The sequence below is a fragment of the Streptomyces sp. NPDC018026 genome (assembly GCF_044327745.1).
Lineage (GTDB): Bacteria > Actinomycetota > Actinomycetes > Streptomycetales > Streptomycetaceae > Streptomyces > Streptomyces rubrogriseus.
In genome coordinates, this window is record NZ_JBIRFY010000007.1 from 314,891 (window position 1) to 425,275 (window position 110,385).

The 110,385-nt window shown below is 73.2% G+C and carries 109 protein-coding genes, 1 tRNA gene and 3 pseudogenes (2 of these 113 only partly in view); 48 read left to right on the plus strand and 65 right to left on the minus strand.

The window, feature by feature from the left end:
• From mshC to ACH4D3_RS23470, 4 genes are all read right to left on the minus strand, one after another.
• Positions 1-1,051: the 5' portion of a cysteine--1-D-myo-inosityl 2-amino-2-deoxy-alpha-D-glucopyranoside ligase gene (gene mshC, locus ACH4D3_RS23455; RefSeq protein WP_398324993.1), read on the minus strand. 179 nt of this gene lie to the left of the window's left edge; the window shows 1,051 of its 1,230 coding nt (coding positions 1-1,051); it begins with the start codon at positions 1,049-1,051; its stop codon lies off the left edge, out of view.
• 102 nt (positions 1,052-1,153) lie between these two features.
• Positions 1,154-1,984 (minus strand): SCO1664 family protein, encoded by an 831-nt coding sequence (locus tag ACH4D3_RS23460; RefSeq protein ID WP_398324995.1) that lies wholly within the window; start codon positions 1,982-1,984, stop codon positions 1,154-1,156.
• Complete coding sequence (locus ACH4D3_RS23465; protein WP_115741299.1) at positions 1,948-2,538, minus strand: DUF3090 domain-containing protein; 591 nt, start codon at positions 2,536-2,538, stop codon at positions 1,948-1,950. Before ACH4D3_RS23465 ends, ACH4D3_RS23460 begins: the two co-directional genes overlap by 37 nt.
• Before the next feature lie 85 nt (positions 2,539-2,623).
• Entirely contained in the window at positions 2,624-3,310 is a 687-nt protein-coding gene (locus ACH4D3_RS23470) for a histidine phosphatase family protein (RefSeq protein ID WP_398324998.1), read from the minus strand.
• A 62-nt stretch (positions 3,311-3,372) separates the two neighbouring features.
• Here ACH4D3_RS23470 and corA point away from each other — a divergent pair, with 62 nt between their 5' ends.
• Positions 3,373-4,368: a magnesium/cobalt transporter CorA gene (gene corA, locus ACH4D3_RS23475; RefSeq protein ID WP_398325337.1), complete on the plus strand. Its 996-nt coding sequence runs from the start codon at positions 3,373-3,375 to the stop codon at positions 4,366-4,368.
• 21 nt (positions 4,369-4,389) lie between these two features.
• Here the strand turns inward: corA and ACH4D3_RS23480 are convergent, their stop codons facing one another.
• Together ACH4D3_RS23480 and ACH4D3_RS23485 are read right to left on the minus strand one after the other, a co-directional pair.
• The gene (locus ACH4D3_RS23480; RefSeq protein ID WP_398325000.1) at positions 4,390-5,178 is read right to left on the minus strand and encodes a ferritin-like domain-containing protein; all 789 of its coding nucleotides are present in this window, start codon (positions 5,176-5,178) and stop codon (positions 4,390-4,392) included.
• A 237-nt stretch (positions 5,179-5,415) separates the two neighbouring features.
• Complete coding sequence (locus tag ACH4D3_RS23485) at positions 5,416-6,471, minus strand: LLM class F420-dependent oxidoreductase (RefSeq protein WP_398325003.1); 1,056 nt, start codon at positions 6,469-6,471, stop codon at positions 5,416-5,418.
• A 113-nt stretch (positions 6,472-6,584) separates the two neighbouring features.
• Between ACH4D3_RS23485 and ACH4D3_RS23490 the strand changes: the two genes are divergently transcribed.
• Positions 6,585-7,571 (plus strand): aldo/keto reductase, encoded by a 987-nt coding sequence (locus tag ACH4D3_RS23490; RefSeq protein ID WP_398325005.1) that lies wholly within the window; start codon positions 6,585-6,587, stop codon positions 7,569-7,571.
• On the plus strand, positions 7,568-9,907 hold the full coding sequence (locus ACH4D3_RS23495; RefSeq protein WP_398325008.1) for a helix-hairpin-helix domain-containing protein: 2,340 nt from the start codon (positions 7,568-7,570) through the stop codon (positions 9,905-9,907). Before ACH4D3_RS23490 ends, ACH4D3_RS23495 begins: the two co-directional genes overlap by 4 nt.
• Positions 9,908-9,944: 37 nt before the next feature.
• Here the strand turns inward: ACH4D3_RS23495 and ACH4D3_RS23500 are convergent, their stop codons facing one another.
• Positions 9,945-10,718: a hypothetical protein gene (locus ACH4D3_RS23500; protein WP_398325011.1), complete on the minus strand. Its 774-nt coding sequence runs from the start codon at positions 10,716-10,718 to the stop codon at positions 9,945-9,947.
• Positions 10,719-10,765: 47 nt separating this feature from the next.
• Here ACH4D3_RS23500 and ACH4D3_RS23505 point away from each other — a divergent pair, with 47 nt between their 5' ends.
• Positions 10,766-10,954, plus strand: coding sequence for a DUF5703 family protein (locus ACH4D3_RS23505; protein ID WP_003977152.1), 189 nt, complete (start codon positions 10,766-10,768; stop codon positions 10,952-10,954).
• Between the two features lie 64 nt (positions 10,955-11,018).
• On the opposite strand, the gene chpC is transcribed toward ACH4D3_RS23505, so the two are convergent.
• The 3 genes from chpC to ACH4D3_RS23520 all read right to left on the minus strand — a co-directional run bounded on the left by chpC (position 11,019) and on the right by ACH4D3_RS23520 (position 13,665).
• Positions 11,019-11,783, minus strand: a complete 765-nt coding sequence (gene chpC, locus ACH4D3_RS23510; protein WP_398325013.1) for an LAXTG-anchored chaplin ChpC — start codon at positions 11,781-11,783, stop codon at positions 11,019-11,021.
• 178 nt (positions 11,784-11,961) lie between these two features.
• Positions 11,962-12,195, minus strand: a complete 234-nt coding sequence (gene chpH / locus ACH4D3_RS23515; RefSeq protein ID WP_003977150.1) for a chaplin ChpH — start codon at positions 12,193-12,195, stop codon at positions 11,962-11,964.
• 132 nt (positions 12,196-12,327) lie between these two features.
• Positions 12,328-13,665 (minus strand): M20/M25/M40 family metallo-hydrolase, encoded by a 1,338-nt coding sequence (locus ACH4D3_RS23520; RefSeq protein ID WP_398325016.1) that lies wholly within the window; start codon positions 13,663-13,665, stop codon positions 12,328-12,330.
• Positions 13,666-13,814: 149 nt separating this feature from the next.
• Here ACH4D3_RS23520 and ACH4D3_RS23525 point away from each other — a divergent pair.
• Positions 13,815-13,902: transfer RNA gene (locus ACH4D3_RS23525), tRNA-Leu, on the plus strand.
• 67 nt (positions 13,903-13,969) lie between these two features.
• Positions 13,970-14,344 carry a YchJ family protein gene (locus tag ACH4D3_RS23530; RefSeq protein ID WP_398325019.1) on the plus strand — a complete coding sequence of 125 codons (375 nt, stop codon included), beginning with the start codon at positions 13,970-13,972 and terminating at the stop codon, positions 14,342-14,344.
• 63 nt (positions 14,345-14,407) lie between these two features.
• Here the strand turns inward: ACH4D3_RS23530 and ACH4D3_RS23535 are convergent, their stop codons facing one another.
• Positions 14,408-15,109, minus strand: coding sequence for a FadR/GntR family transcriptional regulator (locus tag ACH4D3_RS23535; protein ID WP_398325021.1), 702 nt, complete (start codon positions 15,107-15,109; stop codon positions 14,408-14,410).
• 137 nt (positions 15,110-15,246) lie between these two features.
• Here ACH4D3_RS23535 and ACH4D3_RS23540 point away from each other — a divergent pair, with 137 nt between their 5' ends.
• The 4 genes from ACH4D3_RS23540 to ACH4D3_RS23555 all read left to right on the plus strand — a co-directional run bounded on the left by ACH4D3_RS23540 (position 15,247) and on the right by ACH4D3_RS23555 (position 19,146).
• Positions 15,247-15,774 (plus strand): gluconokinase, encoded by a 528-nt coding sequence (locus ACH4D3_RS23540; protein ID WP_398325023.1) that lies wholly within the window; start codon positions 15,247-15,249, stop codon positions 15,772-15,774.
• A gap of 91 nt (positions 15,775-15,865) precedes the next feature.
• Positions 15,866-17,263 carry a GntP family permease gene (locus tag ACH4D3_RS23545; RefSeq protein WP_398325025.1) on the plus strand — a complete coding sequence of 466 codons (1,398 nt, stop codon included), beginning with the start codon at positions 15,866-15,868 and terminating at the stop codon, positions 17,261-17,263.
• A 48-nt stretch (positions 17,264-17,311) separates the two neighbouring features.
• Entirely contained in the window at positions 17,312-18,073 is a 762-nt protein-coding gene (locus ACH4D3_RS23550; RefSeq protein WP_356868253.1) for an SDR family oxidoreductase, read from the plus strand.
• Entirely contained in the window at positions 18,070-19,146 is a 1,077-nt protein-coding gene (locus ACH4D3_RS23555; RefSeq protein ID WP_398325027.1) for an L-idonate 5-dehydrogenase, read from the plus strand. Before ACH4D3_RS23550 ends, ACH4D3_RS23555 begins: the two co-directional genes overlap by 4 nt.
• Positions 19,147-19,174: 28 nt before the next feature.
• On the opposite strand, the gene ACH4D3_RS23560 is transcribed toward ACH4D3_RS23555, so the two are convergent.
• Positions 19,175-20,713, minus strand: a complete 1,539-nt coding sequence (locus ACH4D3_RS23560) for an APC family permease (protein WP_398325030.1) — start codon at positions 20,711-20,713, stop codon at positions 19,175-19,177.
• 65 nt (positions 20,714-20,778) lie between these two features.
• Positions 20,779-21,729 (minus strand): hypothetical protein, encoded by a 951-nt coding sequence (locus tag ACH4D3_RS23565; protein WP_398325033.1) that lies wholly within the window; start codon positions 21,727-21,729, stop codon positions 20,779-20,781.
• Between the two features lie 307 nt (positions 21,730-22,036).
• On the opposite strand from ACH4D3_RS23565, the gene ACH4D3_RS23570 reads away from it, so the two are divergent.
• The 6 genes from ACH4D3_RS23570 (at position 22,037) to ACH4D3_RS23595 (ending at position 26,644) form a co-directional block, all read left to right on the plus strand.
• Entirely contained in the window at positions 22,037-22,930 is an 894-nt protein-coding gene (locus ACH4D3_RS23570) for a DMT family transporter (RefSeq protein ID WP_398325340.1), read from the plus strand.
• Positions 22,931-22,961: 31 nt separating this feature from the next.
• Entirely contained in the window at positions 22,962-23,477 is a 516-nt protein-coding gene (locus ACH4D3_RS23575; RefSeq protein ID WP_398325036.1) for an NUDIX hydrolase, read from the plus strand.
• Positions 23,478-23,550: 73 nt separating this feature from the next.
• Positions 23,551-23,943, plus strand: coding sequence for a YidH family protein (locus tag ACH4D3_RS23580; RefSeq protein WP_109033625.1), 393 nt, complete (start codon positions 23,551-23,553; stop codon positions 23,941-23,943).
• Positions 23,940-24,275 carry a DUF202 domain-containing protein gene (locus ACH4D3_RS23585; protein WP_398325343.1) on the plus strand — a complete coding sequence of 112 codons (336 nt, stop codon included), beginning with the start codon at positions 23,940-23,942 and terminating at the stop codon, positions 24,273-24,275. The genes ACH4D3_RS23580 and ACH4D3_RS23585 overlap by 4 nt, the downstream gene beginning before the upstream one ends.
• Positions 24,276-24,397: 122 nt before the next feature.
• Complete coding sequence (locus tag ACH4D3_RS23590) at positions 24,398-25,423, plus strand: phosphotransferase family protein (RefSeq protein WP_398325039.1); 1,026 nt, start codon at positions 24,398-24,400, stop codon at positions 25,421-25,423.
• 6 nt (positions 25,424-25,429) lie between these two features.
• Positions 25,430-26,644 (plus strand): acyl-CoA dehydrogenase, encoded by a 1,215-nt coding sequence (locus tag ACH4D3_RS23595; RefSeq protein ID WP_398325042.1) that lies wholly within the window; start codon positions 25,430-25,432, stop codon positions 26,642-26,644.
• Positions 26,645-26,677: 33 nt separating this feature from the next.
• Here ACH4D3_RS23595 and ACH4D3_RS23600 read toward each other — a convergent pair whose 3' ends face one another.
• Both ACH4D3_RS23600 and ACH4D3_RS23605 read right to left on the minus strand, forming a co-directional pair.
• The gene (locus ACH4D3_RS23600; RefSeq protein ID WP_102930292.1) at positions 26,678-27,271 is read right to left on the minus strand and encodes a TetR/AcrR family transcriptional regulator; all 594 of its coding nucleotides are present in this window, start codon (positions 27,269-27,271) and stop codon (positions 26,678-26,680) included.
• A 158-nt stretch (positions 27,272-27,429) separates the two neighbouring features.
• Entirely contained in the window at positions 27,430-28,200 is a 771-nt protein-coding gene (locus ACH4D3_RS23605) for an SDR family oxidoreductase (RefSeq protein ID WP_398325050.1), read from the minus strand.
• Between the two features lie 175 nt (positions 28,201-28,375).
• On the opposite strand from ACH4D3_RS23605, the gene ACH4D3_RS23610 reads away from it, so the two are divergent.
• Positions 28,376-29,641: an exo-beta-N-acetylmuramidase NamZ domain-containing protein gene (locus tag ACH4D3_RS23610; RefSeq protein WP_398325053.1), complete on the plus strand. Its 1,266-nt coding sequence runs from the start codon at positions 28,376-28,378 to the stop codon at positions 29,639-29,641.
• A 16-nt stretch (positions 29,642-29,657) separates the two neighbouring features.
• On the opposite strand, the gene ACH4D3_RS23615 is transcribed toward ACH4D3_RS23610, so the two are convergent.
• Entirely contained in the window at positions 29,658-32,468 is a 2,811-nt protein-coding gene (locus ACH4D3_RS23615; RefSeq protein WP_398325056.1) for a penicillin acylase family protein, read from the minus strand.
• 222 nt (positions 32,469-32,690) lie between these two features.
• Here ACH4D3_RS23615 and ACH4D3_RS23620 point away from each other — a divergent pair, with 222 nt between their 5' ends.
• On the plus strand, positions 32,691-33,293 hold the full coding sequence (locus ACH4D3_RS23620) for a hypothetical protein (RefSeq protein WP_398325059.1): 603 nt from the start codon (positions 32,691-32,693) through the stop codon (positions 33,291-33,293).
• A 97-nt stretch (positions 33,294-33,390) separates the two neighbouring features.
• Positions 33,391-34,128, plus strand: a complete 738-nt coding sequence (locus tag ACH4D3_RS23625; protein WP_398325062.1) for a 3-keto-5-aminohexanoate cleavage protein — start codon at positions 33,391-33,393, stop codon at positions 34,126-34,128.
• Between the two features lie 25 nt (positions 34,129-34,153).
• Here the strand turns inward: ACH4D3_RS23625 and soxR are convergent, their stop codons facing one another.
• Positions 34,154-34,681 carry a redox-sensitive transcriptional activator SoxR gene (gene soxR, locus ACH4D3_RS23630; RefSeq protein ID WP_398325065.1) on the minus strand — a complete coding sequence of 176 codons (528 nt, stop codon included), beginning with the start codon at positions 34,679-34,681 and terminating at the stop codon, positions 34,154-34,156.
• Between the two features lie 114 nt (positions 34,682-34,795).
• Here soxR and ACH4D3_RS23635 point away from each other — a divergent pair, with 114 nt between their 5' ends.
• Positions 34,796-35,257 carry a MaoC family dehydratase gene (locus ACH4D3_RS23635; protein ID WP_398325068.1) on the plus strand — a complete coding sequence of 154 codons (462 nt, stop codon included), beginning with the start codon at positions 34,796-34,798 and terminating at the stop codon, positions 35,255-35,257.
• Here the strand turns inward: ACH4D3_RS23635 and ACH4D3_RS23640 are convergent.
• The 3 genes from ACH4D3_RS23640 to ACH4D3_RS23650 form a co-directional block, all read right to left on the minus strand.
• Positions 35,248-35,895, minus strand: coding sequence for a TetR/AcrR family transcriptional regulator (locus ACH4D3_RS23640; RefSeq protein WP_398325071.1), 648 nt, complete (start codon positions 35,893-35,895; stop codon positions 35,248-35,250). The genes ACH4D3_RS23635 and ACH4D3_RS23640 overlap by 10 nt on opposite strands.
• A 60-nt stretch (positions 35,896-35,955) precedes the next feature.
• Complete coding sequence (locus tag ACH4D3_RS23645) at positions 35,956-36,270, minus strand: YiaA/YiaB family inner membrane protein (RefSeq protein ID WP_398325074.1); 315 nt, start codon at positions 36,268-36,270, stop codon at positions 35,956-35,958.
• Positions 36,271-36,344: 74 nt separating this feature from the next.
• Positions 36,345-37,496 (minus strand): acyl-CoA dehydrogenase family protein, encoded by a 1,152-nt coding sequence (locus tag ACH4D3_RS23650; protein WP_398325077.1) that lies wholly within the window; start codon positions 37,494-37,496, stop codon positions 36,345-36,347.
• Between the two features lie 89 nt (positions 37,497-37,585).
• Between ACH4D3_RS23650 and ACH4D3_RS23655 the strand changes: the two genes are divergently transcribed.
• The 3 genes from ACH4D3_RS23655 to ACH4D3_RS23665 all read left to right on the plus strand — a co-directional run bounded on the left by ACH4D3_RS23655 (position 37,586) and on the right by ACH4D3_RS23665 (position 40,088).
• Entirely contained in the window at positions 37,586-38,227 is a 642-nt protein-coding gene (locus ACH4D3_RS23655; protein WP_398325080.1) for a TetR/AcrR family transcriptional regulator, read from the plus strand.
• Positions 38,228-38,291: 64 nt separating this feature from the next.
• The gene (locus ACH4D3_RS23660; protein ID WP_398325083.1) at positions 38,292-39,005 is read left to right on the plus strand and encodes an ArsR/SmtB family transcription factor; all 714 of its coding nucleotides are present in this window, start codon (positions 38,292-38,294) and stop codon (positions 39,003-39,005) included.
• Positions 39,006-39,098: 93 nt separating this feature from the next.
• The gene (locus tag ACH4D3_RS23665; protein ID WP_398325086.1) at positions 39,099-40,088 is read left to right on the plus strand and encodes a DMT family transporter; all 990 of its coding nucleotides are present in this window, start codon (positions 39,099-39,101) and stop codon (positions 40,086-40,088) included.
• A 497-nt stretch (positions 40,089-40,585) separates the two neighbouring features.
• Here the strand turns inward: ACH4D3_RS23665 and ACH4D3_RS23670 are convergent, their stop codons facing one another.
• The 9 genes from ACH4D3_RS23670 to ACH4D3_RS23710 all read right to left on the minus strand — a co-directional run bounded on the left by ACH4D3_RS23670 (position 40,586) and on the right by ACH4D3_RS23710 (position 51,598).
• Entirely contained in the window at positions 40,586-41,683 is a 1,098-nt protein-coding gene (locus ACH4D3_RS23670) for a Zn-dependent alcohol dehydrogenase (RefSeq protein ID WP_398325089.1), read from the minus strand.
• Positions 41,684-41,706: 23 nt separating this feature from the next.
• A complete protein-coding gene (locus tag ACH4D3_RS23675) occupies positions 41,707-43,095 on the minus strand; it encodes an aldehyde dehydrogenase family protein (RefSeq protein WP_398325092.1) in 1,389 nt (462 codons plus the stop codon).
• Between the two features lie 122 nt (positions 43,096-43,217).
• Positions 43,218-44,555, minus strand: coding sequence for an ABC transporter ATP-binding protein (locus ACH4D3_RS23680; RefSeq protein ID WP_398325095.1), 1,338 nt, complete (start codon positions 44,553-44,555; stop codon positions 43,218-43,220).
• A 224-nt stretch (positions 44,556-44,779) separates the two neighbouring features.
• Positions 44,780-44,992: a hypothetical protein gene (locus tag ACH4D3_RS23685; RefSeq protein ID WP_398325098.1), complete on the minus strand. Its 213-nt coding sequence runs from the start codon at positions 44,990-44,992 to the stop codon at positions 44,780-44,782.
• Between the two features lie 2 nt (positions 44,993-44,994).
• On the minus strand, positions 44,995-46,305 hold the full coding sequence (locus ACH4D3_RS23690; RefSeq protein ID WP_398325101.1) for an MFS transporter: 1,311 nt from the start codon (positions 46,303-46,305) through the stop codon (positions 44,995-44,997).
• A 67-nt stretch (positions 46,306-46,372) separates the two neighbouring features.
• Positions 46,373-47,809, minus strand: a complete 1,437-nt coding sequence (locus tag ACH4D3_RS23695) for a CitMHS family transporter (protein ID WP_398325104.1) — start codon at positions 47,807-47,809, stop codon at positions 46,373-46,375.
• 123 nt (positions 47,810-47,932) lie between these two features.
• Complete coding sequence (locus ACH4D3_RS23700) at positions 47,933-50,176, minus strand: molybdopterin-dependent oxidoreductase (protein WP_398325107.1); 2,244 nt, start codon at positions 50,174-50,176, stop codon at positions 47,933-47,935.
• A 125-nt stretch (positions 50,177-50,301) separates the two neighbouring features.
• Positions 50,302-50,931 carry a TetR family transcriptional regulator gene (locus ACH4D3_RS23705; protein ID WP_398325110.1) on the minus strand — a complete coding sequence of 210 codons (630 nt, stop codon included), beginning with the start codon at positions 50,929-50,931 and terminating at the stop codon, positions 50,302-50,304.
• A 97-nt stretch (positions 50,932-51,028) separates the two neighbouring features.
• Positions 51,029-51,598, minus strand: coding sequence for a hypothetical protein (locus ACH4D3_RS23710; protein ID WP_398325113.1), 570 nt, complete (start codon positions 51,596-51,598; stop codon positions 51,029-51,031).
• A gap of 235 nt (positions 51,599-51,833) precedes the next feature.
• On the opposite strand from ACH4D3_RS23710, the gene hmgA reads away from it, so the two are divergent.
• Genes hmgA through ACH4D3_RS23725 form a run of 3 tightly spaced genes read left to right on the plus strand, consistent with a single transcriptional unit; the run spans position 51,834 to position 55,109 of the window.
• Complete coding sequence (gene hmgA, locus ACH4D3_RS23715) at positions 51,834-53,150, plus strand: homogentisate 1,2-dioxygenase (RefSeq protein ID WP_398325116.1); 1,317 nt, start codon at positions 51,834-51,836, stop codon at positions 53,148-53,150.
• A 26-nt stretch (positions 53,151-53,176) separates the two neighbouring features.
• Entirely contained in the window at positions 53,177-53,926 is a 750-nt protein-coding gene (locus ACH4D3_RS23720) for a GntR family transcriptional regulator (protein ID WP_398325119.1), read from the plus strand.
• A 22-nt stretch (positions 53,927-53,948) separates the two neighbouring features.
• Positions 53,949-55,109: a type ISP restriction/modification enzyme gene (locus tag ACH4D3_RS23725; protein ID WP_398325122.1), complete on the plus strand. Its 1,161-nt coding sequence runs from the start codon at positions 53,949-53,951 to the stop codon at positions 55,107-55,109.
• Positions 55,110-55,134: 25 nt separating this feature from the next.
• Here ACH4D3_RS23725 and ACH4D3_RS23730 read toward each other — a convergent pair whose 3' ends face one another.
• Positions 55,135-55,839 (minus strand): TetR/AcrR family transcriptional regulator C-terminal domain-containing protein, encoded by a 705-nt coding sequence (locus ACH4D3_RS23730; RefSeq protein ID WP_398325125.1) that lies wholly within the window; start codon positions 55,837-55,839, stop codon positions 55,135-55,137.
• A 63-nt stretch (positions 55,840-55,902) separates the two neighbouring features.
• On the opposite strand from ACH4D3_RS23730, the gene ACH4D3_RS23735 reads away from it, so the two are divergent.
• Both ACH4D3_RS23735 and ACH4D3_RS23740 read left to right on the plus strand, forming a co-directional pair.
• Positions 55,903-56,919 (plus strand): ATP-binding cassette domain-containing protein, encoded by a 1,017-nt coding sequence (locus tag ACH4D3_RS23735; RefSeq protein WP_398325128.1) that lies wholly within the window; start codon positions 55,903-55,905, stop codon positions 56,917-56,919.
• Positions 56,916-57,731: an ABC transporter permease gene (locus tag ACH4D3_RS23740; RefSeq protein WP_398325131.1), complete on the plus strand. Its 816-nt coding sequence runs from the start codon at positions 56,916-56,918 to the stop codon at positions 57,729-57,731. Before ACH4D3_RS23735 ends, ACH4D3_RS23740 begins: the two co-directional genes overlap by 4 nt.
• 224 nt (positions 57,732-57,955) lie before the next feature.
• On the opposite strand, the gene ACH4D3_RS23745 is transcribed toward ACH4D3_RS23740, so the two are convergent.
• From ACH4D3_RS23745 to ACH4D3_RS23755, 3 genes are all read right to left on the minus strand, one after another.
• Positions 57,956-58,225, minus strand: a complete 270-nt coding sequence (locus tag ACH4D3_RS23745; protein ID WP_042825858.1) for a hypothetical protein — start codon at positions 58,223-58,225, stop codon at positions 57,956-57,958.
• Positions 58,226-58,340: 115 nt separating this feature from the next.
• On the minus strand, positions 58,341-59,108 hold the full coding sequence (locus tag ACH4D3_RS23750) for an anti-sigma factor domain-containing protein (RefSeq protein ID WP_398325134.1): 768 nt from the start codon (positions 59,106-59,108) through the stop codon (positions 58,341-58,343).
• Positions 59,105-59,647: a sigma-70 family RNA polymerase sigma factor gene (locus ACH4D3_RS23755; protein WP_398325346.1), complete on the minus strand. Its 543-nt coding sequence runs from the start codon at positions 59,645-59,647 to the stop codon at positions 59,105-59,107. Before ACH4D3_RS23755 ends, ACH4D3_RS23750 begins: the two co-directional genes overlap by 4 nt.
• Positions 59,648-59,860: 213 nt before the next feature.
• Here ACH4D3_RS23755 and ACH4D3_RS23760 point away from each other — a divergent pair, with 213 nt between their 5' ends.
• Positions 59,861-61,507, plus strand: coding sequence for a serine/threonine-protein kinase (locus ACH4D3_RS23760; protein WP_398325137.1), 1,647 nt, complete (start codon positions 59,861-59,863; stop codon positions 61,505-61,507).
• 2 nt (positions 61,508-61,509) lie between these two features.
• On the opposite strand, the gene ACH4D3_RS23765 is transcribed toward ACH4D3_RS23760, so the two are convergent.
• Positions 61,510-62,316: an SGNH family lipase gene (locus tag ACH4D3_RS23765; protein WP_398325140.1), complete on the minus strand. Its 807-nt coding sequence runs from the start codon at positions 62,314-62,316 to the stop codon at positions 61,510-61,512.
• A gap of 185 nt (positions 62,317-62,501) precedes the next feature.
• Here ACH4D3_RS23765 and ACH4D3_RS23770 point away from each other — a divergent pair, with 185 nt between their 5' ends.
• Both ACH4D3_RS23770 and ACH4D3_RS23775 read left to right on the plus strand, forming a co-directional pair.
• Entirely contained in the window at positions 62,502-63,596 is a 1,095-nt protein-coding gene (locus tag ACH4D3_RS23770; protein ID WP_398325143.1) for a DUF5925 domain-containing protein, read from the plus strand.
• A gap of 34 nt (positions 63,597-63,630) precedes the next feature.
• Positions 63,631-64,470, plus strand: coding sequence for a DUF72 domain-containing protein (locus ACH4D3_RS23775; protein ID WP_398325146.1), 840 nt, complete (start codon positions 63,631-63,633; stop codon positions 64,468-64,470).
• Here ACH4D3_RS23775 and ACH4D3_RS23780 read toward each other — a convergent pair.
• The gene (locus ACH4D3_RS23780) at positions 64,458-64,826 is read right to left on the minus strand and encodes a GntR family transcriptional regulator (RefSeq protein ID WP_398325149.1); all 369 of its coding nucleotides are present in this window, start codon (positions 64,824-64,826) and stop codon (positions 64,458-64,460) included. The two genes, ACH4D3_RS23775 and ACH4D3_RS23780, sit on opposite strands and share 13 nt — an antisense overlap.
• Positions 64,827-64,897: 71 nt before the next feature.
• On the opposite strand from ACH4D3_RS23780, the gene ACH4D3_RS23785 reads away from it, so the two are divergent.
• Entirely contained in the window at positions 64,898-65,824 is a 927-nt protein-coding gene (locus ACH4D3_RS23785) for a GNAT family N-acetyltransferase (protein WP_398325152.1), read from the plus strand.
• Positions 65,805-66,307: pseudogene (locus ACH4D3_RS23790) on the plus strand (DUF402 domain-containing protein). The gene ACH4D3_RS23785 and the pseudogene ACH4D3_RS23790 overlap by 20 nt, the downstream one beginning before the upstream one ends.
• 13 nt (positions 66,308-66,320) lie before the next feature.
• Here ACH4D3_RS23790 and ACH4D3_RS23795 read toward each other — a convergent pair.
• Positions 66,321-66,937 (minus strand): annotated as a pseudogene (locus ACH4D3_RS23795) (class I SAM-dependent methyltransferase).
• 151 nt (positions 66,938-67,088) lie between these two features.
• Here ACH4D3_RS23795 and ACH4D3_RS23800 point away from each other — a divergent pair.
• Entirely contained in the window at positions 67,089-67,223 is a 135-nt protein-coding gene (locus ACH4D3_RS23800) for a hypothetical protein (RefSeq protein ID WP_398325155.1), read from the plus strand.
• 25 nt (positions 67,224-67,248) lie between these two features.
• On the opposite strand, the gene ACH4D3_RS23805 is transcribed toward ACH4D3_RS23800, so the two are convergent.
• On the minus strand, positions 67,249-67,719 hold the full coding sequence (locus ACH4D3_RS23805; protein ID WP_398325158.1) for a GNAT family N-acetyltransferase: 471 nt from the start codon (positions 67,717-67,719) through the stop codon (positions 67,249-67,251).
• 178 nt (positions 67,720-67,897) lie between these two features.
• On the opposite strand from ACH4D3_RS23805, the gene cbcC reads away from it, so the two are divergent.
• Positions 67,898-68,962: a carbohydrate-binding protein CbpC gene (gene cbcC, locus ACH4D3_RS23810; RefSeq protein WP_398325161.1), complete on the plus strand. Its 1,065-nt coding sequence runs from the start codon at positions 67,898-67,900 to the stop codon at positions 68,960-68,962.
• Positions 68,963-69,051: 89 nt separating this feature from the next.
• Here the strand turns inward: cbcC and ACH4D3_RS23815 are convergent, their stop codons facing one another.
• Together ACH4D3_RS23815 and ACH4D3_RS23820 are read right to left on the minus strand one after the other, a co-directional pair.
• Positions 69,052-69,924, minus strand: coding sequence for an esterase/lipase family protein (locus tag ACH4D3_RS23815; RefSeq protein ID WP_398325164.1), 873 nt, complete (start codon positions 69,922-69,924; stop codon positions 69,052-69,054).
• 148 nt (positions 69,925-70,072) lie between these two features.
• Entirely contained in the window at positions 70,073-70,519 is a 447-nt protein-coding gene (locus ACH4D3_RS23820) for a MarR family winged helix-turn-helix transcriptional regulator (protein ID WP_398325167.1), read from the minus strand.
• A 100-nt stretch (positions 70,520-70,619) separates the two neighbouring features.
• On the opposite strand from ACH4D3_RS23820, the gene ACH4D3_RS23825 reads away from it, so the two are divergent.
• Positions 70,620-70,994, plus strand: a complete 375-nt coding sequence (locus ACH4D3_RS23825) for a cupin domain-containing protein (RefSeq protein WP_398325170.1) — start codon at positions 70,620-70,622, stop codon at positions 70,992-70,994.
• 12 nt (positions 70,995-71,006) lie between these two features.
• On the opposite strand, the gene ACH4D3_RS23830 is transcribed toward ACH4D3_RS23825, so the two are convergent.
• Together ACH4D3_RS23830 and ACH4D3_RS23835 are read right to left on the minus strand one after the other, a co-directional pair.
• The gene (locus ACH4D3_RS23830) at positions 71,007-71,975 is read right to left on the minus strand and encodes a DNA polymerase thumb domain-containing protein (RefSeq protein ID WP_398325173.1); all 969 of its coding nucleotides are present in this window, start codon (positions 71,973-71,975) and stop codon (positions 71,007-71,009) included.
• Positions 71,972-75,541: a DNA polymerase III subunit alpha gene (locus tag ACH4D3_RS23835; protein WP_398325176.1), complete on the minus strand. Its 3,570-nt coding sequence runs from the start codon at positions 75,539-75,541 to the stop codon at positions 71,972-71,974. Before ACH4D3_RS23835 ends, ACH4D3_RS23830 begins: the two co-directional genes overlap by 4 nt.
• 173 nt (positions 75,542-75,714) lie before the next feature.
• Here ACH4D3_RS23835 and ACH4D3_RS23840 point away from each other — a divergent pair, with 173 nt between their 5' ends.
• Positions 75,715-76,791, plus strand: a complete 1,077-nt coding sequence (locus ACH4D3_RS23840; protein WP_398325179.1) for a DUF3533 domain-containing protein — start codon at positions 75,715-75,717, stop codon at positions 76,789-76,791.
• Between the two features lie 139 nt (positions 76,792-76,930).
• Here ACH4D3_RS23840 and ACH4D3_RS23845 read toward each other — a convergent pair whose 3' ends face one another.
• Positions 76,931-78,013 (minus strand): S1 family peptidase, encoded by a 1,083-nt coding sequence (locus tag ACH4D3_RS23845; protein WP_398325181.1) that lies wholly within the window; start codon positions 78,011-78,013, stop codon positions 76,931-76,933.
• Between the two features lie 269 nt (positions 78,014-78,282).
• On the opposite strand from ACH4D3_RS23845, the gene ACH4D3_RS23850 reads away from it, so the two are divergent.
• From ACH4D3_RS23850 to ACH4D3_RS23865, 4 genes are read left to right on the plus strand one after another with little or no spacing between them, the layout of a single operon-like run.
• On the plus strand, positions 78,283-79,203 hold the full coding sequence (locus ACH4D3_RS23850; RefSeq protein ID WP_398325184.1) for an ABC transporter ATP-binding protein: 921 nt from the start codon (positions 78,283-78,285) through the stop codon (positions 79,201-79,203).
• Complete coding sequence (locus ACH4D3_RS23855; protein WP_398325187.1) at positions 79,200-79,919, plus strand: ABC transporter permease; 720 nt, start codon at positions 79,200-79,202, stop codon at positions 79,917-79,919. Before ACH4D3_RS23850 ends, ACH4D3_RS23855 begins: the two co-directional genes overlap by 4 nt.
• Entirely contained in the window at positions 79,916-81,130 is a 1,215-nt protein-coding gene (locus tag ACH4D3_RS23860; protein ID WP_398325190.1) for a sensor histidine kinase, read from the plus strand. The genes ACH4D3_RS23855 and ACH4D3_RS23860 overlap by 4 nt, the downstream gene beginning before the upstream one ends.
• A complete protein-coding gene (locus ACH4D3_RS23865) occupies positions 81,127-81,792 on the plus strand; it encodes a response regulator (protein ID WP_398325193.1) in 666 nt (221 codons plus the stop codon). The genes ACH4D3_RS23860 and ACH4D3_RS23865 overlap by 4 nt, the downstream gene beginning before the upstream one ends.
• 57 nt (positions 81,793-81,849) lie before the next feature.
• On the opposite strand, the gene ACH4D3_RS23870 is transcribed toward ACH4D3_RS23865, so the two are convergent.
• The 6 genes and pseudogenes from ACH4D3_RS23870 to ACH4D3_RS23895 all read right to left on the minus strand — a co-directional run bounded on the left by ACH4D3_RS23870 (position 81,850) and on the right by ACH4D3_RS23895 (position 88,175).
• Positions 81,850-82,752 (minus strand): S1 family peptidase, encoded by a 903-nt coding sequence (locus ACH4D3_RS23870; RefSeq protein WP_398325196.1) that lies wholly within the window; start codon positions 82,750-82,752, stop codon positions 81,850-81,852.
• A 207-nt stretch (positions 82,753-82,959) separates the two neighbouring features.
• Positions 82,960-83,793, minus strand: a complete 834-nt coding sequence (locus tag ACH4D3_RS23875; RefSeq protein ID WP_398325199.1) for a DUF1684 domain-containing protein — start codon at positions 83,791-83,793, stop codon at positions 82,960-82,962.
• 3 nt (positions 83,794-83,796) lie between these two features.
• Positions 83,797-85,077 (minus strand): NtaA/DmoA family FMN-dependent monooxygenase, encoded by a 1,281-nt coding sequence (locus ACH4D3_RS23880; RefSeq protein ID WP_398325349.1) that lies wholly within the window; start codon positions 85,075-85,077, stop codon positions 83,797-83,799.
• Positions 85,078-85,121: 44 nt separating this feature from the next.
• Positions 85,122-86,201 (minus strand): LLM class flavin-dependent oxidoreductase, encoded by a 1,080-nt coding sequence (locus ACH4D3_RS23885; protein WP_398325202.1) that lies wholly within the window; start codon positions 86,199-86,201, stop codon positions 85,122-85,124.
• A gap of 108 nt (positions 86,202-86,309) precedes the next feature.
• Positions 86,310-86,548 (minus strand): annotated as a pseudogene (locus ACH4D3_RS23890) (amino acid ABC transporter permease); the annotation flags it as partial.
• 430 nt (positions 86,549-86,978) lie between these two features.
• Positions 86,979-88,175, minus strand: a complete 1,197-nt coding sequence (locus ACH4D3_RS23895; protein WP_398325205.1) for a DUF5685 family protein — start codon at positions 88,173-88,175, stop codon at positions 86,979-86,981.
• A gap of 289 nt (positions 88,176-88,464) precedes the next feature.
• Between ACH4D3_RS23895 and sepF the strand changes: the two genes are divergently transcribed.
• Entirely contained in the window at positions 88,465-88,905 is a 441-nt protein-coding gene (gene sepF, locus ACH4D3_RS23900) for a cell division protein SepF (protein WP_387067327.1), read from the plus strand.
• A gap of 41 nt (positions 88,906-88,946) precedes the next feature.
• Here sepF and ACH4D3_RS23905 read toward each other — a convergent pair whose 3' ends face one another.
• Positions 88,947-90,140 (minus strand): acyl-CoA dehydrogenase family protein, encoded by a 1,194-nt coding sequence (locus tag ACH4D3_RS23905; RefSeq protein WP_398325208.1) that lies wholly within the window; start codon positions 90,138-90,140, stop codon positions 88,947-88,949.
• A 421-nt stretch (positions 90,141-90,561) separates the two neighbouring features.
• On the minus strand, positions 90,562-92,166 hold the full coding sequence (locus ACH4D3_RS23910) for an MFS transporter (RefSeq protein ID WP_398325211.1): 1,605 nt from the start codon (positions 92,164-92,166) through the stop codon (positions 90,562-90,564).
• A 259-nt stretch (positions 92,167-92,425) separates the two neighbouring features.
• On the opposite strand from ACH4D3_RS23910, the gene ACH4D3_RS23915 reads away from it, so the two are divergent.
• Positions 92,426-93,616 carry a glycosyltransferase family 39 protein gene (locus ACH4D3_RS23915; RefSeq protein WP_398325214.1) on the plus strand — a complete coding sequence of 397 codons (1,191 nt, stop codon included), beginning with the start codon at positions 92,426-92,428 and terminating at the stop codon, positions 93,614-93,616.
• 252 nt (positions 93,617-93,868) lie between these two features.
• Positions 93,869-94,891: a phosphatase PAP2 family protein gene (locus tag ACH4D3_RS23920; protein ID WP_398325217.1), complete on the plus strand. Its 1,023-nt coding sequence runs from the start codon at positions 93,869-93,871 to the stop codon at positions 94,889-94,891.
• Between the two features lie 44 nt (positions 94,892-94,935).
• On the opposite strand, the gene ACH4D3_RS23925 is transcribed toward ACH4D3_RS23920, so the two are convergent.
• Both ACH4D3_RS23925 and ACH4D3_RS23930 read right to left on the minus strand, forming a co-directional pair.
• Positions 94,936-95,151 (minus strand): I78 family peptidase inhibitor, encoded by a 216-nt coding sequence (locus tag ACH4D3_RS23925; RefSeq protein WP_398325220.1) that lies wholly within the window; start codon positions 95,149-95,151, stop codon positions 94,936-94,938.
• 345 nt (positions 95,152-95,496) lie between these two features.
• Complete coding sequence (locus ACH4D3_RS23930; RefSeq protein ID WP_398325223.1) at positions 95,497-96,345, minus strand: hypothetical protein; 849 nt, start codon at positions 96,343-96,345, stop codon at positions 95,497-95,499.
• A 410-nt stretch (positions 96,346-96,755) separates the two neighbouring features.
• On the opposite strand from ACH4D3_RS23930, the gene ACH4D3_RS23935 reads away from it, so the two are divergent.
• Both ACH4D3_RS23935 and ACH4D3_RS23940 read left to right on the plus strand, forming a co-directional pair.
• The gene (locus ACH4D3_RS23935) at positions 96,756-97,553 is read left to right on the plus strand and encodes a hypothetical protein (protein WP_388526837.1); all 798 of its coding nucleotides are present in this window, start codon (positions 96,756-96,758) and stop codon (positions 97,551-97,553) included.
• A 73-nt stretch (positions 97,554-97,626) separates the two neighbouring features.
• The gene (locus ACH4D3_RS23940) at positions 97,627-97,920 is read left to right on the plus strand and encodes a hypothetical protein (RefSeq protein WP_003977067.1); all 294 of its coding nucleotides are present in this window, start codon (positions 97,627-97,629) and stop codon (positions 97,918-97,920) included.
• A gap of 62 nt (positions 97,921-97,982) precedes the next feature.
• Here ACH4D3_RS23940 and der read toward each other — a convergent pair whose 3' ends face one another.
• The 5 genes from der to aroH all read right to left on the minus strand — a co-directional run bounded on the left by der (position 97,983) and on the right by aroH (position 102,448).
• Complete coding sequence (gene der / locus ACH4D3_RS23945; protein ID WP_398325226.1) at positions 97,983-99,461, minus strand: ribosome biogenesis GTPase Der; 1,479 nt, start codon at positions 99,459-99,461, stop codon at positions 97,983-97,985.
• Positions 99,462-99,535: 74 nt separating this feature from the next.
• A complete protein-coding gene (locus tag ACH4D3_RS23950) occupies positions 99,536-100,198 on the minus strand; it encodes a 1-acyl-sn-glycerol-3-phosphate acyltransferase (RefSeq protein ID WP_003977065.1) in 663 nt (220 codons plus the stop codon).
• Positions 100,195-100,890, minus strand: a complete 696-nt coding sequence (gene cmk / locus ACH4D3_RS23955; RefSeq protein WP_398325229.1) for a (d)CMP kinase — start codon at positions 100,888-100,890, stop codon at positions 100,195-100,197. Before cmk ends, ACH4D3_RS23950 begins: the two co-directional genes overlap by 4 nt.
• A gap of 113 nt (positions 100,891-101,003) precedes the next feature.
• Entirely contained in the window at positions 101,004-102,089 is a 1,086-nt protein-coding gene (locus tag ACH4D3_RS23960; RefSeq protein ID WP_398325232.1) for a prephenate dehydrogenase, read from the minus strand.
• The gene (gene aroH, locus ACH4D3_RS23965) at positions 102,086-102,448 is read right to left on the minus strand and encodes a chorismate mutase (RefSeq protein ID WP_398325235.1); all 363 of its coding nucleotides are present in this window, start codon (positions 102,446-102,448) and stop codon (positions 102,086-102,088) included. Before aroH ends, ACH4D3_RS23960 begins: the two co-directional genes overlap by 4 nt.
• A 169-nt stretch (positions 102,449-102,617) precedes the next feature.
• Here aroH and ACH4D3_RS23970 point away from each other — a divergent pair, with 169 nt between their 5' ends.
• Both ACH4D3_RS23970 and ACH4D3_RS23975 read left to right on the plus strand, forming a co-directional pair.
• A complete protein-coding gene (locus ACH4D3_RS23970) occupies positions 102,618-103,016 on the plus strand; it encodes a Rieske (2Fe-2S) protein (RefSeq protein WP_398325238.1) in 399 nt (132 codons plus the stop codon).
• Between the two features lie 22 nt (positions 103,017-103,038).
• Entirely contained in the window at positions 103,039-103,800 is a 762-nt protein-coding gene (locus ACH4D3_RS23975; RefSeq protein ID WP_398325240.1) for a DNA polymerase beta superfamily protein, read from the plus strand.
• Here the strand turns inward: ACH4D3_RS23975 and ACH4D3_RS23980 are convergent.
• From ACH4D3_RS23980 to ACH4D3_RS24015, 8 genes are all read right to left on the minus strand, one after another.
• On the minus strand, positions 103,726-104,478 hold the full coding sequence (locus tag ACH4D3_RS23980) for a DNA polymerase beta superfamily protein (protein ID WP_398325242.1): 753 nt from the start codon (positions 104,476-104,478) through the stop codon (positions 103,726-103,728). The two genes, ACH4D3_RS23975 and ACH4D3_RS23980, sit on opposite strands and share 75 nt — an antisense overlap.
• 4 nt (positions 104,479-104,482) lie before the next feature.
• Positions 104,483-105,502 (minus strand): ADP-ribosylglycohydrolase family protein, encoded by a 1,020-nt coding sequence (locus tag ACH4D3_RS23985; protein ID WP_398325245.1) that lies wholly within the window; start codon positions 105,500-105,502, stop codon positions 104,483-104,485.
• A complete protein-coding gene (locus ACH4D3_RS23990) occupies positions 105,499-106,218 on the minus strand; it encodes an NUDIX hydrolase (RefSeq protein WP_398325248.1) in 720 nt (239 codons plus the stop codon). The genes ACH4D3_RS23985 and ACH4D3_RS23990 overlap by 4 nt, the downstream gene beginning before the upstream one ends.
• Positions 106,219-106,311: 93 nt before the next feature.
• Complete coding sequence (locus ACH4D3_RS23995) at positions 106,312-107,427, minus strand: pseudouridine synthase (RefSeq protein ID WP_398325250.1); 1,116 nt, start codon at positions 107,425-107,427, stop codon at positions 106,312-106,314.
• Complete coding sequence (scpB, locus tag ACH4D3_RS24000; protein ID WP_398325352.1) at positions 107,427-107,996, minus strand: SMC-Scp complex subunit ScpB; 570 nt, start codon at positions 107,994-107,996, stop codon at positions 107,427-107,429. Before scpB ends, ACH4D3_RS23995 begins: the two co-directional genes overlap by 1 nt.
• 107 nt (positions 107,997-108,103) lie before the next feature.
• Entirely contained in the window at positions 108,104-109,231 is a 1,128-nt protein-coding gene (locus tag ACH4D3_RS24005) for a segregation and condensation protein A (protein WP_398325253.1), read from the minus strand.
• An 18-nt stretch (positions 109,232-109,249) separates the two neighbouring features.
• Positions 109,250-109,819 carry a hypothetical protein gene (locus tag ACH4D3_RS24010; protein WP_174855160.1) on the minus strand — a complete coding sequence of 190 codons (570 nt, stop codon included), beginning with the start codon at positions 109,817-109,819 and terminating at the stop codon, positions 109,250-109,252.
• A protein-coding gene (locus ACH4D3_RS24015) for a ParA family protein (protein WP_161270009.1) crosses the window boundary here: on the minus strand, positions 109,804-110,385 show its 3' portion. 549 nt of this gene lie beyond the right edge of the window; 582 of the gene's 1,131 nt are visible here — the last part of the coding sequence; its start codon lies off the right edge, out of view; the stop codon is at positions 109,804-109,806. Before ACH4D3_RS24015 ends, ACH4D3_RS24010 begins: the two co-directional genes overlap by 16 nt.

Genomic DNA, 110,385 nt, shown 5'->3' on the forward strand with positions numbered 1-110,385 from the left:
GCGGGCCGTCGGGGCGGGAGACGGCGGCGCGCCAGCGGTCGAGGCGGGCGAGGGCGTCCTGGAGCACCTGGTCGGTCCACTCCCAGTCGGAGCGGTAGTGGTGGGCGAGCAGCGTGAGCCGGATGGCGGCCGGGTCGACGCCCTCGCGGCGCAGCTGGGAGACGAAGACCAGGTTGCCCTTGGACTTGGACATCTTCTCGCCGTCGAGACCGACCATGCCGGCGTGCACGTACGCCTTGGCCATGGGGAACTCGCCGGTGAGGGCCTGGGCGTGCGAGGCGCCCATCTCGTGGTGCGGGAAGGCCAGGTCGGAGCCGCCGCCCTGGACGTCGAAGCCCATGCCCAGGTGGTCGAGGGCGATGGCGACGCACTCGATGTGCCAGCCGGGGCGCCCGCGGCCGAGGGTGCCGCCGTCCCAGCTGGGCTCGCCCTCGCGGGCGGCCATCCACAGCATCGGGTCGAGCGGGTTCTTCTTGCCGGGCCGGTCGGGGTCGCCGCCGCGCTCGGCGGAGAGCAGCCTCATGGTGGCGGCGTCGAGGTGGGAGACGCCGCCGAAGTGCGGGTCCGCCTCGACGGAGAAGTAGGTGTCGCCCTCCAGCTCGTAGGCCGCGCCTGCGTCGCGCAGCCGCTCGACGAGCGGGACGATGCCGGGTATGGCCTCGACGGCGCCTATGTAGTGCTGCGGCGGGAGCATCCGCAGCGCCGTCATGTCCTCGCGGAAGAGGGCGGTCTCCTGCTCGGCGAGGGCGGTCCAGTCGACCCCGTCGCGCACGGCCCGCTCCAGGAGCGGGTCGTCCACGTCGGTGACGTTCTGGACGTAGTGGACCTGCCGCTTGGTGTCGAGCCACACGCGCTGCACGAGGTCGAACGCGTTGTAGGTCGCCGCGTGACCCATGTGGGTGGCGTCGTACGGCGTGATGCCGCAGACGTAGATACGGGCGACGGGACCGGGGTCGAGGGTGACGGGGCCGCCGGTCGCGGTGTCGTGGATCCTCAGGTCGCGGCCCTGACCAGGCAGGGCGGGGACCTCGGAAGCGGGCCAGGCATGCATGTCATGAGCGTAACCGGACGGGTGTTCCGTACACGAACCGGACCGGGCCGGATGGCCGGTAAGGCGTTCTTGCGCACCACCGGCCGGTGTGGCAGCGGATGCCTACACGGGCGGCCAGGGGATGGCCGGCCACTCGCCGCTCGGTTCGGGGTGCTTGCGGGTGGCCAGCAGGGCGTCGACCCGCGCGCGCGTGGCGTCGAGTTCGGCGGAGGTGATGAGCGCGGCGAGCCGGATGGCCAGGGTGCCGCCGTCCTTCAGCGCCTGTCTGAGGGCGTCGAGCACCGCCAGGGCCTCGCCGGTGAGGGGGTCGCCCGCCCAGCCCCACAGCAGGGTGCGCAGCTTGTTCTCGGCGTTGAAGGTGACCCCGTGGTCGATGCCGTACAGCCGCTCCCCCGCCGCGGGCAGCAGGTGGCCGCCCTTGCGGTCGGCGTTGTTGATCACGGCGTCGAGCACGGCGAGCCGGCGCAGCCGTTCGTCGTCGGCGTGGACGAGCAGCGCGGTGCGGCCCTCGCCGACCTCGGCGCGGGCGATCGCCTTCCAGCCGGCGCCGGGTTCCTCCTCGTCCACGAGGGCGAGCAGCTCCGTCTCCGGCACCGTCTCGATCCACAGCTGGACCATGCCCTCGCCGTACGGGCCGTCGCGCAGCACGGTGGGCGGGACCAGGCCCCAGCCGGTGGCCTCGGAGACCTCGTAGGCGGCGACCTCGCGCTGGGCGAGGGTGCCGTCGGGGAAGTCCCACAGCGGGCGCTCCCCGGCGACCGGTTTGTAGACGCAGGCCGCCTCGCGTCCTCCGTGCGTCACCGTGCAGTACAGGGCCGCGTTGGAGGCGTCACGGATGCGTCCGCGCACGGTCAGTTCGCCCAGGGCGAGCAGGTCGGCCGCCGCCGCGTCGGTGGTCACGCTCCGCGGCGGTATCCGTTCTGGCGCGGACATACGTGTCCTTCCGGGTCGAGCGGGAGGCTGCACAGCGGGCACGGCGGCCGCCCGGCGTTGACGACGTCGAGGGCGCGCTTGGCGAAGGCCCTGGCCTGCGCGCCGGTGAGGCGGACCCGGAGCATCGGCGGGCCGTTCTCCTCGTCCTGGAGGAGCCGCTCCTCGGCCTCCGCCAGGTCCTCCTCGGACTCGGCGTCCAGCTCCACGAGGGCCTGCGCCTCGACGATCATGCGCTGGTCCTCGCCGTCCCAGGCCAGCGCCATGGTGCCGACCCTGAACTCCTCCTCGACGGGGGTGTCCAGCGGCGCCGTGTCGGCGGGCCCGGTGGGGGCGGTGGCGGGCACGACGGTGCTGCCGCCGCTGCGCCGTACCACCTCGTCCAGAAGCTCGTCCATGCGTTCGGCGAGGGCGGCGACCTGGGTCTTCTCCAGGGCCACGCTGGTCACCCGGGAGCCGGCGATGGCCTGGAGGAAGAACGTACGGCGCCCGGGCAGCCCGACCGTACCGGCCACGAAACGTTCCGGTTGGTCGTAGAGGAACACCTGACGGGACACGTCCTGTCTCCATGGAAGTCGGGGAAGGCGGAAGATCGGGATCGGGGACACTGCCGCGACCGGTTCACCCTACTGCGGCGGACGATCACGGTGCGCCCGCACCACCCCCGACCGGCGCCTGGTCACCGGACGGCGCCTCGTGCGGGGCCAGGGAGGCGAAGTCGCCCGTGTCGCCGAGGCGGACCAGGAAGGGGCGCAGCCGGGTGTAGCGGATCGCGGTGACGGAGCAGGGCTCGACGGAGATCCGCTGGAAGAGGTCGAGGTGGAGGCCGAGTGCCTCGGCGACGAGGGATTTGATGATGTCGCCGTGGGAGCACATGAGGTAGACGGCGTCGGGGCCGTGGTCGCGCTCCACGCGCGCGTTCCACTCGCGTACCGCCTCGGCGGCGCGGGTCTGCATGGCGCGCATCGACTCGCCGCCGGGGAAGGCCGCGGCGGAGGGGTGCGCCTGCACCACCTCCATCAGGGGCTCGTCCATGAGGTCGGCGAGCTTGCGGCCGGACCAGTCGCCGTAGTGGCACTCCCCGATCCGTTCGTCGGTGTGCGCCCGCAGTTCGGGCCGGGCGTCGAGCAGCGGCCGGAGGGTCTCCTGGCAGCGCTGCAGGGGGCTGGTGACGATCTCGGAGAGCGGCAGGCCGGCGAGCCGCCCGGGGAGCGCGGCGGCCTGCGCGGCGCCGCGTTCGTCGAGGGCGACGCCGGGCGTCCAGCCGGCGAGCAGTCCCTCGGTGTTGGCGGTGGAACGTCCGTGCCTGACCAGGATCAGCGTGGGCATGCGGCCAGGGTAGGCGTACGGCGCGGTGCGGGGAGCGCCGGGACGAGGGGAGAATGGGTTCGGTGATCGTCGACTGCGCCATCTACCGGGACGGGCACCGCACGGACGGGCCCGAGGACCTCTCCGACGCGCTCGCCGGGGCGCGGGCGGCGGGCGGTTTCGTGTGGATCGGCCTGTACGAGCCGACGGAGGAGGAGTTCGCCCTGGTCAGCCAGGAGTTCGGGCTGCATCCGCTGGCGGTGGAGGACGCCCTCAAGGCGCATCAGCGGCCCAAACTGGAGGTGTACGACGACTCGGTCTTCGCCGTCCTCAAGCCGGTGGTGTACGAGCCGGACAGCGACGCCGTCTCCACCGACGAACTCATGATCTTCCTGGGCGACGCCTTCGCGGTCGTCGTCCGGCACGGCGAGGGCTCCCCGCTGAAGGCCGTACGGCGGCGGCTGGAGCACGAACCGGAACTGCTCGGCAAGGGTCCCACCGCGGTGCTGTACGCGATCGCGGACGCCACCGTCGACCACTACCTGGACGTGGCGGTCGAGCTCCAGACCGACCTGGAGGAGCTGGAGGCGGAGGTCTTCTCGCCGGACGGCGGCGGCTCCCGGCACACCGCGTCGCGGATCTACACCTTCAAGCGGCAGGTGCTGGAGTTCCGCCGGGCGACGGGTCCGCTCGGGCCCCCGCTGGCCCGGCTGGCGGGTGTCGGGGTGTACGGCGGCGGCGTGCCGTTCGTGAACGACAGGGCGCGGCCGTTCTTCCGGGACGTGAGCGACCACCTCACGCGCGTGAACGAGTCGGTGGAGAGCCTGGACCGGCTGGTCTCGGACATCCTGTCGGCGCACCTGGCGCAGACGAGCGTCCGGCAGAACGACGACATGCGGAAGATCTCGGCGTGGGCGGCCATGGCCGCGGTCCCCACGATGGTCGCGGGGATCTACGGCATGAACTTCGACCACATGCCGGAGCTGCACTGGGTGTGGGGCTACCCCGCGGTGATCGCGCTGATGGCCGTCCTGGAGCTGCTCCTGTACCGGCAGTTCAAGCACCGGGGCTGGCTGTAGGGGCCAGGGCCCCGGGCGGCCTCAGGCGACCTCGGGGGCCGCCGTGGCGGGTCCACCGAGCGCGTCGCGCCGTTCGGGCGTCCGGAGGGTCACCATGCGGCGCCAGCCGGCGATCCGCTCGGCGGCGTACATCGCGTGGATGCCCGCCGCGAGCACCGCCGACCTGGTGCGCGACCAGCCGAGGAGGCGTCCCATGTGCGCCATCACCGCGAGGCTGACGTCGCGGTGGACGCGGATCTCGGCGAGCGCGCACTCGCGCAGCGTCCGCCGGATGTACGGGCCGTGCCCGGCGGCGGCGAAGCGCAGCAGTTCCTCGTGGGAGTAGGCGAGGTGGTTGTCCTCGTCGGCCGAGATCATCCGGACGGCCCGGCCGAGTTCCGGATGGTCGGCGAAGTACTTGAGGAGCATCGCCATCTGCTCGGCGGCGCGCTGCTCGGTGACCCTGCTGTGGGCGAGGTAGGTGATGACGTCCCGCACCGTGAGCGGCTGGTCGGACTTGAGCTGCTCGTGCGCGAGGCCGATGCCGTGCCGTTCCAGGAGCATCGTGTAGTCGGTCTCTGGGGGTACGCCGACGGGTTCGAGGCCGCGCTTCTTCAGCAGGGCGTTGAAGATCCGGCCGTGCTTGTCCTCGTCGGCCCCGTGCCGGGTGATCTTGGGCGCGAGGGCGCGTTCGCTCTCGGGCACCAGCGCCGCGATGCGCGCGTTCTCCCAGCCGCCCTGGGACTCGCCGCTGGCCGCGATGGAGCAGAAGAGACGGTACGACTCGTCGTTGTCGACGATCTCCTGGAAAAGGCTCTTGGCCGAAAGCATCGCTGGCACCTCTCTGCCGCTGCGTGGTCCGCAGGTTCCGCACACTCCGCGAAGCACGAGTCAAATGCGGGTGCCGGAGCGCGGCAACAGGTGCGGCGCACAACTCCGCCGAAAGAAGGACGGCCGGGGTCGTGCGGAGGCGTAACCCCGCGCGCGTGGGCGCGTTGTTCCTCGTGACGGCCGTGGCGGGGAAGACCCCCGAGCCCCCACCACGGCCGCAGAAATCTTCCCGCGGTGCTACGCCAGTCCGGCGCGCTCCAGGGCCTCGGTGCCGGCCCGGAGGGCGGCGAGCCGCTCGTCCAGGGTGAAGCCCGCGGGGGCGAGGGTCAGGGTGGTGACGCCGGCCGCGGCGTAGGCCTTCATCCGGTCCGCGATGCGGTCGACGGAGCCGAGCAGGGTCGTCTGGTCGATCAGCTCGTGCGGGACGGCCCCGGCGGCGCCCTGCTTGTCGCCGGCCAGGTACTTGTCCTGGATCTCGGCGGCCTCGCGCTCGTAGCCCATGCGCTGGGCGAGCTGGTTGTAGAAGTTCTGCTTGCGGCTGCCCATGCCGCCGACGTAGAGCGCGGTGTAGGGCCGGAAGGTGTCGGCGAGGGAGGGGACGTCCTTGTCGTCGCCGAGGGCGAGCGGCAGGGTCGGGCAGATGTCGAACCCGTCGAGGGTCTGGCCGGCCTTCTCGCGTCCGGCGCGCAGGTGTTTGACGGCGGTCTCCTCCAGGTGGTCGGCGGACGGGAAGATGAGCAGGGCGCCGTCGGCGATCTCGCCGGTCTGCTCCAGGTTCTTCGGGCCGATCGCCGCGATGTACAGCGGGATGTGCTCGCGCTGCGGGTGCACGGTCAGCTTGATGGGCTTGCCGGGGCCGTCGGGCAGCGGCAGCGTCCAGTGCCGGCCCTCGTAGGACAGCCGCTCCCGGGTCATCGCCTTGCGCACGATCTCGACGTACTCGCGGGTGCGGGCGAGCGGCTTGTCGAACTTGACGCCGTACCAGCCCTCGGAGACCTGAGGTCCCGACACGCCGAGGCCGAGGCGGAAGCGGCCCTTGGAGAGGGAGTCCAGGGTGGCGGCGGTCATCGCGGTCATCGCGGGCTGGCGGGCCGGGATCTGGAAGATGGCCGAGCCCACGTCGATGCGCTCGGTCTGGGCGGCGACCCAGGTCAGCACGGTGGCCGCGTCGGAGCCGTAGGCCTCCGCGGCCCAGCACACGGCGTATCCGAGCCGGTCGGCCTCCTGGGCGACGGCGAGATTGTCCGCGTCCATTCCGGCACCCCAGTAGCCGAGGTTGATACCGAGCTGCATGGCCGATTCCCCTTACCCATCAGTAACGTGGCTGGTGCCCCGACCTTAGCGCGCGGAATTCGGTTGTCCACAGGCCCCCACAGCGCATGCCGTGGCCAGTAATGTCGGCGTTCATGGAGCAGAGGCATCTCGGCCGCACCGGCCTGCGCGTGTCCCGCATCGGTCTCGGCACCCTGACCTGGGGCCGGGACACGGACGAGCACGACGCCGCGGACCTCTTGAAGACCTTCTGGGAGGCGGGCGGCACACTCGTCGACACCGCGGACGTCTACGGCGACGGCGAGTCGGAGTACCTGCTCGGCCGCCTCATGGAGGGCCTGGTGCCGCGCCGGGACCTGGTGATCTCGACGAAGGCCGGCAGCGTTCCGGATCCGGACCGCCGGTTCGACGGCTCGCGTGCCCATCTGCTCTCCGCGCTGGACGCCTCCCTCGCCCGGCTGGGCACGGACCACGTCGACGTGTGGCACCTGCACGCCTTCGACCCGCACACCCCGCTGGAGGAGACGCTGCACGCCCTCGACGTGGCGGTCGGCAGCGGCCGGGCGCGCTACGCGGGGGTGTCCAACTTCTGCGGCTGGCAGCTGGCCAAGGCGGCGACCTGGCAGCTGGCGGCGCCCGGTGTGCGCAACCGGGTGGCCAGCACCCAGATGGAGTACTCGCTGCTCCAGCGGGGCGTGGAGCGGGAGGTGCTGCCGGCCGCCCTGGACCTGGGCATCGGGCTGCTGCCCTCGTCCCCGCTGGGCCGCGGGGTACTCACCGGCAAGTACCGCAAGGACGCGACCCCGCCGGACTCGCGGGGCGCCTCGGACCATCTGGCCCCGTTCGTCGAGCCCTACCTCGACGACACCGCCGGGCACATCGTCGACGCGCTGGCGACGGCGGCGGACGGGCTGGCGGTGACGCCCCTCCAGGTCGCGCTGGCCTGGGTCCGCGACCGGCCCGGGGTGGTCGCCCCGATCATCGGCCCGCGCAACGCGCAGCAGCTCACGGCGGCGTTGTCAGTGGAGACCCTTAGTCTTCCTGACGAGATCTGCCGGGCGCTCGACGACGTGTCGGCGCCCGTGCACCGCTATCCCGATCACGACTGGAGCACGCTGTGAGCACGGAGCCCGAGCCCGTCACCGAGGACACCACGGACGCCGTGGACGCCGGGCCGGAGACCCCGGGCGACGCGGCGGCGGCCGCGACGGAGGCCGCCGGGGAGACCGTCCGGCCGGACGGCGAGCCGGAGACGGCCGATGACGGGGCCGACCCCGGCACCCGGCCGGTCGAGCCCGCCGGGCAGGAGCCGGACGACGCCGGGGGCGGAGCGGCCACCCAGGTGTCCGAGGACGGGGGCGAGACGGCCGCGCAGGTGTCCGAGGGCGAGGCCGAGCTGGCCGCGCAGCGGCTCGAGCGCGAGCGGATCGAGCGGCGGAAGGCCGAGAAGCAGGGACCGATCGACGCCGGGGGCAAGCTCAGCGGCACGGCGGCCGACCTGCTCGCCGCCGTGCGCGCCGTGGAGAGCGGTGAGAAGCCGGCGGCCGCCGTCTTCGGAGCCCCCGAGCCCGCGCGCCGCCCCGCACCGGAACCGGCGCGACGGCCCCGGCCGACGCCCGCCGAGCCGGCCGCCGCGTCCGCCGGTTCCACCGGACCGGCACCGGAGACCGTGCGGACGCTGCAGCGCGTACTGGCCGAGGGCGGCGCCCCCGAAGCGCTCGCGCCGCAGACGGCCGCGCTCCTCGGCGAGGGCGCGGAGGCGGCGCTGCGGGCGGACCCCTGGCAGCTGCTCAGGGTCGGCGGGGTACGGCCGGAGCAGGCCGACGGCTTCGCCCGGGCGCTGCTCGGCGCGGAGTGCGGCCCAAACGACGAGCGGCGCGGCCGTGCCGTCACCGTCTGGCTCCTGGAGCAGGCGGCCCTGGCCGGGCACACGGCGCTGGAGCTGCCGCGGCTCGTCGACACGCTGGCCCAGCGGGGCGTGCCCGATCCCGACGCCGCCGTGCAGAGCACGCTCGCCGAGGGCGAGGCACTCGCCTTCCAGGACGCCCTGGAGGAGACCGGCACGCGCGGGGAGCCCGCGGCGAGCGGTGCGCACCGGGCCGACGAGCAGGACGCGGAGGGCGAGGAGGGCGAGGAACGTCCCGTCCGGGTGCTGATCGGTCTGGAGCGGTACGCGCTGGCCGAGGAGAGCCTCGCCGACGGCCTGGCCCGGCTGGTCAACTCGACGCCCAAGCAGGACGGGTCCGCGGACGACTGGGAGCAGGCCGCCGCCTCCGCGCAGGGCTCCGGCGCCGAACTGATCCGGGCCGTCGCGGCCCACGGGCTGGTCCTGCACACCGGGGGCGAGGCCTCCCTGGCCGAGCCCGCCGCGCTGCTGCGCGCGGCGCACGCCCTGGGCCTGCGGGCCTGGGCCGCCGCGCCGGGACCGCTCGGCCGCGACCGCTTCGGCGCCCTGCTGGGCGACCCGTCGGCCGAGCCGCCCTCCCCGGGCCCGGCCGCTCCCGCCGCCGTCACCGTGTCCGGGCTGCTGACCGGCACGGAGGGACCGGGGCGGGATGCCGACGGGGCACTGGACCTCGATCTGCTCGTCGTGCTCGACGCGCCGCAGCTCGACGTCGAGGCGGGCGCCCTGCTCGCGGAGTCGCTGCCGGACGGGGCGCGGCTGGTGCTGGCCGGGGATCCGGCGGTGCTCTGGTCCGTTGGCCCCGGGCGGGTCTTCGCGGACCTGCTGGCGGCACGGGTCTGCCCCCAGATCGCCTCGCGGCGTCCGGACCCCGGGCCGCTCGGCGAGCTGGTCTCCGGCATCGGCATCGGCGAGCTGAGCCAGGTGGAGGCACCCGGCAAGGAGGTCGTGATCGTGCCGGTGCGGGACGCGGGCGAGGCCGTGCACCGCACCGTCCAGCTCGTGGCGGACTCGGTGCCGCGCGCGATCGGCGTCCCCGCCGAGGAGACCCAGGTCATCACGCCGGGCCACGGCGGTGCCGTGGGCACGCGGGCGCTCAACGCCGCGCTGAAGGAACGGCTCAACCCCGGCCCCGGCCGCTTCGGCGGCTTCGACCCCGGCGACCGGGTCGTCCACACCCCCGCGCCGGGACGGGTGCAGCCGGGCCGGGTGGTCGGGGCGGACGCCGACGGCCTGCGCCTGTCGTGCGCCGGCGAGACCGTGGTCGTACCCAGAGACCGGGTGGAAGGGTCAGTACGGCACGGCTGGGCGCTCACCGCCCACCAGGCACTGGGCGGCCGCTGGCCCGCGGTGGTCGTGGTGCTGCCCGGCGACGCCGTGCCGGCCCTCAGCCGCCCCTGGATCTACACGGCGTTCGGCCGGGCCGCCCGGCACCTGTCCGTGGTGCACGGCGTGGAGCAGGCGCTCCCCCGCGCCGTGGCAGAGGTCCCGGCCAAACCGCGCACGACCCGCCTGCCGGTGCTTCTCGCACCGCAGACCCCGGCCGCCGGCTGACCGGGAACCCCGCCCGTCGGCCGGGCGGCCACGCTTCTCAGCGGTCCGCCTCCAGGCGGGCCGGTTCGTCGTCCTCGTCCAGATCCGAGTCGAGATCGGTGTCGAGGTCTCCGTCCAGCTCCGTCAGTCCGGCGTCGCCGTCCTCGTCGTCGCCGTCCTCGCCGTCTTCGATGTCCTCGTCGTCCTCGTCGTCCTCGATGTCGTCGTCGAACTCCTCGTCGAAGACCGTGCTGACGTCGAATCGGCAGACCACCCGCTCCGGGTCGACCTCCTCGAACGGGGCCTCCAGCCACTCGCCGGGGTCGGCGCTCTCGTCCGCGGCCGTCACCCAGAGCGTGGAGTCGCCCTCCTCCAGCCCGAACTCCTTGTGCCGGGAGGCGATCTCGTCCGGCTCGAACTCGCCGAAGAGGAGGCCGAGGGCTCCGTGCACGGTGCCCGAGGCCTCGACGTCCGGCGCTTCCTCGTCCGCCGCCTCGACCCGCCGGGCCTGGGCCATCAGCCGCTGCGGCTCGGCCACGGCGTAGTCGCGGCGGATCAGGACACTCAGCGCACTGGGTTCCTCGGGGCCCGTGTACGGCGGCAGCGTGTCCTCCCCGGGGATCTCGAAGGGAGTGACCTCGTCGTACCGGTCGTAGAGCAGTTCGTCGTACGCCTCCGCGGCCGCGGCCAGCTCGTTGAACGCGTCGTAGACGGCCGGGTCTTCTTCTCCCGACCGGCGTTCGACCGCGGCAAGGTGGCGGTCGAGCGCGGTCTTGACCGCCTCGGCGGCGGCGCGTACCTCGGCAGCGGTGGGCTGCGCAGCATCAGACATAGTGCAGACGCTATCCGTACCGGGCCCCAGCCCGCACAATAGATTCGATGCCGGAATACGAATTTGTCGATGTGTACCTACCGCGCGGGGTCACCCGCAAGGAGGCGGCACGTCAGCTGACGGACCATGCCGAGTACGGACACTGGGAGTTGTACCGCCTGACGCTCCTGCGCGACGGCAGCCGCAAGGTGCGGTTGCGGCGGCGGATCATCCGCCAGGTGCGCGCCACCTGGTGACGGAGGCGTACCCGCGGCGGGCCCCGCCGGTGCGGAGCCCGCCGCGTGCGCCACCGCGCCCGTCTCACGCCGAGGCGCGCGCCTTGCGGTAGAGCACCGTGCCCGCGAGCAGCGCGCCGGCGCCCACCGGCAGGGCGAGGCCCAGCGGCAGGTCGCTGCCGGTCTCGGCGAGCGCCACGTCGCCGCGGGGCTGGTCGACGGTCTGGGCGCCCGGCCGGTTGCCGTCCGTGGAGTCGCCCGGCGTCTCGTCGTCCGGCTCGGAAGGCTTGTCCGGCGTGTCGGGACTACCGGGGTTGTGCGGCTCTCCGGGAGGCGTTTCGTGGTCGCCGGGGGGCGTCGAGTGGTCCCCGCCCCCGTTGCCGCAGTCGTTGCCGAAAGCCGGGTTGAGGGCGCCGACCACGTCGATGCTGTTGCCGCAGACGTTCACCGGCACGTCGATCGGCACCTCGACGTGGTTGCCGGAGCCGACGCCCGGTGAGTCCGTGGCGTGACCGCCCGCGTGGGAGCCCCCGCCGTGGGAGCCGCCCTCGCCCCCGGAGTCGCCGTATCCGCCCTGGTCTCCGTGTCCGCCGGAGGCGGCTCCGCCGCCCTGGTTGGCGCACGCGTTGCCCATCGCCGGGTTGAGGGCGCCGACCACGTCCACCGTGTTGCCGCAGACGTTCACCGGCACGTGCACCGGGGCCTGCACCGTGTTGCCCGACAGCACGCCGGGCGAACCCGAACTCGAGCCGTGCGCACCCGAGTCCGCGTGGGCGGTGCCGCCCGCGGCGGCGATCACGCCGGTGGCCGCCGCCATCGTCATCAGGCCCTTGCGGGTAGCCTGTCGCATTTCCTGAATCCCTGCCTTGTCCTGGTCCCGTGGTACCGAGAATGCCGAGAGTGCCGGAATTCCGGCGCTGCCGTCTCCCCCCTGCCTCGAATGTCCCCCAAAAGGCCGTCGGCCCCGGAGCGCATGGCGTGCACTCCGGGGCCGGCGGAATCAGATCCTCACGGGGCGAGGCACAACGTCACTTGTTGATGCAGACGTTGCCGAAGGCGGGGTTGAGCAGACCGATCACGGAGATCGTGTTGCCGCAGACGTTCACCGGCACGTGCACGGGAACCTGAACGACGTTGCCGGAAAGGACGCCGGGCGAGTGCACGGCGGCACCCTGCGCACCGGAGTCGGCGACGGCCATGCCCGCGCCCGCGAGAACCAGACCACCGGTGGCTGCCGCGGCGGCGACGACCTTCTTGAGCATTGTTCCTCCTAGTTGGCAAACGCGATCCCAAAATTGCCGATCGCATCACCTGTAACGAGGAGGGAGTAATGAGGCTACGAGCTTATGAGCGCATTCACTCGCCCCGGTCACTTCCCGCACGCACGGACGAATTCAGGACGCGTCGATGAACCGGTCGAGCACCCGCACACCGAACTGGAGTCCCTCGACCGGCACCCGCTCGTCCACACCGTGGAACATGCCCGCGAAGTCCAGCTCCGGCGGCAGCTTGAGCGGCGCGAAGCCGAAGCCCCGGATGCCGAGTTCGTCGAAGGACTTGGCGTCCGTGCCGCCGGAGAGCATGTAGGGGATCGCCTTCGCGGCCGGGTCCTCGGCCACCAGGGCTGACTGCATCGCGTCGACCAGCGCTCCGTCGAAGGTCGTCTCGACGGCCTTGTTGGCGTGCACGTCCTCGCGCCGCACGAGCGGTCCGAGGATCCGGTCGACGTCGGCGAGGAACTCCTCCTCGTACCCGGGCAGGTAGCGCCCGTCGATGTGCGCGGTGGCCTCGCCGGGGATGACGTTGACCTTGTAACCCGCGCCCAGCTGGGTCGGGTTGGCGGTGTTGCTCAGGGTGGCGCCGATGAGCTTGGCGATGCCGCCGAGCTTGGCGAGCGTGCCCTCCATGTTCTCCGGGTCGAGATCGGTGCCGAGCGCGTCGCCGAGTTCGTCGAGGAAGGCCCGGGTGGTCTTGGTGACGCGGACCGGGAACTGGTGCCGGCCCAGACGCGCGACGGCCTCGGACAGCTCGGTGATGGCGTTGTCGCGGTGGATCATCGAACCGTGCCCTGCCGTACCGGCCACGGTCAGCTTCATCCAGTGGATGCCCTTCTCGGCCGTCTGGATCAGATACAGGCGGCGCTGCTCGTTCACGGTGAAGGAGAAGCCGCCCACCTCGCTGATCGCCTCGGTGACGCCCTCGAACAGGTCGGGGTGGTTGTCCACGAGGTGCCGGGCGCCGTAGGTGCCGCCGGCCTCCTCGTCGGCGAGGAACGCCAGCACGATGTCCCGCGGGGGCTTGCGCCCGCTGCGCAGCCGGTCGCGGACGACCGCGAGGGTCATCGCGTCCATGTCCTTCATGTCGACGGCACCGCGCCCCCACACGCACCCGTCGGCCACCTCCCCGGAGAAGGGGTGGTGGGTCCAGTCGTCCGCGTTGGCCGGGACGACGTCGGTGTGGCCGTGGATGAGCAGCGCGGGCCGGGACGGGTCCTCGCCCTCGATCCGGGCCACCGTGGAGGCGCGGCCGGGGTGGGACTCGAAGATCTTCGGTTCCAGCCCCACCTCGGCGAGCTTCTCCGCGACGTACTCGGCGGCCTTGCGCTCGCCCGGCCCCGAGTGGTCGCCGTAGTTGCTGGTGTCGATCCGGATCAGCTCGCGGCAGAGGTCGACGACCTCGTCCTCGCCGGTGACGGTCCTGGCCGTGCCCGTGCCCGTACCCGAGTCGCTCACGTGGTTCCTCCCGCTGTCACTGCTGGTGGGTCCCCCTCATCCTCCTCCCCGAGCCGTCCGGACCCAAGAAGGGGGTGATCGGCCACCCCGGAAAGCCTGGTAATGTTTACGTCGTCGCCGCGGGGAGAAACCCGCACGACAGACACCTTGTCCGGGTGGCGGAATGGCAGACGCGCTAGCTTGAGGTGCTAGTGCCCTTTATCGGGCGTGGGGGTTCAAGTCCCCCCTCGGACACCAGCTGAAACCCCTGCTGAGCAGGGGTTTTCTGCTTTTCTCGCACCGTTTCTCCTCTACAGTGGTCGCCATGCCCACCCCTCCCTGCCCCTGCGGGCGGTCCGAGCCGTACGAGAAGTGCTGCGGCCGTTTCCACGCCGGGACCGCCGCCGCCCCGACCGCCGAGGCCCTGATGCGCTCGCGCTACAGCGCTTTCGTGCGCCTGGACGCGGGCTATCTGCGGCGCACCTGGCACCCGCGTACGCGGCCCGCGCGGCTGGACCTCGATCCGGGCATGCGGTGGACCGGGCTGGAGATCCTGGACACCGCCGACGGCTCCGCCTTCCACACCACCGGCACCGTGACGTTCCGGGCGTCCTACCGCGGCGGCTCGCTGCACGAGCGGAGCCGCTTCGAGCGGGTGGACGGGGCGTGGGTGTACGTGGACGGCGAGTTCCTCGACTGACACCCCCGGCGCGCCACGGCTCTCTACGGCTCTCTACGGCTCTCTACGGCTCTCTACGGCTCTCTACGGCGCCAGGATGTCCAGCTCCTGGAGGGCCCCCTCGGTGATCTCCCGGGTGAGCCGTTCCGCGCGCTCGGCGTCGCGGGCGCGGACCGCCTCGGCGACCTGGACGTGCAGGGTGACGGCGGCCGGGTCGGGGTCCTCGAACATCACGTCGTGATGGGTGCGCCCGGCCAGGACCTCGGCGACGACGCCGCCGAGCCGGGCGAACATCTCGTTGCCGGAGGCGGTGAGGACGACGCGGTGGAAGGCCACGTCGTGGAAGAGGTACTCCTCGAGCCGGTGACCGCGCGAGTTGGCGACCATGCCGAGCGCGCACTCGGTCAGCTCGGCGCACTGCTCCGCCGTGGCGTGCCGTGCGGCGAGGCCGGCCGCGACCGGTTCGACGGCCGACCTCAGCACGGTCAGGGAGCGCAGCTGCCGGGGGCGTTCGGAGCCGGCCAGGCGCCAGCGGATGACCTGCGGGTCGTAGACGTTCCACTCGCACTCGGGCAGGACGGTGACGCCGACGCGGCGGCGCGACTCGACGAGGTGCATGGACTCCAGCACCCGGACCGCTTCCCGCATCACGGAGCGCGAGACCTCGAAGCTCTGCGCGAGTTCGTCCGTGCGCAGCACGCTGCCCGCAGGGTATTCGCCCGCGGTGATCGCGGGGCCGAGGGTGTCCAGTACGCGGCCGTGCAGCCCCCGGCCCGGTGTGCTCATGCACTCAGCGTACGGGGCGCGTCACCGGAATAAAAAGTCAGACTTATATGTCACAGACTCTTGAAGTCGTCGTACCTAATGGGTTTCAGTTACGTCGACATCAGGTGTCGACGAAGACAGCAGACAGCGAGAGTGCGATGCAGCAACTGCACATCCCCCACGTGGTCGTGGTCATGGGCGTAGCGGGCACCGGGAAGACCACCATCGGTCCCCTGCTCGCGGCCCGGCTCGGCGTTCCCTACGCCGAGGGCGACGACTTCCACCCTCCGGCCAACATCGCCAAGATGACGGCCGGCACCCCGCTCACCGACGAGGACCGCTGGCCCTGGCTGGACGCCATCGGCGGCTGGGCGCACGGGCGTGCCGGGCTCGGTGGGGTGGTGAGCAGTTCCGCGCTGAAGCGGTCGTACCGCGACCGGCTGCGGGCCGCCGCTCCCGGTGTCGTCTTCGTGCATCTCACGGGCAGCCGTGAGCTGATCGAGGACCGGATGTCGCACCGGCAGGGCCACTTCATGCCGACGGCCCTGCTCGACTCCCAGTTCGCCACGCTCCAGCCACTGCAGCCGGACGAGGCGGGCGTCGCGGTGGACGTCGCCGGTACCCCCGAGGAGATCACCGAACGGGCGATCGACGCCCTGAAGGATCTTCCCGAGCCGGTGCAGTAGCCCGCCGCACCCACCTCCCCCGGGATCGTGCCGCTCGCCGCGCGCACGGCCCCGAACTCCCCCGAATCCCCATCACCGCAAGGGAACCACCGTGACCAGACTCAGCGTCGAGATGCTGGCAGCGGACCCCGTCGAGCCGATCACCTCGGCGGGCCACGCCCAGCTCGGCATCGCCGTGCTCCTGGGCATCGCCGTCATCGTCCTGCTCATCACCAAGTTCAAGCTGCATGCCTTCCTGTCGCTGACCATCGGGTCGCTGGCGCTCGGCGCCTTCGCCGGTGCGCCGCTGGACAAGGTCATCACCAGCTTCACCGCCGGGCTCGGCTCCACCGTCGCGGGCGTCGGCGTACTGATCGCCCTCGGCGCGATCCTCGGCAAGATGCTCGCCGACTCCGGCGGCGCCGACCAGATCGTGGACACCATCCTCGCCAAGGCCACGCCTCGTTCGATGCCGTGGATGATGGTGCTGATCGCCTCCGTCATCGGGCTGCCGCTGTTCTTCGAGGTCGGCATCGTCCTGCTGATCCCGGTCGTCCTGATGGTCGCCAAGCGCGGCAACTACTCGCTGATGCGGATCGGCATCCCGGCGCTGGCCGGTCTGTCCGTGATGCACGGCCTGGTCCCGCCGCACCCCGGTCCGCTGGTCGCCATCGACGCGGTGGACGCCAACCTCGGTGTGACCCTGGCGCTGGGCGTGCTGATCGCGATCCCCACCGTGATCATCGCCGGTCCGGTGTTCTCGAAGTACGCCGCCCGCTGGGTGGACGTCCCGGCCCCCGACCGCATGATCCCGCAGCGCGCCTCCGAGCAGCTGGACAAGCGCCCCGGCTTCGGGGCCACCCTGGCCACGATCCTGCTGCCGGTCGTGCTGATGCTGCTCAAGGCCCTGGTCGACATCATCATCGACGACCCCGAGAACGGGGTGCAGCGCACCTTCGACGTCATCGGCAACCCGCTGATCGCCCTGCTGGTGTCCGTGATCGTCGGCATCTTCACGCTGCTGCGGCCCGCCGGGTTCGGCAAGGACCGCCTCTCGGGCCTGGTCGAGAAGGGGCTGGCGCCCATCGCCGGCATCCTCCTGATCGTCGGCGCGGGCGGCGGCTTCAAGCAGACGCTGATCGACTCCGGCGTGGGCCAGATGATCCTGGAGATCTCCAAGGACTGGTCGATCCCGGCACTGCTGCTGGCCTGGCTGATCGCCGTGGTGATCCGGCTGGCGACCGGTTCGGCGACGGTGGCGACCGTCTCGGCGGCCGGTCTGGTCGCGCCGCTGGCGGCCGACATGTCGACCACGCACTCCGCGCTGCTGGTGCTGGCCATCGGCGCCGGTTCGCTCTTCTTCAGTCACGTCAACGACGCCGGCTTCTGGCTGGTGAAGGAGTACTTCGGGCTGAACGTGGGCCAGACCGTCAAGACCTGGTCCGTCATGGAGACGATCATCTCGGTGGTCGCCGGTGCCCTGGTCCTGCTGTTGTCCCTGGTCATATAGCCGCACCACGCACCAGCCGACAGGAACAGCAGGAACAGGAGTACGACGATGACGGCCCACCCCCTCTTCGACATCGGCGGGCGCACCGCCCTGGTGACCGGCTCCAGCCGCGGCATCGGGCTGGCGCTGGCCCGGGGCCTCGCGGAGGCCGGCTGCCGGGTGATCCTCAACGGACGCGACGGCGACCGCCTGGCGAAGGCCGCCGCCGGACTGCCCGGCGAGGTCCACACGGCGGTGTTCGACGTGACCGACGGTCCGTCCGTGACCGCCGGGATCGCCGAGGTGGAGGAGCGGGTGGGCCCGCTCGACATCCTGGTCAACAACGCCGGGATGCAGCTGCGGGCGCCCCTCCTGGAGTTCGCGGACGCGGACTGGCACCGCATCCTGGACACCAATCTCACCAGCGCCTTCCTGGTGGGCCGGGAGGCCGCGCGCCGGATGACGGAACGCGGCCACGGCAAGATCGTGAACATCTGCTCGCTGCAGAGCGAGGTGGTCCGCCCGGGCATCGCGCCCTACGCGGCCACCAAGGGCGCGCTGAAGATGCTCACCAAGGGCATGTGCGCCGACTGGGGCCCCTACGGCGTCCAGGTCAACGGTCTCGGCCCCGGTTACATCGAGACCGAGCTGACCCGGCCGCTGGTCGAGGACGAGAAGTTCAGCACCTGGGTGCGCGGCCGCACTCCGGCGGGCCGCTGGGGCCGTACCGAGGACCTGGTGGGCGGGCTGCTGTTCCTCGCCTCGCCGGCCGCGGACTTCGTCGGCGGACAGATCCTGTACGTCGACGGCGGAATGACGAGCGTGCTGTGAGCGCCGGGGAGAGGGCTGCGGAGGAATTCGTGCCGGGCTGTGTGATCCACGGTGCGGGCGACCTGCGGGTCGAGGACGTGCCCGCCCCCCGCCCGGGCCCGGGCGAGGCGCTGGTCGCCGTCCGCTACGGCGGGGTGTGCGGCTCCGACCTGCACTACTGGCGGCACGGCGGGGTCGGCGACTTCCATCTGCGGGAGCCGATGCTGCTCGGCCACGAGGTGGTCGGGACGGTCGTGGCATACGGCTCCCCGGACACGCCGGGTCCGGCGGCCGGGACGTCCGTCGCCGTGCACCCGGCGACCCCGTGCGGGGTGTGCCCGGAGTGCGTGGACGGGCGGCGCAATGTCTGCCGGGACACCCGCTACCTGGGCAGCGCGGCCCGCTTCCCGCACGTCCAGGGCGGCTTCGCGGCGCGGATCGTGGTCCCCGCCGGACAGCTGCGCCCGCTCCCGGCCGGGCTCGACGCGCGCCGCGCCGCCCTCGCCGAGCCGCTGTCCGTCGCGCTGCACGCCGTACGCCGGGCCGGTGATCCGGCCGGCCGGCACGTGCTGGTCACCGGCGCCGGGCCGATCGGCTGCCTGGTGGTCGCGGCGGCGAAGGCGGCGGGCGCGGCCCACGTGACCGTGACGGACCTGCTGCCCGCGGCCCTGGAGTACGCGCGGGCCGCCGGCGCCGACACCCTCGTCCGGGCCGACGACCCGGACGACCCCGGTTGGCCGGTGGAAGTGGACACCGCCGTCGAGGCCTCCGGGGTGGCCGCGGGCCTCGACACCTGCCTGCGGCTGGTGCGGCGCGGCGGTGTGGTCGTCCAGCTCGGCATGCTGCCCCCGGGGCAGAGTCCCTTCGCCGGGAACCTGCTGGTGAGCCGGGAGGTCGAGCTGCGCGGGGCGTTCCGCTTCGACGGCGAGTTCGACGACGCGCTGCGCCTGCTCGCGGCCGAGCCCGCCTTCGACGCGCTGGTCAGCGCGGTGGTGCCGGTGCGGGACGCGGCGTCGGCGTTCGAGCTGGCCGCGGACCGGAGCCGGTCCTGCAAGGTGCTGCTGGACTTCGGCGCGGCCGCGGCCGCCGTCTGAGTCGGAACGCGCCCCGCACGCGTCCGCGTCAGGAGGACGCGGCCTTGTCCAGCTGGAACGCCTCGTTGCCCTGACCGATGCGGGCGTGCCGTTCGGGCGCCCGGGAGCGCAGGACGAGGCCCTGCACCACGCCGGCGACGGCGGCCAGGCCGATGATGCCGGGCAGCACCCAGCTCAGGGCGGAGCCGGGTCCCGCGCCGACGAGGACGTCGAAGTCCTTGACCGTGTACCCGGCGATCACCAGCAGGGCGATGCCCGCCAGGGTGGAGGTGACCAGGCGTACGCCCTGGGCCCCGGCGGCGCCGCGCCGGACGAAGAAGGCCACGACGGAGAACGAGGCGGCGGCCATCAGCACGATCACGCCCAGGGCCCCGATGTTGCCGCCCCAGGTGAACAGGTGCAGTACGGGCTCGGTCGGGTCGCCGTTCGGCTTGTCGTCGGCGATCGCGAAGCCGATGACGACGACCGCGGACACGGCGGTCTGCAGCAGCGAGCCGGTGCCGGGCGCGCCGCTGGTACCGCTGGTCCGCCCGAAGGCGGCGGGCAGCAGCCCCTCGCGCCCCATGGCGAACGCGTACCGGGCGACGACGTTGTGGAAACTCAGCAGCGCGGCGAACATCCCGGTGACGAACAGGACGTGCAGCACGTCGGTGAAGGTGTCGCCGAGCCGTGACTCGGTCAGGAAGAACAGCAGTCCGGCGCTCTGCTCCTGCGCGGTGCCGACGATCTTGTCGGGGCCGGTGGCCACGGTCAGGGCCCAGCTGCTGAGCGCGAAGAAGACGGCCACCCCGCCGACCGCCAGGAACATGACACGCGGAACGAGCACGTGGGGCCGGCTGGTCTCCTCGGCGTACACGGGCGCCTGCTCGAAGCCGAGGAAGGCGGCGATGCAGAAGCAGAGCGCGGTGCCGACCCCGGCGCCGCTGAGGGTGTCCGGGTTGAAGGCGTGCAGCGACAGCCCCTGGGCCCCCGGGTCGGTGACGGCGGCGATGTCGAACACCACCACCAGCACGACCTCGATGAGCAGCAGCACGCCCAGGACGCGCGCGTTGACGTCGATCTTCAGCCAGCCCAGCGCGCCGACGGCGAGCACCGCCAGCAGGGCCGGGATCCACCAGGCCACGTCCAGGTCCGCGTAGGTGGCCAGCAGGCCGGAAACCTCGAAGCCGAAGATGCCGTAGATGCCGACCTGGAGGGCGTTGTACGCGACCAGCGCCACCAGGGCCGCACCCGCGCCCGCGGTGCCGCCGAGTCCGCGGGAGATGTAGGCGTAGAAGGCACCCGCGTTGTGGACGTGCCGGCTCATCTCGGCGTACCCGATGCTGAACAGGATCAGCACCACGCCCAGCACCACGAAGAGCAGTGGCTGCCCGACGATGCCCATGACCGCGAAGGTGGTGGGCATGACGCCCGCGACCACCATCAGCGGGGCGGTGGCGGCGAGCACGGACAGGAGCAGCCCTCCCGTGCCCAGCCGGTCGGCGCGCAGCGCGCGCTCCTCGCCCTTGAAGGTGCTGATGGCGCCACCGCTCGCGGATCTGCTCGTGCTCGAACTGCCCGTGGTCATCGCAGGACGTCCTTCTCTCGTGTGGCCTTCGTGTGGGGTGGTGTGCGTCGGGTCTTCGGGGCCGGTCAGGCCGTGCCGAGCGCGCCCGCGCGGGCGGCCCGGAAGGCGGAGAGCGGGTCGCGGTCCGGGTACGACCACGGGGCCGGCGTGGCGTGCTCGCCGATGCGGTGGAACAGGGCGGCCGCCTCGGCGCCGCGGCCCTCGCAGGACTTGGCGTGGGCGAGGAAGTTGAGATCGATCAGCCGGCGCGGGTGGCCGTCCTGCTCCCACTCCAGCCACCAGTCGAAGGCCGCCTTCATCACCAGCCGGGCGCGCCGGCCGACCCAGTGCCCCGAGGCCCGCGGGTCCGGGGACTCGTGGCCCGCGGCGGCCAGCACGCGGTAGCGCTCGGCGTGCGCGACGACCGGGAGGATGGCCAGCGGGGAGTCGGCGGGCGCCTGCTCGGCGGCCCAGTTGGCGAAGTCGTACACCTCGTGCAACGGGTCGGGGCCGCCGTCGCGGTCGCGTTCGGCGAGCCGGGCCACCATCAGGTGGTGGGCGTGGTGGTGGTCGGCGTACCGTCCGCGCACCTCGTCGAAGACCCGGATGACGTCCTCGTCGGCGCCCAGGGAGCGTTCCAGCACGAGGAGCCCGAGCCAGGGCGTGGGGTCGTCCGGCACGAGGGCGGCAGCGGCCCGGCAGGCCTCGCGGACCCGGTCCGGCTTCTCCTTCCCCCGCAGGGCCCGGTGCACCAGGGCGTGGGCGAGCAGGACCGACGCGTCGCCGGAGTCGGGCTCGGCGAGCAGCCACTCGCGGGCCCAGGGGGCGCAGTGGGACTCCTTGGCGAGTACGGCCACCCGGTGGCCCCGGCGGTCCCAGTCGTCACCCGTGTGGACCAGCAGGGAGCGGACGGACTGCCACCGCCCCTGGGCCAACGCCGCGCGGGCGGCGACGAGTTCGGCGTCGTCGAGGGCCTCGTCGAAGGCCTGGGCCGCGCGTTTGCGGCCGCGGCCGAGGGGAGGCGGGGGTGGGGACACCGCGGGAAACTTCCTCACGCGACGCGGTAGGTCGTCGTAGCCGGACTGTCATGACCGGATTGCCATGAACTGATCACGCACAGCAAACCGGCAGCCAATGCTTGACGTCAAGAGGAATCAGCCTGTTACACGCGTAAACTCGCGTGACAACAGAGGAACTTGCCCCTTCGCCACCCCATTGCCGCGACCCCGGACACCCGCCGCCGCCCCGCCCCCGAATGCGCCACTCGTCCGGCAACCACCGCCCGCCCGCACTAGAGTCGTCCCCGACGCCCCCGTGACCCGACTGACGATCGAGGTACGCAGCGTGTCGGTTCTCGTCCTGGTCCTCGCCCTGTGCGCCGCATGCTGTCTGGGTTTCGGATTCGTCCTCCAGCAGAACGCGGCCCAGCGCGCCCCGCTGGGCGACTTCCTCTCGCCGCGCCTGCTGCTCGACCTCGTACGGGTGCCGCGCTGGCTGGCCGGCATGGGCCTGATGGTGGCCGGTCTGGTCCTCGGTGCGATCGCGCTGGGCGGCGGCGAACTGACCCTCGTCGAACCCCTCCTGGCGACGAACCTCCTCTTCGCCCTCGCCCTCTCCCGCATCCAGACCCGGCAACCGCTGGGCCGCCAGGGCTGGAGCGGTCTGGCGCTGCTCGCGGGCGGGGTGAGCGCGTTCATCCTGGCGGGCGAGCCGCGCGGGGGCAGTGCGGTGACCGACCCGTTGCGGCACTGGCTGATCGTCGGCGTCATGCTGGGCCTGGCCCTCCTGCTCACCCTGTGCGCCGCCCGCCTGCGGCTGACCTGGGGCCCGACCCTCCTGGCACTGGCCGCCGGCCTGGTGTACGGGGTGCAGGACGCGCTGACCCGGGTCAGCGGCCGGCGCTTCTCGGCGGGCGGCCTCGCCGAAGTGCTGACGGGCTGGCAGCCGTACGCCGTGGCGGTGCTCGGGATCACCGGCCTGGTCCTGGTCCAGAGCGCCTTCGAGACGGCGCCCCTGCGCAGGTCGCTGCCCGCGCTGACGGCGGCGCAGCCGCTCGCGGGCATCGCCTGCGGGGTGGGCTTCCTCGGCGACCGGCTGCACACCGACGCCGGGGCACTCGCCTGGCAGGCGGGCGGCCTCGCGGCGGTCGTGGCGGGCATCGTCCTGCTGGGCCTGCACCCGGCGATGCCGCAGGGCACGGGCGAGAGCGGGCGCGAACGGGCGCTGGAGCGGAGCTGAGGCGTGCGGCGCCTGCTGCTTGGATGGGCGCATGAGCTCTGCTGACGAGATCCTCGACATCGTCGACGAGAACGACCGCGTCGTCGGCCAGGCCCGGCGGGGCGACGCGTACGCGCAGGGGCTGCGGCACCGGTGCGTGTTCGTGTGGGCCCGGGACCCCGAGGGGCGGGTCTTCGTCCACCGCCGCACGGCGACGAAGCTGGTGTTTCCCGCGCTGTACGACATGTTCGTCGGCGGGGTGGTCGGCGCGGGCGAGTCCTACGACGACGCGGCGCTGCGGGAGGCGGAGGAGGAACTGGGGGTGAGCGGACTGCCGCGCCCGGAGTTCCTGTTCAGGTTCCTGTACGACGACGGGGCCGGGCGGACGTGGTGGTCGGCGGTGTACGAGGTGCGGGTGGCGGGGGCGGTGTCTCCGCAGGAGGAGGAGGTGGCGTGGCACGGGTTCCTGCCGGAGGCGGAGTTGGAGGGACGGCTCGGGGAGTGGGAGTTCGTGCCGGACGGACTGTCGGCGTATGCGCGGCTGCGGGCTTGGCGGGGGTTCGCGTGACCCGGCGTAGCGGGGTGCCGCTGCGCGCAGGCCGCCGCAGGCTCTCGCGGTGGGTGCCGGATAGGGTCCCCGAGTGATCGGATTCGTGCGGAGCGTTCGGCTGTGGTTCGTGCCCGCGGAGGTGCGGCGGGAGGGAACCACCCCCGACTACCGGTTCTCGCTGGCCAACGAGCGGACGTTCCTGGCCTGGCTGCGTACCGCCCTCGCCCTGATCGGCGGCGGGTTCGCGGTCGATCAGTTCCTGCCCGACCTGCGCTGGGGCTGGCGGGTCGGCCTCGCGCTCGCACTGCTCGCCGCGGGCGTGCTGTGCTCGCTGCGCGCGGTGAACCACTGGGCGCGCTGCGAACGCGCCATGCGCCGGGGCGAGGACCTCCCCGTCTCCCGTTTCCCGGCGCTGCTCAGCCTGGTCGTCGCCGTGGTCGCCGTCGTCATGGTCGTCGTCGTCCTCGTCGGCTGGGAGGTCTGAGCGTGAGCGGAGCCGACCCGGCACCCCCCGACCGCGACCCCGGCCTCCAGCCCGAGCGCACCCGGCTCGCCTGGCGCCGCACCACCCTGTCCGGCACGGTCGTCGCCGTGCTCGCCGCGAAGACCGCGCTGCACGGCGGGCCGACGGCCCTCTCGGTGCTCGCCGTCTCCCTGTGCTGCGTCCTCTGGCTGGCCTTCCTCCTGCTCGCCCACGGCCGCATCCGCACCCTCGCCTCGGCCACCAGACCCCCGTCCCTCCCCCCGCCGCACGCCGCCGCGGCGGCCCTGTGCACACTCGCCCTCGCCGTCTGCGGGGCGTTCCTCGTCCTCTGAAGGCACGAGGTCCGCACCGCATCCCCCCGTAACACCGATCACGTTCCACCCACCCACTGGACGGCATACCGACCGGTCGGCATCATGTGTCGGGTACCGTTCACCTGTCCCAGGGAGAGCCGATGAGCCCCGACCACCCGCCCGGACTCGATCTCGACCGCTTGCGCGTCCTGCTCGACCGCGAGCGGCCCGGCCTGGTGACCGGCCCGCTGTCCGGCCGGCTGATCGAGGGCGGACGGTCGAACCTCACCTACGCCGTCACCGACGGCACCGCCCGCTGGGTCGTGCGCCGCCCCCCGCTCGGCCACGTCCTGGCCACCGCGCACGACATGCGGCGCGAGCACCGCGTCATCAGCGCCCTGCACCCGACCGACGTGCCCGTGCCGCGCCCGGTACTCCTGTGCGAGGACGAGGAGGTGCTGGGAGCGCCGTTCTACGTGATGGAGTTCGTGGACGGTACCCCGTACCGCACCGCCGAACAGCTCGCCCCCCTCGGCCCCGAGCGCACCCGCGCCGCCGTACTGAACCTCGTCGACACACTGGTCGGGCTGCACGCCGTGGACCCCGCCGAGGTGGGCCTCGCGGACTTCGGCCGCCCCGACGGCTTCCTGGACCGCCAGCTCCGCCGCTGGGCCAAGCAGCTCGACGCCTCCCGCAACCGCGACCTGGCCGGCATCGACGAGCTGCACGCCACCCTCGGCCGGGAACTGCCCCGCTCCCCCGCCCCGACCGTCGTCCACGGCGACTACCGCCTGGACAACGTCCTGATCGGCGGCGAGGCCGACGAGATCCGGGCGATCCTCGACTGGGAGATGTCCACCCTCGGCGACCCGCTGACCGACCTCGGCCTGCTGGTGATGTACAGCAGCCCGCTCGGCATGCCCGACTCCCCCGTCTCCACCACCGCCCAGGCCCCCGGCCACCCCGCCCCCGCCGAGCTGATCGAGCGGTACGCCGCCCGCTCGGGACGCGACGTCTCCACGGTCGCCTGGTACACGGCGTTCGCGTGGTTCAAGCTCGCCGTGATCCTGGAGGGCATCCACTACCGCTACACGCTGGGCCAGACGGTCGGCCGCGGCTTCGACCGCATCGGCGACCTCGTCCCCGTCTTCATCGAGCACGGCCTGACCACCCTCCAGAAGGGCTGACCCGCCATGGACTTCGCGTACGACGCACACACCGAGGAACTCCGCGCCCGGCTGCTCGCCTTCATGGACGAGTACGTCTACCCGGCCGAACAGACCGCCCACGAGCAGCGCGCCCGACTGGCCTCCCCCTGGGACACCCCGCAGGTCGTGGAGGACCTCAAGGCCGAGGCCCGCCGCCAGGGCCTGTGGAACCTGTTCCTGCCCGACGCCGAGCACGGCGCGGGCCTCACCAACCTCCAGTACGCCCCGCTCGCCGAGATCACCGGCCGCAGCCCGCAGCTGGCGCCGACGGCGACGAACTGCGCGGCGCCGGACACCGGGAACATGGAGGTGCTGGCCCAGTTCGGCGACGAGGGGCAGCGGAAGCAGTGGCTGGAGCCCCTGCTCGCCGGGGAGATCCGGTCCGCGTTCGCGATGACCGAACCGGAAGTGGCCTCCTCCGACGCCACGAACATCACCACGCACATCGAACGCGACGGCGACGAGTACGTCGTCACGGGCCGCAAGTGGTACATCTCCGGGGCGATGAACCCGGACTGCAAGATCTTCATCGTGATGGGCAAGACGGACCCGGACGGCGAGGACGTCCGCCGCCAGCAGTCGATGGTGCTGGTCCCGCGCGACACGCCCGGGGTGACGGTCGACCGGGCCATGCAGGTGTTCGGCTACGAGGACCACTACCACGGCGGCCACGCGGAGGTCACCTTCGACCACGCGCGCGTGCCGGTGTCGAACCTGATCGGCGAGGAGGGCGGCGGCTTCGCCATCGCCCAGGCCCGGCTCGGTCCCGGCCGGATCCACCACTGCATGCGGCTGATCGGCATGGCCGAGCGCGCGATCGAGCTGATGTGCCGCCGCGCGGTGTCCCGCGACGCCTTCGGCAAGGCGCTGGCCCGGCAGGGCGTGATCCACAACTGGATCGCGGACGCCCGGGTCACCGTCGAGCAGCTGCGGCTGCTGGTGCTGAAGACGGCCTGGCTGATGGACACGGTCGGCAACCGGGGCGCGCACACCGAGATCCAGGCCATCAAGATCGCCACGCCCCGCGCGGTGGTCGACATCATCGACCGGGCGATCCAGCTGCACGGCGCGGGCGGCGTGAGCCAGGACTTCCCGCTGGCCGAGCTGTACGCGGGCGCGCGGACGCTGATGATCGCCGACGGCCCCGACGAGGTGCACCAGCGCTCGCTGGCCCGCAGGGAACTCAAGAAGTACCTGTGAGGCGGCGCCTCGAAGTACCCGTGAGGCGGCGCCTCAGGGCCGCAGAGCCCGCAGCAGCAGGTCGGCGAGATGGTCGGCGACCTCCTGCGGACTGAGCGGGCCGTCGGGCCGGTACCAGGTGGACAGGTGGTGGATGGACCCGAAGTGGTAGTCCACCACCAGGTCGGCCGGGGTCTCCTTGGTGAAGACGCCGGTCCGCTGCCCCTCCTCGATCAGTGCGCGGAAGCGCTCGTGGTAGCGCCGGCGCTCCGCGCGCACCTGCTTGTTCTTCTCCGGGCTGAGCTGGTGCATGGAGCGGAAGAAGATCGACGCGTCGTCGAGGTTCTCGATGGTCGTGACGACGACGTCGGCCGCCGCGTCCCGCACCCGCTTCTCGACCGGCTCGTCGGCGTCCGCGAAGGCGTCCAGGCGTTCCTGCTGGAGGCGCAGCACGCGCGCGTACACCTCGTGCAGGAGGTCGTCCTTGGAGCCGAAGTAGTGGTAGAGCGCTCCCTTGGTGACGCCCGCCGCCTCGACGATCTCCTGTACCGAGGTGCGGTCGTAGCCCTGCTCGGCGAAGAGCCGGGTGGCGGCGGCCAGGAGCCGCTGCGGCACCGGAGTGCCGTCCCCGTCCGTGGTCCTGGGCACTGCCGTCACCTGCCTTTCCGTCGCACTGTCCGTCCAGTGCGTTCAGTGTCCGTCCTGATGCCTGTGGGAACGCGGTTCCCGACGGAGGATCTTCCCACTTGTCCTCCCCGGCGTGTCGGGCAGGGCGGCCGGGACCGCGGCGGGCACCCGGGAGGGGGTCACCGGGCGGTCGTCTCCTCCCACTGCCGCTGGAGCCGGTTCATGCCGTGCAGCCAGCGGTCGGGTTCGGTGGCCCGCGCCTGGTAGTACTGCGCCACCTCGGGGTGCGGCAGGATCAGGAAGCGGTCCTCCTCGATGCCCTTGAACAGGGCGTCCGCGACGTCCTGCGGCTCGATCGCGGTGGGCCGGAGCACCAGTTCACCCGCGCTGCCGCTCGCGGTGAGCATGTCGGTGCGCACCCCTTGCGGACATATGGCGTGCACCTTGATCCCGCGGTGGCGGTAGGTCAGGGACAGCCACTCGGCGAAGGCATAGGCGCCGTGCTTGGTGACGCTGTAGGGGGCGGCGCCGATCATGGTGAGCAGTCCGGCGGCCGACACGGTGGAGACGAAGCGGCCGCTGCCGCGCTCCAGCCAGTCGGGGAGCAGCTCGTGGGCCGCCCGCACGTGGGCCATGACGTTGACGTCCCAGGCGAGCGCCCAGACGGCCTCCCCCGCGGCCTGTGAACCGCCGGAGCCGACGCCCGCGTTGGCGCAGTACACGTCGACCCTGCCGCCCAGCGCGTCGCGGGCCTCGGCGACGATCGCGGAGGCGTCGCCGGGGACGGCGATGCCGCCGATCTCGTCGGCGACGGCCTTCGCCCGGCCGGCGTCCAGGTCGTTGACGACGACCCGGGCCCCCTCGGCGGCGAATCGGCGGGCCAGCGCGGCTCCGATGCCGCCTCCCGCCCCGGTGACGACGACTCCGGCGTCCTGCACGGCTTCCACCATCGGTCTCCTTCGACACGCGACACGCGACACAGCTCGTTCCCCGCCGCAGCGCCAGACTAACCAGTCGGTATGTCGTACGGAAGAGGCGAACCGCGGTCTACTCCATTCCCCGCGCCCGGGGGTGCGGGTTAGCGTGCGTGCGCATGACACCCGCCGCGATCACGGAGGTCACCGCATGACGCTGTCCAGACGGAACCTGCTCGCCACGACGGCCGCGGTGGCGGCCGGCACCGCCGCCGCCACGGCGGCGGGCACGGCCCACGCGGCACCCGCGGGCCACAAAGGCGGCGGCCGCCGGCTGCGCACCGGCTTCGAGCGCCTCGCCGACGACGGCTACGCCCGGCTCGACGGGCAGAAGGTCGGCGTCGTCACCAACCCGACCGGCATCACCCGGGACGTACGCCACATCGTCGACGTCATGCACGCCGACGACCGGGTGGACCTGACCGCCGTCTTCGGCCCCGAGCACGGCTTCCGCGGTACGGCGCAGGCGGGCGGCTCCGAGGGCCGTTACGACGACCCCGCCACCGGGCTGCCGGTCTACGACACGTACCTGAAGAGCGGGCAGCCGCTCGCGGACGTGTTCACGGCGTCCGGCGTGGACACCGTCGTCTTCGACATCCAGGACGTGGGCGCACGCTTCTACACGTACATCTGGACGCTGTTCGACTGCATGGAGGCGGCCTCGCTCGCCGGGAAGCGGTTCGTGGTCCTGGACCGGCCGAACCCGGTGACCGGGCGGGCGGCCCTCGGACCCATCCTGCACAAGGAGTTCGCGACCTTCGTCGGGCGGCAGCCGATCGCGCAGGCGCACGGCATGACGGTCGCCGAGCTGGCGCTGCTCTTCAACGGCGAGTTCCTCCCGTCGCCGGTGCCGCTGGAGACGGTGACGATGACGGGCTGGAAGCGATCGGAGTTCTACGACGCCTCCGGGCTGCCCTGGGTGCCGCCGAGCCCGAACATGCCCACGCCGGAGTGCGCGCTGGTGTACTCGGGGACCTGTCTGTTCGAGGGCACGAACCTCTCCGAGGGCCGCGGCACGACCCGCCCGTTCGAACTGCTCGGCGCGGAGGGCGTCGACGGGAGCTGGGCCGCCGCCGCGAACGACGTCGGGCTGCCGGGTGTGCGGTTCAGGGAGGCGTACTTCGCGCCCACCTTCTCCAAGTTCGCGGGCAAGACCGTCGGCGGGGTGCAGCTCCACGTGCACGACCGGGCCGCGTTCGACCCGGTGCGCACCGGAATCGCCCTCCTGGTGACGGCGAAGCGCACCTGGGACGGCTTCGCCTGGCGGTCGGACAACTGGATCGACAAGCTCACCGGGTCCACGCGGGTGCGCACGATGATCGACGCGGGCGCGGACACCGACGAGGTGGTGCACGGCTGGGAGGCGGAACTGGCGGCGTTCCGCAGGACACGCCGCCAGTACCTCCTCTACAGGTGAGCCGCGGGCCGGCCGGTCACCGGTGTGAGGTGAACTCCACGACCTGCTGGTAGGTCGGCCGGTTCTGCCAGCCGATGCCGCCGTGCTTGATGCCTCCGAGCGTGCGGTGGATCACCGAGTCGGCGCACCACTGGTCCCCCGCCGAGCAGCTGTCGTCGCCGGGATAGACCTGGGCGGCCGTGCGGCCCGCCGCCTCCTTCAGGGTGGAGACCAGGGAGCCCCGGCAGGCGGCGAGGTCGCCGTCGCCGCAGTACGTGTGCGCGAGCGGGCCCTTGACGGACTCGCCGAGCACGGTCCGGATGTCCTTGTCGACATAGCTCCACCAGCCGTACTGGAAGGCGCTGCCGGCGTGCGCGCCGGTCGGGCCGTGGGCGGCGGACGGGGACTCGTCGACGGGCAGGTTGCGGGTGAAGGCGGTGTACAGCTCGGCGCCCAGGCCGGGTTCGAACTCGGCCTTCACCAGCAGCGGCCACCAGGCGTCCAGGGTGCGGATCGCGTCGGCGTGCGCGTACTCCTTCGAGCCCGCCGAGGTCTCCGTACGCAGGCCGCCGCCCTCCGACAGCCACGCCTTCAGCCCGTCCACCGCCGACTTCACCGCCGGGTCGGTCACCGGCGCGGACTCGACCACCTTCAGCAGGCCGGGCACGACGTCCTCGGCCCGCAGGTCGGCGAGGGCCGCCTCGGCCATGGCCTTGACCAGCGCGGTGCGGGTGACGCCGCCGTCGGCGACCAGCTTCTTCACCCGGTCGTCGAGGAGGTTGCCGCGGTGGACCGAGCCGTTGCCCCAGGAGGCGGCCGGGTAGTCCTTGGCCTGCTTGTTGTTCCAGGAGATGTAGTAGTCCTGGTCGACCGACTGCGGGTGGGCGGACGCGCCGGTGTACCGGGCGGTGTTGTCGGCCGGGTCCCAGCCCTGCCACTCGTGGGCGGACCGGGCCCAGACCGGGAACTCGGCGTCGACACCGCCCGCGCGCACCGGGTTGTCGCCGCTGTTGTAGTACGCGGTGTGCTCGGAGTCGGCGTAGAACCAGTTGAAGGTGTAGTTGATGTGCTGGACCGCGCCCTGGAAGCGCTCGGGGCTGTTGAGGTAGTCCGGGTCGTTCAGCATCTGGAAGCCGATGATGGAGTCGGCCTCGTGCAGGTAGGAGGAGCGCAGGGTGGTGTAGGCGACCTTCTTGCCGCCGACCGTGGCCCGGGACTCGACGGGGCCGTATTTGGTGCGCCAGACGCGCATCGTGTAGGACCCGGCCGCCGTGGAGTCGGCGACGGTGGGCTTCCAGGCGTTGTGCCGCTCGACCTTCTCCATGGGCGTGCAGGTGCCGCGGTAGAGGTAGTGGTAGTCGTCCTGGCACAGCTCGACCGCGTAGGTGTCGATGATGTCCTGGCCGGAAGTGGTCGCGCTCCAGGCGTAGTCCTGGCCCCGGCCGAGTTCGACGTACATGCTCAGGCCCGCGAAGGAGGCGCCGCGGGCGCTGATGCCGGGGCCCTGGATCTCCTGGAGCATGAGCAGTTGCGGCGCGAAGTAGCCGGTCTGGGGTCCGAAGACGGCGACCGGGTGGCCGCTCGCGGTGTGCTCGCCGCTGACGACGAGGGCGTTGGACATGCCGCGCCGCGCCGAGGTCACGGCGGTGTCCGCCGCCTTGGCCGATGCCCCGGTCGCACCCGCGGCACCGGCGCTGCCCGTACGGTCGTACACCAGCGGTTCCGGCTCGACCGACCCGGCGTCGGGGAGCGCGCGGCCCTGCGGGTCGTCCGGGGTGGGCAGGTACGGGAAGCTGCCGTCCTGCTGGGTGAGGACGGCCTCGGGGTCGTTGCGCTGGCGGAAGGACTCCCAGACCTTCGTGCCCTCGGCGACGCCGTACTTCTCCTGGGCGGCGAGCAGGGAGAGCGCGTTGTTGACCTCGCCGCCGCCTCCGGCGCCGAAGAGGGAGCCGATGACGGAGGCCAGCGCGATCAGGTCGGTGCGCTTGAAGTGCTCGATGGTGCCGGCGTTGGTGATGGCGTCCTTGTGGCCGGTCAGGACGTACTCGCCGGGGAAGTAGCGGCCCTTGTCGGAGGCGTCGATGTAGGCGTTGACGCCGGCGACGTAGGCGTCCACGTCGGCCAGGGCCAGCTCGCCGCGTTCCCCGGCCTTGGCGGCGGCGCTCTCGATCTGCGCCTCCAGGTCGGCCTCGGTGTAGGGGGCGCTGCGCCAGAACTGCTGCTCCAGGCCCTGGTTGGCGGGGGCGCCGCCCGCGAAGGGGGTCAACTGGCCGCGTCCGACGTGCCGGAAGAGGTCCATGAGCCACAGCCGGTCCTGGGCCGCGGCGTATCCGGCGCCGAACTCGGTGCCGTAGCGGGTGGTGCCGGTGATGTGCGGCACGCCGGTCTTCTTGTCGCGGACGATGGTCACGTCGTCGCGTCCCGCGGGGCGGACGGTGGAGGCGGCCTGGCCGTCCGGGACGCCGAAGGAGGCGTCGTTGAAGAAGGTGTTGATCTTGTCGTTGGTGAGGCCGGAGTAGCCGGTGGCGAGGTTCGCGTAGGGGCCGAGCTGGTCCTCGGCGTGCGCGGGCTGGGTGCCGAAGGCCTGGTTGAGGAGGATCTGGGCGAGGGTGGCGTTGCCGTTCTGGCCGGGCGGCAGGATGTCGGAACACTGGCCGCCGCAGTGGTCGTTGGGGGCCGCTTCGGCGGCTGTGACCTCGGCGGTCTCGTTCCCGGCGGCCATCGCCGGGGAAAGCGGTGACAAAAGTCCGGCAACGAGGGCGCATACGGATGCGGTCTTCAGGAACCCGTGGAAGCCGCGGGGAGTTCTCAGTCTGTCGAGGGCGTTGCGTGGGGTGCGCCGTGGCATGGCAGCTCCTCCCGACGGGGGTGTGGCGGGACGTTACCGCCGGTATCCCCGAGTGGGAAGGTGAACATGCGTCACTTTTTTGGAGCGGGTGGATCGGCTTATGGGGGGCATCGGAAATCGGATGGAGCCGAATCGGTTGTCGATACGTCTATTCGGCGACGTCCGTACGACGACGCCGAAGTGAGCCGAGTACAGGTGCAGGTGTGACGGAGGTGCAGGGCGATGGCCGGTTTCCGAAGTCTGGCGAGACAGGTCCGCGATCCACGGTGCGACCTGGCGTTGCGGCGCTATTCGCTGCGCAAGTGCCTTGAGCGTTTCGCCCCTTATGGGCACAGGGCGACCTGGGATCATCTCTGCTCCCGGGCCGGGTTCGGTCCCGAGGACCGCTCCCCCGACCCAGCGCGGCTCGTGGCCGCACTGGAGGAGCTGGAGGAGGCGCGTTCGGTGTGGCTGGCCTACGAGGTCGCCTTCGCCGAGCGGCGCAGGAAGGAGAAGCACGACGGGCTGCGCAGGCCGGGCAGCGTGGACGACTGGCACCGGCTGACCTGGGGCGGGTTCGGAGTGGCCTGGTGCGACGACCCCCGGGTCCATCCCGACGGGCCGCTGGCCGAGGTGCTGCGCCGGCTGATCTCCGCGCTGGAGCGTGAGCCGGGCTCGGGGTGCCCGGTGTGCGACGGGGAGCGCCTCGTCTGGAAGTACGACCTTGACCACGAGCCCTCGACGGGCCCCGTCTGCTCGGACTGCGGCATCCTGGTGCCGCGGCCCGTCCTCACTCCCGACGCGCGCGCGGACGCCCGGCGGGGACGGCTGCTGATGTCGGCGTAGCCGACCGCGGGAGTGCGCCGGGGACGCCGCACTCCCGGTGTCCGGTACGGCACCGGGTCCGGCGGGCGTTGTCGGTGGCGCCCGGCACCATGGGGGAATGGTGCAGCTGTGTGCGAACGGGGCGCGGGGGAGCGCCGACGGCGTGGTGGTGCCGTTGTCGCCGGAGTCGGTCGCCGACTCGGTGGCCGAAGCGGTCGCCGCCGGAGCCACCGACGTCCATGTCCACCCGAAGACACCGTGCGGGCGGGACACGCTGTCCCCGCGCGTGCTCGCGGCGACGCTGGAGGCGATCAGGGCGCGGGTCCCGGCGTCGGTGCCGGTCGGCGTCACGACGGGTGCCTGGGCCGAGCCCGGCCCGGCGGCCCGGGTGGCGCGGATCCGGAGCTGGACGGTGCTGCCCGACCACGCCTCGGTCAACTGGCACGAGCCGGGCGCCGAGGAGGTCGCCGCCGCGCTGCTCGAACGCGGGGTCGCGGTGGAGGCGGGCGTCTGGTCCGGCACGGACGGGGCGGCCCTGTTCCTGCGCTCACCCCTGGGGCCGAAGGTGCTGCGGGTGCTGGCGGAGGTCACCGACCCCGACCCGGCGACCGCCCGGGACTCCGCGCACGCCCTGCTGGCCCGCCTCGGCGCGGCCCACGGCCGCCCCGTGCTGCTGCACGGCGAGGAGGGCGGCGCCTGGCCGGTGCTGCGCCTGGCCGGCCGGCTGGGCCTGGCGACCCGGATCGGGCTGGAGGACACCCTGCGCCTGCCGGACGGCGCCCGGGCCGCCGCCAACGCCGAGCTGGTGACCGCGGGGACGAGGGAGTGGGCCGCGGCGCGCCGGGGTGACGGCTGACGACCGGGTCCGGGGCACCGCGCGGTCAGTCACCGCAGCACGGCACTTCCGGTTCCCGGGCACGGCTCGGCCTCGCGGCACCCTTGGCGGTGGAACCGCGGCGCTCCACGAGCAGGCGGGAGCCCGCACTGCGTTCGCCGAAGGCGTCGTCGGGGTTGGACAGGACACAGGTCTCCAGGGACAGGCAGCCGCAGCCGATGCAGTCGGTGAGGTGGTCGCGCAGCCGGTTGAGCTGTTTGATGCGCTCGTCCAGTTCGGAGCGCCAGGACTGGGAGAGCCGGGCCCAGTCGTCCTCGGTGGGCGTGCGCCCCTCCGGCAGCTCGGCGAGTGCCTCGCGGATCGTGGCCAGCGGGATGCCGACCCGCTGCGAGGCGCGGACGAAGGCGACCCGGCGCAGTGTGTCACGACTGAAGCGGCGTTGATTGCCCGAGGTCCGGCGGCTGTGGATGAGGCCCTTGGACTCGTAGAAGTGCAGGGCGGAAACCGCGGCGCCGCTGCGTGCGGCGAGCTGGCCGACCGTGAGTTCTTGGATCTTCTCTGGAATCTGGGGCACCCCTCGAACCCTACCGACCTGGCCACTCGTCCGGCGGGCTCGTTGACACGGGCCGCGGGGACCACCATGCTAAGCAGTCGCTTAGTCAAACAGTGCGACTTGGGAGGCCGGGACATGGCAGAGCCGAGGATCTTCGCGTCCGCCGACGAGGTGAAGGCGGCGGTGGGCGAGCAGCTGGGGCACACCGACTGGGTGGAGGTCGACCAGAAGCGCATCGACCTGTTCGCCGAGGCGACCGGGGACCACCAGTGGATCCACGTGGACCCGGAGAAGGCGGCGGCCGGGCCGTTCGGCACCACGATCGCGCACGGCTATCTGACCCTGTCGCTGCTCCCGCTCTTCGGACCGCAGCTGATCCAGGTCGACGGCGTGAAGATGGGCGTCAACTACGGCACCAACAAGGTCCGCTTCCCCGCCCCCGTCCCGGTCGGCTCGCGCCTGCGCGCCACGGCGACGATCACGGGGGTCGAGGACGTCAAGGGCGGTATCCAGGTGAGCGTGGCCTTCACCGTGGAGCGCGAGGGCGGCGACAAGCCGGTGTGCGTCGCCGAGTCGGTCTCGCGCTACTACCTCTGAGCCGTCGCCCCGGACGGTTCGGCGCCCACCATCCGCAGTACGAGGTCGGCGTAGAGCGCGCCGACCTCGTCGGGCGTGCGGGGGCCGTTCACGTTGAACCAGCGGGCCACGTCGATGCAGAGGGAGAGTACGGCCAGCGTCGTGCCCTTGACGTCCGGCACGTCGAACTCGCCCGTCGCCACGCCGTCGTCGATGATGCCGCGCACCGCGGCGTCGCACTGCCGGCGGAGCGTGAGGATCTCCTCCCGGGCCTCGGGACCGAGGGCGTCCAGCTCGTACTGCACGACCCGCGCGGTCGTACGCCGCCCGGCGTGCCAGCGGACGAAGGAGCTCACCGCGTCGGCGAGCCGTTCGGCCGCACCGCCCTCGCCCTGCGCCGCGGAGCGCAGGATCGCCACCGCCCGGGTGTGACCGATGCGGCTGATGCGGTGAAGCAGCTCTTCCTTGGTCTTGTAGTGGATGTAGAGCGCGGCCGGGCTCATGCCGGCCCGTCCGGCGATGTCGCGGGTCGTGGTCGCGTGGTACCCGCGTTCGGCGAACGCCTCCACGGCGGCGACCAGGAGCCGCCGGGCCGCGTCGGGCGTGACCTCTTCCCACGGCTCGATGTCGCCGCCCGTCGTCTCGGCCGCCGTACTCATCGCTTGTTCGCCCCTCTCGGTGACAGGAGCACCACCATACCGCCGAAGGTGAGCAACCGCTTAGGGGCGCTGGCCCGCCGGGGCGCCGCCCGGCTTCTGGAACGGGTCGTGCTCGACGAGGATCTTGTCCAGGCGCGCCTGGTCGACCCGGCTGACTATCTGGCCGACCTCCTGGCGGTCCCGGATGATCTTGGCCAGCGTGAAGGCCGAGGTGACGAGGTACAGGACGGCGATCGCGAGGAAGGCGCGCACCCAGGCGTCGGCCTGGAGCTGGTAGATGCCGATGGCGGTGGCGGCCATGGCCACCGCGAACGAGGCGACGGCCTGCCCGTAGAAGGCCGCCGTGTTCTGCTGCTTGACCGGTGTGTCGCTCATGGGGACAAGAGTCGGCGGAGGTGGCCCGCGCCACATCCGCCGTCGTACTCAGTCCGCGTACTCAGAGTCCGCGGTCAGAACGCCGAAACCCCGGTCAGCGCGCGCCCGATGACCAGCTTCTGGATCTGGCTGGTGCCCTCGTAGAGGGTCATCACGCGGGCGTCGCGCAGCAGCTTGCCGGCCGGGTACTCGTCGATGTAGCCGTAGCCGCCGAAGACCTGGAGGGCGTTGTTGGCGGCGCGCACGGCGGCCTCCGAGGCGAAGAGCTTGGCCTTGGAGGACTCGACGGCGAAGGGCTGCCCGCGGTCGATCAGGTCGGCCACCCGCCAGGTCAGCAGCCGGGCCGCGTCCACGTCGAGGGCGATGTCGCTGATCAGCTCCTGCACCAGCTGGTGGTGGGCGATGGTCTTCCCGAACTGCTCCCGCTCGCCCGCGTACCGCACGGCCGCGTCCAGCGCGGCCTGGGCTATGCCGACGCAGCCGGCGGCGACCGACATCCGCCCCTTGGCGAGGGCCGACATGGCCACCGAGAATCCCTTGCCCTCGGGCGCGAGCATCGCGGAGGCGGGGACGCGGACGTCCTCCAGGACCAGTTCGGCGGTGGCCTGGCCACGCAGCCCGAGCTTGCCGTGGACGGTGCGGCGGGTCAGGCCGGGCGTGTCGGTGGGCACGAGGAAGGCGGAGACGCCCTTGTGGCCGGGGGCGTCGGTGGAGCGGGCGAAGAGCAGGACGACGTCGGCCCAGGTGCCGTTGGTGATGAACATCTTGGTGCCGTTGACGACGTAGTCGTCGCCGTCCCGGACCGCGCGGGTGGTGAGGTTCCCGGCGTCCGACCCCGTACCGGGCTCGGTGAGGCCGAAGCAGCCGACGTACTCGCCGGAGGTGAGCCCCGGCAGCCAGCGCCGCTTCTGCTCCTCGCTCCCCCAGGCGGCGACGGTCTTGGCCACCAGGCCCAGGGAGACCGAGACGATCCCGCGCACGGAGCTGTCGCCGCGCCCCAGTTCCTCCGTGACCAGGCAGTACGCGAGGTGGTCGCCGCCGCTGCCGCCGTACTCCTCGTCGATCGTGAGGCCGAGGAAGCCGACCTCGCCGAGCTTCTTCACCAGGGAGCGGTCCACCTCCTCGGCGCGGTCCCACTCGATGACATGGGGGGCGATCTCCCGCTCCACGAAGTCCCTGGCGAGCTGCCGTACGGCGGTCTGCTCCTCGCTGAGCTCCAGGTTCATGCCGAGTCACCCCACAGGAAAGAAATCTTGAAAGCCGTACATTTAAATTAGCACTGCTAGTTTCGGCTCGCAGCCCTACTATGTGCGCCATGGCCCGACCGCGCAAGCCCCTGCTCAGCACCGACCGGATCGTCCAGACGGCCCGCGCGCTGGTGGACGCGGAGGGCCTCGCGGCCGTCTCCACGCGCCGGCTGGCCGCGGAACTGGGGGTCAGCGGACCCTCGCTCTACAACCACTTCCGCACCAAGGACGAGATCCTGGAGGCCGTCGCCGACTCGGTCAGCGCGCAGGTGGACCTGTCGATGTTCGAGGACGGCCGGGAGTGGCGGACCGCGCTGCACGACTGGGCCGTCTCCTACCGGACGGCGCTGCGCGACCACCCCAACATCGTGCCGGTGCTGGCCCACGGACCCGGCCGCCGCCCGGCCGCGCTGCACCTCGCTGACGCCGTCTACGGCGCCATGGTCCGGGCGGGCTGGCCCCCGGCCCAGGCCACCTCCATCGGCGCGCTGATGCGCTACTTCATCATGGGCTCGGCGCTCGGCTCCTTCGCCGGCGGCTTCGTGGACGACGCCGGTGCCTACGACCCCGCCGACTATCCGCACCTCCAGCAGGCCCACCTCCTGGCCGAGCAGCAGGAGAAGATCGACGAGCGTGCCTTCGAGACCGGTCTGACGGCGCTCCTGGACGGGCTGGCGCAGCAGTACGCGCAGGTGGCGCAGGGCGTCTGAGGACGCCGGGGGCTCCCCGGACACTTCGGCGCCCGCCGAACCGTGCGTGGCGCATCCTGGACGCATGACCGAGAGGGACGCCGGGGCTCCCGGCCTCGCACGACTGGCCGGACTGCTCGCCGACGAGACGCGCGCCGCCTGCCTGCTGGCCCTGCTGGACGGGCGGGCGTGGACCGCCGGTGAGCTGGCCCGGCACGCCGGGGTCGCCGCGTCGACGCTCAGCGAGCACCTGGGCAAACTCGTCGCGGGCGGGCTGCTCGCCGAGGAACGCCAGGGGCGGCACCGCTACGTGCGGATGGCCGACGACCGGGTGGCACAGCTCGTGGAGGACCTGGCGGCACAGGTCGCGCCCGAGGCCGCCGCCCGGCGTCCGCGCACCCTGCGGGCCTCGAGCGCCGGGTCGGCGATGGCCCGGGGGCGCACCTGCTACGACCATCTCGCCGGACGGCTCGGCATCGCGGTCACCGACGCGCTGACCGGGCGCGGGCTGCTGCGCCAGGACACCGGCTTCGCCCTCACGGACGCGGGGCTCGGCTGGTTCGACACCGCCGGGATCCCACTGCGGCCGACCGGTCGCCGGCCACTGGCCCGGGCCTGCCTCGACTGGACGGAACGCCGTCCGCACCTCGCGGGCGTGGCGGGCGCCGCTCTGTGCCGGCACGCCCTGGACACGGGCTGGTGCGTGCGCATCGGCTCGGAGCGGGCGGTGAAGGTGACACCGGCGGGCGAGGACGCGCTGTCCGAACTGCTGGGCCTCGACCCGGCGGCGCTGCGCTGAGCGCCGCCCTCTGCACCGACCCCTGCACCGGCACCGGCTCGCCGTCCGAAATCCGCCGGTCCGCACCCGTAGTCGCCACCTAGCCTCTGGAGCATGATGAGCACCGCCCGCACGTCCCCTCCCGCCGCCCCCTGGCACCGTCGTCCCGAACTGCTCGCGGCCGGGGCGGCCACCGTCACCGTCGTGCTGTGGGCATCCGCGTTCGTCTCCATCCGCAGCGCGGGCGAGGCGTACTCTCCGGGCGCGCTGGCGCTCGGCCGGCTGCTGTCGGGCGCCCTGACGCTCGGGGTGATCTGGCTGCTGCGCCGGGAGGGGCTGCCGCCGCGCCCGGCCTGGCGGGGGATCGCGATATCGGGGCTGCTGTGGTTCGGGTTCTACATGGTCGTCCTGAACTGGGGCGAGCAGCAGGTGGACGCCGGGACGGCGGCCCTCGTGGTCAACGTCGGCCCGATCCTCATCGCGCTGCTCGGCGCCCGGCTGCTGGGCGACGCCCTGCCGCCGCGGCTGCTGACGGGGATGGCGGTGTCGTTCGCCGGTGCGGTGACCGTGGGCCTGTCCATGTCCGGCGAGGGCGGTTCCTCGCTGTTCGGGGTGGTGCTGTGCCTGCTGGCCGCGGTGGCGTACGCGGGCGGGGTGGTGGCCCAGAAGCCCGCGCTGGCGCACGCGAGCGCCCTTCAGGTGACGACGTTCGGGTGCCTGGTCGGGGCGGTGCTCTGCCTGCCGTTCGCCGGGCAGCTGGTGCACGAGGCGGCCGACGCGCCGGTCTCCGCCACGCTCAACATGGTGTACCTGGGCGTGTTCCCGACCGCGCTGGCGTTCACGACGTGGGCCTACGCCCTGGCCCGGACCACCGCCGGCCGTATGGGCGCGACCACGTACGCGGTGCCCGCGCTGGTGGTGCTGATGTCGTGGCTGGCGCTGGGCGAGGTCCCGGGACTGCTCACCCTGGCGGGCGGCGCCCTGTGCCTGGCGGGCGTGGCGGTGTCGCGGTCCCGGCGGCGCGCGGCGGCGGCCCCGGCAGCGACCCCGGAAGGGGCCGGGCCCACGGCGGAGCCTCGGCACGAGGACGCGGGGCGGTCCTAGGACCCGGACCCGCCCACCGCACCGCGGCGCGAGCGACCCGGCAGGCCTGCCACCGGCCCGCAGACGGGGTGGGCGGCTCGGCGCCCTCCACCGTCGCGGCCGGGGGAAGCCGGGCAGGCACGGACCCCGTCAGCCGACGTGTGTGGGGGCGGCCCGCCCCCCATTGCGGCACGGCTGCCGCGCGGGGCCCCGTGTCCCGGGCGTTGCCCAGGCGGCACCCACGCCGCGCCACAGCGCCGACCGGGCCCGGGGTTGCGGGCACCGCCCAGGGTGCCGGGCGGCCCGCAAGAGACGCCGCCCGGACCGTCGGGCTAGGGGGTGTCGTTTGGATCAGGCCGGCTCCGAGCGACGGCGCCTTGTGGCCGACCCGAGCGGGGCATGGTGCGTGCAGCTGCAAGGCGGAGGAGGGCGACAGGGCGGAGCCCTGGCAACCGACGACAACGCCGCAGATGCGCGTGCCAGGGCCCGCGACCCCGGCAAGATCCAAACGACACCCCCTAGAACACCACCAGGGCCCGCCCGCCCTTGCCGGCCAGCATGTTGTCGAAGGCCGCCGGGATGCCGTCCAGGGCGATGCGTTCCGTGACCAGCGCGCCGAGGTCGAGGCGGCCGGCGCGGACGTGTTCGGCCAGGACCGGGAGGTCGCGGGCGGGGTCGGCGTTGCCGTAGACGCAGCCGGACAGGGTGCGGCCCCAGTGGAAGATCTCCAGGGCGTTGAAGGTGACCTGCTGGTCCTTGCCGCCGATGCCGACGACCGTGGTGCGGCCACCGCGCCGGGTGGATTCCCACGCCGTGCGGATGGTGGTCGCGCGGCCCACGCACTCCACGGCGACGTCGACGCCCTGCTTTGCGGTGAGGGCGCGGATCTCGCGGGCGGTGGTGTCGGAGGCGAGGAGGTAGTCGGTGGCGCCCGCGGCGCGGGCCAGCTCCTCCTTCTCGGGGGACACGTCCACGGCGACGATCTTCGAGGCGCCCGCGATCCGGGCCGCCTGAAGGGTGGCCAGGCCCACTCCCCCGGCGCCGAAGACCGCGACCGTCTCACCCTCGCGGACCCGCGCCGAGTGGTGGACGGCGCCGTATCCGGTGAGGACGGCGCAGCCGAGCAGCGCCGCCTCGGTGAGGGGGATGCCCTCGGGGGCGGGCAGGACGCACCCGGCGGCGACCACCGTCTCCTCGGCGAACGCGGCGACGTTCAGGCCGGGGTGCAGGTCGGTGCCGTCGTCGGCGCGGCGGGCGTGCACGTCGGCGGCGCCGGTGAGCGCGTTGGCGCACAGCCAGACCTCGCCGAGCGAGCAGGCGTGGCAGGCGCCGCAGGACGGGGCCCAGTTGAGGACGACCTCGTCGCCGGGCACGACGTGGGTGACGCCCTCGCCGACCGCGACGACGGTGCCGGCGCCCTCGTGGCCGAGGACGGCGGGCAGCGGCACCCGCATGGTGCCGTTGGACAGGGACAGGTCGGAGTGGCAGACCCCGGCGGCGGCGAGCCGCACCCGGACCCGGCCGGGGCCGGGCTCGGGCAGCTCGATGCCGGTGACCTCCAGCGGGGCCCCCGGGGCGGGTACGACGGCGGCACGGACTGCGGTACGGACGGCCATGACGTGGACGGCTCCCCTGCGGGCTAGAACTGGAGGGACTTGGTCTGGAGGTACTCGGTGAGGCCGTGGGCGCCCAACTCGCGTCCCACGCCCGACTGCTTGTAGCCGCCGAAGGGCGCCAGCGGGTTGAACCGGCCGCCGTTGATGTCGACCTGCCCGGTGTCCATCCGGCGGGCGAAGGCGACCGCGTCGGCCTCGTCCCCGGCCCAGACGGCCCCGGCGAGGCCGTAGACCGTGCCGTTGGCGATCCGGAGCGCGTCGTCCTCGTCCTCGTAGCGGAGGATGGACAGGACCGGGCCGAAGATCTCCTCCTGGGCGATGGTCATGTCCTCGCGCACGTCGGCGAAGACCGTCGGGCTGACGAAGTAGCCCTGCTCGCGCGGGGCTTCGGGGCCGCCCGCGACCAGGCGCGCGCCCTCGGCGACGCCCTTCTCGATGTAACCGCGCACCCGCTCCCGCTGCTTGGCGTTGACGACGGGGCCGATCCGGTCGCCGTACTTCGCGGCGGCCTCGGCGGCGAGCGCCACCGCTGCGTCGTACTGGTCGCGGTGGACCAGCATGCGGGTCCAGGCGCTGCACGTCTGGCCGGAGTTGGACATGACGTTGGCGACGCCGACGTTGACCGCCTTGGCGAGGTCGGCGCTCGGGAGGATGACGTTGGCGGACTTGCCGCCGAGTTCGAGGGCGACCCGCTTGACGGCGGCGCCCGCGGTGGCGCCGATCCGGCGGCCGACGGCGGTGGAGCCGGTGAAGGAGACCAGGTCGACACCCGGGTGTTCGGCGAGGGCCTGTCCGGCGACCGGGCCGAGGCCGGTGACCAGGTTGAAGACGCCCGCGGGGATCCCGGCCTCGTGCACCGCCTCGGCGAAGAGCTGCGCGACGAGCGGGGTGTCCTCGGCGGGCTTGAGCACCATCGTGCAGCCAGCCGCGAGCGCCGGGGCGGCCTTGGCGACGATCTGGTGGAGCGGGTAGTTCCAGGGGGTGATGGCGCCGACCACGCCGACCGGCTCGTGGTGGACCACGGAGCTGCCGACCTTCTCCTCGAAGGCATGGGTCGCCGCCAGTTCGGCGTAGGAACCGGCGACCGCGATCGGCACGCCCGCGTGCACGGCCTGCGAGAACTTCAGCGGGGAGCCCAGCTCGGCGGTGACCGTCTCGGCGATCTCGTCCTTGCGGGCCACCAGGACGTCCCGCAGCGCGGCCAGGCGTGCGGCCCGTTCGGCGGGCGGGGTGGCGGCCCAGCCCGGCAGGGCGGCGCGGGCGGCCCGTACGGCGGTGTCGACGTCCAGGGCACTGCCCGCGGGGACCTTGCCGATCACCTGCTCGTCGACCGGGTTCACGACGTCGATCGTGTCCCGGCCGTCGGCGAGGCGCCAGGCTCCGTCGATGTACATGCCGTCGTGTGCCTTCATCGGGTTCCTTCCGGGCGGGCCTCGTCGTCCGACCCCAAACTAGCGCCGTTAGTTTTACGGCACCAGGGGCTCCCCCGATGGTGGCGCGGCTCACCCTCCCGGAGTGCGGAATCGCGGCGTGATCACTCCTCCAGTTCCGGCAGCCGCGCCGGGGCGGGGCAGATCCGGTCGCCGTGCTGGTCGAAGACGAACAGGTGGGCGAGGTCGACGAGAAGGGGCACCTGCATGCCGTGGCGGAGGTCGATGTCGGGCGTGGTCCGGACGATCAGGTCGCCGGGGAGGCGGCCGTCGGGGGCGGCGACCGCGGGTCCGGGCTCCGGCGGCTCGTCCATGACGACCACGGGTCCGGCCCGCAGGGCGCCCGCGCGTTCCCTCAGCCGCTCCAGGACCGTGCCGTCGCGGCGGCGGCGCCTGGCCGGCCGGGCGGCGGGGCGCGGGGCCTCCAGGTCGGGCACGACGGCCGGCTGCGAACCGGTGTTGAAGTGCACGAGGACCTCGTGGCCCTGGAACTCGACGTGCTCCACGAGCCCGGTGAGCAGCACCTCGCCGGGGCGGGCGGACGAGGGCTTCGCGATCCGGACGGCCTCCGAGCGCAGGCCCACGATGACCTCGCGGCCCTGCTGGACGCGGAGCAACTGGTGGTCCAGGGAGAGCGGTTCGGGCAGGCGCAGGAACTGCTTGCCCAGGCTGATGGTCATCGCCCCGTCCAGCGGGGCGCGCACGAGGCCGCGCAGCAGGTTGATGCGGGGGGTGCCGATGAAGGCGGCGACGAAGACGTTGCGGGGCAGGGCGTAGACGGCGCGCGGGGTGTCCACCTGCTGGAGGACGCCGCCGCGCAGCACGGCGACGCGGTCGCCCAGCGACATGGCCTCGGACTGGTCGTGGGTGACGTAGATCGTGGTGACGCCCAGCTCCCGGGTCAGCCGGGTGATCTCCGCGCGCAGGTGGTTGCGGAGCTTGGCGTCGAGGTTGGACAGCGGCTCGTCCATCAGGAAGACGGTCGGGTGGCGGGAGATGGCCCGGCCCATGGCGACCCGCTGGCGTTCGCCGCCGGAGAGCTGGGCGGGGAGGCGGTCGAGGAGGTCCTCGATGCCCAGCATGCGGGCGGTGGCGTCCACCCGGGGGGTGTGGTCGGTCTGCGGGTCCTCGACGCGCAGCGGGAAGCCGATGTTCCCGCGGGTGGTCATGTTGGGGTACAGGGCGAAGTTCTGGAAGACCATCGCCATCCGCCGGTCGGCGGGGAGCAGGTCGTTGGCGTACGCGCCGTCCAGCGTCAGCTCCCCCTCGGTGATCTCCTCCAGTCCGGCGATCATGCGCAGCACGGTCGACTTGCCGCAGCCGGAGGGGCCGAGCAGGACGAGGAACTCGCCCGGCGCGATGTCCAGCGACAGCCGGTCCACCACGCGGACGCCTCGCGCGTAGGTCTTGCTCACGTCGTGCAGGGAGATGGCGCGTGTCATGGAGGTGCCCCCGGGGGCTCACTGAGCTCTGGTGCTCCGCGGTCGGACGCCCTCGTGCGGGTCGTACGGGGCGTGTGAGTCACGGAAGTTAACGGACCGTGCCCGGCCGGGGGAAGACACCGGACGACATCTCGGCGCGACCGTCCATCTGGTGAGAAAGCGGACGGCCGGATTCAGGGGGCGGGGCGTCTCACGACGTGATCATGCCGGGACCGGCCGCCGCGTCAGCCGTTCGACGAGCCGTCCGACGAGCCGTCCGGGTCGCCGCCTCCGCGGCGGCCGCCGGAGCGGCCGGAGGCGCGGACCAACTCGCCCGCGGCCAGGGTCGCCGTCGCCACCGCGCGCGTCCAGGGCGGGCCGCCGCGGCCCGCCCACACGACGCAGGCGCAGCCGCCGACGACGAGGAGCAGGATGACGGACAGAACGATCAGGATCATGCTCATCCCTTCGACTCCCGGCACGGCCGGCTGTCGCCCGCCCGGTCCGGGACATCCTGCCCGATCTCCGGACTCCGGGGACCGGCGGCCGCACCTGCCGCACCGGCCGCACCCGTCTCGCCCGTTGGCCCCGTCGCACCCGTCGCACCCGTCGACGGCGAGCGCAGGGCGACGCCCGAGGAGAGCAGGAGGAGCGCGCCCAGCATCACGAAGGGCGCGGCCACGCCCGCGACGCCCGCGATCAGGCCCGCGGCGGCGGGGGCGGCGACCTGGCCGAGGCGGTTGCCGGTCAGACGCAGGGCGAGGGCCGTGGAGCGCGCCTCGTCGGGGGCCGCCTGCACGACCGTGGTCATGGAGAGCGGCTGGCCGACGCCCAGGCAGAAGCCGAGGACGACCAGCATCAGGGCGAGCGCCCACACCGGCACCGGCAGCGCGACCCCGGCGCACAGCAGGGCGGCCAGCAGACACGTGACCGTGAGCAGCACCGTGCGGCCGAGCAGCCGCAGCAGGGGCGTCAGCACGAGCCGGCAGGCGATCGTGGCGGCGGCCCGCAGGCTGAGCAGTACGCCGATCACGGCCGGGGAGATCCCCCGGTGCTCGCCGACCACCGGCAGGTAGGCGGTGAGGATGTCGGTGGCGGAGAGCACGGAGAGGCTGATCAGGATGCCCGCGGGCACACCCCGGGCACGCAGGATGCTCCCCACGGGGACGCGCGCACCCTGCCGCGTACGGGACTTGGCGGCCCCGGGGTGCTCTATGCGCCACAGGGACGTGAAGGCGACCGCCGCGCCCCCGCCCGCCACCACCAGGGCGAGCGCGCTGCTGCCGGCCATGTCGGGGCCCCCGATGAGCGCGCCCGCGGCGATGGGGCCGATCAGCTGGCCGAGCGAGGCGCCGATGGTGAAGTGGCCGAAGTTGCGGTCCTGTTCGTGCGGGGCGGACTGGCGGGCGACCAGGGACTGGGCGCCGATGACGAAGCACAGGTGCCCGAGGCCCATGACGCCGCTCCACAGGGCCATCGTCCACAGGGACCCCGCGACGCCGCTGAGCGCGCAGCCCCCGGCGATGAGCACCACCCCGACGGGCAGCAGCGGCGCGCAGCGCCCGTGGTCGGTGCGGCGGCCCAGCGGAACGGCGGCGAACAGCGGCAGCAGCGCGTACACGCCGGCGATGACACCGACGGCCCGTTCGTCCGCGCCCAGCGCGAGGGCCCGGTAGGAGACGGCGGGCCGGGCCATCGACACCGCGGCCTGTGCGAAGCCGAAGGCGATGACGAGGCGGAGCAGCCAGCCGCGGTTCCCACCGGGCACCATGATCGCGTTCCCTTCCGATGAACCGATGATCTTCGTCGGTTGTTCTCCGTCGGTTGTTCTCCGTCGGTCAGATGATGCCGAACAGGATGCCCGCAGCAAGGATCACCAGGCTCGTCAGGACGGCCCACTTCACCACGAACCGCGTGTGGTCGCCGAACTCGACCTTGGCCATGCCGACCAGGACGTACACGGCCGGGACGAGCGGGCTGGACATGTGCAGCGGCTGGCCGACGATCGAGGCGCGGGCGATCTCCAGCGTCGACACGCCGTGCGCCTGTCCGGCCTCGGCGAGCACCGGCAGGACGCCGAAGTAGAAGCCGTCGTTCGACATGAAGTACGTCAGCGGCAGGCTCAGCAGGCCGGTGACCAGGCCCATCTGCGGGCCCATGCCGTCGGGGATGGTGTCCACGAGCCAGTTGGCCATGTGGTCGACCATGCCGGTGCCGGTGAGGACGCCGGTGAAGACGGCGGCGGCGAAGACCATGCCGGAGACGTTGAGGACGTTGTCGGCGTGGGCCGCGATGCGGGCCTTCTGGTCCGGGATGTGCGGGAAGTTGACGGTGAGGGCGAGCGCGGCGCCGATCAGGAAGAGCACCGGGATCGGCAGCAGTTCCATGATCATGGCGGTGAGCAGCGCGACCGTGAGCAGCGCGTTGAACCAGTACAGCTTGGGCCGCAGGGTGGGCCGGTTCGGGTCGAGGCCCTTGAAGTCGTCGTCGGACTCGCCGCCGGACACACCGCCGGAACCGCCCGCCGCACCGCGAGCCGCACCAGCACCGGACACACCGGAGGCACCGGACGCACCCGAAACACCGGCGGCACCCGCACCGACCAGCACCGTCTCGCTCTCCGGCTCGGGCTCCCGCACCAGCGCCCCGTCCAGCGACAGCGTGCCCACCCGCCTGCGCTCGCGCAGACCGAGCACGTACGCCAGGACGACGACCGCGACCAGGCCCACGGCCAGGGCCGGGATCATCGGGACGAAGATGTCGGTGGCGTCGACCTTCAGCGCGGTGGCGGCGCGGGCGGTGGGGCCGCCCCAGGGCAGCGTGTTCATCACGCCGTTGGCCATCGCGGCGACGCCGGTCATCACGACCAGGCTCATCTTCAGCCGCTTGTACAGCGGGTACATCGCCGAGACCGTGATCATGAAGGTGGTGGAGCCGTCGCCGTCCAGCGAGACGATCGCGGCGAGCAGCGCCGTGCCGACGACGATGCGCATCGGGTCGGCCTTGCAGAACTTCAGGATGGCCCGGACGATCGGGTCGAAGAGCCCGACGTCGATCATCACACCGAAGTAGACGATCGCGAACATGAGCATCGCCGCGGTGGGGGCGAGGCTGGACACGCCGTCGATGACGTAGTCGCCGAGATGTGCGCCCTTGCCGACGAGCACGCAGAACAGCGCGGGGATCAGCACGAGCGCCGCGATCGGCGACATCTTCTTCATCATGATCAGGACCAGGAAGGTCGCGATCATGGCGAAGCCGAGGATGGTCAGCATGAGTGAGTACCTAACGTTCGCCCTTGAACATCCCACCGGGGCAGGCGGTGCGAGCGACGTTAGGTGGCGCGAAGCGGCGTTAACAAGACGTTGACATGCGAGCAATAAGCGCAGAACTCCAGGTCACAGCTCTGCGTCGGTCAGCGGCGTGAGCGTTACGGGTACGCCGTTGAGGACGGCGTTGCCCGAGAGCGGGTCGAGCGTGCCGCCGTCGAGGAGCTGGTTGACGTTGACGCCGGGATCGGTGGCGGCGTGCGTCTGGCGGGTGCCGGGCCGGTCGTGGCCCCAGCCGTGCGGGAGGCTGACGACGCCGGGGCGGACGGTGTCGGTGACCTCGGCGGGGACGGTCACCGCTCCGCCGGGGCCCGTCACGCGCACGGGTTGCGCACCGCGCACCCCCAGCCGCGCGGCGTCCTCGGGGTGGACGTGCAGGGTGCAGCGGTTGGAGCCGCCGGTGAGGGCCGGGATGTTGTGCATCCAGCTGTTGTTGGAGCGCAGGTGGCGGCGGCCGACGAGGACGAGCCCGGCGGGGCGCTCCTCCAGGGCCCGTGCGAGGCGCGGCAGGTCGGCGGCGATCGGCTCCGGGAGCAGCTCGACCCGGCCGCTGCGGGTCTTCAGGGGCTGCGGCAGGCGGGGGCGCAGCGGGCCGAGGTCGATGCCGTGCGGGTGGGCGAGGAGACGCTCCAGGGTCAGCCCGTCGGGCCGGGCGCCGAAGCCGTCGCCGTAGGGGCCGAGGCGGAGCATCAGGTCGAGGCGCCGCTCGGGGCCGTTCTCGCCGGTGAGCAGGGCGGTGAGTTCGCCGGGGTGGCGGCCGTGCACGGGTGAGTGCGGCTCGCGCACGGCCTTGGCGAGGGTCTGCTCGATCACCATGGCGTCGACGGCGGCGGGGTCGGTGCCGTGCGCGCCGGTCACGGCCAGGGTGAGCCGGGCGAGGATCTCCGTCTCGGCCATCCTGCCGGGCTCCAGCGGGACGGCCGGGCGGGTGTAGCGGACCTGGTTGCGCACGGCGAGGGTGTTGAAGGCGAAGTCGTGGTGCGGGCTCTGGGCGGGCGGGGGCGGCGGCAGGACGACGTGGGCGTGGCGGGAGGTCTCGTTGAGGTAGGGGTCGACGCTCACCATGAAGTCGAGGGAGTCCAGCGCCTTGTCGAGCCGGTCGCCGTCGGGCGCGGACAGGACGGGGTTGGCGGCGACGGTGAGCAGCGCGCGGACGGGCTCGCCCGCGTCGGTGGCGGTGTCGATCTCCTCGGCGAGGGCGGACAGGGGCAGTTCGCCCTTCGCCTCGGGGTGCCCGCTCACCCGGGAGCGCCAGCGGCCGAGCGCGAAGCCGCGGCCGGGTCCGGCGGGGCGCGGGGTCCGGTCGGTGGCGGCCTGCGGGAAGAGCGCGCCGCCGGGCCGGTCGAGGTTGCCGGTGAGGATGTTGAGGACGTCCACGAGCCAGCTGGCGAGGGTGCCGTGCGGGACGGTGCAGCTGCCGATGCGGCCGTAGACGGCGGCGGTGGGGGCGGCGGCGAGTTCGCGGGCGAGGGCGCGCGTCACGTCGGCGTCCACGTCGCAGGCGGCGGCGACGGACTCGGGGGTGAAGTCCCGCAGGGCGGCCCGGACTTCGTCGATCCCCTCGATGTGCGGGGCGAGGGCGCCGAGGTCGGCCAGTCCCTCCTCGTACAGCACGTGGGCCATCGCGGCCAGCAGCAGCGCGTCGGTGCCGGGGCGGATCGCCACGTGCCGGTCGGCGAGCTTCGCGGTGCGGGTGCGGCGCGGGTCGACGACGGTGAGGGTGCCTCCGCGGGCCTTCAGGGCCTTGAGGCGGCCGGGGAAGTCGGGGGCGGTGCACAGACTGCCGTTGGACTCCAGCGGGTTGGCGCCGATGAGCAGCAGGTGGTCGGTGCGGTCGAGGTCGGGCACCGGGATGGCGTTCGCGTCGCCGAAGAGCAGTCCGCTGGAGACGTGCTTGGGCATCTGGTCGAGCGTGGACGCGGTGAAGAGGCTGCGGCTGCCGAGGGCGCCGAGCAGGACGTTCGGGTAGAGGGCACCGGCGACGGTGTGCACGTTGGGGTTGCCGAGGACCACGCCGACGGCGTGCGGTCCGTAACGCTCGACGAGAGGCCGGACGCCGGCGGCGACCGCGTCGAAGGCCTCCTCCCAGGTGGCCTCGCGCAGTTCGCCGTCCCTGCGCACCAGCGGCGCGCGCAGCCGGTCGGGGTCGGCGTCGACGGCTCCGAAGGAGGCGCCCTTGGGGCAGATGAAGCCGCGGCTGAAGACGTCGTCGCGGTCGCCGCGGGCGGCGGTGACCGTGCTGCCGTCGACGGTGAGGGCCAGGCCGCAGGTGGCCTCGCACAGGGGGCAGATACGCAGGGCGGTGCGGGGCACGGGGTCCTCCCGGAAGGCGGCGGTGGCGCGCTGTGCCCGGCGAGCATACCGACCGGTAGGCATGTTGGGGAGGGGTCGGACGGGCGGCGGCAGGGGTGGTCGGGCGGCCATGCGGCCGCGCCGGGTCAGTCGAGCACGCGTCCCAGGTAGGCCCGCAGCAGCTCCCGGGCCTCCTCGATGATCTTCTCGTCCCCGTCCGGCGCGACCCGGAAGGCGAGTTGCACGAGGGTGTCGGCGGTCTCCACGGCCACGAGGAAGACGCGGCGCAGGTCGTCGTCGGGGTGGCGGCCCAGGTAGCCCGAGAGCAGTTCGGTGAGCCGCTCGGCGACGCGGTGGTTGGGGACGGCGTGGCGGTCGCCGACCGGGATCTGGTTGCCGAAGTCGATCAGGGAGAAGCCGGGCGCGGTCCGCTTCATCGCCAGGTACTCGTCGAGCACGGCGTCCAGCGCGCCGCGCCAGCCGCCGCCGTCCGGTCCCGAGTCCGTCTCCGTCAGCCGTTCGGTCACCCGCTCCGCGTAGCGCTCCAGGTTGCGCTGGGCCAGGGCGTCGGCCATCTGGCGCTTGTTGCCGAAGAAGCGGTACACCGACCCGATGGGCACGTCCGCGCGCAGCGCCACGGCCCGGGTGCTGAGGGCGTCGTAGCCCACCTCGTCGAGGAGGTCGGCGCAGGCGTCGAGGATCCGGGTCAGCCGTTCGGCGCTGCGCCGCTGCACGGGGGCACGGCGGAGCGGGGTCGCGTGGGACACGGTCCTCATGATGCCCTGTCCGCCCGGCCGGGTGAACCGTGGCCTTCGGTACGGCCGGGGGCGGCCGCCGGACCCGCGAGGCGCCGGAGGAGGGTGGCGGGCGCGCTCACCGGTCCGCCGCCGGTTCGGTGGCCGTCCGGCCCTCGATCGGCTCCGGCCGCGTCGCCCCGGTCGGCTCCGCGTCCGATGCCGTGATGTCGGCGGTGCTCTCGACGGGCTCGCCGTCGACGGCCCAGACGGTGCCGTCGTCCGCGTACAGGCGGACCGTGAGCTGGTGCGTGCCGCGCGGGACCAGACCGGCCGGCAGGCGGTACACGGGGCCGCGCAGGAGGGTGAGGAGGTCGCCGTCGAGGAAGAGGTGGGCGACGCCGCGGGCGGCCACCGCCTTCGCCTCCGTGCCCTCCGGCGAGAACCTGAAGTGGCGGACGGTCAGGCGCACGTCCCAGCTGTCGTCGGCCTCGGGCTGCACCTCGATGCCGACCTCGGGGGCGCGCTCGGCGTCCACCTCGCGGTAGCGCCGGCCCTCGTCGTCGGTGTCCTCGAGCAGCCTGCCCACCGGTGTGGCCGAATCTCCGGCCTCCGGTTCTTCCACGTCCCCGGAGCCGCAGCCCGCCGATCCCGTCAACAGCAGGACACAGACCGCGAGCACGGCGAGCACTCCCCGCGTCCACGACATGACGCGAGACTAGAACACCGGTCCGACAGTCCGGATCCCCCGGGGGTGTGGTTCCGGTCATCCTCACGACGGATGCCGGGACGGAGCGGGCGGACGGGAGCGGGCGGGCGGGGGCGGAGCGGGGAAGTCCTCTTATGCCCTCTTGCGCGAGGGAAACCGCAATCCTACGGTGTGCCATAGGAATCGGGTTGCAGGGATTCGGGTTACAGGGATTCGGGTTGCGAGGGAGCGAGCGATGAGCGGGGACGCGCGGAAGACCGCGGAGGGGCTGGCCTATCTGTCCGGTTTCGGCAACGAGCACGCCTCGGAGGCCGTGGCGGGCGCGCTGCCCGAGGGCCGGAACTCGCCGCAGCGGGCGCCGCTGGGCCTGTACGCGGAGCAGCTGAGCGGCACGGCGTTCACGGAGCCGAGGGCGCACAACCGGCGCTCGTGGCTGTACCGGATCCGCCCGTCGGCCGCACACCCGGCGTTCACCCGTTCGGGCAACGGCACGATCCGCACCGCGCCCTTCAACCAGGCCGTGCCGGACCCGAACCGGCTGCGCTGGAACCCGCTGCCGGTGCCCGGGCCCGCCACGGACTTCGTCGAGGGGCTGTGGACGCTCGGCGGCAACGGCGACGCGACCCAGCGCACCGGCATGGCCGTGCACCTCTACCACGCGACCGCCTCCATGGCGCGCGTCTTCAGCGACGCGGACGGCGAGCTGCTGATCGTCCCGGAGCGCGGCGGCCTGCTGCTGCGCACCGAGTTCGGGCCGCTGCACGCCGAGCCGGGGCATGTGGCGCTGATCCCGCGCGGGGTCCGTTTCCGCGTGGAGCTGCTGGACGAGGACGCCCGCGGCTACGTCTGCGAGAACTACGGCGCGCCGTTCCAGCTCCCCGACCTGGGCCCGATCGGCGCCAACGGCCTGGCCAACGCCCGGGACTTCCGCGCGCCGGTCGCCTCCTACGAGGAGGACGACGGCCCGGTGGAGGTGGTCAACAAGTTCTGCGGCAACCTCTGGACGGCCCAGTACGACCACTCCCCGCTGGACGTCGTCGCCTGGCACGGCAACCACGTGCCCTACGTCTACGACCTGCGCCGCTTCAACGTCATCGGCTCCATCTCGTACGACCACCCGGACCCGTCGATCTTCACCGTGCTCACCTCCCCGTCCGACACCCCGGGCCTGGCGGGCGTGGACTTCGTGGTGTTCGCGCCGCGCTGGCTGGTGGGCGAGGACACCTTCCGGCCGCCGTACTTCCACCGGAACGTGATGAGCGAGTACATGGGCCTGATCGAGGGCGCCTACGACGCGAAGGCGGAAGGCTTCGTACCGGGCGGCGGCTCACTGCACAACATGATGTCGGCGCACGGCCCGGACCGGGAGACCTTCGACCGGGCGAGCGCCGCCGAGCTGAAGCCGCAGCGGATCGACGACGGACTGGCGTTCATGTTCGAGACGCGGTGGCCGGTGACCCTCACCCCCCAGGCGGCCCGCGCCGAGCACCTCCAGCCCCGCTACGACGACGTCTGGCAGGGCCTGGAGCGGCACTTCCGCCCCTTGCACTGAGGTTTTCCTACCGGTACGGATGGCCCGTGACCTCCTTCGCCCCGGACTCCATCGTCCTGAACCGCAAGCTGCCGCTCTGGTACCAGGTGTCGCAGTCGCTGCGCGCCTCGGTACTCGGCCGCTCGCCCCGGGACCCGCTGCGCCTGCCCACCGAGGAGCAGCTGGCCGGGCACTACGGGGTGAGCGTGCTGACCATGCGGCAGGCGCTGAAGGAGCTGGAGGACGAGGGACTGATCACCCGCCACCGCCGGCGGGGCACGTTCATCGAGCCGCACGCCCGGCGGGGCGCCCCGGTGCGGCTGCTCGGCTCGGTGGACGCGATCGTGGCCCAGCAGTCCGGGATGAAGGCCGAGCTGCTGGACCACGGCACCGCGCCGGTGCCGCCCGAACTCGCCGAGTACTTCCCCCAGGTGCCGGAGGTGGCGCTGTACCACCGGCTGCGCTGCGACGAGAAGACGGGCGAGCCGACCAACCACGCCCGCAACTACATCCGTCCCGAACTGGCCGGGCGCATCGACCTGGACGACCTCGCCCGGTGGCCGATGACGAAGGTGCTGCGGGACGTGGTGGGCATGGACATCAGCCGGATCACCGACACCGTCGAGGCGCGGCTCGCGGACCCGGAGACGGCGCGGCTGCTCGAAGTCCCGCTGCTCAGCCCGATCCTGCACTACACGGGCATCACCTACGACACCGACGGCCGGGTCCTCGACGTGGCCGTCATCCACTACCGCGGCGACCGCTTCTCCTTCACGGTCACCCTGGATGCCACGTGAGGGCGCGGCGCCCCGTCGTACGATGCCCGGCGTGACGCACGACGACGCCCCGCCGCTGGCGGACCTCATGCCGTGGTCCGTCGCACCGCCGCGGCTCGGCCGGGGGTGGCCGACGGCTCCCGACGCGGCATCCCTGAAGGCCCGCTGGGACGCCCTGCTGAAGGCCGAGGGACCCGACCGCGCGACCCTGTTCGAGCCGACCCGCTCGCGCACGCCGAACTCGGCGGTCGGGCGGCTGCCGGGCGGCGCCGGGGGCACCGAGCGGCTGGCGCGTGCCGCGGGGCCCTGTCCGGAGCCGGTCCGGGTGCTGCGGGCGCCGTTCGACGAGCAGTGGCTGATTCCCGACCACCGGCTGATCGACGCGGCCCGTCCGGAGCTGTGGCGGGTGGCCGACGCGCGGCAGCTGTTCGTGGTGGAGGCGCCCGAGGCCGCCGGTGGGCCGCTGCTGCTCGCGACCTCGCTGCTGCCGCTGTTCGGGCCCGCCCGGATCCGGCCGCTGTACCGCCGCCCCGGCGGTGCGGAGCCCAACCTCGCCCCGGGCCTGCTGGACCACCTGGCCGCCCGGCTCGGGGTGCGCCCGGGCCCGCTGGACGTGCTCGCCTGGTCGGCGGCGGCCGTGCGGCCCGGCTCGCTGGTGCCGCTCACCGCGGACCGCGCGCTGTGGGAGCACGGGGTGGCACTGGGCCGGCGCGCCCTGTGGCTGATGCGCCGCGACGGCGAACGCCCCAAGCTGCCCGGCGGCCGCCGCCCGTACGTCCGCGCACCGCTGCCGCCGCGCCCGCTGGCCCTGCGCTACGACCGGGAGGAGGAGGCCCTGTTCCTGGACGAGGGGCGCATCTCCCCCGTGCCGCCCGGGGCCTGGGACTTCGAGGTGGGCGGGGTGCGGGTGCTGGAGCAGTGGTTCGCGGCCCGCACGGCCGAGGGCGAGCCCCGCACGCTGACGGCGATCCGCCCGGCCGGCTGGCCGCAGGCCTGGACCTCCGAACTGCTGGAACTGATCACGGTGCTGGCGCTGCTCGCCGACGTGCGGGACGGGTGCCGGGAGCTGACGGTCACGGACCGGATCACCGCGGCCGAGCTGCACGAGGCGGGCGTGCTGCCGGTGCCGGGGGCGGCCCGCCGGCCGGCCTCGGTCCTGGACGACCGGGAGGAGGGTCCGGAGGGGCAGCTGGCCCTGCTGTGACCCCCGACGGAGTGGGGGCTCCCGCTCACGCGAACCCGTCCAGCACCCGCGTCAGCGCCCGCTCGAAGACCCCCTCCAGGTCGATCGGTCCCGCGTCCTCGGCGAAGGACGCCGCCAGCCGCGGATAGGCACCGCTCGCGACCTGCCGGCCGAGGTAGGCGATCCGCGCCGCGTTCTCCTGCTCCTCGGACCAGGGCAGCGAGCGGGTGCGCTCGACGGTGGCGATCTCGTTGGCGACGTACGTCGTCACCACGCCGTTCACCATCGCGACCAGCTCCATCTTGGTGCCGTAGGGCGCCTCGAAGGGGTCCAGGCAGGCCAGGCAGTGCTCCAGGTAGCGCAGGGCGTTGGGGCTGAAGCCGTAGACGGGGGACATCAGGCGGGGCAGCCAGGTGTGGCGGTGCATCAGGGCACGGGTCTGGTGGGCCACCCGGATCATGTCCGCGCGCCAGTCGCCGCTCGGCTCCCACAGCTCGTGCTCGCCGCTGACCGCGTCCATCATCAGCTCGTACAGGTCCTCCTTGCGGGGGACGTAGTTGTACAGCGACATGGTGCCGCAGCCCAGCTCACCGGCGACGCGGCGCATCGTGACCGCGTCCAGGCCCTCGGCGTCGGCGATCCGCACCGCGGCGGCGGCGATGTCGGCGCGGGTGTAGGCCGGTCTCGGCCCTCGGCCGGTGCGCTCGGGGCGCGACCAGATCACTTCGGGTACGGCCGCTCGGCCCGCCATCGTGCATCACCTCGGCCACCATCCTAGTTACGTACACCGTACGTAGTGCGCTATGGTCGACGCATGACTACTACGTACGCTGTACTTAGTGAGGGTCTGGAGAAGCGCTTCGGCACCGTGCACGCGCTGCGCGGCCTGGATCTCGCGGTGGCCGAGGGCACCGTCTGCGGGCTGCTCGGGCCGAACGGGGCGGGCAAGACCACGGCGGTCCGGCTGCTGACGACGCTGCTGCGGCCGGACGCGGGCTCGGCGCGGGTCGCCGGGCACGACCTGGTGCGGGAGGCGGCCGCGGTGCGTCGCCTGATCGGGGTGACCGGGCAGTACGCCTCGGTGGACGGAGACCTCACCGGGCGGCAGAACCTGCGGCTGTTCGCCCGGCTGCACCGGGTGCGGGACGCGGGGGCGCGGGCCGACGAGCTGCTGGACCGCTTCGGCCTGGCCGACGCCGCCGACCGGCCCGCCGCCACCCTGTCCGGCGGCATGCGGCGCCGTCTCGACCTGGCCGCGAGCCTGGTGCGCCGCCCCGAGGTGCTGTTCCTGGACGAGCCGACGACCGGGCTCGACCCGGCCAGCCGGAACCGCGTCTGGGAGACCGTGCGCGCCCTGAAGGCGGACGGCACCACCGTGCTGCTGACCACGCAGTACCTGGAGGAGGCCGACCGCCTGGCCGACGACATCGCCCTGGTGGACCGGGGCCGGGTCGCGCACACCGGGTCGCCGGCCGAGCTCAAGGCGCTGGTGGGGGCCTACGCGGAGGCCGTCGTCCCGGACGCGGACGCCCTGGTGCGGGCGGCGGCGGTCCTGGACCGGCTGACCGGCGCCGAACCGGTCCTCGACCACGAGCGGCGCACGGTCGGCGCCGTCAGCACCGATCCGACCCTGACCCTGCCCCGCCTGGTGCGCGAACTCGACGCGGCGGGCGTGCCCCTGGCGGACGCGAGCCTGCGGCCGCCGACCCTCGACGACGTCTTCCTCCGCCTGACCGGCGGCACCGGCAGCGGCGAGAGCGGCGACGGCGGCGACGGCGGCGAGGGAACCGACAACAACGACAGCAACGACAGCAAGGAGCTGGTGGCATGAGCGCGGTGACGACGGGGCCGCACGGCTCGGCGTACGGCCTGGCGTACGACGGGGCGGCCATGCTGGGCCGCCAGTTGCGGCGGGCCCGCAACAACCCGGGTCTGCTGATCCTCACCCAGACCATGCCGATCACGATGCTGCTGTTCTTCGGCTACGTCTTCGGCAGCGCGCTGGCGATGCCGGGCGCGGAGTACCGGGCCTTCCTGGTACCGGGGTTGCTGGTCGCCACCGCCGCGAACGGCATCATGACGGGCATGTTCCAGGCGGCCCAGGACACCCACCGGGGCGTGACGGACCGCCTGCGGACGCTGCCGGTGAGCCGGGCCGCCGTGCCGCTCGGACAGTCGGTCGCCGACGTGCTCGTCACAGCCGCCGGGACGGTGCCGCTGCTGCTCGTCGGGCTCGCGGTCGGCTGGCGGGTGGAGGGCGGGGCGCTCGGCGCGGTGGGCGCGCTCGGGCTGCTGCTGCTGTTCCGGTTCGCGACGACGTGGATCGGGATCTTCCTGGGTCTGCTCACCCGCAACGAGGAGGCCGCCGGTCAACTGGGCGGCGCGACCTTCATCCTTCCGCTGCTGTCCAACGCGTACATCCCGACCGACGGACTGCCGGGCTGGCTGCGCACGGTGGCGGAGTGGAACCCCATCAGCGCGGTCGCCACGGCGCTGCGGGACCTCTTCGGCAACGCGCCCGTGCCGGACGGGGCCGCCTGGCCGGTGACGCATCCGGTCGCCGGGTCGCTGGCGTGGTGCGCGGTACTGCTGGCGGTGTTCGTCCCGCTCGCGGTACGCCGGTACGCGCACGGGGACCGCTGAACGGGCCGGGGTACCGCGTCACCGCCGGTGGGGAGGCCGCGGGGACGGGAACGTGCCAGGCGTAACGAGAACGTGCGAACGCGTGCGGGACGGACGTACGAGGCCGGGTGTACCGGGGAGGGCCCGCGCTCGGGGAGCACACCGGGGCGCCGCTGCGTGCCGTGGGGATGACGGACGAGTGCCGCGGCGCCGCGCCGGGAGGTGTGACCGCCGGAGCGCGGGCCTCAGTTGCCGCCGAACAGCGAGCGGCGCAGTCGACGCAGTGGCGCGAACAGCGAGACCCGGCGCACCCTGACGCCCCGGTTGCTGCGCTTGTGTGCGGGCTCGCGCGCGGTCAGCTCACGCATCAGCGACGTCGCCTCCACGGTCTCCCGCGGCGGGAGGGCGGGCCCTCCGAGTACCGCGAGATGACGGTCGAGGCGCGAGCTGGTCGCGCTGCTCCCGCAGGTGATCGCAGGGACCCTTGCCCTGCTGCGCACTGTTATCTGTTCCATGTCACTCCCCACCCGTACGAGTCCACCCGGCCCGGGCAGGGTAACCCTATCGCCCCGGTACGGCATGCGTGTATCGCGGTCACAGGATTCACCTTCCCCGTAAGGGGGTTGACGACTACTCTCCGAATCCGACAGATTCCAGGGCGAGTTGGACGACCGGCTCACTCGTCGGCAGGTCCGAGCCCCCGCCGGGTTCCACCGTCACCGCGAGTGACGTCGCGGAGCGGCGCAGGCCGGAGGCGATCAGGGGCGTGTCGCCGTCGAAGAGCCCGAGGGAACGCGGCTCGGCGCCGGGGCGCATCAGCCAGAGTTGGCGTACGCGGTCGCCCGGCGGCTCGCGGTACCCGCTGAGGGTCACCACCGCGCGCCCCCTGGACTCGGAGGCGACCACCGCGAGACCGCGGCCGCGTGCGTCCGCGCCGCGCGCCGCCCGGGCGTCCGGCGCGGCGAGAACGTGGGCGATCTCACGTGCCCGGTCCCGTGCGGTGTCCAGCTCGTCCTGGGTCCGGTCGGCCCGCACCGCGAAGAGCGAGGCGACCACGAGCGCCGCGGCGGCCGTCACCGTGGCGAACGGCACGAGCAGCGGCCGCGGCCGGCCGCGCCCGGCCGAACGCCACCCGACCCGCCGCCGCGGGCCCGGTCCGCGCGCGGGAGCGGGCTCCTGCGCGATGGTGCGTACGGCGGCCAGGACCCGCTCGCGCAGGGCGGGCGGCGCGGGGGTGGCCGTGGAGCGGGCCAGCCGGACGGCGTCCTCGGACAGCGCCCGCACCTCGGCGGCACAGCGGGCGCAGCCCTCCAGGTGCCGTTCGAAGCGGACCCGTTCGGCGCCCTCCAGGGCGTCCAGGGCGTAGGGGGCGGCGAGCGAGTGGCCGAAGAGGCTCATGCGACGCCTCCCAGGCACGCGCGCAGGCGGCCCAGTCCGTCCCGCATCCGGGTCTTCACCGTGCCCAGCGGGAGGGAGAGCCGCTCGGCCACCTCCCGGTAGGTGTAGCCGTCGTAGTAGGCAAGGGTGACCGACTGGCGCTGCAGCGCGGTCAGTCGGTCCAGGCAGCGCCGCACCCACTCGCGTTCGAGCCCCGCCTCGACCTCCTCCGACACCTGGTCGAAGGCGGGGTGGTGGGAGCGGTGGGCCTCGCGCCGGTCGCGTTCGCCGGCGGCGCGGGCGCTGCGCACCCGGTCGACGGCGCGGCGGTGGGCGACGGTGAGGATCCACGACAGGGCGCTCCCCCGGCGGGGGTCGAAGCGCGCCGCGGACCGCCACAGTTCGAGCAGCACCTCCTGGGCCACCTCCTCGGACTGGGCCGGGTCGCGCACCACGCGCCGCACGAGTCCGAACACCGGCCCCGACACCAGCCCGTACAGCTCCTCGAAGGCCTGCTGGTCGCCGTCCGCCACCAGCACCAGCAGCTCGTCCGCCGCCACCCGGTCGCCCTCCACCCCGTCCCCCTCTCCGCGGACCGCGTCCGGTCCGCCGACGTCACCGCCGGGCGCGCGGTGGCACGCCCTCCGCAGGGGTTACGGACGCACGGCCCGAAAACGCCAGTCGCCGGAGGGTATTGGCGCCAAGGGGGTCGCGTCCGCACCGGGTTGGGCTACTTTGTGAAGGGTCCGCGCGTGACGTCATAGGGGGCGCCCGTGTCCGGAGAACCCGACGGCGAGCGTGTGATCGCCGGTCGCTACCGGCTCCTGTCGCCGCTCGGCGAGGGCGGCATGGGCACCGTGTGGCGCGCCCGCGACGAGGTGTTGCGCCGCGAGGTCGCCGTCAAGGAGGTGCGCGCGCCCGCCGGGCTGCCGCGGTCCGACGTCGGGCGGATGTACGCCCGGCTGGAGCGCGAGGCGTGGGCCGCCGCCCGGATCTCCCACCCCAACGTGGTCACGGTGTACGACGTGGCCACCGACGGAGCCCGGCCCTGGATCGTGATGGAGCTGGTCCGCGGGCTGTCCCTGGCCGACCTGCTGGACGCCGAGGGCACGTTGGAGCCCCGCCGGGCCGCGCTGATCGGCGCCGAGGTGCTGGCCGCGCTGCGGGCCGCGCACGGCGCCGGGGTGCTGCACCGGGACGTGAAGCCGGCCAACGTGCTGCTGGCGAACGACGGCCGGGTGGTGCTCACCGACTTCGGGATCGCCAGGGTGGAGGGCAGTGAGGCGCTGACCATGACCGGCGAGGTCGTCGGCTCGCCCGAGTTCCTCGCCCCGGAGCGGGCACTGGGCCGCACTCCCGGTCCCGCGTCCGACCTGTGGTCGCTGGGCGTGCTGCTGTACGCGGCGGTGGAGGGGGCCTCGCCGTTCCGTCAGGACACTCCCCTGAGCACCTTGCGGGCGATCGTCGACGAGGAGGTGCCGCCGCCGCACCGGGCGGGTGCGCTCGGGCCGGTGGTGGAGGGCCTGCTGCGCAAGGATCCGGCCGAGCGGCTCCCGGCGGACGAGGCCGAGCGCGAGTTGCGCCTCGTGGGCGCCGGCGGGGCGCCGTCCGGCCGGGGCCCGCGCACCGGCGTGCCGCCGTCCGGCGCGTTCGCCCCGACGGTCGTGGCCCACCCGGGACCGCCCACCGCACCGACGCCGCCGATGCCCGTACCGGCGGCCGGGGACACGTCGGCCGCGGATGCGCCCGGTACGCCGGGGGGCCGGGACCGGCGGGCGCGTGCCGTGCTGGTGGTGGGGCTGGCGGTGCTGGTCCTGGCGCTGGCCGGACTGACGTACTCGCTGCTGGACCGCTCGGACGGCGGTGGCGGGACGGAGGGTTCGGGCGGGAGCCCGGGGGCCACGTCCGCGGCGACGAGCGGCACCGCCGGGGAGCCGAGTCCCTCGGCTTCTTCCGGGAGCGGCGGCGGGGAGAGCAGTCCCGCGCCGCAGTCGGTGAAGGTGTCCGTGGTGGGCTCGCGCACCGACTACGCGGGGACCTGTCCGCCGCCGCGCGAGAGGGCACCCGCGTTCACGGCGACGTTCACGGTCGGGCGGCTGCCCGCGGAGGTCGGCTACCGGTGGGTGACCGCGGACGGGTCGGTCTCCGACCCGGGGTGGCGGACGCTGTCCTTCCCGTCGGGCGGCGAGCGCTCGCGTCAGGACGGCGTGGTGGTGACGACGCACGACGACACCGGCGCGTTCGAGAGTGCCGTGCGCGTGGAGGTGCGGAGTCCGGTGCGGGCCACGTCCAACGCGGTGGCGTTCTCGGTGACCTGCGGGACCGGGACCGGAACGGAGACGGAGACGGGGGCGGAGACCCCGACGGGCGGGGCCTCCCACTCCTCGTCTCCCTCCGCTTCTTCTTCTCCTTCGGCCTGAGGTCAGGCGGCGCCGTTGAGGACCGGCAGGTAGCCACTGGACTGGCCGGTCGCGGTGGGGTGGTAGGACTCGCCGATGTTCAGCCAGTTGACGCTGTGCAGCCAGGAGCTGCCGGAGCACAGCTCGTGGCCGGTGAAGGTGGTGCGTACGTCGCCGAAGGTGAAGCCGTGGGCGGCGACGCGCTGGGCGATGACGGTGTTGAGGTGGTCGGAGGCCTTGTTTATCGCCGTCCGCTTGGTCTCGGACAGGCCGATGCAGGTGGTGCCGAGCTGGTAGAAGCGCGGGTAGCCGATGACGACGACGTGGGCGTTCGGCGCCTTGTCGCTGATCGCCGAGTAGACGCCGTCGAGCTTGCCCGGCAGCGTCGAGTCGACGTACGCCTCCGCGGTGGCGATGCGCGACAGGCAGGAGCTGTCGGACTGGAGCACACACGTCGTCATGACGTCGGCGAACCCGGCGTCGTTGCCGCCGATGCTGATCGAGACGAGGCCGGTGCTGGAGCCGAGCGGGCCGAGCTGTCCGGCGAGAACTTCACCCGTACGGGCGCCGGAACAGGCGGTGAAGTCGAACGTGGAGGGCGAGTGGGCGGCCGCCCACAGGTACGGATGGGACTTCGTGCTGCGCTTGCAGTCGCCGCTGGAGCTGATGTAGCTGCCCGCTCCGACCCCGGAGGAGTAGGAGTCGCCGAGGGCCACATAGCCGTCGGCGGCGGCGGGTTGGGCCGCCTGGGCGGTCGCTGCCCCGGTGAGGGCGGCGCCGGCCGCGAGGAGTAATGAACTCAGGAAGCCGACAAGTCGGAAACGTCTCATGGAACCTCCCTTAGCAGGATTGCTGCCACAACCGTGGTAGCAGCTACGCGCGTTGACTGGAAGTGTTCATGCCAAGAAATGGCTGACACTCGTTCAAGTTCGTACGAAAGCCTGCGGGAACGCCCCTGCCGCGGGTGCCCGGGAAAGCGGGTGCACGCGGCGGCCGGGTGCCCGATCATGGCGGCATGTCCGTGAACCCGCATGAAGTCCTGCCGATCCGGCTCAACGTGGACGACAGCGACTCCCCGTCCGATGTCGTCGACGCGCTGTTCCTCGGCCGTTTCGCCACGGGTGAGCAGCCGTACGCGCACGCGGCGAACATCGACCGCGTACGGTCCGGCGCCACGCTGCTGCCGCCCGGCGCGCGCGTACTGCGGATCGCCCGCGACGACGACCGCAGCGCGACGCTGGCCGAGGGCGACGGCTGGACGCTGCTGATCTCGCGCTGGAACCGGGGCGCCGACGTCACGGTGACGGCCACCAGCGCCGACCTGGCCGAGAAGGTGCTCGGCGAGGCCACGGACGGAGCGGCGGACGAGCCCGAGCCGCAGCCGGAGAACGTGACGATGGGCTTCTGGTACGTCTCCCCGCGGCGCGGCCCGCACCGCACCACCCGCCAGATCGCCGCGGGCACCTGGGACGAGATCCGGCCCAACTACACGGCGCCGGTGGCGGAGGCGATGGACGGTCTGATGAAGACGACGCCGGAGGACATCGCGGGCCGGCTGCTGCTCCTGCACGGGCCGCCGGGCACCGGCAAGACCTCCGCGCTGCGCACCCTCGCCCGCTCCTGGCGGGACTGGTGCCAGGTGGACTGCGTCCTCGACCCGGAGCGGCTCTTCTCCGACGTCGGCTATCTGATGGACATCGCCATCGGCGAGGAGGACGCGACGGGCAAGGGCCGCTGGCGGCTGCTGCTCCTGGAGGACTGCGACGAACTGATCCGCGGCGAGGCCAAGCACACCGCGGGCCAGGCGCTCTCCCGGCTGCTCAACCTCACCGACGGACTCCTCGGCCAGGGCCGCAACGTCCTGGTCGGCGTCACCACCAACGAGGACCTGGAGCGCCTGCACCCCGCCGTCGTCCGCCCCGGCCGCTGCCTGGCCCGCATCGAGGTCGGCCCGCTGACCCGGCGGGAGGCGGTGGACTGGCTCGGCACGGAAGAAGGGGTCGGCCGCGAGGGCGCCACCCTGGCGGAGCTGTACGCGCTGCGCCGGGGCACCTCACCGACCGCGCTGCCGGAGCCGCGGGCGGGCACGGAGGCCGGGCTGTACCTGTAGCCCGGCCGCCGCAGGGCGGTGCTTTGATAGGGGTATGCCCCTGTTCGTCGGCACGTCGGGCTGGCAGTACCGGGACTGGCGGGAGAGCTTCTACCCGCCCGGTCTGCCGGTCCGGCGCTGGCTGGAGCACTACGCGGCCGCCTTCGCGACGGTCGAGATCAACAACGCCTTCTACCGCCTGCCCGCCCGGGAGACCTTCGCCGCATGGCGGGAGCGCGTCCCACCGGACTTCACGGTCGCGGTCAAGGCCAGCCGCTATCTGACGCACATCAAACGTCTGCGCGACCCGGCCGAGCCGGTCGACCGCCTGATGACCCACGCGGCCGGTCTGGGCGACCGCCTCGGCCCGGTCCTGCTGCAACTGCCTCCGACCCTGCGCGCCGACCCGGACCTCCTGGACACCTGCCTGGCCTGCTTCCCGCCGGACACCCGGGTCGCGGTGGAACCCCGGCACGCGTCCTGGTGGACGCCCGAGGTCCGCGAGGTCCTCGTGTCCCGGCGCGCGGCCCTGTGCTGGGCGGACGTCCGCGCCCGCCCGGTCACCCCGCTGTGGCGCACCGCCGACTGGGGCTACGTCCGCTTCCACGAGGGCCGGGCCGGGGCCTGGCCGCACTACGGCCGCCGCTCGCTGGCGACCTGGCTCGACCGCATCGCCACGACCTGGCCGAACACGAGCGACGTCTACACCTACTTCAACAACGACCCGAACGCGGCAGCGGTAACAGACGCGACCCTGTTCGCCAGACTGGCCCGCACTTCAAACCTGACGATCACCAGAACGCGCCCTGAAGGGGCGCGGGGAACTGCGCGACAAGCCACGGCGAACCCGCAGCCGGGCAGCGGCCCGAACCAAAACGGCGCTCACCCTCCGTAAGCCGCCCGCAGGGCATCCCGCACGGCGTCGATCGCGTCCCCCTCGGTGACCCCCAGCCGCCGAGCCCGCTCGGCATACCCCTGGGCCGCGACGGCCACCTCCCGCTGAGCCGCAGAGCCCACGGCAGCGACGAACGTTCCGTTGCGCCCCCGCGTCTCGATCACCCCGTCCGCCTCCAGCGCCCGGTACGCCTTGGCGACCGTGTTCGCGGCGAGCCCGAGGGATTCGGCCAGGCCGCGCACCGTGGGCAGCCGGTACCCGACCGGCAGCGCTCCCGAGCGCGCCTGTTCGGAGATCTGTGCCCGCACCTGCTCGTAGGGCGGCGCGCCGTCGTCGACATGGATCTTCAAGGTCACCCGGCGATTGTCCCGTATCCCCGCGAAAATGAGAGGCATCCGACCGCCCGGCCGCCGTAGCGTGCGCCACCATGACCGTTCTTGTACGCGACCTGCGTTCCGACGACCCGGCCGATGTCGCGGCCTTCGCCCAGGTCCGCCATCTCGCCGTGCCGTTCATGCTGTGGACGCCCGAGGCGGTCGTGCACCGGCTCGTCCACACCCATCCGGACGCCCGGAGCCGGTCCCTGGTCGCGGAGGAGGACGGGGAGGTGATCGGCACCGCCCAGCTCGGGCTGGTGCACGACAGCCCGGAGCCCGGTCAGGCCTACCTGAACGTCTACGTCCATCCGGAGCGGTTCCGGCGCGGGGCCGGTGGTCTGCTGGTGCGTACGGCCGAGGAGTTCCTGGCCGGCGAGGGCGCCAGGAAGCTGTACTCCTGGGTGCTGGACGGGCCCGCCAACCTGGCCTTCGCCGAGCGGCACGGCTACCAACGGCGGCGCGCCTCGCACTTCCTCCGACTGGACCTGGCGAACGCCGCGCTCCCGCCGCTGGGGACCCCTCCCCCGGGTGTCGAGCTGCGCACGGCCGCCGGCTACGCGGACGACCCCCGGCCCGTGTTCGAACTGGACGCGGAGACGGCCGCGGACGAACCGAGCGACGTCGACTACGAGTTCACGGACTACCAGGCCTGGCTCGCGGAGACCTGGCGACACCCGCTGCTCGACCTCGAACTGACCACGGTCGTGGTCGTCGACGGCCGCCCGGCCGCGTTCAGCCTCGCCCACACCGACGGCACCCGGTACGCGAGCGCGATGACCGGCACGGTCCGTGCCCGGCGCGGCCGGGGCCTGGCCAGGCTCGCCAAGACCGCCTCCCTGCACCGGGCCCGCGCGGCCGGGTACACGGAGGCACTCACCGGCAACGACACCGACAACGGCCCGATGCTCGCCATCAACAAGGGGCTCGGGTACGAGATCTGCGCGACGGAGGTGCGCCATGTCCGTGAACTCGGCTGAACCGCCCGTCGAGGTGGACGTGATCCTGGTCAAGGCGGGCCGAACCAAGATCCGGTACGCGGCCACGCTGCTGCACGACGACGGCACCCGCCTCGCCGTGCGTGCCCCCTGGGCCGGGGACGGCGTGCGCGACTTCGGCTTCGTGCGCTTCGAGGCCGGGGACGTCTTCACCGAGTACTACTGGCGCGACCGGTGGTACTCGGTGAAGGAGGTCCGGACCGCGGCCGGTGCACTGAAGGGCTGGTACTGCGACATCGCCCGCCCGACCAGTTCCGCACCGGCACGGAACTGGTCGTCGAGGACCTCGACCTGGACCTGTGGCGCTCGGCCGACGGCACGGACGTACGGCGCCTGGACGAGGACGAGTTCGCCGAGAGCGGACTGGCGGAGCGGGACCCGGAGGCCGCTGCCGCCGCGGTGGCCGCACTGGAGGAACTGGAGCGGCTGGCCCGCGGGGACGCCTTCACCGGCCTGCTGGAGTAACCCGCCGCGCGGCTCACCCGTACGTCGCCACCACCGCGTACCGCTCGTCCGCCACCTCCCTGCCCCACAGCGACGGGTCGTCCGACAGCCGCTCCACCCGGGCCTGCCCGCCGAGCGGGCCGAGCAGGGCGCTGACCCGGTCGGCCGGTATGCCGACCGGGGAGACGCTCCCCCACACGCCCTCGACCAGGACCAGCCGCCCGCCGGGGCGCAGCAACTGCCGCCAGTGCCGCAGCGCCCGGCCGGGGTCGGGCAGCGTCCACAGGACGTGCCGGACCAGCACGGCGTCGAAGCGCTGCTCCCCCACGGGCGGTGCCGCGGCGTCACCGGTGAGGAACACCGCGTCACGGCCGGCGAGTTTGGTCCTGGCCAGCTCCACCATGGCCGGGGAGAGGTCGACGCCGGTGACCCGGTGCCCCTGCTCGGCCGCGAGGAGTGAGAGGCTGCCGGTGCCGCAGCCCAGGTCGAGCACGTCGCCGGGGCGCGGGGGCAGCCAGGAGGCCAGCCTGGCCGCCCAGGCCCGGCGCACCTCCGCGTCGCGCAGGCCGTGTCCGGCTCGTCGTCGAAGGAGGCGGCCAGCGCGTCCCAGTCGGCACCCGGTGCGGTCGCTTCGTCACTGTTCCCACTCATGCGCCCAGGGTGACACCCGCCACTGACAACGGGGCCGGGGCGCGGGAACGTGACAACCGCCACTGACAGTTATGCATCGATGAGTGAGTCTCGGGGAAAGGGTCTACCTCCGTGAGAACGCGGAACCCGGTGGATCCGTAAGGAGGCAGCCATGCGCCGTCTGACCGTGCACAAGCCCCTGAAGAAGACCGACGCCCGCCGAGTCCGCGAGGAGATCGACGAGCGCCCCGCCGGGCGCCCGGAGGTCCGCAAGGACATCGCGCGCACCTGGTGGCCGGAGAGCTGACCGGCAGGTCCGGGCATGAGACGCCTCAGAGCAGCAGCCGCTTGCGGTAGTGGACGCGGTCGTAGGGCCCGTCCACGCGGCGTTCCACGACTTCGTACCCATACCTCGGGTAGATCTCCTGGTTCTCCCGCATCATCGCGTTCGTGTAGAGCCTGATCTCGGGCAGGCCCAGCGCCCGCGCGTGCGCGTCCACGAACCGCAGCAGCCGCCGGCCCACGCCCCTGCCGTGCGCGTCGGGGTGGACGGCGACGCTGTCGAGGAACAGGTGGTCGGCGTGCGCCTCGACGACGACGAGCCCCACGGGTCCCGCCCGGCCCGTGCCGGGCTCGTCCGTGACGAACACCTTCCCCGCCGCCACGTCCGCCGCGTGGTCCGCCTCCATGGGCTGCGGCACCACCCCGATGCGCTCGGCGTAGGGGAGGTACGCGGCGTCGGTCACGGCCTTCACCGCCGCCACGTCCGCGGCGGTCGCGGGGCGGATCCGTTCTCGTTCCATGGCGCGAACGGTAGCTACCTCAGCCCAGCCTGAGCACTCCCTTAACGCGACCATAAGGATCTCCGTCACCCGCCTCCAGCAGGCGATTTCTCGGTTTCCTGGGGCTAGCTTGCTGATCAACCCCACGGGTTCCGGCCCGAGTTGCCGCATCCCCAGTGACCGTTTCGAGGAGTTCCCCATGCCCGCACCGTCCGCGTCCCGCAGGGCCGCAGCCGTCGCCGTCGCCGGTCTCGCCCCGCTCGCCCTGACCACGTTGGCCGCCGCCCCCGCCTCGGCGCACGGTTCGATGGGCGACCCGGTCAGCCGGGTGTCGCAGTGCCACGCCGAGGGGCCCGAGAACCCGAAGTCGGCCGCGTGCAAGGCGGCGGTCGCGGCGGGCGGCACCCAGGCGCTGTACGACTGGAACGGCATCCGCATCGGCAACGCCGCGGGCAAGCACCAGGAGCTGATCCCGGACGGCAGGCTGTGCAGCGCCAACGACCCGGCGTTCAAGGGTCTGGACCTGGCCCGCGCCGACTGGCCCGCGACCGGTGTGAGCAGCGGCTCGTACACCTTCAAGTACCGCGTGACGGCCCCGCACAAGGGCACCTTCAAGGTGTACATCACCAAGCCCGGCTACGACCCGTCCAAGCCGCTGGGCTGGGGTGACCTGGACCTGTCCGCGCCGGTGGCGACCTCCACCGACCCGGTCGCCTCGGGCGGCTTCTACACCTTCTCCGGCACGCTGCCGGAGCGGTCCGGCAAGCACCTGCTGTACGCGGTGTGGCAGCGCTCGGACAGCCCGGAGGCGTTCTACTCCTGCTCGGACGTCACCTTCGGCGGCGACGGCGGCAGCAGCGGCAGCAGCGGCAGCGGTGCGGCCGCCGGCGACGACACCGCGTCCGGCGACGCGGAGGCGGGCGCCGCCCCGGCTCCGGAGGCCTCCGCGCCCTCCGAGGAGCAGCTCGCGGCCGCGGCGGAGAAGTCGACGATCGAGCACCACGGTCACGGCGACCAGGACGCGGCGACCACCACGGACCCGACGGACCCGGCCGCCGCCCCGGAGCGGGCGCCCGGTACCGCCGCCGAGCCCAACCAGGTCAAGGCCGCCGGCGGGGGCACGGAGAACCTCGCCGAGACCGGCGGGGACAGCACCACGCCCTACCTCGCCGTCGGCGGCGCAGCGGCCCTGGCCCTGGGCGCGGCCGTCCTGTTCGCGTCGGTCCGGCGGCGCGCGACGACCGGTGGCCGGCCCGGCCGCTGACGCGGGGGAAGCGCGGGGCCCGTCCGGCGGCTCAGGCCGGGCGGGCCCCGCGTGACGTGCGCCGGGGGCGCGGGGGTGGAAGGCGCCCGTCAGCCGAAGACGGAGGCGCAGGTGGTGGGCGTGGCGTGCGCCGGGTCCAGGGCGTTGGTCACCTCGTGGAAGGCGATCCGGTCGAACAGCCCGATCGCCAGGTGCTCGGAGAGGTCGAACGGGCACAGGTCCTGCAGCAGGACGTTGCGCACCCCGGGGCCGTCGAGGAACTGGCCGCGGTACGGCGTGACCACCTCGTCGTACTTCGTGGCGAGGACGGTGTAGCGGACGCCGGGCACGGTGTCGCCGCCCGCGTTGAGCTTGGTGAGGACGTCGGAGCCGACGATCTGGTCGGCGAGGGCCGGGGTGTGCTCGTCGAGCAGGTCCTCGGCGCCGGGGAAGTACGGCAGCAGCCGGGTGAGCCCGGACAGGGTGGTGCCGTGGTTGCTGGGCGCTATGCCGACCAGGGCGTTCACCTCGGCGGCCCCGCCGAGGAACCTGAGGTAGTAGCGGGGCATCATGCCGCCCTGCGAGTGGCCGACGAGGTCGGTCTCGGCGGCGCCGGTCGCGGCGAGCACCTTGTCGACGTGGGCGGCCAGCTGTTCCGCCGACTTCTCGACCGGGCCGAGTCCGTGGAAGAGCGGGACGCCGGGCAGTTGGCCGTAGTCGAGGGAGAAGACGCAGTAGCCGCGGTTCTTCAGGTAGGGCGCGAGGCCGAGCCAGTTGTCGACGGAGTTCCCGAAGGTGCCGTGGACCAGGACGACGGGGCGGGGGTGGGCGGCGGAGGGCTCGCAGGTGTAGTCGTTCCAGCCGGAGCTGGGGCGGGCGGCCGCGGTGGGGGCGGCGGTGGCGGTGACGGCGGGGACCAGCGCGACCGCGGCGGCCAGCAGCAGCGCGACCGGCGGTCTGAACACTCGGCTCCAGGGCAGCATCGGGTGATCTCCTTGCGGATCGGGGGAGTTGCGACGGCAGGGATGCCCTGTGATCCGGATCACGGGATGCTGTTCACTCGTCAAGTTACGGACGAGTAGTGCAAGTGTGAAGTTACGCGTCAGTAAAAACTTCCAGCGCTAATCCGCGTCACCAGACGGGCCGGATCGGCCCACCCGGCGCCACTCGCAGCAGACCGTCGGCCAGCGCACGCACCCCGTCCTCGCCGAGCACGTCGACCCAGGCGCCCACGACCTCGGCCGCCGCCTCCTCCGCGGCCCGGGTGCAGGCCCACCCCGCGTCGGTCAGCACGATCAGCCGGGCGCGCGCGTCGGCGGGATGCGGCCGGCGCTCGACGTACCCCTTGCGGACCAGCTCGTCGACGAGCTGGCTCGCGGCCTGCTTGGTCGTCCCGAGATGCACGGCGAGGTCGGTGACCGTCGCACCGTCCGGGGCGAGCCGGGTGAAGGCGAAACCGTGCGCGGGCCGCACGCCCTCGAAGCCGCGGGCGACGACACCCTCGTGGATGCGCTGCGTGAGTCCGCCGGCCGCGGCGAGCAGCGCGGCGGTCAGGGCCATGGCGTCGGAGTTCTGCACGGGGGCATTGAAACACCCTTGACACATTGGTCAAGCAGCTTGACCATAAGGGCAACGGAAATAGTCAAGCTACTTGACCACATGTTCAGAGGAGCCCGCCATGCCCGTCGTCCGCTCGTCCGAAGGCGTCACCCACGAGATCCACGGCGCCCGCTTCGTCTCGTACGCCGGTCCCCGTGTCGGCAGCAAGGAGCTGTGTGCCTGGCGGGGCGAGATCCCGGCGGGGACGAAGGCGCCCGCGCACACCGTCGACCGGGAGGAGGTCTTCCACCTGCTCACCGGCGAGCTGCTGATCACCCTCGACGGCCGCACCGAGCGCGTCACCGCGGGCGACACCGTGATCATCGGCTCCGGGGCGACCCTCGCCGTCGAGAACCCCACCGACCGGACCGCGACCTCCTGGGTCACCACCTCCGTCGGCCTGACGGCGGAGCTGGCCGACGGCACCCGCATCACTCCCCCGTGGGCCAACTGACCCGCGGGGGCCTCACGCCGCCAGCGACCCCGGCATCACCGCCCTCGGTCCGAACTTCGCCCGCGCGCGGTCCGCGACCTCCTCGATCCGGCGGACCTTCTCGTCCACGGGGTCGAAGGTGAGCTGGTGGGAGGCGTGTTCGGCGGACGTGAGGCTCTCCGCGCGCAGGGCGATCGAACGGACCCGGGCGCGCTGGAGGCCGAGCGCCTCGTACAGGTCGTACGCGGTCCGGGTCAGGGCCGCCGAGTGCGCGGTCGGCTCCTTCAGGGTGCGGCTGCGGACGGTGGCGGAGCGGTCGGCGTAGCGGACGGTGAGGGTGAGGGTGCGGCAGACCTTGTCCACGGCGCGCAGCCGGGCGCCCAGTTCCCCGGCGGCCGAGAGCAGGGCGCGGCGGTGGCGGTCGGGGTCGAGTTCGTCGCGGTCGAAGGGGCGGTCGGCGGCCAGGGACCGGGAGACGCCGTTGGGGACGACCCGGCCGCGGTCGACGCCCTGGGCCTTCTCGTGCAGCTCGCGGCCGGTCCTCGCACCGACCAGGCGCTGAAGGGTGGACAGCGGCGCGGCGGCGACCCGGCCGAGGGTGTCGAGGCCGTACTCGCACAGGGTGCGGGCGGTCGCGGTGCCGACGCCGGGCAGCGCGGCGACGGGCTTGCCGTCGAGGAACGCGCGCTCCTCGCCGCCGGGCACAGCGCGGGTCAGTCCCGGCCGGGCGTCGCGCAGGGCCATGCGGGCCAGCATCGGGCCGGGTCCGGCACCGATCACGCAGTCCACGCCGTGCAGCGCGAGGGCGCGGACCCGGATCACCGAGGCCAGTGCCACGGCGTCACGCCCGAAGTACCGTTCGGCGCCGCGCAGGTCGGCCAGCGCGCCGTCGGGCGGCAGCGCCTCGACGACCGGCGTGAACTCCTCCAGGAGCCCGAGCAGTTCGGGCAGGGCCGCCTCGCGCGTCGGCGGCAGCTGGAAACGTACGCAGAGGATCGTCATCCCGCACTCCCCGGACTCTGGTGCCACAACTTCCTTCCGACCGCGGGCCCTTCGCCCGCGGGACGCAGATCGGCCCAGGGGTGCATCTCGTACCCGGTGGACATGCGGATCTTCCGCTGCTCCATCGGGTCCTGGGCCGCGGACCCGGCCGGCGCGGGCCGCCCGTCCGAACCGGTGAGGCGGCGGTGCGCCGGGCCGCCCTCGGGGTCGTCGTCCCCGGTCCCGTCCGCCCCTCGGGTCCCGCCCGCTGCGGCCAGCCGGGCGGCGACGCCCTCCAGGCCCTCCTCCCGGCGCACCTCCAGCAGGTCGGCGAGGTTCCAGGCGGCGGAGCCGACCACGCTGAGGCTGCGCGGGCCGCGCCGCTGCACCACCCCGCGCACCAGCAGCAGCCAGGAGTGGAAGACGGTGTGCGCGCAGGCGTCGTGCGAGTCGTCGAAGAAGGCGAGGTCGACCAGGCCCGAGCCGTCGTCCAGGGTGGAGAAGATGACCCGGCGGCCGGAGCGGACCGGCGGGGTCTGGGTGGCCGCCTTGGCGCCCGCGACCAGCACCGTCTCCCCGTGCCGGGCCTCGCGCAGCCGCTTGGCCGACACCACGCCCAGCTCGCGCAGGAAGGTGCGGTGGTCGTCCATCAGGTTGCGCGAGGCGTCCATGGACAGCACGCCGAGTTCGGCGCTGAGCCGCTCCGCCGAGGTGAGGTCGGGCAGCCCGGCGGAGGCGGTCTTGCGGCCCCCGGCCAGGGGCAGTTGGTCGCCGCGTCCGCCCCGGGCGCCGCGGTGCAGTTCGGTCAGGTGCAGTTGCAGGTCCCGGCGGTTGGCGCCGAACGCGTCCAGCGCGCCGACCTGGGCGAGCCGTCCGGCCAGCGGCCTGCTGGGACGGGCCCGTTCCCAGAAGTCGAGCAGGGAGGCGTAGGGCTGCCCGGCGGCGATGCGTTCCGCCTCGGCCTCGCTGATGCCGTGCACGTCCGAGAGGGCGAGCCGGAGTCCCCACGTGGCGGGCTTCCGTGACCCGGATTCAGACACCAGTTCGATCCTGTGTGCGACCCCCGACTCGTTCACGTCCAACGGCAGGATCGGCACCCCGCGCCGCCGCGCGTCCGCCAGCAGCAGCCGCTTGGGATACATGCCGGGGTCGTGGGTGAGCAGGCCCGCGTAGAAGGCGGCCGGGTGATGGGCCTTCAGCCACGCCGACTGGTACGTCGGCACCGCGAAGGCGACGGCGTGCGCCTTGCAGAAGCCGTAGCTGCCGAAGGCCTCGACGATCTCCCAGGTGCGCTGAATCGTTTCCGCGTCGTATCCGTTCGCCGTCGCGTGCTGGGCGAACCACACCTTGATCCGCCCCTGCGACTCCGGGTCGGAGAGCCCGCGGCGCACCCGGTCCGCCTCGCCGCGCCCGCAGCCGGTCATGATGGCGACGATGTCGATGATCTGCTCGTGGAAGACGACGACCCCGTACGTCCCCGCCAGCGGCTCCGCCAGGTCCTCGTGCGGGTAGCGCACCGGCGCCCGTCCGTGCCGGGCCTCGATGAACGGCCGCACCATGTCGGCAGCGACCGGTCCCGGCCGGAAGAGCGAGATGTCGACCACGAGGTCGTGGAAGGTGGCCGGCTGGAGCCGCCCCACCAGGTCCCGCTGACCGGGTGACTCGATCTGGAAGCAGCCCAGCGTCTCGGCGGACCGGATCATCCGGTACGTCGCCGGGTCGCCCACCGGTACGGCGTCCAGGTCGACCTCGGTGCCGGTCGCCCGCTTCACCTCGGCGACCGCGTGCGCCATCGCCGACTGCATCCGCACCCCGAGCACGTCCAGCTTGAGCAGCCCGAGGTCCTCCACGTCGTCCTTGTCGAACTGCGCCATCGGGAAGCCCTCGCCGCTGGTCGGCATCACCGGCGTACGGGAGAGCAGGGAGGCGTCGGACAGCAGGACGCCGCAGGGGTGCATGGCGACACCGCGCGGGAGGGCGTCGAGGCCCTCGACCAGCTCCCAGAGCCTGCCGTACCGCCCTCCTCCGTCCCGCCGGGACTCCCCCGCCAGCTCCTTCAGCTCGGGCAGCTCCTCCAGCGCCGCGCGGGCGTCGCGGGCGCGGATGTGCGGGAAGGACTTGGCGACCCGGTCGATCTCGGCCGGGTCCATGGACAGGGCGGCGCCCACGTCGCGGATGGCGTGGCGCACCCGGTACGTCTCCGGCATGGCGACCGTGGCGACCCGCTCGGTGCCGAACCGGCCGATGATCGCGCGGTAGACCTCCAGGCGGCGCGCGGACTCCACGTCGATGTCGATGTCGGGCAGCACCACCCGCTCCTTGGACAGGAACCGCTCCATCAGCAGCCCGTGCTCGACCGGGTCGGCGTGCGCGATGTCCAGGAGGTGGTTGACGAGTGAGCCCGCGCCGGAGCCGCGTGCGGCGACCCGGATGCCCATGTGCCGTACGTCGTCCACGACCTGGGCGACGGTGAGGAAGTACGAGGCGAAGCCGTGGTGGGCGATGATGTCCAGCTCGTGGTGCATCCGCTCCCAGTACTCGCGGCGGTCCGGCCGCCGGTCGTAGCCGCGCCGCACCATGCCCGCCGCCGCCCGGGAGGCGAGCGCCCGCTGGGCGGTGCGGCGGCCGGCGCCCACGAGGTGCGGTTCGGGGAAGTGGACGGCGCCCATGCCGAGGTCGTCCTCGGGGTCGACCAGGCACTCGGCGGCCGTGGCCCGGGTCTGCTCCAGCAGGCGGTGGGCGGTGTCGCGGCGGAAACCCGCGGACTCGACGATCCGCTCGGCGGCGCCCCGCATGGCACCGGCGTCCTTGAGCCAGGCCTCGCCGGAGTCCAGCTCCTTGGTGGCGTCGATCGGGACGAGGCGGCGGGCGGCGTCCAGGACGTCGGCGACCTCGCCCTGGCCGGGGTCGGCGTAGCGGACGGCGTTGGACAGCACCGGCCGGACGCCCTGCTCGGCGGCGAAGCCGACGGTGCGGGCGGCCAGCCGCAGGGAGCCGGGGCCGGTGCCCGTGCGGCCGTGCCAGACGGCCTCCAGGCGCAGGGCGTCGCCGTAGACCTCACGCCAGGGGGCGAGGAGCCGCGCCGCGCGGTCGGGGCGGCCCGCGGCGAGGGCGCGGCCGACGTCGGAGCCGGGGCCGAGCAGGACGGTCAGGCCGTCGGCGTGGTTGTCGGGCCAGGACAGCAGCGGGGTGCCCTCGACCGTGTGGGCGGCGGAGACCAGGCGGCACAGGTCGGCCCAGCCGCGGGCGCCGTCCCGGGCGAGGAAGGTCACCCGGGGGGCCGACTCGTCGACGAAGGCGCCGCCGCGCACGGGAACGCGGCGCCGGTCCCGGCGTACCGAGGTGTCCGTGCGGCCGGCTTCGGGCTCGGGGGCGGCGACCGCCAGCTCCGCGCCGAACAGGGGGCGGACGCCCGCCTTCGCGCAGGCCTTGGCGAAGCGGACCGTCCCCGCGAGGGTGTCGCGGTCGGTGAGGGCGAGGGCGTCCATGCCCCGCTCGAAGGCGCGCTCGGCCAGCCGCTCCGGGTGGGAGGCGCCGTAGCGGGCGGAGAACCCGGAGACGGTGTGCAGATGCGTGAAACCCGGCATCACGCACCTCCCGACTCATGAACCGACGCACGCCCATGTGGACCCGAACGCCATTATCGAACGTCTGTTCCCAACTACCCCACCCACCATACCCCCATCCTCGAATGTGTGTACGACATCCGTTCGGCCCCGCCCCACCTGCGCAAACGCCCTCCGACCCGGACTGTGGGGACATGTCACACACACCGGGCCCCCGCACGCGAAACGGCACGCGAAGCGGCTCCTTCCTCGGTGAGGTGAGGGACGCCGTCACCCCGCGGGCCACCCTGCTCGTGCTCGGCGTGATCGCGCTTCAGCTGCTGTTCATCGCCTCCTACGTGGGGGCGCTGCACGACCCGCGGCCCAAGGACGTGCCCTTCGGGGTGGTCGCGCCCGGGGCGGCCGCCGGGCAGACGGTGGACCGGCTGGAAGGACTGCCCGGCTCCCCGCTGGACCCGCGCACGGTGGCCGACGAGGCGGCCGCCCGGCGGCAGATCATGAACCGGGAGATCGACGGCGCCCTGGTCCTGGACCCCGGCGGCGGGCAGGACACCCTGCTGGTCGCCTCCGGCGGCGGCACCGTCCTCGCCACCACCCTCGAAGGCATCGCCGGCAAGGCGGAGCAGGCCGAGGGGCGCGCGGTGCGGGTGGTCGACGTGGCCCCGGCCTCCCGCCACGACTTCGACGGGCTGTCGTCCTTCTACCTGGTCGTGGGCTGGTGCGTCGGCGGCTACCTGTGCGCCTCGATCCTGGCGATCAGCACCGGCGCCCGGCCGGCCAACCCGCGCCGGGCGGCGATCCGGCTCATCGTGATGGCCCTGGTCGCGATCGTCGGCGGGCTCGGCGGCGCGGTGATCATCGGGCCGGTCCTGGGCGCGCTGCCCGGCGGCGTGCTGGACCTGTGGGGGCTCGGCGCGCTGATCACCTTCGCGGTGGGCGCCGCCACGCTGGCCCTCCAGGGCGTCTTCGGGATCGTCGGCATCGGTCTGGCGATCCTGCTGGTGGTGATCGCGGGCAACCCGAGCGCGGGCGGCGCCTTCCCGCTGCCGCTGCTCCCGCCGTTCTGGAAGGCGATCGGTCCGACGCTGCCACCGGGCGCCGGCACCTGGGCGGCCCGCTCGATCGCCTACTTCAAGGGGAACGACGTGACCGCCTCCCTGCTGGTGCTGTGGGCGTGGGCGGTGGCGGGGACGGTGATCACGATGCTGGCGGCCGTGCTGCCGCGCCGGGGGCGGCCGGAGACGGACCTGCCCGCGTCACCGGCCCCCTGACCGTCGACCGTCGTACGCGCGCGTGAGTCCCGCCCGGACACGCGGGAGCCCCGGCCGGACACGCGGGAGCCCCCGCCGGACACGCGGAAGTCCCGCCCCTCGCGCGCGGGACGGGACTTCACTGGTGTGCGGGTACTGCTCAGCCGATCTGCGTACCGGTGGCCGACAGTGCCTCCGTCACCGGCTGGAAGAAGGTCTCGCCGCCCGAGGTGCAGTCGCCGCTGCCGCCGGAGGTGAGGCCGATGGCCTGGTCGCCCGAGAAGAGCGAGCCGCCGCTGTCGCCGGGCTCGGCGCAGACGTCGGTCTGGATCAGGCCGTTGACGATGTCGCCGTTGCCGTAGTTCACGGTGGCGTCCAGGCCGGTCACCGTCCCGTCGTGCACCTGGGTGGTGGAACCGCTGCGGGTCACCTCCATGCCGACGGTGGCCTCGGCGGCGCCCGAGATGGCCTGCGAGGAGCCGTCGTAGAGGTTCACCTCGCTCGGGTGGTCCACGTCGGCGGTGTACTTGACCAGGCCGTAGTCGTTGTCCGGGAAGCTGGACGCCGCGTTCTCGCCGATGACGTTCCCGGAGGAGTCCGACCAGGTCGAGATGGACTCGGTGCAGTGGCCGGCGGTGATGAAGTACGGCTCGCCGCCCTTGGTCACGTTGAAGCCGAGCGAGCAGCGCCCGCCGCCTCCGGTGATGGCGTCGCCGCCCGAGACGAAGGGCTTGTACTCGCCCTTGGTCCGCTTGAGCTCGGCCTTGGCGCCCAGTCCGTCGACCACCTTGGTCAGCTTGGCCAGTTCGGCCTCGGAGACCGTGCGGTCGGCGGTGACGACGACCTTGTTGGTGGTCGGGTCGGTCGCCCAGGACGTGCCGGGGATGGTCGCGTCCTTCGTGAGGGCGGTGCGCGCGCTCTTCAGGTCGGCGAGCGAGTTCTCGACGACTCTGGCCTCGGCGCCGGCCTCCTCGACGGTCTGCGCGGCGCTCTGGTCGAGCACGTTGACGACGAGGCTCTTGGCCTGCGCGTCGTAGTACGTGCCCGCCGCGTCGGCGCCGAGGTCGCCGAGCAGCGTCGAGGCGAGCTTTCCGGCCGCCGTGACCGACAGGGTCTCGGGCGCGGCGGTCTCCGGGGACTCGCTGGCGTTCGCGGTCTGGAAGGTGACTCCGGCCGCGACCAGTGCGGTGATTCCCGCACCTACCACGGCGACCCGCCGCCTGGGTATGCGTCGGTGCTTCAACTCACGTCCTCCTGTGGGGGGTCGGTCCGCGAGGTTGTGGGGACCCCGTGAACCGGAAGGCTGGTTGACGAGCGTTAACTCTTCCGATTCCACAGGCCGTACACAAGGTCGACTCCAGGACGTGCGCACGACAACTCCAGTGCGGTCACAGGGCCTTCACCTCTTCCTCGCGAGAGCGGGGAGGCGGCGGTGGCCTCCCCCTCTGGTGGGAGTCCGGGTTTCGACCGTGGGTGGAAGACCGGGAGACCGGCACGCCGGAGGCTTCGGGCATGACTTCTTCACGAGGCGCCGGGGACCCGGCGGCCATCAGGGCCGAAGGGCTGACCAAGCGTTACGGCCGCAGAACGGCGGTCGACGACCTGTCGTTCACCGTCCGAACCGGGAGGGTGACGGGGTTCTTCGGCCCGAACGGGGCGGGGAAGACCACCGCCCTCAAAGCGGTCGTCGGACTGGCCCGGCCGACGGCGGGCCGGGCGTTCGTACGGGGCACGCCGGTCGCCGCCCTCAGGCCCGACGCCCGGATGCTCGGCGTGCACATCGAACCCTGCGGGGCCCATCCCGGCCGTACCGGCGGGGCGCACCTGCGCTCGCTGGCCGCACTGGCCGGACTGCCCCGCCGCCGGGTCGGCGAGGTACTGGAACTCGTCGGCCTGGCGGAGGCGGCCCGGGGCCGGGTCGGGAAGTACTCGATGGGCATGCGGCAGCGGCTCGGGCTCGCCGCGGCGCTCCTGGGCGATCCGGAGATCCTGGTGCTGGACGAGCCGGTGAACGGCCTGGACCCGCAGGGCATCCGCTGGTTGCGCACGCTGCTGCGGGAGCGGGCCGCGAAGGGGGGCACGGTCCTGCTGTCCAGCCACATGCTGGGCGAGGCGGCCCAGACCGTCGACGACGTGGTCATGATCAACCGGGGGCGGCTGGTCCACGAAGGCGCGATCCGGGACCTCGAACGGTCCGGGCAGAGCGTGGTCGCGGTGCGCACCGCCGAGGCCGGGCGCCTGTCGGAGCTGGTGACCGCGGCCGGTGGCCGCACGAAGGCCGACGACGGAGGCGGGCTGCTGGTCGAGGGGCTCGACGTCACGGAGGTGGCGCGGCTGGCCCACCGCGACGGCGTCCTGCTGGAGGAGATCACCGAGCGGACCGCGTCGCTGGAGGACGCGTTCTTCGGCCTCACGGGAGGGGCGGACCGGTGAGCCATCTGCTGCGCGGCGAACTGATCAAGACCGTGACCACCCGGACCGTCCTGGGCTTCGCGGTGGGCGCGGCCGCGTTCGCCGCTCTCAACGCCCTGGTGGTCGCGGCGTGGTCGGGCACGCTGGACGAGGTGCCCGAGAAGGAGGAGGCCCTGTCGGCGATGCCGGTCCTGCTCCTGCTCTGGGGGCTGGTCGGTGCGGCCGGTGAGTACCGGCACCGGACGGCCGCACCGGCGGCACTGGTGGGCCGCCGTGGCCGCGGGACCGTGCTGTCGGCGAGAATCGCCGCCTACGCGCTGACCGGGCTCCTGCTCGGCGCGCTGACGACCGCGGTGTCGGTCGGGCTCGCGCTGCCGCTGCTGAGTGACCAGCCGGGTCCCGGCCTCACCTCGGGAGACGTCGGTGCCGTCGTGGCGGGCAACCTGGTGGCGTTCGTCCTGTCCGCGATCCTGGGTGCCGCCCTCGGCGCCCTGATCCGTAGCCCGGTCCTGGGAGTGGTCGTCCTGCTGGTCGTGAACTTCGCCGTGGTCCCGCTGCTGTCCGGCGTCTGGGAAGCGGGCGTCAACCTCACGCCGTTCGGCGCGGCCGGGATCCTGAGCCGGATGACGCACCACACGACCCTGTCGGTGGTCGCGGCCGGATGGGTGCTGGCCGCGTGGACGGTCGCGGTCACGCTGGTCGCGGTCGTGGTCGAGCGACGGCGCGATCTGGCGTGACCGGCCTCTTCGGGCGGGCCCGGGCGGCGTACGGCCTGCTGGTCGCGCGCCGCTCGGCGCTGTTCGACCTCGTGCTGGCGGCGATCACGACCGGGGTGGAGATCGGGCAGCTCTTCGACGGCGGCACCCCGGTCGTCGTGATCCCGGCCGACGCGATCCCGGTCGGCGTGATCCCGGTCGTGGTGACGGTGCTCGTCGGCTCCGTACTGCTCTTCCGCCGACGCGCCCCCCTGACCGTGCTCGTCACGGCCTGTGCGGGCGCCGCGGTGCTCGTGCCGCTGGGCTACTCGCCGGGCGGGGCGCCCGTCGTGGTCGCCCTCGCCTCGCTCGCCGACCTGCGTGACCGGAGGGTGTCGGTGGCGGCGCTCGTGCCGACGGCGCTGTTCCTGCTGCTGGCGAGCATCTCCTCGCTGCCCGTCCCGATCGGCGCCTGGGCCGTCGGCTCGTACCTCCAGACCCGGCGGCGCTACACCCGGGCGCTGGAGGACCGCGCGGCCACCCTGGAACGCGAGCGCGAGCAGCTCGACCAGATCGCGGCACAGCGGGAACGCACCTCCATCGCCCGCGAACTCCACGACATCGTCGCCCACTCGGTCACCGTCATGCTGATCGGTGTGCGCGGCGCCCGGGACGTCCTGCCGACCGACCCCCGGGTCGCGGCCGAGACCCTGGAACGGGTCGAGGTCAACGCGGAGCAGAGCCTGGCCGAACTCCGCCGGATCCTCGGCCTGCTGCGCACGCCGGACAACGGCGCGCAGTGGCGGCCGCAGCCCTCGCTGGGCCAGCTCCCCGAGCTGGTCTCCGGATACCGGACCGCCGGGATGCCCGTACGGCTGGAGTTCACCGGCGAGGCCCGGCCGCTGGCCGACGGCCTCGAACTGTCGGCCTACCGAATCGTCGAGGAGGCACTGACCAACGTGCTCAAACACACCGACCCCACCCGGGTCACGGTGACGCTCCACTACGGCCGGACGCGGTTGGACGTCACGGTCGAGGACGACGGCGGCGGAGACGGAGGTGGGGGCGGCAGCGGAGGTGGGGGTGGCGGCGGAGACGGCGGCGGTCCGGTCCCGTCGGGCGCCGGGCACGGCATCCGCGGGATGCGGGAACGGGCGGCGGTGACGGGCGGCAGCCTGGACGCCCGCCGCACCGCCGGTGGTTTCGTGGTGGCCGCGCGGCTCCCGGTCGGGGATGCCGGGGGCGCGGCATGACCATCCGCCTGCTGATCGTCGACGACCAGGAGCTGATCCGTATCGGCTTCCGGCTGTTCCTGCAGACCCAGAACGACCTGGAGGTCGTCGGCGAGGCCGCCGACGGCCACGAGGCGCTCGACCGGGCCGCCGAGCTGCGTCCTGACGTGGTCCTGATGGACATCCGGATGCCCCGCATGGACGGTGTCGAGGCCACCTCCCGGCTGACCGCCTCCGGCTCCTCGCCCCGGGTGCTGATCCTCACCACCTACGACCTGGACGACTACGTCTTCGGCGCACTGCGGGCGGGCGCGTCGGGTTTCCTGCTGAAGGACGCCTCGCGCGAGCGGCTGCTGGAGGCGATCCGTGTCGTCCACGCCGGTGAGGCCCTGCTGTCGCCGTCGATCACCCGCAGGCTGATCGAGGACTACGCCACCCGCGCCGCACCGGTCCGGCCGCGGGAGGCGGTGCTGGCCGGGCTGACCCCGCGGGAACGGGAGATCCTCCTCCTGGTGGCCAGGGGCCTGTCGAACCCGGAGATCGCCGCCTGCCTGGTCGTGACCGAGGCGACGGTGAAGAGCCACGTCGGCAGCATGTTCGCCAAGCTCCATCTGCGGGACCGCGCCCAAGCCGTGGTGTTCGCCTACGAGAACGCCATCGTCCTCCCCGGCGGCCCGGGCTGAGCCCCCGCACACCGTCGCCGCGGTGTACGGGGGCTCGTCGCGCTGCCGGCCGCGCTCCTAGTAGACGCTGACGCCGTAGGCGCTCAGGGCCTCCGTCACCGGCTGGAAGAACGTCGTACCGCCGGAGGAGCAGTTGCCGCTGCCGCCGGAGGTCAGACCGTACGCGGTGCCGTTGCTGCCGTAGAGCGAGCCGCCGGAGTCGCCGGGCTCGGCGCAGACCGTGGTCTGGATCAGCCCGCCGACGATGTCGCCGCCGCCGTAGTTGACGGTGGCGTTCAGGGCGGTGACCCGGCCGCTGTGGGTGCCGGTGGTGGAGCCGTCACGGATGACGGTGGTCCCCACGCTCGGGGTGGCGGCGCGGGTGATGTCCACGCCGTTGGCGGTGCCGGGCCGGGAGACGGACCCGGTGTACTGCACGATGCCGTAGTCGTTGCCCGGGAAGCTGGAGCCCGCCGTCTGCCCGATGACGGTGCCGCCGGAGCTGGCCCGCCAGGCGCCGGCGCCGTCGGTGCAGTGACCGGCGGTCAGGAAGTACTCGGCGCCGCTGCTGGTGCGGACGTTGAAGCCGAGGGAGCAGCGCCAGCTGCTCGCGTAGATGGCGTCGCCGCCCTGGATGAGTTTGTTGAACTTGCCGGGGGTGCGCTTGATCGTGAGCGCGCCGGCCTTGTCGCCGGCCTGCTCCTTGATCTTCGCTATCTCGGCCTGGGAGACGGTGCTGTCGACGGTGAGCAGCACCCGGCCGGACTCGCTGTCGACGGCCCAGGCGGTGCCCGGGACGTCGGCCTCGAGCACCGCGCTGCCGGCACTGCTCAGCTCGGCGGCGCTGAAGGTGGCCGGGGTGGGTGCCGCGTTCGCGCTGGGGATCGCGACGGCGGCCGCGGCCACGAGGCCGGTGGACACGGCGATCAGCCGGGTCCGTCTCGTGATGCCGCTGCGGGGGGTAGTGCGCTTGATCCTCACTTTTCGTTCCTCCACAGGGGAAGTCGGGGGCCCCTCTCGTGGGGGTGGGGGCCCGTGAGGCGCAGCCAGGGGCGGACCTCCGGGTTCCGAATACGTCGTGCCCCTGACAAGCGCTGAGGTTGGAGTATTCGGCCGAACGTCCGGTCGGCGCAAGAGCGCCTTTCGGCCGTCAAGCTTTGAACGACCTTTACCAACCCCCCGCCGGACTCAGCGCAGTTCGCGCTCCCCCGCCTCGACGCGGGCCCCGAGCGTGTTCCCCGGCGGCGGGAAGGGACAGACGAAGTGGTCGGCGAACGCGCACGGCGGCAGCAGCGCACGGTTGAGGTCGACCGTCGTGCGCCCCTCGGCGTCCGGTGCGGCCGGGCGCAGGAACCGGAAGCGGTAACTGGTGCTCCCGCTGGTCGCGTCGGCGAAGACGGCCCACAGGGAACCGTCGTCCTCGACGCCCACCTGGAGGGTGTGCCCCCGTCCGGCCAGCTCGAAGGCCAGCTCCCCGCCGAGCGCCAGCCCGCGCTCCCGGCCGTCCGCGTTCGGCACCCGCACGCTGCGCCGCCCGGTGTCGTACGGGGTGAAACGGCCCGGCACCGACCAGCGCGGGTCGTACGGCGTGGCCGCGATGCCGCGGAACTCCCGCCGTGCGGGGGCGGCCGGGTCGAAGTCGCGGACACCCCACAGCCCCTCGCGGACCAGCACGACCAGCCGCCGCTCGCCGCGGGCCACCCGGGCCGCGTCCGCCGGTCCCCGGTCGGCCGTGAGCCGTGCCTCGCCGTCCAGGGGCCGCCCGCCGACGGTGAGCCCGTCCGCGCGGCCGGCCGTCAGCAGCACCGCGTCGCCGTCCGCCGTCCACCGGCCGGGGATGTCCGGAAGTTGCCCGTCCGGATGATCCTCCAGCCAGTGCGTGCCGGTCAGCGCGAGCGGCCCGTAGGGCGCCGAGACCGTGGCGACGCGCTGCTCGTGCCACCGCTTCCACGCGTCGGACGCGTCGCCGGGTGCGCGGTCGGATGCCTTGTCCGGTGTGTCGCCGGGTGAGCCCTTCGTCATGGCTCAAGCCTTCCACACCGGGTCGGACAGACCGAGGTGGGAACGCAGGGTGGTGCCCTCGTACGCGGTACGGAACGCGCCGCGCTCCTGCAGCAACGGGACCACCCGGTCCACGAACTCGTCCAGCCCGCCCGGGGTCAGATGCGGTACGAGGACGAAGCCGTCGGCGGCGTCCCGCCCCACGAACTCGGTCAGTTCGGCGGCCACCTGCTCGGGCGTGCCGACGAAGGACTGCCGGGCGCCCGCCGCGATCACGGTCTGCCGGATGGACAGTCCCCGCTCCTGCGCCAGCGCCCGCCACTTCTCGGCGGTCGCGACGCTGTCGCCCTGCCGGGTCCGCCCCTGGCCGAGCTGCGGGTCGGCCACCGGATCGACGTCGGGCAGCGGCCCGTCGGGGTCGTACGCGGACAGGTCGACGCCCCAGATCCGCTCCAGCGTGAGCAGCGCCGTCTGCGGCGAGACCTGCTGCCACCGGATCTCCTCGGCCCGCTCCCGCGCCTCGGTGGCGGTGTCCCCGAGGACGACGGTGACGCCGGGCATGATCTTGAGATCGCCGGGGCTCCGGCCGTACGTCGCCAGGCGGCGTTTGACGTCGGCGTAGAAGGCGCGGCCCGCGTCCAGGGTGCCGTGCCGGGTGAAGATCACGTCCGCCGACGAGGCGGCGAACTCCCGGCCCTCGTCGGAGTCGCCCGCCTGGATCACCACCGGGTGCCCCTGCGGGGAGCGGGGCAGGGTGAACTCGCCCGCGATGTCGAAGTGCCGCCCGTGGTGGGCGAAGGGGCGGGGGGTGCCGTCCGGGGCCCAGGAGTCCCACAGCTCCCGTGCCGTGGCCACGAACTCGGCGGCGCGGGTGTACCGCTCGGCGCGGTCCAGGTGGCCGCCGCGCCGGAAGTTCTCGCCGGTGAAGGCGTCGGAGGAGGTCACCACGTTCCAGGCCGCCCGGCCGCCGCTGAGGTGGTCCAGGGTGGCGAGCCGGCGGGCGAGTTCGTAGGGCTCGTTGAAGGTGGCGTTGACCGTGGCGGCGAGGCCGAGGCGGTCGGTGACGGCGGCGAGCGCGTTGAGCACGGTCAGGGACTCGGGGCGGCCGACCACGTCCAGGTCGTGGATGCGGCCCTTGTGCTCGCGCAGCCGCAGTCCCCCGGCGAGGAAGAAGAAGTCGAACAGGCCGCGTTCGGCGGTGCGGGCGAGGTGCTCGAAGGAGGCGAAGTCGATCTGCGAGCCCGAGCGCGGATCGGCCCAGACGGTGGTGTTGTTGACCCCGGGGAAGTGCGCGGCGAGGTGCATCGGCTTCGGCCGCGCCGGTTCCGGCTGCCTCGGTTTCGGTCCGGTCATGACGCTCCCCGCGCGACGGTGTACTGGTTGGCGGGCCGGGCCAGGCCCAGGTGGTCCCGGAGCGTGCTGCCCGGGTAGAAGGTGCGGAACAGGCCCCGGTGCTGGAGCACGGACACCGTGCCGTTGACGAGGCGTTCCAGGTCCCGGCGCGGCTCGACGGGGGTGAGGTGGAAGCCGTCGACGGTGCCGTCCCGGTGCCAGGAGACGATCAGTTCGGCCAGGTCGACGGGGCCGCCGCGGTACAGCGGGCCGTGCGGGGTGGCGCGGGGGCCGCCCCCGCCGTGCCCCGGTTCGGCCGCGTACTCGCCGTCGCCGAGGTCGACGTCCAGGGCGGCGAGGACCCGCAGCCCGTCCGGGTCACGGCCGTACGCCTCGGCGGACGCCCGCAGTTCGGCCCGCGCGGCGGCGGCCCGGGCGGGGAGCGCGGTGCGCACGAGGGCCACGTCGGCGTACCGGGCGGCGACCGCCCGTGCGGCCCGGCCGGTGGCGTCGACCACGCGCACGGGGTGCCCCTGCGGGGGCCGCGGCACGATCGAGGGGCCCTTGACGGAGAAGGCGGCGCCGGTGAAGTCGACGTGGTGGAGCTTGTCCCGGTCGACGAAGCGGCCGGTGGCCGCGTCCCGGATCTCGGCGTCGTCCTCCCAGCTGTCCCACAGGCGCGCCGCCACGTCGGCGACCTCGCCGGCCTCCTGCCAGAGCACGTCGGCGGGTGCCGCGGGCCGACGGCCGAAGAGGCGGGCCTCGCCCTCGGTGGTGGACACCTCGATCCGCCAGCCGGCCCGGCCTCGGCTGACCCAGTCCAGGGTCGCCACGGCCGCCTGGACGTGGAAGGGCTCGGTGTGGGTGGTGGTGACGGTGGGGACCAGGCCGACGCGCCGCGTGGCGGGCGCCAGCCGGGACAGGACGGCGAGCGCGTCCGGACCGGGACGGGCGAGGCTGTCGCCCAGGGTCACGAAGTCGAGCGCGCCGCGTTCGGCGAGCCGGGCGGCCGACACGTACGCGTCGGCGTCGTACACCGACCGCCGGTCCAGTGCGGCGGCCAGGTGCAGCCGCCGCCTGCCGTGGGAGGAGGTCATGCGGGGTCATCCCTTTCTGCCTGGGCCGAGGGCCCCGTCGTCACAGGACCTTGGAGAGGAACGCCCGGGTGCGCCCGTGCCGCGGGCGGTCCAGTACGTCGCCGGGCCGCCGATGTTGAACCACAGCGGCAGCTGCACCGGGATCGGTATCGACCGGAACAGCCAGACGTAGCCCCGGCTCACGGCGCGCAGCACGGAGTTGCCGGCGAGGGCGAGGCGAGGAGGACGAGGACGATCGCGGCGGCCGTCCACTGGCCGGGGTGGCGTTGCGGGACGATCCGCGGGAGATCCGTCCCGTCCGGGGAGTCCGGTGGGGCGGCGGACTTGGCGAGGGTGTCGGAGGACATGCGAAGGCTCCGTGACATCACGTCAGTCGGACACGGTGGGTGGTGCCTTCACACGGTCGAGCCCCTCAGCACGGCCGTCCGCCGAGAGTACGGGGCTGTTTCCGTCCGCTGTCAAGGCCGTCCACACTGTGAGCCGCGCGTCTCGGTCCGTTGACGCGGAAGCGGATGCCTGTTCCACTTGGCCCATGCATCCACAGCAGTGGCTGGTCACGCGCTCCCACATCGACTTCGGTCGAGTGTGGTCCTGTTCCTGTTGAGCCGACCCCCCTGCCTGCCCTGATCGTCTGATCCCGTCGGGGCCCTCCCAGGTTCGACCTGCCGTCGACCCGCCTTCACACGCGCACGCACGCCCCTCCCCTCGCGCCGCCCCATGCCTTCGCTCTCAGGAGACCACTGACGATGCGTACGCCCACGCGTGCCCAGCCTCGCCTCAGCAGCTGCACCCGCAGTCGCAGCCGTCACAGCCGCAGTCGCACCCGTCGTCGCCGCAGCAGTTGCTGCAGCAGTCACAGCAGTCGCAGCAGTTGCCGCAGTCGCACTGGGAGCAGAGCCCTTCCCTGCGCTGCCCGCTCCAGGGGTCGTTGAAGGTGCCGCAGCACATCTGGCACGTGCAGGCCAGCCCGAGCCACACGGCACAGCCGGCGAGCGGCCCGCGCCGGTCGCGGCGCGGCGGCTCCGGGGGCGTCGGCCCGCCGGGGCCGCCGGGAGCACCCGGGGTGCCGGGCGCGCCGGGAGGGGCGTACGGATGGCTGCCGTGGGCGCACGAGACGGTGCCGAACGCGCGGTCCACGGAACTGCCCAGCTCGTGCACGAGCAGCCGGTGCACCAGCCGCCCGTCGGTGAACTCGGCCTCCCGCAGGGCCAGCCGCACCCCGTGCACGGCGTCGTCGGCGAGCCGCCGGGCCTCGGTGAGCGGCGTCCCGGTGGCGGTGAGCGGGTTCCAGGCGCCGGACGCGGCGTCGGCCTCCCGGTCCTCCACTGCGTCCAGGAGGTGGGCGAGCCGGCCGAAGAGCCGCCCGGCCTCGGCGAGCGGCACGGCGTTGTGCGGCCGCCCGGCGAGGTGCGCGGTGTGCGCGAAGGCGGCGGCGGTCGCGGTCTCGGTCGGCTCGGTGACGGTGAGCAGCGGAGTTCCGAACCCGGCGAGCGCCTCGATGCCGCCCTGCCGGTCCACGGCGTCGACCAGTACGGCGGTGTCGAATCCGACGGCGCTGCCGCCGCGCGCCCCGGCCGCGTCCCAGCCGGTGGCGATCCGGCGGGCGGCGAGCGCCACCGGACGGCGGGCCAGCAGGCCGTCCCCGTCGGCGACGTGGTCGCGCACCTTGGCCGAGGCCAGCACCAGGGAGACGGCCGCCGCGAGCCGGGCCCCCTCGCCGTGCGCGACGGAAGCGGTGCGCATCCCGCGCAGCGGGCAGGGCCCGGCGGTGCGCCGTCCGGCGCCCGCGCCGCCCCGCTCGGCCTGAGCCTCCGTCAAAACCGATATGAGCAGCCCGTCATAGTTCGTCACGATCCGCGCGAACTGTCCGTGATCCTTGCGCAGTGCGAGGCACAACCCGCACAAATGAGCCATCCACTGGCTCGTGAGGCTCTCTCCGAGCCTGTGCCTGCACGGCCTGACGATTCCGAACACGACGCTCCCCCGTGGTTGGTACGACGCTGAGCTGCGGCATCGTACCGACCGCCGCCATCACCCGTACGCACCCGTCCTCACCCGTGTGCCGCGAAGAATCATATTTCACTCACAGTCAGCAGCCGTTTGGGAAACGACCCTTGGGACACAAGGACTCTCGACGTATCCGCTGTGCACCAGTACCGTCACAAACCCCCCGGGCGGCGTCTATCCACTTGGCGCGACGTCCGCATCATGGATGACCATAGGGATGCGGAAGCACGAAAGACAGCTGTGAGAGGAGGCGTCCATGGGATCGGTACGCAAGGCGAGTGCGTGGCTCGGCCTCGTCGACGACAACAACGATGACGAGCGTTACTACGACGACGACTACTCCGAGGGCACCGAGCCCGGGGACGCCTGGGTCACGGACCCGCGGGTCAAGGTGGCTTCGGACGTGGCCGAGGAGAAGGGCCGCCGCATCGCGACGGTCACCCCGGACAGCTTCCGGGACGCACGGGCCATCGGTGAGCTGTTCCGGGACGGGGTCCCGGTCATCGTGAACCTGACGGCCATGGAGGGCACCGACGCCAAGCGCGTGGTCGACTTCGCGGCCGGGCTCATCTTCGGCCTGCGCGGTTCGATCGAGCGGGTGTCCACCCGGGTGTTCCTGCTGAGCCCGGCCGACACCCAGGTCATCAGCGGCGAGTCCGCCGCGCACCGCTCCGACGGTTTCTTCAACCAGAGCTGAGGCGGGGCCGCAGACCACGGCCCCGCCCCACCCCCGGCCTCCTACCGGAAGGCGTCGAGTCCGGTGAGCGCCTTGCCCAGCACCAGCTGGTGCATCTCGACGGTGCCCTCGTAGGTGAGCACCGATTCCAGGTTCGTCGCGTGCCGCATCACGGGGTATTCGAGGGAGATCCCGTTGGCGCCGAGGATCGTACGGGCCGTACGGCAGATGTCGATGGCCTCGCGTACGTTGTTGAGCTTGCCGAAGCTGACCTGCTCGGGACGCAGGCGGCCGGCGTCCATGCGCCGCCCGAGGTGGTGGGCGAGCAGGATCCCCTTGTGCAGTTCGACCGCCATGTCGGCGAGCTTGGCCTGGGTCAGCTGGAAGCCTCCGATGGGCCGCCCGAACTGCTCCCGCGACTTCGCGTACTCCACGGCCGCCTCGAAGGAGCTGCGGGCCGCGCCCATCGAACCCCAGACGATGCCGTAACGGGCGTGCGAGAGACAGCTGAGCGGGCCGCGCAGCCCGGTCACCTCCGGCAGCACGGCGTCGGCGGGCAGCCGCACGTCGTCGAGCACCAGCTCGCTGGTGACGCTGGCCCGCAGGGACCACTTGTGCTTGATCTCGGGCGCGGAGAATCCGGCGGTGCCGGTCGGCACGACGAACCCGCGGATACCCTCCTCCGTCTGCGCCCAGACGACGGCCACACCGGCCACCGAGCCGTTGGTGATCCACATCTTGCGCCCGTTGAGCACCCAGTCGCCACCGGCGTCCCGCTTGGCGCGGGTGCGCATGTTGGCCGGGTCGGACCCGTGGTCGGGCTCGGTCAGCCCGAAGCACCCGATGACCTCACCGCCGGCCATCCGCGGCAGCCACTCCTGCTTCTGCTCCTCGCTCCCGAAGCGGTGGATGGCGTACATGGCGAGGGAGCCCTGCACGGAGACCAGGGAGCGGATGCCGGAGTCGGCCGCCTCCAGCTCCAGACAGGCGAGCCCGTACTGGACGGCGGACGCACCGGCGCAGCCGTACCCCTCGAGCGACATGCCGAGCGCGCCGATGCCCCCGAGCTCACGAGCGAGCTCCCGGATCCCGGGCAGCTCACCCTTCTCGTACCAGTCCGCGACGTACGGCAGCACGCGGTCCGCGGCCCAGCTCCGCACCGTGTCCCGGACGGCGAGGTCCTCCGGCTCCAGCAGGTCGTCGATGCCGAGGGGGTCGGCGGGGTCGAACGCGGGCAACTTCGGGGACGCGGCCATGGGGACACCCTTCGGGACTCTTAAAACTAGCGCCGCTAGTCACGGCTGTCGTTGCCGACGTTACGATGCGGCGCTCCGCACGTCCACCATGCCCGTCTCCCACCCACGCACCACCCGTTCACCGCCGGGACCAAGACGGACGTCGCCCGCGGGGGTGACCCGCCATCGGCGGCTTGCGGTGGGGGGTGGGCAGCTCGCGGCAGGCGGGGCGGCAGTTCTCGGGGCGCTGTGCGCGAGCCCGTGGTGCCGCGGCTCTGGGAGCGGACCCATGACGGGCGGCAGCCGCCGACGCTCCTCGGCCACCCACGGGAAACGTCCACCCCGCTCCCGACGGTGAACGGGTGGTGCGTGGGTGGGAGACCCACGAAAACGGCCCGCAGCCGCCGCCGCTCCTCAGCCACCCACAGGCGACACCACCCGCTCAGACCGAGACGCGGGACTGGGACTCCACCGCGTCCCGCGGCGCGGGCACGGAAACCTCCTCGCACTGCATCACCCGCGGCAGCCGCAACGCCATCACCGCCCCCAGCAGCAACAACCCCGCACTCACCACCAACGTCACATGCAGCCCGTGCACAAACGCATCCCCCGCGGCCCGCCGCAACGCAACCCCCGCAGGCCCCCCAAGCTGCGCAGCAACCTCGTACGCCTCCCCCAGCGAATGCCCCGCCGCCACCGACGCCGCCCCCGGCACCCCCGGCACGCCCCCCGTCAGCCCGGGCGCGTACGCCGCGTTCATCACACTGCCCAGCAGCGCGATGCCGATCCCGGCGCCCAGCTGGTACGACGTCTCCCCGATCGCCGCCGCACCCCCCGACTGCTCCTGCGGCGCCTCGCTCAGCATCGACTCGTACGCCCCGAACAGCGTCGTCTCCAGACCGAAGCCGAGCAGCACGAACCCGGTCAGCAGCAGCGCGCAGTTGTCGGCCCGGCCCATCGCCGTGAGCAGCAGCACCGCGAAGGCCGTCAGACAGAACCCCGCGCACACCATCCGCCGCGGCCCGAAGCGCCGCAGCAGCCGCGCACCCGCGAGCCCCGCCGCCATCGCCGCGAAGGTCAGCGGCAACAGCCGCAGCCCGGTCTCCAGCGGGGACAGACCGAGCACCAGCTGCAGGTACTGCGCGGCGATCAGCTCGAGCCCCACCAGCGCCAGCATGGCCAGCACGATGCACCCCACCGACGTACTGAACGCCGGCCGCCGGAACATCGCGAGGTCCACCAGCGGATACGTACGCCGCCGCTGCCGCCGTACGAAGCCCGCCAGCAGCGCCGCGCCCAGCACCAGCGGCAGCACGGTGAGCAGGCTCGCCACCGGCTCCCCGCCGCCCAGCCGCTTCACGCCCAGGACGACCCCGAACAGACCGCCCGCCGCCATCAGCGCGCCGGCCACGTCCCAGGGCCCGCGGCCGTCGCCCTTCGACTCGGGCAGCAGCAGCCGCCCCACCGGAAGGCTGACCAGCATCAGCGGGATGTTGACGAGGAAGACCGAACCCCACCAGAAGTGCTCCAGCAGGAACCCGCCGAGCAGCGGGCCGACCGCCGCGCCGACCGCGGCCACGGCGCTCCAGATCCCGATGGCCAGCGCCCGCTCCCGCCGGTCGGGGAAGACCTGCCGCAGGATCGACAGCGTCGCGGGCATGATCATGGCACCGCCGACGCCGAGCAGCGCGCGGGCCGCGATCAGCACCTGGGCGGTGTCGGCGAGGGCCGCGAGCGCGGAGGCGACGCCGAAGAGGGCGTAACCGAGCAGCAGGACCCGTCTGCGGCCCACCCGGTCGCCCAGCGTGCCGAAGAGGATCAGCAGCGAGGCGCAGACGAGCGGGTAGACGTCGACGATCCAGAGCAGCTCGATGGCGCCGGGCCGGAGGTCCTCGGTGACGGCGGGGACCGCCACGTGCAGCACGGTCGCGTCCACGGCGACGAGCAGCAGGCTGACGCAGAGGACGACCAGGACCACCCAGCGGTTGGCACCGGCCCCGGCCGCCCGACGGCGTGGCGCGGCGGCAGCCGTGGTCGTCCCGGACATGCACGTACCTCCAAGATGTTCCCTCGCGTCCGGCGGGCCGTGGGGTGGGGACTCCCCTGCGGCTCGGCCGGAGAGGAGCGGGGGGCTCCGGGCCGTGCAACGGAACGCGAGTGACTCGCCAGAGTACGCGAGACCGGGCACCGCACACGTGTCGGGTCTCACACATCCCGCGTCACCCGTGTGGCGTGTGCCACTGCGGCCACCGTGCCGCCCGCCCCGGCGGGACGCCCGCCCCCGCGGCCGACGGATAATCGGGCCCGTGACCGATCTTGAAACGCGCGACGCGGCCCGCCGGGGCGCCCCGGGTCCGTCCGGTGCCCTGCGCCGGGCCGCCCCGGCGCTCCTCGGCTACGCGGCCGTGCGCGCGCTGGGCCTGCTCGCCCTGGCCCTGTGGAGTGCCGCGCGCGACAAGAACGCGTACACGCTGCTGACGGCCCGCTGGGACTCCCTCTGGTACACCAGGGTCGCCGAACTGGGGTACGGCTACGAGGTGCGGCTGCCCAATGGCGACGTGCACTCCAACCTGGCGTTCTTCCCGCTGCTGCCCTGGCTGGAGCGGCTCGGCGCGACGGTGACGCCCCTGTCGTACGCCGACGCGGGGTTCGTCGTCTCCCTGCTCGCCTCGCTCGCCGCGGCCTGGGGGATCTTCGCGGTGGCGGAGCACGTCTACGACCGCCGCGTCGGCGTGTGCGCGGTGCTGCTGTGGGCCGTACTGCCGGTCGGCGTCGTGCAGTCGATGGCCTACAGCGAGTCGCTGTTCACGGCGCTGGCCGCCTGGTCGCTGTACGCGGTGCTGACCGGGCGCTGGGTGACGGCCGGGACACTGGCCGCGCTGGCCGGGCTGACCCGCCCGGTGGGGCTCGCCGTGACGGCGGCGGTGTGGGCGGCCGCGATCACCGCGTTCGCGCGGAGCCGCCGCGAGGGCTGCGTGCCCGGCGCGGGCGGCACTCCGGGCGCGCGGCGCGTGCTCGGCATGCTGCTCGCACCGCTGGGGGCGGCCGGTTACGTCCTGTGGGTGGGCCACCGCACCGGCAAGGGCCCGCTCGGCTATCTCGACGTACAGGCCGGCTGGCGCAACGGCTTCGACGGCGGCGCGGCCTTCGCCCGGTTCGTCGCCGCCAAGTTCACGTCGTTCCCGGCGGCCCTGGCGGGCGTCGGGCTGATCGTCGGGGTCGCGCTCCTGGTCTGGCTGTACGTGGTGTGCGTACGGCAGCGCCAGCCGCTCCCGCTGCTGGTGTACGCGGGGCTCGTCACCCTGCTCGCCCTGTGCGCGTCGAGCTACTTCGGCTCGAAGCCCCGGCTGCTGCTGCCCGCGTTCCCGCTGCTGTTCCCCCTGGCCGTGGGCCTGGCCCGGCTGCGCACCGCCAGGTCGGCGCCGGTGGTGTGCGGTGTCGCGGTGGCGGCGGCGGTGTACGGGGCGTTCTGGCTGAACGGCTCCGGCCCGCCCTGACCGGCCCGCCCCGGCCGACGGAGTACGCCCGGTGACCGGCGGGACAATTCCGTGCCAGCATTCGGTGAACGAATTCATAAGCACGATAAAACCGTCGGCCGGACAGATCAAAGGAATTGAAGTCCACGGCCGGACGGGATTGCGGATTACCCGGAAATAGGGCGCCGCCTGAGAGGAATCCCACATCACATCGTCATCACAAACCCGTTGATTCGGCCGGGATCACTCCTCACTCGCTGTAACGTCGATTGGGTGCGTACCGAACGGAAGCCCACCCGTCTGGACCGGGTGTTCGCGAGACTGGACCGGGAGCCGGAACGACCGGCGCTCCTGGATGTGCCGGAGATGTCCCGGCACAGGATCGCGCTGTTCGCCGGGACCCTCGCGTTCTACATCGCGATCGTGTGGGCCGTAGTGATCACCTCGTGGCTGGTCCGGCTCGACTGGCAGGTCATGTTCTTCCGGCCCTATCAGCAGTGGCCGGAGATCCACGCGTTCGTCGACTACTACGTGGTGCTCGGCCAGCGCGGCCCCACCGCGGTGATGGTCGCGGCCTGGCTCGGCTGGCGCTCCTGGCGGCAGCACACCCTGCGTCCGCTGCTGGCGCTGGGCGTCTCACTGCTCCTGCTGAACGTCACGGTCGGCGCCGCCAAGTACGGCATGGGGCGACTGGGACCGCACTACGCGACCACGATCGGCGCCAACGAGATGTGGCTCGGCGGCGATATATTTCCGAGCGGTCACACCGCGAACGCCGTCGTCACCTGGGGCATCCTCGCCTACCTGGCCTCGACGCACCGCACCCGGCGCTGGCTGTCCGCGGTCTCCGCGGTCACCTCGCTCGGGGTGGGCATGTCCACCGTCTACCTCGGTACGCACTGGCTCAGCGACGTGCTCCTGGGCTGGGTGGCGGGCCTGCTGATCCTGCTGGCGCTTCCCTGGTTCGAGCCGCTGATCACCCGTGCGGAGGCGTGGATCCTCGGTCTGCGCGACCGCTGGTACGCCCGTCGCGACCGCCGGAGCACCACGAAGCGGCCGCTCGGCCCGCCCGTGCCCGTCACCCCGCCCGGCTCCGGCAGCAGGCCCGAGGCACCGGCCCGCGAGCCGGTCGCCGCGCCGCGCACCGCCCGGGCTCCGGCGCACCTGGCGCCGGGCCCGCACACGGCCCGCTCGGACCGTACGCCGGTCACCCCGGCCGGCAGCCGCCGACCGCCGCACACCGACCGGCACACGCGCAACACGACCCCCGCCGCACGGCCCCTGTCGGGCGGCTGACGGGTCTCCGGGGCTGCCCCGGGTCCGTCCGACGACTCCGGGCCCTAGCCCTTCCAGGCCCGGGACACCCGGCCGTCCTTCACCTCGAAGTTGAGGCGGCCCACCCGGTACTCCATGGTGATGACCGTGCCCGGCGCCAGTGACCGCACCGTCGACCAGCCCCGCTCCCGCGCCAGCCGTTCGGCCGCGTCGGAATCGAGGCCGACGTAGGTCTCCGGACTGTCCTGCGGCTCGGCGGGAGGTGTCGGAATCGGTGCCATGCCGCCACGCTATGCCCTGCCCCCGGAGCGGGGAAGCCCAGGCCGGTAACACGGGCCACGCACACACTCTACGGTCACATTTCTGTCACAAGATCATGAGGCGCGTTTTACTGGAACCCGTTCACACGGACGGACGATTTCGCATGCGTTCCACAAGCGGCCGAGACCTATTTCTGCATCTCGCGGCAACCGGCCGGAGAAAGCGCGGCGGGCGCCGACGCAAAAGGCTTCGGGGCACCCTCGCCAGGGCCCCGCATTCCATACCCGAACACTCCCGAACACACGCGCACACCCTTGCGGAACGGCCCGCGGATCACTTACACGAATCGAACATCGGACACCCGGTCAGGCGTCGGCGTCCAGCGGGCTGACGGTGAGCGACAGGTCGTTGTCCCGGGTGTAGTACGGCCCGGCCTCCACCGGACCGTGGGGCGTCCGCACCCGAGCGCGGGGAAAGGTGAAGACCGGATTCTTGTCGGCGACGTCGTCCAGCAGCCGCGCGAGGCGCACCACCGGACCGGCGTCTCCGGCGGGGCGCAGCCACAGGTCCCAGACGCCGGGCGCCAGGCCGTCGTAGGGCACGGTGAAGGCGAACTCCGTCCGCTCGCCCGTGACGCGCACCCGGCGTACACCGCCGCCGTCTTCGCCGCCCGCTCCGCCGCCGGGCCGGGCGCGCAGCTCGGCGTCCGCCCCGGGCACGAGCTGGGTGCCGTACACCCGTCCGCCCACGGTCAGGCCGCCGCTCGCCAGGCGCAGCTCCACCGCCTCCGCGTGCGGGGCGCGCAGCCAGCTGCGGACCGTGAGGTTGCCCTGCCGGGTGGCGTACGGGATGCGGACGGCGACGTGGCCCAGCAGCCCGCTGGGGGTGCGCTCGGCGAGGGAGCGCAGGTCGGTGACGCCGGGCACCAGGCGTCGCGGCTCGCCGCCGGAGAGGAGGGCGTAGGCGTCCCAGCGGCCCTCGGGCAGGGACACGCTGCTGGGCAGCGCGGCGCGCAGCCGGCCCTCCGCCGCCGGGGCCAGCGGCAGGCTGACCGTCTCTCCCATGCCGTCGAGGGCACCGGCGGTACGGCGGCGCAGGACGAGCAGCGCCGCCCCGGTGTTTCCGCGCGCGGCGACGTCGAAGGTCAGACCGCCCGCGGAGTCGCCGATGCAGTCGGCGCGCAGCGGGGCGGCCGGCGGGGGCGGCGGCGTCATGCGGTGCGGTTCCTCCCATGGACTTGTCGTCGTCCGGTTAGACCCGGAACCCTGCCTTCTGGTTGTCCGTGTCCGATTGCGATGTGGTCACGACGGGTGCGAGCGCCCGGCAGCACTCCCTTTTCAGTCACCCAGTTCATTCGCTGATTTCCTGATTTGTCGACTCGCGGGCAGGACGGTCCGACCCGCTCCGGCAACCCAACCCCGGTCTGCCACAGCCCACTTGGGCATGCGGCGACGCTCGCGGCCCCCGGGTGATCGCGAGCGCGGCATGGTTCGATTCCGTCGGCCGTGGGGCGTGACTCCCGCCACTGATCCCCCGTTGTCCTTGCATGAGCCGGGGACCCGCCCGGACCACGGCCCGGGAGCCACCCGGTCCGGCCACGCACCGCATCCCGAGGGAGCCACCCGTGCCGCGCATGCTCGACGTCAGCGACGACGTACGCGCCGAGATCGGCGACGAAGAAGCCGACCGCCTGCTGGCCGGGGAGTCCGCCCCGGGCAGCTACGACTGCACGTCCTGCCGCACCCCGGGCGACTGCGAGCAGGAGCGCACCAGCACCGTCCTGTTCATCGGGGACGAGACCGCCGTGCTCGCGTTCGCCCACGCGGGCTGCCTGCCCTCGCAGGTCGTCAAGGTCACCGAGGAGCAGCTCCAGGGGGCGGTGCGGTCCATCAGCGCCGACCAGGCCCGCTCCGAGCCCGCTCCCGCGGCCCCCGAGAAGGCCGCGCCCGAGCAGGCCGTGCTCGGTGTGACCAGCGGGCTGATCCTGATCGCCGGGGAGCTGCACCCGGCCCTCGTGGTGGAGCCGACCGCTCCCATCGCGCGGCCCGGCACGTCCGGCGCCGGTGACGACTTCCTGCCGCTGCTGATCGAGCAGGGCTTCATGCCGGTCACCGAGCTGGCGTCCACCCCGGCCGTGCTGCACGGCTGGTCGGTGCTGCTCGCGATGGGCCAGCTGCACGCGGTGCTCCAGCCCGGGACGAACGGCGGCCGGCCGGTGGCCTGGTGGCAGGCGCACCAGCCGCTCCAGGTCACCGAGGGCTGGCGTACGGCGGCCAACAAGCACCAGCAGGTGCTGATGTTCGCCGCGCCCGTCGGCTCGATCGGCCGGCAGCCGCGCGAGGACCTGCTGCGGGACGCGCTGGACAAGGCGGCGGCGAACGGACAGCTGGTCGCGGCGGCGCTGCCGCTGGCGGGAACCTGAGCCCGTCCGGTCGGCTGCCGGACGGCCGTCACCCGGGCCGCATCCCTTCCTGCGCGGGGTCGTTTGGACATACGTGTACGCATACGACGCCTTCCACCGCCACGGCGGCCCCTCGGCCACGCCGATCTACGACGCGCTCTACGCCGAGTACGTCAGGTCCTTCCGATCGCTGCCGGGCGATCGCAGCGGTGAGGAGGAGCTGGGATTCACGGCCTTCCGGAGCATCCCGCGCGGCAGAGGCGGCTACAGCGCCTACAGTGCGGGGGCCCAGAGCGCCCGCGTCGGCCAGCAGTCGGTGTGGCAGCGCGTCGGTGGCACGCACCACGTCCCGGCGGCGCTGCCACCGGCCCCGCGGTCCGGTACCTGACCGCCGGACGAGCGACGCGTGAGGGGCGCCCCCCGGCCGGGGGGCGCCCCTCACGCTGCTTCCTACTTCTTCTTCGCGCCGCGCTTCTCGCGCACCCGCACCGAGATGTGGATCGGCGTCCCCTCGAAGCCGAACTCCTCGCGCAGCCGGCGTTCGATGAAGCGCCGGTAGCCCGCCTCGATGAAGCCGGAGGCGAAGAGCACGAACCGCGGCGGCTTGGTGCCCGCCTGGGTGCCGAAGAGGATGCGCGGCTGCTTGCCGCCCCGCACCGGGTGCGGGTGGGCGGCGACCAGCTCGCCGAGGAAGGCGTTCAGCCGGCCCGTCGGGACGCGGGTCTCCCAGCCGCCTAGGGCGGTCTCGATGGCCGGGACCAGCTTCTCCATGTGCCGGCCGGTCTGCGCCGAGACGTTGACCCTCGGCGCCCACGCCACCTGGCCCAGCTCCGTCTCGATCTCCCGCTCCAGGTAGTAGCGGCGCTCCTCGTCGAGGGTGTCCCACTTGTTGTAGGCGACGACGATCGCGCGGCCCGCCTCGACGGCCATGGTGACGATCCGCTGGTCCTGGACCGAGATCGACTCGGAGGCGTCGATGAGGATCACGGCCACCTCCGCCTTCTCGACGGCGGCGGCGGTGCGCAGCGAGGCGTAGTAGTCGGCGCCCTGCTGGAGGTGGACGCGCTTGCGGATGCCCGCCGTGTCGACGAACTTCCAGGTGACGCCGCCCAGCTCGATCAGCTCGTCGACCGGGTCGCGGGTGGTGCCGGCGAGTTCGTTGACGACGACGCGCTCCTCGCCGGCCACCTTGTTCAGCAGTGAGGACTTGCCGACGTTGGGGCGGCCGATCAGGGCGATGCGGCGCGGGCCGCCGACGGCGGTGCCGAAGGTCTGCGCCGGGGCCTCGGGCAGGGCCTCCAGGACCTTGTCCAGCATGTCGCCGGTGCCGCGGCCGTGCAGCGCGGAGACCGGGTGCGGCTCGCCGAGGCCCAGCGACCACAGGTAGGAGGCGTCGGCCTCGCCGCTCGGGCCGTCGACCTTGTTGGCGCACAGCACGACGGGCTTGCCCGCCTTGCGCAGCAGCCGGACGACCGCCTCGTCGGTGTCGGTGGCGCCCACCTTGGCGTCCACGACGAAGACGACCGCGTCGGCGGCCTCGATGGCGTACTCCGCCTGCGCGGCCACGGAGGCGTCGATGCCGAGGACGTCCTGCTCCCAGCCGCCGGTGTCGACGACCTTGAAGCGGCGCCCGGCCCACTCGGCCTCGTAGGTGACGCGGTCGCGGGTGACGCCGGGCTTGTCCTCGACGACGGCCTCGCGGCGGCCGATGATGCGGTTCACGAGGGTCGACTTGCCGACATTGGGGCGGCCGACGACGGCGAGGACGGGCAGCGGGCCGTGCCCGGCCTCCTCGATCGCGCCCTCCACCTCCTCAATGTCGAAGCCCTCTTCGGCGGCCAGCTCCATGAACTGCGCGTACTCGGCGTCGCCGAGCGCCCCGTGGTCGTGCTCCCCGCCCGAGCCCTCGGGGTGGATGTAGTCGTTCATGAAGTCCGTACCTCGTTCATCGTGGTGATCGGTGGAACACCCCTGTACCGGGTGATCCACTACTCAAGTGTCACTCAGCGCCCGGTGAGGCGCCTGGCGTTTTCCAGGTGCGCGGTGAGCTGCTTCTGGATGCGTTCGGTGGCCTCGTCCAGCGCCTTGCGGGTGCGCCGCCCGCTGCCGTCGCCCGCGTCGAAGGGGTCGCCGAAGACGACGTCCACGCGGGAGCGCAGCGGGGGCAGCGCCTTTATCAACCGTCCGGGACGGTCCGTGCTTCCCAGCACCGCGACCGGGACGATCGGCGCGCCGCTGCGCACCGCGAAGTACGCCAGTCCGGCGCGCAGCGAGGCGAAGTCGCCCTCGCCCCGGGTGCCCTCCGGGAAGATGCCGAGCACGCCGCCGTCGGCCAGCACGCCCAGCGCCTGCCCTATGGCCGCGCGGTCGGCGGAGTGGCGGTCCACCTTCAGCTGGCCGATGCCGGTCAGGAAGCGTCCGAGCGGGCCGACGAACGCCTCCTTCTTGATCAGGAAGTGCGTCGGCCGGGGCGCCACGCCCATGACCATCGGGCCGTCGATGTTGTGCGCGTGGTTGACGGCGTAGATCACCGGGCCGGTGGCGGGCACCCGCCAGGCGCCGAGCACGCGCGGCTTCCACAGCCCGTACATCAGGCCGACGCCGATGCGCCGGCCGACCTCGGCACCCTTCTCGGAGGGGGCGGGCGCGGCGGAGGATGCGGTCACTTCCCGGCCCGCTTCTCCTCGACGAGGGTGACGACGCACTCGATGACCTGCGGGAGGGTGAGGGCGGTGGTGTCCACCTCGACCGCGTCGCCGGCCTTGGCCAGCGGGGAGGTCTTGCGGCTGGAGTCGGCCGCGTCCCGCTTGATCAGGGCCTCGCGGGTGGCGTGGACGTCGGCGCCCTTCAGCTCGCCGCTGCGGCGGGCGGCGCGGGCCTCCGCCGACGCGGTGAGGAAGATCTTCAGGTCGGCGTCGGGCAGCACGGTGGTGCCGATGTCGCGGCCCTCGACGACGATGCCGAGCGGCGCGGCGGCGGCGATGGTGCGCTGCAACTCGGTGATCCGGGCGCGGATCTCCGGTACGGCGCTGACCGCGCTGACCTTGGAGGTGACCTCCTGGGTGCGGATCGGCCCGGCCACGTCCACGCCGTCGACCGTGATGGCCGGGCCGGCCGGGTCGGTGCCGGAGACGATCTCGGGCTTGCCGGCCGCGGCGGCGACGGCGTGCGGGTCGTCGGTGTCGATGCCGTTGCTGACCATCCACCACGTGATCGCCCGGTACTGCGCACCGGTGTCCAGGTAGCTCAGCCCGAGCTGTGCGGCCACGGCCTTGGACGTGCTCGACTTGCCCGTGCCGGAGGGGCCGTCGATGGCGACAATCACGGCCGGGGCGGTCGGGGCGGCGCCGTTTTCCACGAGGGGACACCTTCCTGGTGCGGTGCGGTGGGTGGTGTGCGGGACGCGAGCGCGTCCCGCACAAGGTTACCGGGCCGCGGGAACCCCTCCGACAGGCGTCCGGCGCCCCGCGATCACTGCCTGATCGCCCAGCCCCGCTCCTTCAGGGCCGCCGTGAGGACGGCGGCGGCCCTCGGCTCGACCATCAGCTGCACCAGACCCGCCTGCTGCCCGGTCGCGTGCTCGATCCGTACGTCCTCGACGTTGACCCCGGCCCGTCCCGCGTCCGCGAAGATGCTGGCCAGCTGGCCGGGCTGGTCGTCGATGAGGACGGCCACCGTCTCGTAGGACCGCGGGGCCGACCCGTGCTTGCCGGGGACGCGGACCTGTCCGGCGTTGCCGCGCCGCAGCACCTCGGCGATGCCGGTGCCGCCCTCGCGGCGCTTGTCCTCGTCGGTGGACTGCAGGGCGCGCAGGGCCCGTACCGTCTCCTCCAGGTCGGCGGCGACGTCGGTGAGCAGGTCGGCGACCGGCCCCGGGTTGGCGGAGAGGATGTCGATCCACATCCGGGGGTCGGAGGCGGCGATCCGGGTCACGTCGCGGATGCCCTGCCCGCACAGCCGTACGGCCGCCTCCTCGGCGTGCTCCAGGCGCGCGGCGACCATGCTGGAGACCAGGTGGGGCATGTGGGAGACGAGGGCCACGGCGCGGTCGTGGGCGTCCGCGTCCATCACTACGGGCACCGCGCGGCAGTGCGAGACCAGCTCCAGGGCGAGGTTCAGCACCTCGGTGTCGGTGTCCCGGGTGGGGGTCAGCACCCAGGGGCCGCCCTCGAAGAGGTCGGCGGTGGCGGCCAGCGGGCCGGACTTCTCCCGGCCGGACATGGGGTGGGTGCCGATGTACGCCGAGAGGTCGAGCCCGCGCGCCTCCAGCTCCCGCCGGGGGCCGCCCTTGACGCTGGCCACGTCGATGTAGCCGCGGGCGACACCGCGGGCCATGGCGTCGGCGAGCACGTCGGCCACCAGCGCGGGCGGTGCGGCGACGACGGCGAGGTCGACCGGCCCGTCCGGGGCCTCGTCGGTGCCGGCGCCGAGCGCGGCCGCGGTGCGGGCCTGCTCGGGGTCGTGGTCCGCGAGGTGGACGGTGACACCGCGTTCGGTGAGGGCGAGGGCGGCGGAGGTGCCGATGAGGCCGGTGCCGATGACGAGTGCGGTTCTCACTGGGCGATGTCCTTGCGCAGGGCCGCGGCGGCGCCGAGGTAGACGTGGGCGATCCCGGCGCGGGGCCGGTCGGACTCGATGTGGGCGAGGACCCGGACGACGCGGGGCATGGCGCCCTCGACGTCCAGCTCCTGGGCGCAGATCAGCGGCACGTCGGTGATGCCGAGGCCGCGGGCCGCGGCGGCCGGGAAGTCGCTGTGCAGGTCGGGGGTGGCGGTGAACCACAGGCTGATCAGGTCGTCGGCCGTCAGGCCGTTGCGCTCCATGAGGGCGGTCAGCAGGGCCGCGACCTGCTCGTCCATGTGCCCCGCCTCGTCCCGCTCCAGTTGGACGGCGCCCCGGACCGCTCGTACCGCCACGCGATGCTCCTTGCTGATGTGGCCGACGTTGCTGATATTGCTGATGTTGCCGACGTGTGTACCGGTTCTTGGTCCGTCCAGCGTAGTCAGCCCGCCGCGTACCGGCCCGCGGCGCCCGTCTCCTGAGACGCTGACGGCGGCCCGAACCTCCCTCCCCCGGAGTTGCGACATGACCCAGATCCCGACCCGCCGCACGGTCCTCCTCTGCACGGGCGCGGGCGCGGCGGCGCTCTGCGTGGGCTGCGGCGGGGGCGGCGACGACTCCTCGGGCGCCTCGCCGGGGCAGGAGCTGGTGCGGACGGGCGACGTCCCGGTCGCCGGCGGCAAGATCCTCACCGACGAGAAGATCGTGGTGACCCAGCCCCGGCAGGGCGAGTTCAAGGCGTTCTCGGCGGTCTGCACCCATCAGGGCTGCATCGTGTCGGACGTGCGGGACGGCACCATCGACTGCGCCTGCCACGGCAGCAGGTTCGCCGTCGCCGACGGCTCGGTGGTGCGGGGTCCGGCCACGGAGCCGCTGCCCGGGAAGGAGATCACGGTGGAGGGAAATTCGGTCCGCCTGGCGTGAGCGGCCCGCGTACGCTCCCGCCATGCGCCCCGAAGCCCCCGAGAGCCACCAGACCCTGGTCCGCGACCACACGGTCTACGCCTGTGTCATGGGTTCGCGCGCCTTCGGTCTGGCGACGGAGGACAGCGACACGGACCGCCGGGGTGTCTTCCTCGCGCCGACCGCGCTGTTCTGGCGCTTCGAGAAGCCGCCGACGCACGTGGAGGGCCCCGCGGAGGAGCAGTTCAGCTGGGAGCTGGAGCGCTTCTGCGAGCTGGCGCTGCGGGCGAACCCGAACATCCTGGAGTGCCTGCACTCCCCGCTCGTGGAGTCGGTGGACGACACGGGCCGCGAACTGCTCGCCCTGCGCGAGGCGTTCCTCTCCCGCCGGGTTCACGAGACGTTCACCCGTTACGCGCACGGCCAGCGCCGCAAGCTCGACGCCGACGTGCGCACCCACGGCGCCCCGCGCTGGAAGCACGCGATGCACCTGCTGCGGCTGCTGGCCGGCGCCCGCGACCTGCTGCGTACGGGCGTCCTGACGATCGACGTCGGCGAGGCGCGGGAGTCCCTTCTCGCCGTGAAGCGCGGCGAGGTGCCCTGGCCCGAGGTGGAGGCACGGATGACACGTCTGGCGCGGGAGGGCGAGGAGGCCGCCGCGCGCAGCCCGCTGCCCGGGGAGCCGGACCGGCGCCGCGTGGAGGACTTCCTGGTCCGCGCCCGCCGGGCCTCAGCGCTCCAGCCGGGTCCGTACGACGAAGTCGTGCAGGGCGTCGTACGCGGTCGGGGCGTCGGGGAGCACTGACGCGGCCTGCGCCTCGTCCAGCACGGTGTGCAGGCGGTCCACGTCGGCCCGCACGCGCGCGTGGTCGACACCGGCGTCGCCGTGCTCCCGCTCGGCCTTGGCGGCGACCAGTTCGGTCAGGTACACCGGGGCGGCGTCCACCTCCTGGACGAGGGTCGGCAGATGGGGCTGCACCTCGCCGGTGCGCATCAGGTGCACGCCGGTGAGCAGCACCCGGAAGGTGTACAGGAGCGGCTTCAGCTCGCCGGTCTTCTCGAACAGGCGCCACTGGGTCTGCGCGAATCCCCGGTAGTGGTGGGCGTGGTGGCTGGTGAGGACCCCTGGGGCGTGTCCGGCCAGTTCCCGGTGCGCGTCGGTGGTGTGCACGACCAGCGGCGACAGCAGCTGCTCCAGGACGTAGCCGTTGCGGCGCAGCATCAGGCGTACGAACTTGCGCAGGTCGTGCGTGACCAGGTCCATCTCGACGCCGTCCCGGTCCCACATCCGCGACCTGGTCTCCTCCGGCTCGCGCAGCCCGACCAGGTCGGCGGCGGGCAGCAGGTGCACGCCGCGCAGGTCCACGTCGGAGTCGCGCGAGGGGAAGCCGTAGAGGTGGGCGCCGGAGACGGTGGCGAACAGCACCGGGAAGGGCTGCTCGGCCACCACCGGGGCCAGGTCGATGTCGAGGGCGTCGATCATGGGCTCAAGCGTCCCAGAGCGCTCCGAGGGCCAGCAGGTCGCCCCGGTACTCGATGCGGTCCGCCCAGTCGGCGGGCCAGGCGTCGGCTCCCAGGTGCGCACCGGCGAAGGCGCCCGCGAGGCAGGCGATGGAGTCGGAGTCGCCGGAGGTGCAGGCACCGCGGCGCAGGGCGGTGAGCGGCTCGTCGACGAAGAGCAGGAAGCAGAGCAGCCCGGCCGCCATGGCCTCCTCGGCGATCCAGCCCTCGCCGACGGCCAGGCACGGGTCGGTCTCCGGCGAGACGGTGCGCACCGCCTCCTGGAGCCGGTCGAGGATCGCCAGGCACTCGTCCCAGCCGCGCGCGATGAAGTGCTCGGGCGTCGGGTCCTGGGCGCGGCTCCACAGGTCGCCGAGCCAGCGCTCGTGGTAGCGGCCGCGGTTGTCGTAGGCGTACGAGCGCAGCAGCCCGACCAGGCCGGTCGGCTCGGCACCCTCGGCGAGCAGCCGTACGGCGTGCGCGGTGAGGTCGGAGGCGGCGAGTGCGGTGGGGTGGCCGTGGGTGAGCGCGGACTGCAACTGGGCGGCGCCCGCGCGCTGTTCGTCGCTGAGGCCGGGGACGAGTCCGACCGGTGCGACGCGCATGTTGGCGCCGCAGCCCTTGGAGTGGATCTGGCTGGCGTCCTGCCAGAGGCGGTCCGGGACCTTGAGGAGGTTGCAGGCCTTGAGGCAGGTGTTGCCCGGCGCGCGGTTGTTCTCCGGCGACTGGTACCAGTCGACGAACTCCTCGCGCACCGGCCGTTCCATGCGCTTGGGTCCGAGCAGCCCCCGGTCCATGGCCGTCCGCAGCCCCTTGCCGAGCGCCAGCGTCATCTGGGTGTCGTCGGTGACGATCGCGGGCCGGGGCAGCGCCATCTCCCGCCAGGGGCCGCACTTGGCGAGGATCGAGGGGACGTCGTTGAACTCGGTGGGGAAGCCCAGCGCGTCGCCGAGGGCGAGGCCGGTGAGCGCTCCGGTGGCGGCGCGCTTGGTGCCGGTGGTGGTCATGCGGGGCGTCCTTCCCGAGGGGTGCGGAGCAGCGGTGGGTGCAGGGTGGCGGCCGGTCCCGCGCGGTACACGGCGGCGGGTTTGCCGCGGCCTCCGGTCAGGCGGGCGGCGCCCGGGACGGGCTCGACGAAGCCGGGGGTGGCGAGGACCTTGCGGCGGAAGTTGGGCCGGTCCAGGGCCGTGCCCCACACCGTCTCGTAGACCTGCTGCAGCTCGCCGAGGGTGAACTCGGCCGGGCAGAAGGCGGTGGCCAGGCAGGTGTACTCCAGCTTGGCGCCGACCCGGTCCCGGGCGTCGGCCAGGATCCGGTCGTGGTCGAAGGCGAGGCCCTGGGCCTTGTCGTACGGCACCCAGCGGGCCTCGGCCGCGTCACCGCCGCCGTGCGGTTCGGGAGGGTCCGGGAGCAGCGCGGCGAAGGCGACGGACACGACCCGCATGCGGGGGTCGCGGCCCGGTTCGCTGTAGGTCCGCAGCTGTTCCAGGTGCAGCCCGGTCACGTCCGCCAGGCCGGTCTCCTCGGCCAGCTCGCGCCGGGCCGCCGTCTCCGCCGACTCCTCGGGCAGCAGGAAGCCCCCGGGCAGTGCCCAGCGGCCCGCGTACGGCTCCTGTCCCCGCTCGACGAGCAGCGCGTGCAGCGCGCCCGCGCGGAGGGTGAGGACGGCGAGATCGACGGTGACGGCGAAGGGTTCGAAAGCGTGCTTGTCGTAGCCGTGCACGACCGGCCACCCCCTTAATAGTCACTACGACTATAAAAGGGGGTGGCCGGTCGGCACAAGCCTCGCAGGGGCAGGGATCGCCCGGCGGTCGGTCTAGAGGTCGACCTCCTGCATCAGCATCCCGACCTCCGTGTTGGACAGACGTCGCAGCCAGCCCGACTTCTGGTCGCCCAGGGTGATCGGGCCGAAGGCGGTGCGCACCAGCTTGTCGACGGGGAAGCCCGCCTCCGCCAGCATCCGGCGGACGATGTGCTTGCGGCCCTCGTGCAGGGTGACCTCGACCAGGTAGTTCTTGCCGGTCTGCTCGACGACCCGGAAGTGGTCCGCGCGCGCGTACCCGTCCTCCAGCTGGATGCCGTCCTTGAGGCGCTTGCCGAGGTCGCGCGGGATCGGGCCCACGATGTGCGCGAGGTAGGTCTTCTTCACGCCGTACCGCGGGTGGGTCAGTCGGTGGGCCAGCTCGCCGTGGTTGGTGAGCAGGATGACGCCCTCGGTCTCGGTGTCGAGCCGGCCGACGTGGAAGAGGCGCGTCTCACGGTTGGTGACGTAGTCGCCGAGGCACTGGCGGCCCTCCGGGTCCTCCATGGTGGAGACGACACCGGCGGGCTTGTTGAGCGAGAAGAACTGGTACGACTGCGTGGCGACGGTCAGGCCGTCGACCTTGACCTCGTCCTTCTCCGGGTCGACGCGGCGGCCCTGCTCGAGGACGATCTCGCCGTTGATCTCGACCCGGGCCTGCTCGATCAGCTCCTCGCAGGCGCGCCGGGAGCCGTAGCCCGCGCGCGCGAGGACCTTCTGCAGCCGCTCGCCCTCCTGCTCGGCGCCGGGGAAGGTCTTGGGCGGCCTGACGTCCTTCTTGCCCGCGTAACGCTCGCGATTGCGCTCCTCGGCCCGCGTCTCGTACTCGCGGGACGTGGCGGGCGCGCTGCGGCCGCGCTGCTGGGGCCGCTTCGGGCCGCCCTTGGCACCGCCGCGGGCCGAGGGTCCGCGACCCGACTTCGGGCCGTCCTGGGTGGCGCCGGGGCCCACGTCGTAGCGCCGCTCCTCCGGGCGCGGCTTCTTGGGACGGCCGCCCTGCTTGTCGTCGCGGTTGTTGCCGGCGCCGCGGTAGTTGCCGCGGCCACCGCCACTCCCGCCGCGGCCGCCGCTGTTGCCACCACGGCTCCCGCCGTTGTTTCCGCTGCTGTTCCTGCCGCTGCTGCTTCGCATCAAAATTCCGTCTTGTCGTCTGCGTCCCCGGCATCCGGGGCGTCCGGATCGAACGACGGGACCCCTTCCAGCGTGTCGGCCTCGATCGCCTCCGCCTCCGGGAGGAAGGGCGCGAGCTCGGGGAGCTCGTCCAGGCCGCGCAGGCCCATCCGCTCCAGGAAGTAGTTCGTCGTCACGTACAGGATCGCACCTGTTTCGGGTTCCGTGCCCGCCTCCTCGACCAGACCCCGCTGCAGGAGGGTGCGCATCACGCCGTCGCAGTTCACGCCGCGCACCGCGGAGACGCGGCCGCGGCTGACCGGCTGGCGGTAGGCGACCACGGCCAGGGTCTCCAGGGCGGCCTGGGTGAGCCGGGCGTGCTGGCCGTCCAGGACGAAGCCCTCGACGGCCGCGGCGTACTCGGGGCGGCTGTAGAAGCGCCAGCCGCCCGCGATCAGACGCAGCTCGAAGCCGCGGCCCTGCACGGCGTACTCGTCGGCCAGCTCGCGCAGGGCGTCCGCGATCCGCCGCCGGGGCCGCCGCAGTATCTTCGCCAGCTGCTCCTCGGTCGCGGGCTCGTCGACGACCATGAGGACGGCCTCCAGCGCGGGCTTGAGGTCGAGCGCCGCGACCCCGTCCGGCCCGCCCTCGGCCTCCTCGGCACTCTCGGCGCTCTCCGCCTCCGTGGTCTGCTCACTCACGCCTTCTGCTCCTCCTTCGGCGCCTCGGGCGGCCGGTCGAACTCGTCGGTCACCGACGGCTGCGCCTCCCCGTCGCCGCCCGTCCAGCGGACCAGGAGGTCGCCGAGCGCGGTCTCCTGGTCCAGCTCGACGGCCTTCTCCCGGTACAGCTCCAGCAGGGCCAGGAAGCGGGCGACGACGGTCAGCGTGTCCTCGGTGTCCTGGACCAGCACGCGGAAGCTGGCCTCGCCCAGCTCCTTCAGGCGGGCGACGACGATCCCGGCCTGTTCCTGCACGCTGACCAGGGGCGCGTGGATGTGCTCGACGTACACCTGCGGCTTGGGTTTCGGCTGCATCGCCTTCACGGCGAGCTTGGCGAAGCCCTCGGGGCCGATGCTGATGACGACCTCGGGCAGCAGCTCGGCGTGGTGGGCCTCCAGGCCGACGGTACGGGGGTAGCGGCGGGCCTCGTCCGCGAGCCGGTCGTTGAAGATCTCCGCGATCTGCTTGTACGCGCGGTACTGGAGCAGGCGGGCGAAGAGCAGGTCGCGGGCCTCCAGCAGGGCCAGGTCGGCCTCGTCCTCGACCTCGGCGGCGGGCAGCAGCCGGGCCGCCTTGAGGTCGAGCAGCGTGGCCGCGACCACCAGGAACTCGGTGGTCTGGTCGAGGTCCCAGTCCGGCCCCATCGCCCGGATGTGCGCCATGAACTCGTCGGTCACCTTCGACAGCGCGACCTCGGTGACGTCCATCTTGTGCTTGGAGATCAACTGGAGGAGCAGGTCGAACGGCCCCTCGAAGTTGGCAAGCCGCACCTTGAAGACACCGTCGCCCGGGTCGTCACAGGCGTCGTCCGAGGCCCCGGGCGCCTGTTCCGGCACGGGGGTCGGCTCCACGGCGGAAACGACCTCGGAGGGTCCGGCGGGGTCCGGTTCCGTTCCGGAGTCGTACTCCTCCGCGTCCGGCGCCACCGTCTCCCGGAGGTCCTGTTCGGCGGGCGCCGCTTCGGCGGTGCCGGGCGCGCCGTCGCCGGGGGGCGTCTCCTCGGGGACCGGTGGAGCCGCCGGCGCCCCCGGGCCCCTGCCCAGCGCACGCCGGCGGCCGGGGCGCGGGCCGCGGTCGGGGCGGGGGGCGTCGTTCGAGGTCATGGCCCCCGCAGGCTACCGCTAGCGCCCGCGCAGCCGTCGTACGAGGATGCTGGCGTCCCCGCGGGTCTCCAGGTCGGCCAGGACCACGGCGACCGCCTCGCGGACGATGCGGCCGCGGTCGACGGCCAGGCCGTGCTCGCCGCGGAGCACCAGGCGGGCGTGCTCCAGGTCCATCAGCTCCTCGGCGGAGACGTACACGGTGATCTTCTCGTCGTGGCGCTCACGCCCGCTGGGGCGCCGTGCCGCGGCCCTGCCGCGCTTGCGGGGCCGGTCGGCGGCAGAACCTTCCTGCGCGCCCGTACCGGGCCCTGAGCCGCGTGCGGAGCGCTCCGTGCCCCGGGTGCGCGACTCGCCCGCCGAGCCCGGTTCCGCGTCCGCCGCGGCGTGCTCCGCGCCCTCGCCGTCACCGCCCTGCGCGGGCACCGACTGCGGTGCGTCCTCGGCGGCGGCCTGGTCGCTCTCCCCCGCCGGGGCCGGCACCCGGGCCTCGCCGCCCGCCGGTCGCCGCGGGGTGGACGCCTGGAGCGCCGTTCCCCCTGTCGTACGGAAGAGTTCGTCGGCCCCCGGCAGACTCACTCGGCGTGACACCGGGCGAGCACCTCCCTGGCGAGCTGGCGGTAGGCGGCGGCACCGACGGAGTTGGACGCGTACGTGGTGATCGGCTCTCCGGCGACCGTGGTCTCCGGGAAGCGGACCGTGCGCCCGATGACCGTGTGGTAGACGTGGTCGTCGAACGCCTCGACGACCCGCGCGAGCACCTCACGGCTGTGCACGGTGCGCGAGTCGTACATCGTGGCGAGGATGCCGTCCAGCTCCAGGTCGGGGTTGAGCCGCTCCTGGACCTTCTCGATCGTCTCGGTCAGCAGCGCCACACCGCGCAGCGCGAAGAACTCGCACTCCAGCGGCACGATCACCTTGTGCGCGGCGGTCAGCGCGTTGACCGTGAGCAGGCCGAGCGAGGGCTGGCAGTCGATCACGATGTAGTCGTAGTCGTCCATCAGCGGCTTCAGCGCCCGCTGCAGGGTGGACTCGCGCGCGACCTCGCTCACCAGCTGCACCTCGGCCGCCGACAGGTCGATGTTGCTGGGCAGCAGGTCCATGTTGGGGACCGCGGTCTTCAGCAGCACCTCGTCGGCCGCCATGCCCCGCTCCAT

Coding starts and splice junctions, on each gene's coding strand:
- ACH4D3_RS23460 (WP_398324995.1), bottom strand. CDS start 1,984: ATGTCCGCGCCAGAACGGATACCGCCGCGGAGCGTGACCACCGACGCG.
- ACH4D3_RS23470 (WP_398324998.1), bottom strand. CDS start 3,310: ATGCCCACGCTGATCCTGGTCAGGCACGGACGTTCCACCGCCAACACC.
- ACH4D3_RS23480 (WP_398325000.1), bottom strand. CDS start 5,178: ATGCTTTCGGCCAAGAGCCTTTTCCAGGAGATCGTCGACAACGACGAG.
- ACH4D3_RS23485 (WP_398325003.1), bottom strand. CDS start 6,471: ATGCAGCTCGGTATCAACCTCGGCTACTGGGGTGCCGGAATGGACGCG.
- ACH4D3_RS23490 (WP_398325005.1), top strand. CDS start 6,585: ATGGAGCAGAGGCATCTCGGCCGCACCGGCCTGCGCGTGTCCCGCATC.
- ACH4D3_RS23500 (WP_398325011.1), bottom strand. CDS start 10,718: ATGTCTGATGCTGCGCAGCCCACCGCTGCCGAGGTACGCGCCGCCGCC.
- ACH4D3_RS23505 (WP_003977152.1), top strand. CDS start 10,766: ATGCCGGAATACGAATTTGTCGATGTGTACCTACCGCGCGGGGTCACC.
- chpC (WP_398325013.1), bottom strand. CDS start 11,783: ATGCGACAGGCTACCCGCAAGGGCCTGATGACGATGGCGGCGGCCACC.
- chpH (WP_003977150.1), bottom strand. CDS start 12,195: ATGCTCAAGAAGGTCGTCGCCGCCGCGGCAGCCACCGGTGGTCTGGTT.
- ACH4D3_RS23530 (WP_398325019.1), top strand. CDS start 13,970: ATGCCCACCCCTCCCTGCCCCTGCGGGCGGTCCGAGCCGTACGAGAAG.
- ACH4D3_RS23535 (WP_398325021.1), bottom strand. CDS start 15,109: ATGAGCACACCGGGCCGGGGGCTGCACGGCCGCGTACTGGACACCCTC.
- ACH4D3_RS23540 (WP_398325023.1), top strand. CDS start 15,247: ATGCAGCAACTGCACATCCCCCACGTGGTCGTGGTCATGGGCGTAGCG.
- ACH4D3_RS23550 (WP_356868253.1), top strand. CDS start 17,312: ATGACGGCCCACCCCCTCTTCGACATCGGCGGGCGCACCGCCCTGGTG.
- ACH4D3_RS23560 (WP_398325030.1), bottom strand. CDS start 20,713: ATGACCACGGGCAGTTCGAGCACGAGCAGATCCGCGAGCGGTGGCGCC.
- ACH4D3_RS23575 (WP_398325036.1), top strand. CDS start 22,962: ATGAGCTCTGCTGACGAGATCCTCGACATCGTCGACGAGAACGACCGC.
- ACH4D3_RS23590 (WP_398325039.1), top strand. CDS start 24,398: ATGAGCCCCGACCACCCGCCCGGACTCGATCTCGACCGCTTGCGCGTC.
- ACH4D3_RS23595 (WP_398325042.1), top strand. CDS start 25,430: ATGGACTTCGCGTACGACGCACACACCGAGGAACTCCGCGCCCGGCTG.
- ACH4D3_RS23605 (WP_398325050.1), bottom strand. CDS start 28,200: ATGGTGGAAGCCGTGCAGGACGCCGGAGTCGTCGTCACCGGGGCGGGA.
- ACH4D3_RS23610 (WP_398325053.1), top strand. CDS start 28,376: ATGACGCTGTCCAGACGGAACCTGCTCGCCACGACGGCCGCGGTGGCG.
- ACH4D3_RS23615 (WP_398325056.1), bottom strand. CDS start 32,468: ATGCCACGGCGCACCCCACGCAACGCCCTCGACAGACTGAGAACTCCC.
- ACH4D3_RS23620 (WP_398325059.1), top strand. CDS start 32,691: ATGGCCGGTTTCCGAAGTCTGGCGAGACAGGTCCGCGATCCACGGTGC.
- ACH4D3_RS23625 (WP_398325062.1), top strand. CDS start 33,391: ATGGTGCAGCTGTGTGCGAACGGGGCGCGGGGGAGCGCCGACGGCGTG.
- ACH4D3_RS23635 (WP_398325068.1), top strand. CDS start 34,796: ATGGCAGAGCCGAGGATCTTCGCGTCCGCCGACGAGGTGAAGGCGGCG.
- ACH4D3_RS23640 (WP_398325071.1), bottom strand. CDS start 35,895: ATGAGTACGGCGGCCGAGACGACGGGCGGCGACATCGAGCCGTGGGAA.
- ACH4D3_RS23645 (WP_398325074.1), bottom strand. CDS start 36,270: ATGAGCGACACACCGGTCAAGCAGCAGAACACGGCGGCCTTCTACGGG.
- ACH4D3_RS23650 (WP_398325077.1), bottom strand. CDS start 37,496: ATGAACCTGGAGCTCAGCGAGGAGCAGACCGCCGTACGGCAGCTCGCC.
- ACH4D3_RS23655 (WP_398325080.1), top strand. CDS start 37,586: ATGGCCCGACCGCGCAAGCCCCTGCTCAGCACCGACCGGATCGTCCAG.
- ACH4D3_RS23660 (WP_398325083.1), top strand. CDS start 38,292: ATGACCGAGAGGGACGCCGGGGCTCCCGGCCTCGCACGACTGGCCGGA.
- ACH4D3_RS23665 (WP_398325086.1), top strand. CDS start 39,099: ATGATGAGCACCGCCCGCACGTCCCCTCCCGCCGCCCCCTGGCACCGT.
- ACH4D3_RS23670 (WP_398325089.1), bottom strand. CDS start 41,683: ATGGCCGTCCGTACCGCAGTCCGTGCCGCCGTCGTACCCGCCCCGGGG.
- ACH4D3_RS23675 (WP_398325092.1), bottom strand. CDS start 43,095: ATGAAGGCACACGACGGCATGTACATCGACGGAGCCTGGCGCCTCGCC.
- ACH4D3_RS23680 (WP_398325095.1), bottom strand. CDS start 44,555: ATGACACGCGCCATCTCCCTGCACGACGTGAGCAAGACCTACGCGCGA.
- ACH4D3_RS23685 (WP_398325098.1), bottom strand. CDS start 44,992: ATGATCCTGATCGTTCTGTCCGTCATCCTGCTCCTCGTCGTCGGCGGC.
- ACH4D3_RS23690 (WP_398325101.1), bottom strand. CDS start 46,305: ATGGTGCCCGGTGGGAACCGCGGCTGGCTGCTCCGCCTCGTCATCGCC.
- ACH4D3_RS23695 (WP_398325104.1), bottom strand. CDS start 47,809: ATGCTGACCATCCTCGGCTTCGCCATGATCGCGACCTTCCTGGTCCTG.
- ACH4D3_RS23705 (WP_398325110.1), bottom strand. CDS start 50,931: ATGAGGACCGTGTCCCACGCGACCCCGCTCCGCCGTGCCCCCGTGCAG.
- ACH4D3_RS23710 (WP_398325113.1), bottom strand. CDS start 51,598: ATGTCGTGGACGCGGGGAGTGCTCGCCGTGCTCGCGGTCTGTGTCCTG.
- hmgA (WP_398325116.1), top strand. CDS start 51,834: ATGAGCGGGGACGCGCGGAAGACCGCGGAGGGGCTGGCCTATCTGTCC.
- ACH4D3_RS23725 (WP_398325122.1), top strand. CDS start 53,949: ATGCCCGGCGTGACGCACGACGACGCCCCGCCGCTGGCGGACCTCATG.
- ACH4D3_RS23730 (WP_398325125.1), bottom strand. CDS start 55,839: ATGGCGGGCCGAGCGGCCGTACCCGAAGTGATCTGGTCGCGCCCCGAG.
- ACH4D3_RS23735 (WP_398325128.1), top strand. CDS start 55,903: ATGACTACTACGTACGCTGTACTTAGTGAGGGTCTGGAGAAGCGCTTC.
- ACH4D3_RS23740 (WP_398325131.1), top strand. CDS start 56,916: ATGAGCGCGGTGACGACGGGGCCGCACGGCTCGGCGTACGGCCTGGCG.
- ACH4D3_RS23745 (WP_042825858.1), bottom strand. CDS start 58,225: ATGGAACAGATAACAGTGCGCAGCAGGGCAAGGGTCCCTGCGATCACC.
- ACH4D3_RS23750 (WP_398325134.1), bottom strand. CDS start 59,108: ATGAGCCTCTTCGGCCACTCGCTCGCCGCCCCCTACGCCCTGGACGCC.
- ACH4D3_RS23765 (WP_398325140.1), bottom strand. CDS start 62,316: ATGAGACGTTTCCGACTTGTCGGCTTCCTGAGTTCATTACTCCTCGCG.
- ACH4D3_RS23770 (WP_398325143.1), top strand. CDS start 62,502: ATGTCCGTGAACCCGCATGAAGTCCTGCCGATCCGGCTCAACGTGGAC.
- ACH4D3_RS23775 (WP_398325146.1), top strand. CDS start 63,631: ATGCCCCTGTTCGTCGGCACGTCGGGCTGGCAGTACCGGGACTGGCGG.
- ACH4D3_RS23785 (WP_398325152.1), top strand. CDS start 64,898: ATGACCGTTCTTGTACGCGACCTGCGTTCCGACGACCCGGCCGATGTC.
- ACH4D3_RS23800 (WP_398325155.1), top strand. CDS start 67,089: ATGCGCCGTCTGACCGTGCACAAGCCCCTGAAGAAGACCGACGCCCGC.
- ACH4D3_RS23805 (WP_398325158.1), bottom strand. CDS start 67,719: ATGGAACGAGAACGGATCCGCCCCGCGACCGCCGCGGACGTGGCGGCG.
- cbcC (WP_398325161.1), top strand. CDS start 67,898: ATGCCCGCACCGTCCGCGTCCCGCAGGGCCGCAGCCGTCGCCGTCGCC.
- ACH4D3_RS23815 (WP_398325164.1), bottom strand. CDS start 69,924: ATGCTGCCCTGGAGCCGAGTGTTCAGACCGCCGGTCGCGCTGCTGCTG.
- ACH4D3_RS23825 (WP_398325170.1), top strand. CDS start 70,620: ATGCCCGTCGTCCGCTCGTCCGAAGGCGTCACCCACGAGATCCACGGC.
- ACH4D3_RS23830 (WP_398325173.1), bottom strand. CDS start 71,975: ATGACGATCCTCTGCGTACGTTTCCAGCTGCCGCCGACGCGCGAGGCG.
- ACH4D3_RS23835 (WP_398325176.1), bottom strand. CDS start 75,541: ATGCCGGGTTTCACGCATCTGCACACCGTCTCCGGGTTCTCCGCCCGC.
- ACH4D3_RS23840 (WP_398325179.1), top strand. CDS start 75,715: ATGTCACACACACCGGGCCCCCGCACGCGAAACGGCACGCGAAGCGGC.
- ACH4D3_RS23850 (WP_398325184.1), top strand. CDS start 78,283: ATGACTTCTTCACGAGGCGCCGGGGACCCGGCGGCCATCAGGGCCGAA.
- ACH4D3_RS23865 (WP_398325193.1), top strand. CDS start 81,127: ATGACCATCCGCCTGCTGATCGTCGACGACCAGGAGCTGATCCGTATC.
- ACH4D3_RS23875 (WP_398325199.1), bottom strand. CDS start 83,793: ATGACGAAGGGCTCACCCGGCGACACACCGGACAAGGCATCCGACCGC.
- ACH4D3_RS23880 (WP_398325349.1), bottom strand. CDS start 85,077: ATGCACCTCGCCGCGCACTTCCCCGGGGTCAACAACACCACCGTCTGG.
- ACH4D3_RS23885 (WP_398325202.1), bottom strand. CDS start 86,201: ATGACCTCCTCCCACGGCAGGCGGCGGCTGCACCTGGCCGCCGCACTG.
- sepF (WP_387067327.1), top strand. CDS start 88,465: ATGGGATCGGTACGCAAGGCGAGTGCGTGGCTCGGCCTCGTCGACGAC.
- ACH4D3_RS23905 (WP_398325208.1), bottom strand. CDS start 90,140: ATGGCCGCGTCCCCGAAGTTGCCCGCGTTCGACCCCGCCGACCCCCTC.
- ACH4D3_RS23910 (WP_398325211.1), bottom strand. CDS start 92,166: ATGTCCGGGACGACCACGGCTGCCGCCGCGCCACGCCGTCGGGCGGCC.
- ACH4D3_RS23925 (WP_398325220.1), bottom strand. CDS start 95,151: ATGGCACCGATTCCGACACCTCCCGCCGAGCCGCAGGACAGTCCGGAG.
- ACH4D3_RS23930 (WP_398325223.1), bottom strand. CDS start 96,345: ATGACGCCGCCGCCCCCGCCGGCCGCCCCGCTGCGCGCCGACTGCATC.
- der (WP_398325226.1), bottom strand. CDS start 99,461: ATGAACGACTACATCCACCCCGAGGGCTCGGGCGGGGAGCACGACCAC.
- ACH4D3_RS23970 (WP_398325238.1), top strand. CDS start 102,618: ATGACCCAGATCCCGACCCGCCGCACGGTCCTCCTCTGCACGGGCGCG.
- ACH4D3_RS23975 (WP_398325240.1), top strand. CDS start 103,039: ATGCGCCCCGAAGCCCCCGAGAGCCACCAGACCCTGGTCCGCGACCAC.
- ACH4D3_RS23980 (WP_398325242.1), bottom strand. CDS start 104,478: ATGATCGACGCCCTCGACATCGACCTGGCCCCGGTGGTGGCCGAGCAG.
- ACH4D3_RS23985 (WP_398325245.1), bottom strand. CDS start 105,502: ATGACCACCACCGGCACCAAGCGCGCCGCCACCGGAGCGCTCACCGGC.
- ACH4D3_RS23995 (WP_398325250.1), bottom strand. CDS start 107,427: ATGCGAAGCAGCAGCGGCAGGAACAGCAGCGGAAACAACGGCGGGAGC.
- scpB (WP_398325352.1), bottom strand. CDS start 107,996: ATGGTCGTCGACGAGCCCGCGACCGAGGAGCAGCTGGCGAAGATACTG.
- ACH4D3_RS24005 (WP_398325253.1), bottom strand. CDS start 109,231: ATGACCTCGAACGACGCCCCCCGCCCCGACCGCGGCCCGCGCCCCGGC.